The 112,568-nt window shown below is 66.0% G+C and carries 104 protein-coding genes and 2 pseudogenes; 36 read left to right on the top strand and 70 right to left on the bottom strand.

Annotated elements, in window-relative coordinates; translation table 11 throughout:
• Positions 1–11 precede the first annotated feature (11 nt).
• Genes fahA through HZS63_RS09785 form a run of 6 tightly spaced genes read right to left on the bottom strand, consistent with a single transcriptional unit; the run spans position 12 to position 5,896 of the window.
• Positions 12–1,331 carry a fumarylacetoacetase gene (gene fahA, locus HZS63_RS09810; protein ID WP_180683883.1) on the bottom strand — a complete coding sequence of 440 codons (1,320 nt, stop codon included), beginning with the start codon at positions 1,329–1,331 and terminating at the stop codon, positions 12–14.
• A 13-nt stretch (positions 1,332–1,344) separates the two neighbouring features.
• Complete coding sequence (locus HZS63_RS09805; RefSeq protein ID WP_180683859.1) at positions 1,345–2,151, bottom strand: cyclase family protein; 807 nt, start codon at positions 2,149–2,151, stop codon at positions 1,345–1,347.
• 18 nt (positions 2,152–2,169) lie between these two features.
• Positions 2,170–3,483, bottom strand: a complete 1,314-nt coding sequence (locus tag HZS63_RS09800; protein WP_180683858.1) for a TRAP transporter large permease — start codon at positions 3,481–3,483, stop codon at positions 2,170–2,172.
• The gene (locus HZS63_RS09795; RefSeq protein WP_180683857.1) at positions 3,480–4,079 is read right to left on the bottom strand and encodes a TRAP transporter small permease subunit; all 600 of its coding nucleotides are present in this window, start codon (positions 4,077–4,079) and stop codon (positions 3,480–3,482) included. The genes HZS63_RS09800 and HZS63_RS09795 overlap by 4 nt, the downstream gene beginning before the upstream one ends.
• Before the next feature lie 6 nt (positions 4,080–4,085).
• Positions 4,086–5,159, bottom strand: coding sequence for a C4-dicarboxylate TRAP transporter substrate-binding protein (locus tag HZS63_RS09790; protein ID WP_180683856.1), 1,074 nt, complete (start codon positions 5,157–5,159; stop codon positions 4,086–4,088).
• A gap of 44 nt (positions 5,160–5,203) precedes the next feature.
• Positions 5,204–5,896, bottom strand: coding sequence for a TetR/AcrR family transcriptional regulator (locus tag HZS63_RS09785; RefSeq protein WP_180683855.1), 693 nt, complete (start codon positions 5,894–5,896; stop codon positions 5,204–5,206).
• Positions 5,897–6,008: 112 nt separating this feature from the next.
• On the opposite strand from HZS63_RS09785, the gene HZS63_RS09780 reads away from it, so the two are divergent.
• Both HZS63_RS09780 and HZS63_RS09775 read left to right on the top strand, forming a co-directional pair.
• Positions 6,009–8,045 (top strand): acetoacetate--CoA ligase, encoded by a 2,037-nt coding sequence (locus tag HZS63_RS09780; protein ID WP_180683854.1) that lies wholly within the window; start codon positions 6,009–6,011, stop codon positions 8,043–8,045.
• A gap of 139 nt (positions 8,046–8,184) precedes the next feature.
• The gene (locus tag HZS63_RS09775; RefSeq protein ID WP_180683853.1) at positions 8,185–9,189 is read left to right on the top strand and encodes a tripartite tricarboxylate transporter substrate binding protein; all 1,005 of its coding nucleotides are present in this window, start codon (positions 8,185–8,187) and stop codon (positions 9,187–9,189) included.
• A 21-nt stretch (positions 9,190–9,210) separates the two neighbouring features.
• Here the strand turns inward: HZS63_RS09775 and HZS63_RS09770 are convergent, their stop codons facing one another.
• The 7 genes from HZS63_RS09770 to HZS63_RS09745 are packed head-to-tail and all read right to left on the bottom strand — an operon-like array spanning position 9,211 to position 15,618.
• A complete protein-coding gene (locus tag HZS63_RS09770) occupies positions 9,211–10,110 on the bottom strand; it encodes a DMT family transporter (protein WP_343039977.1) in 900 nt (299 codons plus the stop codon).
• Complete coding sequence (locus HZS63_RS14020; protein ID WP_246316277.1) at positions 10,107–10,592, bottom strand: flavin reductase family protein; 486 nt, start codon at positions 10,590–10,592, stop codon at positions 10,107–10,109. Before HZS63_RS14020 ends, HZS63_RS09770 begins: the two co-directional genes overlap by 4 nt.
• A 57-nt stretch (positions 10,593–10,649) precedes the next feature.
• Complete coding sequence (locus tag HZS63_RS09765; RefSeq protein WP_180683851.1) at positions 10,650–11,636, bottom strand: diguanylate cyclase; 987 nt, start codon at positions 11,634–11,636, stop codon at positions 10,650–10,652.
• A complete protein-coding gene (locus HZS63_RS09760; protein ID WP_180683850.1) occupies positions 11,633–12,250 on the bottom strand; it encodes a chemotaxis protein CheC in 618 nt (205 codons plus the stop codon). Before HZS63_RS09760 ends, HZS63_RS09765 begins: the two co-directional genes overlap by 4 nt.
• The gene (locus HZS63_RS09755; protein ID WP_246316275.1) at positions 12,247–12,615 is read right to left on the bottom strand and encodes a response regulator transcription factor; all 369 of its coding nucleotides are present in this window, start codon (positions 12,613–12,615) and stop codon (positions 12,247–12,249) included. The genes HZS63_RS09760 and HZS63_RS09755 overlap by 4 nt, the downstream gene beginning before the upstream one ends.
• Positions 12,567–14,216 (bottom strand): alanine/glycine:cation symporter family protein, encoded by a 1,650-nt coding sequence (locus HZS63_RS09750; RefSeq protein ID WP_219339156.1) that lies wholly within the window; start codon positions 14,214–14,216, stop codon positions 12,567–12,569. The genes HZS63_RS09755 and HZS63_RS09750 overlap by 49 nt, the downstream gene beginning before the upstream one ends.
• 58 nt (positions 14,217–14,274) lie before the next feature.
• On the bottom strand, positions 14,275–15,618 hold the full coding sequence (locus HZS63_RS09745) for a D-amino acid dehydrogenase (protein ID WP_180683848.1): 1,344 nt from the start codon (positions 15,616–15,618) through the stop codon (positions 14,275–14,277).
• Between the two features lie 116 nt (positions 15,619–15,734).
• Here HZS63_RS09745 and HZS63_RS09740 point away from each other — a divergent pair, with 116 nt between their 5' ends.
• A complete protein-coding gene (locus tag HZS63_RS09740) occupies positions 15,735–16,655 on the top strand; it encodes a LysR family transcriptional regulator ArgP (RefSeq protein ID WP_180683847.1) in 921 nt (306 codons plus the stop codon).
• A 43-nt stretch (positions 16,656–16,698) separates the two neighbouring features.
• Here HZS63_RS09740 and HZS63_RS09735 read toward each other — a convergent pair whose 3' ends face one another.
• Complete coding sequence (locus tag HZS63_RS09735) at positions 16,699–17,544, bottom strand: metallophosphoesterase (protein WP_180683846.1); 846 nt, start codon at positions 17,542–17,544, stop codon at positions 16,699–16,701.
• Positions 17,541–18,497 (bottom strand): LysR family transcriptional regulator, encoded by a 957-nt coding sequence (locus HZS63_RS09730; protein WP_180683845.1) that lies wholly within the window; start codon positions 18,495–18,497, stop codon positions 17,541–17,543. The genes HZS63_RS09735 and HZS63_RS09730 overlap by 4 nt, the downstream gene beginning before the upstream one ends.
• A 104-nt stretch (positions 18,498–18,601) precedes the next feature.
• On the opposite strand from HZS63_RS09730, the gene HZS63_RS09725 reads away from it, so the two are divergent.
• Positions 18,602–19,144, top strand: coding sequence for a hypothetical protein (locus tag HZS63_RS09725; RefSeq protein ID WP_180683844.1), 543 nt, complete (start codon positions 18,602–18,604; stop codon positions 19,142–19,144).
• Positions 19,145–19,233: 89 nt separating this feature from the next.
• Here the strand turns inward: HZS63_RS09725 and HZS63_RS09720 are convergent, their stop codons facing one another.
• The 7 genes from HZS63_RS09720 to hemB all read right to left on the bottom strand — a co-directional run bounded on the left by HZS63_RS09720 (position 19,234) and on the right by hemB (position 27,332).
• Entirely contained in the window at positions 19,234–21,087 is a 1,854-nt protein-coding gene (locus tag HZS63_RS09720; protein WP_180683843.1) for a phosphoenolpyruvate carboxykinase (GTP), read from the bottom strand.
• A 290-nt stretch (positions 21,088–21,377) separates the two neighbouring features.
• Complete coding sequence (locus tag HZS63_RS09715) at positions 21,378–21,521, bottom strand: hypothetical protein (RefSeq protein WP_180683842.1); 144 nt, start codon at positions 21,519–21,521, stop codon at positions 21,378–21,380.
• Positions 21,522–21,567: 46 nt separating this feature from the next.
• Positions 21,568–22,767, bottom strand: a complete 1,200-nt coding sequence (locus HZS63_RS09710; RefSeq protein WP_180683841.1) for a threonine ammonia-lyase — start codon at positions 22,765–22,767, stop codon at positions 21,568–21,570.
• Positions 22,764–24,650 carry a DNA helicase RecQ gene (gene recQ, locus HZS63_RS09705; RefSeq protein ID WP_180683882.1) on the bottom strand — a complete coding sequence of 629 codons (1,887 nt, stop codon included), beginning with the start codon at positions 24,648–24,650 and terminating at the stop codon, positions 22,764–22,766. Before recQ ends, HZS63_RS09710 begins: the two co-directional genes overlap by 4 nt.
• A 105-nt stretch (positions 24,651–24,755) precedes the next feature.
• A complete protein-coding gene (locus HZS63_RS09700) occupies positions 24,756–25,166 on the bottom strand; it encodes a rhodanese-like domain-containing protein (RefSeq protein WP_180683840.1) in 411 nt (136 codons plus the stop codon).
• Positions 25,163–26,305 carry a magnesium transporter CorA family protein gene (locus tag HZS63_RS09695; protein WP_180683839.1) on the bottom strand — a complete coding sequence of 381 codons (1,143 nt, stop codon included), beginning with the start codon at positions 26,303–26,305 and terminating at the stop codon, positions 25,163–25,165. Before HZS63_RS09695 ends, HZS63_RS09700 begins: the two co-directional genes overlap by 4 nt.
• Positions 26,306–26,324: 19 nt before the next feature.
• Entirely contained in the window at positions 26,325–27,332 is a 1,008-nt protein-coding gene (gene hemB / locus HZS63_RS09690; protein WP_180683838.1) for a porphobilinogen synthase, read from the bottom strand.
• A 72-nt stretch (positions 27,333–27,404) separates the two neighbouring features.
• Here hemB and HZS63_RS09685 point away from each other — a divergent pair, with 72 nt between their 5' ends.
• A complete protein-coding gene (locus HZS63_RS09685) occupies positions 27,405–28,529 on the top strand; it encodes a hypothetical protein (RefSeq protein WP_180683837.1) in 1,125 nt (374 codons plus the stop codon).
• A gap of 12 nt (positions 28,530–28,541) precedes the next feature.
• A complete protein-coding gene (locus HZS63_RS09680) occupies positions 28,542–29,453 on the top strand; it encodes an alpha/beta fold hydrolase (protein WP_180683836.1) in 912 nt (303 codons plus the stop codon).
• A 62-nt stretch (positions 29,454–29,515) separates the two neighbouring features.
• On the opposite strand, the gene HZS63_RS09675 is transcribed toward HZS63_RS09680, so the two are convergent.
• Complete coding sequence (locus tag HZS63_RS09675; protein ID WP_180683835.1) at positions 29,516–31,735, bottom strand: malate synthase G; 2,220 nt, start codon at positions 31,733–31,735, stop codon at positions 29,516–29,518.
• A 192-nt stretch (positions 31,736–31,927) separates the two neighbouring features.
• On the opposite strand from HZS63_RS09675, the gene HZS63_RS09670 reads away from it, so the two are divergent.
• Positions 31,928–32,860: a LysR family transcriptional regulator gene (locus HZS63_RS09670; protein WP_180683834.1), complete on the top strand. Its 933-nt coding sequence runs from the start codon at positions 31,928–31,930 to the stop codon at positions 32,858–32,860.
• 45 nt (positions 32,861–32,905) lie between these two features.
• On the opposite strand, the gene HZS63_RS09665 is transcribed toward HZS63_RS09670, so the two are convergent.
• Genes HZS63_RS09665 through HZS63_RS09655 form a run of 3 tightly spaced genes read right to left on the bottom strand, consistent with a single transcriptional unit; the run spans position 32,906 to position 35,978 of the window.
• Entirely contained in the window at positions 32,906–33,631 is a 726-nt protein-coding gene (locus tag HZS63_RS09665) for a nitrilase-related carbon-nitrogen hydrolase (protein WP_180683833.1), read from the bottom strand.
• Between the two features lie 5 nt (positions 33,632–33,636).
• Complete coding sequence (locus tag HZS63_RS09660) at positions 33,637–35,316, bottom strand: flavin monoamine oxidase family protein (RefSeq protein ID WP_180683832.1); 1,680 nt, start codon at positions 35,314–35,316, stop codon at positions 33,637–33,639.
• A 26-nt stretch (positions 35,317–35,342) separates the two neighbouring features.
• Complete coding sequence (locus HZS63_RS09655) at positions 35,343–35,978, bottom strand: LysE/ArgO family amino acid transporter (protein WP_180683831.1); 636 nt, start codon at positions 35,976–35,978, stop codon at positions 35,343–35,345.
• A gap of 107 nt (positions 35,979–36,085) precedes the next feature.
• Here HZS63_RS09655 and HZS63_RS09650 point away from each other — a divergent pair, with 107 nt between their 5' ends.
• Complete coding sequence (locus HZS63_RS09650) at positions 36,086–37,012, top strand: HTH-type transcriptional regulator ArgP (RefSeq protein ID WP_180683830.1); 927 nt, start codon at positions 36,086–36,088, stop codon at positions 37,010–37,012.
• Between the two features lie 63 nt (positions 37,013–37,075).
• Positions 37,076–38,179, top strand: coding sequence for a metal-dependent hydrolase (locus HZS63_RS09645; protein WP_180683829.1), 1,104 nt, complete (start codon positions 37,076–37,078; stop codon positions 38,177–38,179).
• Here the strand turns inward: HZS63_RS09645 and speB are convergent, their stop codons facing one another.
• On the bottom strand, positions 38,180–39,169 hold the full coding sequence (speB, locus tag HZS63_RS09640) for an agmatinase (protein WP_180683881.1): 990 nt from the start codon (positions 39,167–39,169) through the stop codon (positions 38,180–38,182).
• A gap of 124 nt (positions 39,170–39,293) precedes the next feature.
• On the opposite strand from speB, the gene argS reads away from it, so the two are divergent.
• The 7 genes from argS (at position 39,294) to HZS63_RS09605 (ending at position 46,708) form a co-directional block, all read left to right on the top strand.
• On the top strand, positions 39,294–40,967 hold the full coding sequence (gene argS, locus HZS63_RS09635; RefSeq protein WP_180683828.1) for an arginine--tRNA ligase: 1,674 nt from the start codon (positions 39,294–39,296) through the stop codon (positions 40,965–40,967).
• Positions 40,968–40,985: 18 nt separating this feature from the next.
• The gene (locus tag HZS63_RS09630) at positions 40,986–41,612 is read left to right on the top strand and encodes an SPOR domain-containing protein (RefSeq protein WP_180683827.1); all 627 of its coding nucleotides are present in this window, start codon (positions 40,986–40,988) and stop codon (positions 41,610–41,612) included.
• 100 nt (positions 41,613–41,712) lie between these two features.
• The gene (locus tag HZS63_RS09625; RefSeq protein ID WP_180683826.1) at positions 41,713–42,357 is read left to right on the top strand and encodes a thiol:disulfide interchange protein DsbA/DsbL; all 645 of its coding nucleotides are present in this window, start codon (positions 41,713–41,715) and stop codon (positions 42,355–42,357) included.
• A gap of 69 nt (positions 42,358–42,426) precedes the next feature.
• On the top strand, positions 42,427–43,071 hold the full coding sequence (lptA, locus tag HZS63_RS09620) for a lipopolysaccharide transport periplasmic protein LptA (protein ID WP_180683825.1): 645 nt from the start codon (positions 42,427–42,429) through the stop codon (positions 43,069–43,071).
• Complete coding sequence (gene lptB, locus HZS63_RS09615) at positions 43,068–43,826, top strand: LPS export ABC transporter ATP-binding protein (protein WP_180683824.1); 759 nt, start codon at positions 43,068–43,070, stop codon at positions 43,824–43,826. The genes lptA and lptB overlap by 4 nt, the downstream gene beginning before the upstream one ends.
• Positions 43,827–43,836: 10 nt before the next feature.
• Positions 43,837–45,408 carry an RNA polymerase factor sigma-54 gene (gene rpoN, locus HZS63_RS09610; protein WP_180683823.1) on the top strand — a complete coding sequence of 524 codons (1,572 nt, stop codon included), beginning with the start codon at positions 43,837–43,839 and terminating at the stop codon, positions 45,406–45,408.
• Positions 45,409–45,412: 4 nt separating this feature from the next.
• Positions 45,413–46,708 carry a THUMP domain-containing class I SAM-dependent RNA methyltransferase gene (locus HZS63_RS09605; RefSeq protein ID WP_180683822.1) on the top strand — a complete coding sequence of 432 codons (1,296 nt, stop codon included), beginning with the start codon at positions 45,413–45,415 and terminating at the stop codon, positions 46,706–46,708.
• A gap of 160 nt (positions 46,709–46,868) precedes the next feature.
• On the opposite strand, the gene HZS63_RS09600 is transcribed toward HZS63_RS09605, so the two are convergent.
• The 14 genes from HZS63_RS09600 to HZS63_RS09535 form a co-directional block, all read right to left on the bottom strand.
• On the bottom strand, positions 46,869–48,107 hold the full coding sequence (locus tag HZS63_RS09600) for a tetratricopeptide repeat protein (RefSeq protein WP_180683821.1): 1,239 nt from the start codon (positions 48,105–48,107) through the stop codon (positions 46,869–46,871).
• Between the two features lie 53 nt (positions 48,108–48,160).
• Positions 48,161–49,258: a 1,2-phenylacetyl-CoA epoxidase subunit PaaE gene (gene paaE / locus HZS63_RS09595; RefSeq protein ID WP_180683820.1), complete on the bottom strand. Its 1,098-nt coding sequence runs from the start codon at positions 49,256–49,258 to the stop codon at positions 48,161–48,163.
• A gap of 1 nt (position 49,259) precedes the next feature.
• Complete coding sequence (gene paaD, locus HZS63_RS09590) at positions 49,260–49,787, bottom strand: 1,2-phenylacetyl-CoA epoxidase subunit PaaD (RefSeq protein ID WP_180683819.1); 528 nt, start codon at positions 49,785–49,787, stop codon at positions 49,260–49,262.
• An 11-nt stretch (positions 49,788–49,798) separates the two neighbouring features.
• Positions 49,799–50,686, bottom strand: a complete 888-nt coding sequence (paaC, locus tag HZS63_RS09585) for a 1,2-phenylacetyl-CoA epoxidase subunit PaaC (RefSeq protein WP_246316273.1) — start codon at positions 50,684–50,686, stop codon at positions 49,799–49,801.
• Complete coding sequence (gene paaB / locus HZS63_RS09580; RefSeq protein WP_180683818.1) at positions 50,686–51,000, bottom strand: 1,2-phenylacetyl-CoA epoxidase subunit PaaB; 315 nt, start codon at positions 50,998–51,000, stop codon at positions 50,686–50,688. Before paaB ends, paaC begins: the two co-directional genes overlap by 1 nt.
• A complete protein-coding gene (gene paaA / locus HZS63_RS09575) occupies positions 50,997–52,007 on the bottom strand; it encodes a 1,2-phenylacetyl-CoA epoxidase subunit PaaA (protein ID WP_180683817.1) in 1,011 nt (336 codons plus the stop codon). The genes paaB and paaA overlap by 4 nt, the downstream gene beginning before the upstream one ends.
• A 23-nt stretch (positions 52,008–52,030) precedes the next feature.
• On the bottom strand, positions 52,031–53,356 hold the full coding sequence (gene paaK / locus HZS63_RS09570; RefSeq protein ID WP_180683816.1) for a phenylacetate--CoA ligase PaaK: 1,326 nt from the start codon (positions 53,354–53,356) through the stop codon (positions 52,031–52,033).
• A gap of 42 nt (positions 53,357–53,398) precedes the next feature.
• On the bottom strand, positions 53,399–53,869 hold the full coding sequence (paaI, locus tag HZS63_RS09565; protein ID WP_180683815.1) for a hydroxyphenylacetyl-CoA thioesterase PaaI: 471 nt from the start codon (positions 53,867–53,869) through the stop codon (positions 53,399–53,401).
• Positions 53,870–53,879: 10 nt separating this feature from the next.
• Entirely contained in the window at positions 53,880–55,547 is a 1,668-nt protein-coding gene (gene paaN / locus HZS63_RS09560) for a phenylacetic acid degradation protein PaaN (RefSeq protein ID WP_180683814.1), read from the bottom strand.
• 175 nt (positions 55,548–55,722) lie between these two features.
• The gene (paaX, locus tag HZS63_RS09555; protein WP_180683813.1) at positions 55,723–56,691 is read right to left on the bottom strand and encodes a phenylacetic acid degradation operon negative regulatory protein PaaX; all 969 of its coding nucleotides are present in this window, start codon (positions 56,689–56,691) and stop codon (positions 55,723–55,725) included.
• 71 nt (positions 56,692–56,762) lie between these two features.
• Complete coding sequence (flhC, locus tag HZS63_RS09550) at positions 56,763–57,302, bottom strand: flagellar transcriptional regulator FlhC (RefSeq protein WP_180683812.1); 540 nt, start codon at positions 57,300–57,302, stop codon at positions 56,763–56,765.
• Between the two features lie 43 nt (positions 57,303–57,345).
• Positions 57,346–57,684, bottom strand: a complete 339-nt coding sequence (flhD, locus tag HZS63_RS09545) for a flagellar transcriptional regulator FlhD (RefSeq protein ID WP_180683811.1) — start codon at positions 57,682–57,684, stop codon at positions 57,346–57,348.
• Positions 57,685–57,851: 167 nt separating this feature from the next.
• Positions 57,852–58,487 carry an FMN-binding negative transcriptional regulator gene (locus HZS63_RS09540; protein ID WP_180683810.1) on the bottom strand — a complete coding sequence of 212 codons (636 nt, stop codon included), beginning with the start codon at positions 58,485–58,487 and terminating at the stop codon, positions 57,852–57,854.
• A 19-nt stretch (positions 58,488–58,506) separates the two neighbouring features.
• A complete protein-coding gene (locus HZS63_RS09535; protein WP_180683809.1) occupies positions 58,507–59,070 on the bottom strand; it encodes a cob(I)yrinic acid a,c-diamide adenosyltransferase in 564 nt (187 codons plus the stop codon).
• 119 nt (positions 59,071–59,189) lie between these two features.
• On the opposite strand from HZS63_RS09535, the gene HZS63_RS09530 reads away from it, so the two are divergent.
• The 5 genes and pseudogenes from HZS63_RS09530 (at position 59,190) to HZS63_RS09515 (ending at position 65,578) form a co-directional block, all read left to right on the top strand.
• Positions 59,190–60,614, top strand: coding sequence for an FAD-binding oxidoreductase (locus HZS63_RS09530; protein ID WP_180683808.1), 1,425 nt, complete (start codon positions 59,190–59,192; stop codon positions 60,612–60,614).
• Positions 60,615–60,643: 29 nt separating this feature from the next.
• Positions 60,644–63,475 (top strand): annotated as a pseudogene (locus HZS63_RS14175) (putative bifunctional diguanylate cyclase/phosphodiesterase); the annotation flags it as partial.
• Positions 63,476–63,515: 40 nt separating this feature from the next.
• The gene (locus tag HZS63_RS14135; protein ID WP_281364036.1) at positions 63,516–64,040 is read left to right on the top strand and encodes an EAL domain-containing protein; all 525 of its coding nucleotides are present in this window, start codon (positions 63,516–63,518) and stop codon (positions 64,038–64,040) included.
• A gap of 111 nt (positions 64,041–64,151) precedes the next feature.
• Positions 64,152–64,412 (top strand): hypothetical protein, encoded by a 261-nt coding sequence (locus tag HZS63_RS09520; protein WP_180683806.1) that lies wholly within the window; start codon positions 64,152–64,154, stop codon positions 64,410–64,412.
• Positions 64,413–64,525: 113 nt separating this feature from the next.
• Complete coding sequence (locus HZS63_RS09515) at positions 64,526–65,578, top strand: dienelactone hydrolase family protein (protein WP_180683805.1); 1,053 nt, start codon at positions 64,526–64,528, stop codon at positions 65,576–65,578.
• Here HZS63_RS09515 and HZS63_RS09510 read toward each other — a convergent pair.
• The 7 genes from HZS63_RS09510 to mnmG all read right to left on the bottom strand — a co-directional run bounded on the left by HZS63_RS09510 (position 65,569) and on the right by mnmG (position 72,785).
• Entirely contained in the window at positions 65,569–66,312 is a 744-nt protein-coding gene (locus HZS63_RS09510) for a class I SAM-dependent methyltransferase (RefSeq protein ID WP_180683804.1), read from the bottom strand. The two genes, HZS63_RS09515 and HZS63_RS09510, sit on opposite strands and share 10 nt — an antisense overlap.
• 204 nt (positions 66,313–66,516) lie before the next feature.
• On the bottom strand, positions 66,517–67,497 hold the full coding sequence (locus HZS63_RS09505; protein ID WP_180683803.1) for a ParB/RepB/Spo0J family partition protein: 981 nt from the start codon (positions 67,495–67,497) through the stop codon (positions 66,517–66,519).
• 2 nt (positions 67,498–67,499) lie between these two features.
• Entirely contained in the window at positions 67,500–68,072 is a 573-nt protein-coding gene (locus HZS63_RS09500) for an RBBP9/YdeN family alpha/beta hydrolase (protein WP_180683802.1), read from the bottom strand.
• On the bottom strand, positions 68,069–68,842 hold the full coding sequence (locus HZS63_RS09495; protein ID WP_180683801.1) for a ParA family protein: 774 nt from the start codon (positions 68,840–68,842) through the stop codon (positions 68,069–68,071). Before HZS63_RS09495 ends, HZS63_RS09500 begins: the two co-directional genes overlap by 4 nt.
• 12 nt (positions 68,843–68,854) lie before the next feature.
• Positions 68,855–69,469, bottom strand: a complete 615-nt coding sequence (locus HZS63_RS09490) for a LysE family transporter (protein WP_180683800.1) — start codon at positions 69,467–69,469, stop codon at positions 68,855–68,857.
• A gap of 671 nt (positions 69,470–70,140) precedes the next feature.
• A complete protein-coding gene (rsmG, locus tag HZS63_RS09485; protein ID WP_180683799.1) occupies positions 70,141–70,806 on the bottom strand; it encodes a 16S rRNA (guanine(527)-N(7))-methyltransferase RsmG in 666 nt (221 codons plus the stop codon).
• Positions 70,803–72,785: a tRNA uridine-5-carboxymethylaminomethyl(34) synthesis enzyme MnmG gene (gene mnmG / locus HZS63_RS09480; protein ID WP_180683798.1), complete on the bottom strand. Its 1,983-nt coding sequence runs from the start codon at positions 72,783–72,785 to the stop codon at positions 70,803–70,805. The genes rsmG and mnmG overlap by 4 nt, the downstream gene beginning before the upstream one ends.
• A 161-nt stretch (positions 72,786–72,946) precedes the next feature.
• On the opposite strand from mnmG, the gene HZS63_RS09475 reads away from it, so the two are divergent.
• On the top strand, positions 72,947–73,543 hold the full coding sequence (locus tag HZS63_RS09475) for an NADPH-dependent FMN reductase (protein WP_180683797.1): 597 nt from the start codon (positions 72,947–72,949) through the stop codon (positions 73,541–73,543).
• Between the two features lie 89 nt (positions 73,544–73,632).
• On the opposite strand, the gene HZS63_RS09470 is transcribed toward HZS63_RS09475, so the two are convergent.
• Together HZS63_RS09470 and HZS63_RS09465 are read right to left on the bottom strand one after the other, a co-directional pair.
• Complete coding sequence (locus HZS63_RS09470) at positions 73,633–73,977, bottom strand: hypothetical protein (RefSeq protein WP_180683796.1); 345 nt, start codon at positions 73,975–73,977, stop codon at positions 73,633–73,635.
• Positions 73,978–73,989: 12 nt separating this feature from the next.
• Complete coding sequence (locus HZS63_RS09465; protein WP_180683795.1) at positions 73,990–74,877, bottom strand: lysophospholipid acyltransferase family protein; 888 nt, start codon at positions 74,875–74,877, stop codon at positions 73,990–73,992.
• 44 nt (positions 74,878–74,921) lie between these two features.
• Here HZS63_RS09465 and HZS63_RS09460 point away from each other — a divergent pair, with 44 nt between their 5' ends.
• Complete coding sequence (locus HZS63_RS09460) at positions 74,922–76,061, top strand: alkene reductase (RefSeq protein ID WP_180683794.1); 1,140 nt, start codon at positions 74,922–74,924, stop codon at positions 76,059–76,061.
• 16 nt (positions 76,062–76,077) lie between these two features.
• Here the strand turns inward: HZS63_RS09460 and HZS63_RS09455 are convergent, their stop codons facing one another.
• The 8 genes from HZS63_RS09455 to HZS63_RS09420 form a co-directional block, all read right to left on the bottom strand.
• The gene (locus tag HZS63_RS09455; protein ID WP_246316272.1) at positions 76,078–77,559 is read right to left on the bottom strand and encodes an aldehyde dehydrogenase; all 1,482 of its coding nucleotides are present in this window, start codon (positions 77,557–77,559) and stop codon (positions 76,078–76,080) included.
• Positions 77,560–77,651: 92 nt separating this feature from the next.
• The gene (locus HZS63_RS09450; RefSeq protein ID WP_180683793.1) at positions 77,652–78,506 is read right to left on the bottom strand and encodes an ABC transporter permease; all 855 of its coding nucleotides are present in this window, start codon (positions 78,504–78,506) and stop codon (positions 77,652–77,654) included.
• The gene (locus HZS63_RS09445) at positions 78,503–79,420 is read right to left on the bottom strand and encodes an ABC transporter permease (RefSeq protein ID WP_180683792.1); all 918 of its coding nucleotides are present in this window, start codon (positions 79,418–79,420) and stop codon (positions 78,503–78,505) included. Before HZS63_RS09445 ends, HZS63_RS09450 begins: the two co-directional genes overlap by 4 nt.
• Before the next feature lie 16 nt (positions 79,421–79,436).
• Positions 79,437–80,552, bottom strand: coding sequence for an ABC transporter ATP-binding protein (locus HZS63_RS09440; protein ID WP_180683791.1), 1,116 nt, complete (start codon positions 80,550–80,552; stop codon positions 79,437–79,439).
• Between the two features lie 102 nt (positions 80,553–80,654).
• Positions 80,655–81,785 carry an extracellular solute-binding protein gene (locus HZS63_RS09435; protein ID WP_180683790.1) on the bottom strand — a complete coding sequence of 377 codons (1,131 nt, stop codon included), beginning with the start codon at positions 81,783–81,785 and terminating at the stop codon, positions 80,655–80,657.
• An 88-nt stretch (positions 81,786–81,873) separates the two neighbouring features.
• On the bottom strand, positions 81,874–83,292 hold the full coding sequence (locus tag HZS63_RS09430) for an aspartate aminotransferase family protein (protein WP_180683789.1): 1,419 nt from the start codon (positions 83,290–83,292) through the stop codon (positions 81,874–81,876).
• Between the two features lie 36 nt (positions 83,293–83,328).
• Entirely contained in the window at positions 83,329–84,696 is a 1,368-nt protein-coding gene (locus HZS63_RS09425; protein ID WP_180683788.1) for a glutamine synthetase family protein, read from the bottom strand.
• 57 nt (positions 84,697–84,753) lie between these two features.
• Positions 84,754–85,572, bottom strand: a complete 819-nt coding sequence (locus HZS63_RS09420; protein WP_180683787.1) for a gamma-glutamyl-gamma-aminobutyrate hydrolase family protein — start codon at positions 85,570–85,572, stop codon at positions 84,754–84,756.
• 114 nt (positions 85,573–85,686) lie between these two features.
• Here HZS63_RS09420 and pdxR point away from each other — a divergent pair, with 114 nt between their 5' ends.
• Positions 85,687–87,168 carry a MocR-like pyridoxine biosynthesis transcription factor PdxR gene (pdxR, locus tag HZS63_RS09415; protein ID WP_180683786.1) on the top strand — a complete coding sequence of 494 codons (1,482 nt, stop codon included), beginning with the start codon at positions 85,687–85,689 and terminating at the stop codon, positions 87,166–87,168.
• A gap of 8 nt (positions 87,169–87,176) precedes the next feature.
• Here the strand turns inward: pdxR and HZS63_RS09410 are convergent, their stop codons facing one another.
• Positions 87,177–88,496 (bottom strand): NAD(P)/FAD-dependent oxidoreductase, encoded by a 1,320-nt coding sequence (locus HZS63_RS09410; RefSeq protein WP_180683785.1) that lies wholly within the window; start codon positions 88,494–88,496, stop codon positions 87,177–87,179.
• Between the two features lie 72 nt (positions 88,497–88,568).
• Positions 88,569–89,828: a YbfB/YjiJ family MFS transporter gene (locus HZS63_RS09405; protein WP_246316271.1), complete on the bottom strand. Its 1,260-nt coding sequence runs from the start codon at positions 89,826–89,828 to the stop codon at positions 88,569–88,571.
• A gap of 57 nt (positions 89,829–89,885) precedes the next feature.
• Here HZS63_RS09405 and HZS63_RS09400 point away from each other — a divergent pair, with 57 nt between their 5' ends.
• Positions 89,886–91,238, top strand: coding sequence for a transaminase (locus tag HZS63_RS09400; RefSeq protein WP_246316270.1), 1,353 nt, complete (start codon positions 89,886–89,888; stop codon positions 91,236–91,238).
• A gap of 12 nt (positions 91,239–91,250) precedes the next feature.
• Here the strand turns inward: HZS63_RS09400 and HZS63_RS09395 are convergent, their stop codons facing one another.
• Positions 91,251–91,835: a hemerythrin domain-containing protein gene (locus HZS63_RS09395; RefSeq protein ID WP_180683783.1), complete on the bottom strand. Its 585-nt coding sequence runs from the start codon at positions 91,833–91,835 to the stop codon at positions 91,251–91,253.
• Positions 91,836–91,883: 48 nt separating this feature from the next.
• Positions 91,884–94,220: a heavy metal translocating P-type ATPase gene (locus tag HZS63_RS09390; RefSeq protein WP_180683782.1), complete on the bottom strand. Its 2,337-nt coding sequence runs from the start codon at positions 94,218–94,220 to the stop codon at positions 91,884–91,886.
• A gap of 111 nt (positions 94,221–94,331) precedes the next feature.
• On the opposite strand from HZS63_RS09390, the gene HZS63_RS09385 reads away from it, so the two are divergent.
• The 6 genes from HZS63_RS09385 to HZS63_RS09360 all read left to right on the top strand — a co-directional run bounded on the left by HZS63_RS09385 (position 94,332) and on the right by HZS63_RS09360 (position 100,742).
• Positions 94,332–94,526 carry a heavy-metal-associated domain-containing protein gene (locus HZS63_RS09385; protein ID WP_180683781.1) on the top strand — a complete coding sequence of 65 codons (195 nt, stop codon included), beginning with the start codon at positions 94,332–94,334 and terminating at the stop codon, positions 94,524–94,526.
• Between the two features lie 145 nt (positions 94,527–94,671).
• Positions 94,672–95,136 (top strand): Spy/CpxP family protein refolding chaperone, encoded by a 465-nt coding sequence (locus HZS63_RS09380; RefSeq protein ID WP_180683780.1) that lies wholly within the window; start codon positions 94,672–94,674, stop codon positions 95,134–95,136.
• A 336-nt stretch (positions 95,137–95,472) separates the two neighbouring features.
• Positions 95,473–96,207 (top strand): septum site-determining protein MinC, encoded by a 735-nt coding sequence (minC, locus tag HZS63_RS09375; protein ID WP_180683779.1) that lies wholly within the window; start codon positions 95,473–95,475, stop codon positions 96,205–96,207.
• Positions 96,208–96,243: 36 nt separating this feature from the next.
• Positions 96,244–97,056 carry a septum site-determining protein MinD gene (minD, locus tag HZS63_RS09370; RefSeq protein WP_180683778.1) on the top strand — a complete coding sequence of 271 codons (813 nt, stop codon included), beginning with the start codon at positions 96,244–96,246 and terminating at the stop codon, positions 97,054–97,056.
• A gap of 5 nt (positions 97,057–97,061) precedes the next feature.
• Positions 97,062–97,322, top strand: a complete 261-nt coding sequence (minE, locus tag HZS63_RS09365; protein ID WP_180683777.1) for a cell division topological specificity factor MinE — start codon at positions 97,062–97,064, stop codon at positions 97,320–97,322.
• A gap of 60 nt (positions 97,323–97,382) precedes the next feature.
• Positions 97,383–100,742: a bifunctional diguanylate cyclase/phosphodiesterase gene (locus HZS63_RS09360; RefSeq protein ID WP_180683776.1), complete on the top strand. Its 3,360-nt coding sequence runs from the start codon at positions 97,383–97,385 to the stop codon at positions 100,740–100,742.
• Positions 100,743–100,840: 98 nt separating this feature from the next.
• On the opposite strand, the gene HZS63_RS09355 is transcribed toward HZS63_RS09360, so the two are convergent.
• From HZS63_RS09355 to purE, 4 genes are read right to left on the bottom strand one after another with little or no spacing between them, the layout of a single operon-like run.
• Positions 100,841–101,752, bottom strand: coding sequence for a mechanosensitive ion channel family protein (locus tag HZS63_RS09355; protein ID WP_180683775.1), 912 nt, complete (start codon positions 101,750–101,752; stop codon positions 100,841–100,843).
• 55 nt (positions 101,753–101,807) lie between these two features.
• Positions 101,808–102,827, bottom strand: a complete 1,020-nt coding sequence (locus HZS63_RS09350) for an L-threonylcarbamoyladenylate synthase (protein ID WP_180683774.1) — start codon at positions 102,825–102,827, stop codon at positions 101,808–101,810.
• Positions 102,824–104,038 carry a 5-(carboxyamino)imidazole ribonucleotide synthase gene (locus tag HZS63_RS09345; protein ID WP_180683773.1) on the bottom strand — a complete coding sequence of 405 codons (1,215 nt, stop codon included), beginning with the start codon at positions 104,036–104,038 and terminating at the stop codon, positions 102,824–102,826. Before HZS63_RS09345 ends, HZS63_RS09350 begins: the two co-directional genes overlap by 4 nt.
• Positions 104,035–104,538 (bottom strand): 5-(carboxyamino)imidazole ribonucleotide mutase, encoded by a 504-nt coding sequence (gene purE / locus HZS63_RS09340; protein ID WP_180683772.1) that lies wholly within the window; start codon positions 104,536–104,538, stop codon positions 104,035–104,037. The genes HZS63_RS09345 and purE overlap by 4 nt, the downstream gene beginning before the upstream one ends.
• Positions 104,539–104,651: 113 nt before the next feature.
• On the opposite strand from purE, the gene trxA reads away from it, so the two are divergent.
• Positions 104,652–105,599, top strand: coding sequence for a thioredoxin (gene trxA, locus HZS63_RS09335; RefSeq protein WP_180683771.1), 948 nt, complete (start codon positions 104,652–104,654; stop codon positions 105,597–105,599).
• 17 nt (positions 105,600–105,616) lie between these two features.
• Here trxA and HZS63_RS09330 read toward each other — a convergent pair whose 3' ends face one another.
• From HZS63_RS09330 to HZS63_RS09320, 3 genes are read right to left on the bottom strand one after another with little or no spacing between them, the layout of a single operon-like run.
• Positions 105,617–107,014: an aminopeptidase P N-terminal domain-containing protein gene (locus HZS63_RS09330; RefSeq protein WP_180683770.1), complete on the bottom strand. Its 1,398-nt coding sequence runs from the start codon at positions 107,012–107,014 to the stop codon at positions 105,617–105,619.
• 29 nt (positions 107,015–107,043) lie between these two features.
• Entirely contained in the window at positions 107,044–107,838 is a 795-nt protein-coding gene (locus tag HZS63_RS09325) for a nucleotidyltransferase family protein (protein ID WP_343039976.1), read from the bottom strand.
• Positions 107,835–108,809 (bottom strand): integron integrase, encoded by a 975-nt coding sequence (locus HZS63_RS09320; RefSeq protein WP_180683769.1) that lies wholly within the window; start codon positions 108,807–108,809, stop codon positions 107,835–107,837. Before HZS63_RS09320 ends, HZS63_RS09325 begins: the two co-directional genes overlap by 4 nt.
• Before the next feature lie 138 nt (positions 108,810–108,947).
• Here HZS63_RS09320 and HZS63_RS09315 point away from each other — a divergent pair, with 138 nt between their 5' ends.
• From HZS63_RS09315 to HZS63_RS09300, 4 genes are all read left to right on the top strand, one after another.
• Positions 108,948–109,280, top strand: a complete 333-nt coding sequence (locus HZS63_RS09315; RefSeq protein WP_180683768.1) for an SMR family transporter — start codon at positions 108,948–108,950, stop codon at positions 109,278–109,280.
• 92 nt (positions 109,281–109,372) lie between these two features.
• A complete protein-coding gene (locus HZS63_RS09310; RefSeq protein ID WP_180683767.1) occupies positions 109,373–109,711 on the top strand; it encodes a tRNA-binding protein in 339 nt (112 codons plus the stop codon).
• Between the two features lie 145 nt (positions 109,712–109,856).
• Positions 109,857–110,291, top strand: coding sequence for a hypothetical protein (locus HZS63_RS09305; RefSeq protein ID WP_180683766.1), 435 nt, complete (start codon positions 109,857–109,859; stop codon positions 110,289–110,291).
• A gap of 166 nt (positions 110,292–110,457) precedes the next feature.
• Entirely contained in the window at positions 110,458–111,090 is a 633-nt protein-coding gene (locus tag HZS63_RS09300; RefSeq protein WP_180683765.1) for a hypothetical protein, read from the top strand.
• 33 nt (positions 111,091–111,123) lie between these two features.
• On the opposite strand, the pseudogene HZS63_RS09295 reads toward HZS63_RS09300, so the two are convergent.
• Positions 111,124–112,389 (bottom strand): annotated as a pseudogene (locus tag HZS63_RS09295) (IS256 family transposase).
• Positions 112,390–112,568 lie beyond the last annotated feature (179 nt).

Raw genomic sequence — 112,568 nt, 5'->3', positions numbered from 1 at the left:
GGCAGGAGACTTCAGGCCATAGCGGGGAGCACCGTGCCACGGCATTCGCCAAAGCCGATGCGCGCCGCCCCGGGCCGCTCGCACCAGCCGCGCAGGATGACGCTGTCGCCGTCCTCCAGGAAGGTACGTGTCTCGCCGGTGCTGGAGAGCTCGATGGCACGGGTGCCGCCCAGGCTGAGTTCGACGATGGCCCCCGCTTCGGGCGCCGTCGGGCCCGAAATGGTGCCGGTGCCGAGCAGATCACCGGGTTGCAGGTTGCAGCCGCCCACGGTGTGCTGCGCGAGCATCTGGGCGATGGTCCAGTACTGGTGGCGAAAGCTCGTCGCCGATAGGCGGTGCGGTGCCAGACCGCGCGCGCGGTGGGCGGCCGATTCAAGCCAGACCTCCAGCGCGATGTCGAGCCCGCCGTCGGCGCGCTCGGCCGGATCGTCGAGGTAGCCGAGCGGCTGCGGGTCGCCGGCCGGGCGCTCGAACGGCACGCGGTAGGGGGCGAGCGCATCCAGCGTCACCACCCAGGGCGATACGCTGGTGCAGAAGTTCTTGCCCAGAAACGGGCCGAGCGGCGCCATCTCCCAGAACTGGTGGTCGCGTGCCGACCAGTCGTTGAGCAGACACATGCCAAAGATGTGGTCGCGCGCCTGCGAGATCGGAACGGGCTCGCCCAGCGCGTTGCCAGGCCCGATGTAGAAACCGAGCTCCAGCTCGTAATCGAGCTGCCGGCACGGGCCGTAGAACGGAGCGGAAGCCCCGGGTGCCATTGCCTGCCCCATCGGCCGGCGAAACGGCGTGCCGCTGACGACCACGCTGGAGGCGCGGCCATGGTAGGCGATGGGCATCCACTGGAAGTTGGGTGTGAGCGGGTCGTCGGGCCGGATCACGCGCCCGACGTTGCGTGCGTGGTGGATGGATGTGTAGAAATCGGTGTAGTTGCCGATGCGCGCGGGCAGCGCGTACTCGACGCTGTTCATGGGAACGAGAGCGCCGCGAGCGGCACGCACCGACGTTTCGCTGGCACCTGAGCCGAGCAGGGCGAACAGGGCGTAGCGCAGTGCGCGCCAGGCGGGCGGGCCGAGCGCCATAAGGTCATTGAGGGTATCGCCGGCCGCCGCACCCAATGCCTCGGCGGCGAGGCCATCGAACGGGCGATCGGCCGCCAGCGCCGCCAGGTCAAGCACTTGGTCGCCAATGGCGACGCCGCCGCGAAAGCCCTCGGCGGTGCCGCGGCGACGAAACACCGCGAACGGCAGGTTTTGCACGGGAAAGTCGGTTCCCGGGGAGTTGGCGGTGTCGAGCCAGCTGCGCGCGGCAGGCTCGTGCGTGTGGTCCAGCATGGGGCGTGTTCCTTCAGGCCGAGGCCATGAGCGTTTCGTCAAAGATCGCCACGGCCCGCGTCCAGCCCGCCGAGGCGCCGCGGATCTTGTGCGGGAAGCAGCTGATGTAGAAGCCCGTGGGGGGCAGGGCCTCCAGGTTGTGGAGCTTTTCGAGATGGCAGTAACCGATGTCGCGCCCGGCCTTGTGGCCTTCCCATATCAGGCTGGCGTCGTGGCTTTCCCCGTACTTGCGCGCGGTGTAGACGAAAGGGGCATCCCAGCTCCAGGCGTCGGTGCCGGTGAGCCGAACGCCGCGCTCCAGCAGGTACATCGTGGCTTCGTAACCCATACCGCAACCCGCGGTCACATAGTCGGGCTGGCCGTAGCGTGAACCTGCGCGCGTGTTGACGACGACGATTTCCAGTGGCGACAGCGCGTGCCCGATGCGCCGCAGTTCGGCCTCGACGTCGGCGGCCGTGACCACGTAGCCGTCGTCGAAGTGGCGGAAGTCAAGCTTGACGCCGGGCTGGAAGCACCATTCCAGGGGCACCTCGTCGATCGAGATCGCGCGCTCCTTCTTGCCCAGCGCCTGGTTCATGGTGCTGTGGTAGTGGTAGGGTGCGTCGAGGTGGGTGCCGTTATGGGTGTTGAGCTGTACCAGCTCCACCGCCCAGCCCTCGCCGTCGGGCAAATCCTCTTTCTTCAGGCCGGGGAAGAAGGGCGCGATCTGCTCGAAGCTCTGCTCGTGGTTGATGTACTGGATCTTCGGCGCGAAGGCCGGCGGGTCCGACAGCACGTCGTTTTCGAGGTAGATGGACAAATCGATGAAGCGGCGGGTCATGGGGAACTCCGTTGGGGTTCAGAGCAGCATGAGGCTGAGCTGCGGAAACACCATGAGCAGGAGCAGTACCCCCACCATGATGAGCGTGAAGGGCGCGGTGCCCCGGAAGATGTCGCCCAGCGAGACGCGCGGGTCGTTGAGCGCGCTTTTGACTACATAGGCCGACAGGCCGAACGGTGGCGTGAGCAAGCCGATCTCGACCGCGACGATGGTGACGATGCCGAACCAGATCAGGTTCATGCCGAGCTGCTCGGCAATCGGCAACATCAGCGGCAGTACGATCAGCAGGATGGACGACGAGTCCACCACCGTGCCCAGCGCGATCACGATGGCCACGTACACCAGCAGGAAAGCGAGCGGACCCAAGCCGGCCTGCGCGATGGTTTCCATCAGGAACTGCGGCATGCCCGACATCGCCAGCATGCGTGTGTAGATACTCGCGCAGATGATGAGGAAGCTCACGGCAACGGTGACGTGCCCGGTTTCGGTGAGCACCTCCCACAGGCTGCGCAGCGAGAGCTTGCGCCGCACCAGCGCAATGAGAATAGCCATGGCAGCGCCGACGCCACCGGCCTCGGTGGCGGTGAAGAAGCCAGCGTAGAGGCCGCCGAGCACCGAGCCGATCATCAGCAGGCTGGGCAGCAGCTTGAGCGCCATCGTGCCCCAACCCATGTCGGGCCCGTCCTCGGCGGGGCCGCGGTCGGGGGTGCAGACCCATTCAGGGCGCCATGCCGCCATCAGCACGATGCCCAGCGTGAAGGCGCCGGCCAGCAGCAGCCCGGGCACGATGCCGGCCGTGAACAGGTCGCCCACCGATTGGTTCGACAGGAAGCCGTACAGGATCATGAGCAGGCTCGGCGGGATCAACATGCCCAGCACCGACGAACCCGCAACCACCCCGACGGCGAAACGCGGCTGGTAGCCGAAGCGCAGCATCTGCGGGACGGCCACGCGCGTGAACACGGCGGCCGAGGCAATGGAAATGCCGGTGATGGCCGCGAACACCGCGTTCGAGGCCACGGTAGCGATGCCCAGCCCGCCACGCAGGCGCCGGAACAGCTGGTTGGCGACCTCGAACGCGTCCTTGCCGATGTCGGCCTTGGCCACGAGGAAGCCCGTCAGCACGAACAGCGGCACCACGCCGAAGATGTGGCTCGCGATCGCGTCGCTCGACGCCTGCGCCAGCAGGTTGGCCGCGATGCCCACATCACCACGGATGATCCAGATGCCGACGAAGGACACCAGTCCCAGCACCACCGCCACATGCAGCCCGGCCCAAATCAGGCCCAGCATGCACACCAGCGACAGCAGGGCGACGGCGGTGGGCGTCATGCGTCACCCCCGCCAGCGCGCCGCCCAGCCAGCCACCGGGCCCGTTGCAGGTCGTCAAAGGCCAGCAGCACGAAGGTCAGGGCCGTCACGCTCAGGCCGACAAGCATGATCAGGCGCACCGGCCAAACCGGCGCCATGAAGTCGCCGAGTGCACCCACGTACTCGCGGATGCGCACCGATTCCACCAGTGGTCCCCAGGCGGCCCACAGGATGACCAGCATCAGCGCGCCGCCCGTCAGGTGGAATAGCGCCTGCAGGCGGGCCGCTGCTACCGGGTGCTCGCGCTTGAGCCAGTCGAGCATCACATCGGCGCGCGTGAAACGGCCCGCGCGTAGGGTGTCGGCGAGCTGCAGGAACACGATGCCGACGATGGACAGCGAGACCAGCTCCGTCACCCCGCGCACCGGTGCGTTGAACCCTGTGCGACCGATGATGTCGGCATTGATGAGCAGCATGAGCGCAATGATCCAGAGCGTGCCAAGCGCGTTGAGACCCTGCACCAGCCAATGCAGGCCCCAGGGCAGCGGGCGGTTGTAGGCGTCCGCTGCCCCCACGTGCGCGGCCGAGGGCGGCGTGGTACGGCTGTGGTCGGTCATGGGCGTTCAGCGGACCGACCAGTCGCGTGGCAGGTTGGCGCCGCTCTTCTTCAGGCCGTCCATGTAGGCCTTGAGCACCTCGTGGCCCGGGGCTCCCTTGGACTGCAGGTCGTCGGCCCAGGCCTGCGCAACGTTGGGGATGGTGTCGGCCCAGCGCTTGCGCTCGGACGGCGACAGTTCGGTGATCTTCGCTCCGGCGGCCTCCATCTGTTTGAGCAGCGCGTCGGCGGCCGCGCTTTGGGCGGCGGCGAAGCGCTTCGCGTACTCGACGCCGACGTCGCGGAACACCTGCTGCACCTCGGGCGGCAGGGCGTCGAAGCGGCGCTTGTTGATGACCACGCCGCCAGCGTACATGGCGCCGAAGCTCACCTTGGTGATGTACGGTGCCACCTCGTGCAGCTTGGCACCCCAGGCACCGGTGGCGAAGGTGATGGCGCCATTGGATACGCCGGACTTGATGTCCTCATAATAGGTGGTCAGCGATCCCGCCACCGCCACCGCCCCCGTGTTGCGGATCCAGTTTGCCGATGGGCCGGGCGCGCTGATCTTCTTACCGCGCAGGTCGTCGATCGAGTTGACGGGAAAGTTGGTCCAGAGGTGGTAGTTGTCGAGCGCCGCACCGCCCAGATAGACCAGGCCGTTGCGCACCCAGGCGTCGTTCATGGCGGGAATACGCGCCTGCATCTCGGCCACGGTGTCACTTACCACGGCCAGGTTGTCGCTGCCAAAAGGCGTTACATAGCTTACGTTCTGCATCGGGAAGCGGGGGGCTTCGAATAGCGTGCTCACGAAGCCCATGTCGGCGATGCCATCGGCGATGCCACGCGACTCGCTGCCGAGCTTGATCAGGGTGCCGCCCCAGGCCTTGGTCCACTCGATCTTGTGGCGGTTGCTGGCGGCGGCGAGGCGTCGGTCCACCTCGGGGATGAAGAACTCGTCGAGCAGCTTGACCCACAGGAACACTGGTGGGTGCCCCGCAGCGGCCGTGAGCTTGATGACCTGCTGCGCGTGGGCGGTGGACAGCCCCGCGACGCCAAGCGCGGCGGCGAACACGATGGATTGGAACAGGCGTCTCTTCATGGTTGTCTCCTGGGGTGCTGGGGTACGCTCTGGCGGCGCGGGGACTAACGGGAAGGCAGGACCGCCGCAATGCCGGCGGTGATGAAAGCGAGCAGCCGGTCGGCGGCGGTGGGATCGTCCAGGCGGCAGCGGCCGCCGGACAGTCGCTCGACCCGGTAGTCGCTGATGTGGTGCAGCAGCGCGCCGAGCGCGAACTGGTAGGCCCAGGCTGCGCTGGCACGGTCGTGGCCGGGCCGCACGGCCATCAGCGCGTCGATGAAGCGCTGCGCCAGCGGGTCGAAGTAGTCGGCCAGCACGCGCGTCGTCTCGGGCGTCTGAAAGGCCAGTTCGCGCGCCACGAGCTGGGCGTAGTACTCGCCTTCGGCGCTGGAGCGCTGCGCGAGCACCGGTCGCACGAAGGCCTCGATCACCCGCGCCAGCGTCGGCCGGGCAGGGTCGTCGAGCGCCTGTTGCAGCAGTTCCAGACGCCGTTGCGCCGTGGGCTGCCAGTGTTCGAAGATGGCGTGGAAAAGCTCGTGTTTCTGGCCGAAGTAGTAGCCCACCAGGGCCAGCGGCACGCCCGCTTCCTGCGCGATCTGCCGGATCGAGACCGCGTGGTAGCCGTGGCGTGCGAACAGGCGCTCGGCGGCCAGCAGGATGGCTTGGCGGCGGTCCGGCCGCTCGCGCCCAGCCGCCGCGCGCTGGGCGCGCGACCGGCGTGGCGGGGTGCCGGACAGGGCTGTCTGGGCTGGTTCCATGTGCAAATACTGTACGACTGTCCAAACCGCTTGAACATGCGTGCAAACCCTGATCGGCCACTGACGCGCGGGCGATAGCTGCCGCAGTGCCTATGCGCTACGCTCGAGGACCATGAACGCCAACGACCGCCCCCCGTACATCCCACAGATCCGCCTGTATCAGGACTGGCTGCGCGACCAGCGCGGACTGACGTTCGACAGCTACGACGCGCTGTGGCGCTGGTCCACCACCGACCTGTCTGCCTTCTGGCAAAGCATCTGGGACTACTTCCAGATGCAGTCCCCCACACCGCACACGGCGGTGCTCGAGGGGGGCCCGATGCCCAACGTCCACTGGTTTCCCGGGGCCCAGGTGAACTATGCGCAACAGGTGCTGCGCCATGCGGCCCCGGCCCATGCGGCTGGCCAGCCCGCCATCATCAGCGAGGACGAACGCGGCCGCGTGCGCGTGCTGACTTGGCCACAGCTGCGGCGGCAGATCGCCTCGCTGGCCCTGGCGATGAAGGACATGGGCGTGCAGCGCGGTGACCGCATCGCCGCTTACTTGCCCAACGTCCCGGAAACGGTGGTGGCGTTCCTGGCCTGCGCCAGCATCGGCGCCATCTGGAGCGTGTGCGCCCCGGACATGGGCACGGCGGCCGTGCTCGACCGCTTCCGCCAGATCGAACCCAAGCTGCTGATCGCCGCCGATGGCGTGCACTACGGGGGCAAGCCGCTGGACCGCTCCGCCACCGTGAACGAGCTGCGCGCAGGCCTGCCCAGCGTGCAGCACCTCATCACCCTGCGCACGCCTTATGCCGCCGAACGTGTGGCTGGCGCCACCGACTTCGAGGCCCTGACCGAGCGCGACAACGCGGCCACGGCCGCCTTCGAACCCGAATGGCTGCCCTTCGAGCACCCGCTGTGGGTGGTGTATTCGAGTGGCACCACCGGCCTGCCCAAGCCCATCGTGCACGGTCACGGCGGCATCCTCATGACCATGCTGGCGGCCAAGATCCTGCACAACGACATCGGTCCCAGCTACGCGCCCAACAGCTTCGGCGAACGCTTTCACTGGTACAGCTCCACCGGCTGGGTGATGTGGAACGCGCAGGTGGCCGGGCTGGCCGGCGGCACCACCATCGTTCTGTACGACGGCAGCCCCGGCGGCAGCAAGGAACACCCGGACTGGCACGTGCTCTGGCGTTTCGCGGCCCGGCACCGGGTCACCTTCTTCGGCGCCGGTGCCGCCTACTACGCCAACTGCATGAAGGCCGGCGTGGACTTGCCCAACCTGCAAGCCGCAGGCTTCGATCTCACGCGCATCCGCGCCCTGGGCAGCACCGGTTCGCCGCTGGCCGAAGACGTGCAGCGCTGGGGCTCGGCCCAGTTCGCCGCCCTGGGCACCCCGAATATCTGGTGGTGCAACATCTCCGGCGGCACCGACTTCTGCGGCGCCTTCATCGGTGGCCACCGTGAACTGCCCCAGGTACCGGGCCAGATGCAGTGCCGCCAGCTCGGTTGCGCGGTCGAGGCTTGGGGTGAGGACGGCCAGCCGTTGATCGGCGAAGTGGGCGAACTGGTCTGCACGCAGCCCATCCCCTCCATGCCCCTGTACTTCTGGAACGACCCGGGCCAGCAGCGCTACCTCTCCAGCTACTTCGACATGTACCCCGGCGTCTGGCGCCATGGCGACTGGCTCAAGATCGGTGCCGACGGCGGCTGCGTGATCTACGGCCGGTCGGATGCCACCATCAACCGCCACGGTCTGCGCATGGGCACGAGCGAGATCTACGCGGCCGTGGAGGCCCTGCCCGAGGTGCTCGACAGCCTGGTGGTGGACCTGGAGTACCTGGGCCGTGAAAGCTACATGCCCCTGTTCGTGGTGCTGCGCCCGGGCGTGACGCTGGACGACGCCTTGCGCGAGCGCATTGCCGGGGCCATCCGCAGCGCGCTGTCGCCACGCTTCGTACCTGACGACATCGTGGCGGCGCCCGAAATTCCGCGCACCCTGAGCGGCAAAAAGCAGGAACTGCCAATCAAGAAACTCCTGCTCGGCCAACCGGTCGAGAAGGTGGTGAACCGCGACGCCATGGTCAACCCCGGCTGCCTGGACTGGTATGTGGCCTTTGCCCAGCGCCACCTGGCTCAGGCGGCGGTGCGCGTCTGAGCACCGCCCCCGCATTCCAAGCGTCACCAAGGCGACCACTGTGGAGGAAGGATGCGGGGTTTCCCTCATCGCCGCGCGGGAGGCTCCTTTACCATTTTTGATGCCGCCAGTCATCGGCCCACAACTCTAGGAGACCACCATGACGCACTCCCCCTCCCGCCTCAACCGCCGCCAGGCCCTGCAACTCAGTGCCGCTGCCGGCGCCACGCTGGCCGCCCCCATCTGGCTCTCCAGCACAGCGCAGGCCCAGGCCAAATTCCCGTCACGCCCCATCACACTCATTGCCCCGTGGCCAGCTGGTGGTAGCAGCGACGCGGTGATGCGCGCCTTCGCTGAAAGCGCTGCGCGCGTGCTGGGCGTGCCGGTGATGGTGGAAAACCGCCCTGGCGTGGGCGGCACCCTGGGCGCCAGCGCCATGAAAAACGCCTCCCCCGACGGCTACAACATCACGCAGCTGCCACTGGGCATTTACCGGCTGCCACACATGCAGCCCATGCCTTTCGACCCGGTGAAAGACCTGACCCACATCGTCTGCCTGACCGGCTACACCTTCGGCATCGTCTGCACCGCCGACGCGCCATTCAAGACGATCCAGGAGTTCGTGGCCTACGCCAAGGCCAATCCTGGCCAATTGGAATACGGCCACACCGGCACCGGCACCACGCCGCACCTGGCCGTTGAGGAGTTCGCGGCAAAGGCCGGTATCCAGCTCAACCATATCCCCTTCAAAGGCTCGGCCGAAATCATGAACGCCATCCTGGGCGGGCACATCCGTGTCATGAGCGGCACCACCGAATTTGCGCCCCATGTCCAAAGCGGTAGGCTGCGCCTGCTGGCCACCCTGGGCAGCCAGCGCAACAAGGCCTTCCCCAACGTGCCCACGCTCAAGGAAAGCGGCTGGGACACGATCGTCGAATCACCTTTCGGCATCGGCGGGCCAGCTGGCATGGCGCCGGCGGTCGTTCAGGTGCTACATGACGCCTTCAAACAGACACTGGACGATCCCAAGGTGCTCGAGACCCTGGACAAGTTCTACATGCCTACCATCTACATGAACACCGCCGACTACACCGCCTACGCCGAGCGAACCTTCGCGGCCGAAAAGGCCACCATTGAGCGCCTGGGCCTGGCGCGCAGGAGTTGACGCGCCCTGCCGCTCGGCTGGTCAGCGCTTGCGGCTCACCAACACGATGCCGGCGGCCACGCCCACCAAGGCGAGCAGCAGGGCCAGCGTCAGCGGCTCGCCCAGCAACCCAACCCCGAACAGCAGGGCGAACACCGGGGTGAGGAAGACGAACGACGACATCTGCGTGGCCGGGTAGTGGCGCAGCAGCCACATCCAGGTCAGGTAGCTGGCGAAAGCCCCGATCACGGTTTGCAGAGCGATCGATCCCCAGGCCAGGCCGGAATAGTCCCAACGCCAGGTTTCGCCCAGCGCCAGCGACAGCAGCGGCGCCACCAAGGCCGTGACGGCCACCTGGTAGAACAGGGTTTTCTCGGCGCTGGCCTGGGCCAGCATCGTGGTGCGAATCACGAGCGTGGTCAGCCCCCACAGGATGCCGGCGGCCAGCGCCATGGCGTCGCCCATGAGCTGGGTGCGGGTGGAGTGGGTAAAGCCCTCGCTGAAGGCCACTGCGACCGAGGCAAAGGCCACCAGCAAACCCAGCCATTGCAGCGGACGCAGCTTTTCGCTGGGCACGAACTGCGGCAGCAGCAGCGCCACCACGAACGGCGAGGTGTAGAGAAACACGGTCAAGCGCGAGGCCGTGGTGTACTGCAACCCGATATAGATGAAGGCAAACTCGCCGGCAAACAACAATCCAGCCAGCAGGCCACCCTTGAGGGTGCCGTCGCGCTGGAACAGGGGCACCCCGCGCCACTGACACCAAATCCACAGCAACACCATGGCCCCCGTGAAGCGCAGCGTGGCCTGCCACAGCGGGGGCACTTCGGCCACGGTGGTTTTGATGAGGATTTGCTGGAATCCCCAGAACGCGCAGCACACCAGCAACAGCGTGATGGCGAGGCGGTCGAGATGGTCCTTGCGTATCGGCGCGGCGCTCACAGCGGGTGCTCCGTGTAGAACCGTCCCCCGTGGTAAAGCAGGGGCCGCACGTCTGCGCGGTGCTGGCAGCGTTCGACCTGGCCCACGAAGATCACGTGGTCTCCCTCCTCGTAAAAGCTGCGGTTGAAGCATTCGAACGTGGCAATGGCCCCGTCGAGCAGCGGGGCCCCACAAGCCCCTTCGGAATAGGCCACCCCCTGCCAGCGGTCCACCCCCCGAGCGGCGAAGCGCTGGGCCAGTTCGCGCTGCTGGGCGCTGAGCACGTTGATCGCGTAGTGCGAGCCTTGGCGGAATACAGGCAACGCGCTGGACTGGTTGGACAGGCTCCAGAGCACGAGCGGCGGCGACATCGACACCGAGTTGAAGGAGTTCGCCGTCAGCCCCACCAGCGCTCCGCTGTCGGACCGGGCGGTGACGATGGTCACGCCGGTGGCAAAGCGACCAAGAGCGGCCCGGAAACTGTCGGCGGTGGGGGGAAGCATGGGCGAATTGTGCCTTGTTCGCACAGGCGAAGCGTCACGCAGGAGGCAATGCCCTGGTCAACTGGCCGTGGCGGTGCTGAGTTCGAGCACCGCCACGCGGTCACGCCCCTGGCGTTTGGCCTGGTAGAGCGCCCGGTCGGCCAGCAGGATCAGGGCATTGGCCCCCAAACCAGAGGTGGGGCATTCACACGCCACCCCCGCGCTCACCGTCACCTTGCCGAAGGGGCTGCCCTCATGCGGCAAGTCACGCGCGCGCACCTCGTCCACCACGCGATGGGCCAGCCGGAGGGTGCCGGCCAGGTCGGTGTCGGGCAGCAGCATCGCGATTTCTTCGCCCCCGTAGCGGCACACCACGTCACGCGGGCGCTGCGCCTGCGCCTCGACGATGCTGGCCACCAGGCGCAGGCACTCGTCGCCACGCTGATGACCATAGGTATCGTTGTAGGCTTTGAAGTGATCCACATCGAACAGCACCAGCCCGAGGCTTTGCTGCGATCGCTGGGCGTTGCGCCACTCGCGGTCGAACATGGCATCGAAATGGCGCCGGTTGCCAATGTCGGTCAGGGCGTCCACATGCGCCATGGCGTGCATGCGCTCGGCTTGCAGCTTGAGCAGACGCTCGCGCATGACGGAAGGCGTCACATCCCAGACCTGGATCATCAGGTAGCGTCCACCGGCCTCGCGCGCCTGGGCCGTGCCCATCGGAATGATTTGGATGCTCTGTTTGAGCAGGCGTTGCGGCGAGGTGTCGCCGGCCAGCGCGTAGAGCGGAAACGCCGAGGCATGCAGCGTTTCCGACAGCAGGGCAGGGAAGCCGACGGTACGCGCGCCGAGCAGGCGCCGTTCGAAATGGCTGCCCTTGAGCGACGGGAATACCTCGAAGAACGGGCGGTCGAGCACGTCCTCGGCCTGCAAGCGCGCCCGGCGCAGCAGCCAGGGATTGGCAAAAACCACGGCCAGCGACTCGTCAAGCACCAGCAGTCCGGCCTGGACGCTGCCCAGCGCCCATGCCATCCACGGTGGCGTACCCTGAGCCAGGCTCACGCATCACCCCCCTCGAGCTGCCGGATGAACGCCGCCACCCGCTCTTCGAGCAGACCGGTGGAGCGCATGTCGAGCAGGAAAGCCAGGTAGCCGCGAATGCTGCGGGTCGCGATCTCGAAGCGCACCTGCAGGCTCAGCAGAGGCTCGTCCACGTCCTGCTCGGCGAGGAGCACGTCGGAGACCACGCCGAGTTCGACTTCGGGTAGGGAGCCGTCGAGCGTGAGCTCCAGGCTGTCGGCCAGGCTGGCCACCACCGAATTGAGCAGGATGTTGCCGATTTCGGCCAAGGCCTCCTGCTCCATCTCGCCCAGGTCCTCCAGCGGCACCTGACCGCCCACCATGATCTGCACCAGCTGCAGGCTTTGCTCGGCCGGAAACATGAGGATGGCGTCGGTGACCAGATCCCCATGGAAGCCCTGACGCACGGCGCTCACGCGCTTGTCATCGCCCCGCGTGAGCTGTCGGATCACCTCCGCCTTGGGCAGCAACTGCACCTCCGGGATACTCAGCAGCACGGGCTCGCCGGCCAGTTGGCTCAGGGCGTCGGCGGCATGGCCGACCCCCATGTTGAACAGCTCCGTGAGGGCGTCCAGTTCGAGTGGCGCGAGCTTCATGCGGCGGCCAGGAAGTGGTCCACCGCCTGCTGGATGGCGGCCTCGGTCACGGGCTTGGGGATGAATTTCACGCCCATGGTCTGCGCCTTGTCGCGGCTGTTTTCCTGGATGTTGGCCGTCAGCACCACGATGCGCGCTTGCGGCCACAGGGCAAGCAGGCGTTCGGCGGCCTCGAACCCGTTCATGCCGGGCATGTTCACGTCCATGGTGACGAAATCGGGGCGGATGTCCAGCGCCCGAGCGACAGCGTCGTCGCCCGACGCGGCTTCCAGCACCTCCCAGTCGGGCTGCAGCGACGCCACCTTGCCCTTGATGATCATGCGCGAGACGCGGCTGTCGTCAACAATGAGCAGTCGTTTGGCCAAAGAAACCCCCTGATGTTCGCATGGTGGTGGATGGCTCGCCGGCCTGGCCGGCCGACCCCGCATGAAACGGTTATTCTCGCCGATTTCAGGACCAGCCCCAATGGTTGCCCGACCGTTTCGGTCAGCGGAAGCGAACGATGCGGCCGCTGCGGATGCCGTCCCAGTACTGCTCCAGCTCCCGCTTGACCACGGGCATGAGGAAGTACAGGCCGATGATGTTGGCGATCGCCATGGCGAAGATCATCGCGTCGGAGAAGTCGATGACGGGGCCCAGGGCCATGGTCGAGCCGATCACCACGAAAGCCAGGAACATGAGCTTGTAAGACAGGTCCGCCAGCCTTGCTGTCGCCGAACAGATACGTCCACGCCTGCAAGCCGTAGTAGGACCAGGTGATCATGGTGGAAAAGGCAAACAGCACCACGCACACGGCCAGCACATAGGGGAACCAGGAGATGGTACTGGCGAAGGCGGCGGAGGTCAGCGCCACGCCACGGGCCTCACCGGCCAGCTCGGTCACGCCGGAAGCGGTCACGTGGCCGGTGATGATGATGACCAACGCCGTCATGGTGCAGATCACGACCGTGTCGATGAACGGCTCCAGCAGCGCCGCAAAACCCTGCGAGACGGGCTGGTCGGTGCGAACCGCCGAGTGGGCAATGGCGGCCGAGCCGATACCGGCCTCGTTCGAGAAGGTGGCTCGGCGGAAGCCCTGGATCAGGGCCCCGACCACGCCACCGGCCACGCCCTCGGCGCTGAACGCCCCAGCGATGATTTGGCCGAAGGCCCACAGGATGTGGTCAGCGTGGACCACCAGCACCACCAGGCCGGCACCGAGGTAGAGCAGCGCCATGGCGGGCACCAGTTTGGCCGTGACGGCCGCGATCGACTTGATGCCACCAATGATGACCAGCCCCACCAGCACAGCCAGGATCAGCCCGAACAGCCAGCCTTGGCCAGCCAGCGGACTGCTGGCGCCCCCGGTGACGTTGACCACCTGCTGGAAACTCTGGTTGGCCTGGAACATGTTGCCCCCGCCGATGGAGCCGCCGATGCAGCAGATCGCGAAGAACACGGCGAGAAACTTGCCCAGCCGCGCCCGGCCCTGCTCGGCCAGCCCCTTGGAGAGGTAGCGCATGGGCCCGCCGGCCACCACGCCGTCGGCCTTGCGGATGTCGCGGTACTTGACGCCCAGCGTCACTTCGGTGAACTTGGAGGCCATGCCGAGCAGGCCGGCCAGGATCATCCAGAAGGTGGCGCCGGCGCCTCCGATAGCCACCGCCACCGCCACGCCCGCGATGTTGCCCAGCCCCACGGGGCCCGAAACGGCCGCCGTCAACGCCTGGAACGGACTCACCTCGCCGGGGTGTTTGGGGTCGGCGTAGCGGCCGCGCACGATGTCGATGGCGTGCCTGAAGCCGCGGAACTGGATGAAGCGAAAGTAGAAGGTGAACACGATCGCGGCCACGATCAGCCAGCCGACGATCAGGGGAAACGCGGTGCCGGCCACCGGCACGGAATAGAAAATCAGGCCCGCGACGAAGTCGGACACGGGTTGTACGGCCGAGCTGATGCGCTCGTCCAGGGTCATGGACGGATTCAAAGGGGTCTCCTCGAACGATGTTGTTGTGATCCGCTTGTGGCGGACGACAGGCGCGTCTTCACGCCATGGCGCGTGGCGCTGGCGAGCCGACGAACCGCTGGTACTCCGCCTCGGACTCACCGGCAAAACGCATCGCGATGGCGGGGCGTTCGCCGCTGATGAGCTCGGCCAGGGCACGGCCCGATCCGGCTCCGTGCGTCCAGCCCAGCGTTCCGTGTCCGGCGTTGATCCACAGCCCTGCAATGCGGGTGCGACCGATGAGGGGGATGTTCGTCGGCGTGGCGGGGCGCAGCCCACACCAGAATTGGGGGTCGCCACCCTGCTCGGGCAGGCGTGCGTCCACGGCGCCTGGGAACACCTCCTCGATGCGGCGCACCAGCATCTGGCAGCGCGCCTGGGCCAACGGGGTGTCGAGCGCGAGATCGAACCCTGCGAGTTCGATCGTGCCCGCCACCCGCAACCGGTCACCGAGACGAGAGATGGCTATTTTACGGCCATCGTCGATCAGGCTGACCTGCGGCGTGCGAGCCGGGTCGCGCAGCGGCAACGTGGCGCTGTACCCTTTGCCGGGGTAGATCGGCACACGAATGCCCACGGTACCCAGCAGCGGGGTCGTGTAAGAGCCGCAGGCCACGACGACGGCGTCGGCCTCGAGCACCTTGGTGATGCCAGTCTGCGCATGCTTGATGACCACTCGCCGAATCGCGCCACCTTCGACCGCGAGCTGTTCGATGCGGTGGCTGTACAGCGTCTGCACCCCCTGGTTGTGGCACAACGCCGCCAGCTTCTCGGTGAACACACGGGCATCGCCGTGTTCGTCGGTCTGGGTGTAGGTGCCGCCGACGATGCGGTGGGCGAAGGACTGCAGCGCCGGCTCGATGCGCAGCAGCTCGTCGCGGTCCACCACGCGGCGCTGCACCCCGTGCCGCGCCATCAATTCGGCAGCCTTGCCGGCACCCTCGTAAGCCTGCTGGTCCACGTAGTAGTGGGCAATGCCGCGCTGCGAGCGGTGGTATTCGATGCCGGTTTCGGCCACCATGGCCTTGAGGGTTTCGTGGCTGTAGCGCCCCAGGGCGACGATCTGGGCCAGGTTGCGCTCGAATGCCCGGTCGTTGCACTGGCTCAGGAAGCGCAGCAGCCAGGCCCACTGGGCAGCGTCGAACTGCGGCCGCCAGAGCAACGGCGCCTCGCGGTCAAACATCCATTTCAGCGCCTTCCAGGGCGCCTCCCGGTTCGCCCACGGCTCGCAAAAGCTCACCGAAATCTGGCCCGCATTGGCGTAGCTGGTCTCCCGGGCGGCCTGAGGCTGGCGGTCCACGAGCGTGACCTCGTGCCCGCGCCGCATCAGGTGCCAAGCGGTGCTCGTGCCGATGATGCCGGCCCCCAGAACGATGACGCGCATACCATATCCCTCTGCTCGATCCCCGAGAAAACCGCAGTATGCGCAATCCGTCAAGACCTGTGAAGTCGAATTAAACTAAAGCCATTTCAATAAGTAAAACTGATCAGGAGACGCGCATGAGCACCTTCGATCCGGATGCGCTCGAATGCCTGGCGGCCATCGTGGAGGAAGGCGGTTTCGAGCGCGCCGCCCAGCGGCTGTCGATCACACAGTCGGCGGTGTCGCAGCGGCTGCGGGCGCTGGAAGCCCAGGTCGGCGCGGTGCTGGTGGTGCGCAGCCGCCCGCTCAAAGCCACGGCCGCGGGGCAACTGTTGCTCAAGCACGCCAAGATGATGCGGCTGTTGCGCGCCGATCTGGAGCGCGACCTGCGCGAGCTCGCCCCCAACGCCACCCGCGGCCAGCGCGACGAGGATCGGATCGCCATCGCCGTCAACGCCGACAGCATCGCCACCTGGGTCCTGCCGGCGATCACCCCGCTGATCCGCGATGGCGTGGCCATCGAGATCATTCACGACGATCAGGATTTCACCCACGAATGGCTGCGCAAAGGTCAGGTCATGGGTTGTGTGACCTCTCTGGGTCAGGCCCTGCGCGGCTGCCGCCTGGAGCCGCTCGGGGCCATGCCCTACGTGGCCGTGGCGTCCCCGGGTTTCGCGGCTGCGGCGCTGCAAGGCCAGCTCACGCCCTACAACTTCCACCGCGTGCCTTTTCTGGCTTTCAACCGCAAGGACGATTTGCAGCGTGACTTCGTCTGTCAGGCCTTCGAGCTGGCGCGGGCTTCGCTCAAGCAGGTGTACGTTCCCTCCTCGGAAGGGCAGGTCCGGGCCGCACTCGCCGACTGGGGCATTGCCGTGGTCCCCCGGCTGCTGGTCGATCCGCTACTGGACCGTGGGCAACTGGTCAACCTGGCCCCCAGCCACGATTACCGGGTGCCGCTGTATTGGCATTGCTGGAACCTGACGTCGGACCTGCTCGACGGCCTGAGCCTGGCCTTGCGTCAAGCCGCCCAAGCGACGCTCGACCCCCTGTCGCTGTGAATGGCACGCGCGCCGATGCGCGGCGCGGCCCTGCGCGCGGCGCTCACACCTCGACGAGGCAGGCGGGCTGGAAGGACTGCTGCTCTTCCTTGTCGGCATAGCCGAGCGGATTCGCCACCACCCGGCAGCCGTGGAGCCGGTAATCCTGTGCGCAGTGCAGGTGCCCATGGAGCCAGACATCGGCCATTGTCAGCCAGTCGTCCAGAGCGTTGCAGAAACCGGCCGTGCCGGGATTCACGCCGTAGCGGGGGTCCTGGCTGCGCAGGCTTGGGGCAAAATGGGTGACCACCACCGTCGGACCGTCGTGCGGCTGCTCCAGGGCCGCGCGCAACCACTGCTGGGCGGCCAGCGCCTCGTCACGCATGGCCTGGGCATCGAACAGTCGGCCATAGCGCTGGGTTTGCATTTTGGTCAGGTAATGGTTGGCCGCGCGAAAGGCGCGCTCGCGCAGCTTGAGGGTACGCGCCCAGGGGTCGGCCGGCAGCCCGCGGCCGGCATGGGCCAGCTGGGCCAGGGCGTCGTAGTCGCTCCAGAGCGTGGCACCCACGAAACGCACGCCGTCGATCACGTGCACGGCCCGCTCCAGCCAGACGATGCCCAGCCGCTCGCAGGCCTCGCGCAGACCGCGATGGGCAGCGTCGAAATCCAGCCCATCGTATTCGTGGTTGCCGGGGCAATACAGCACCGGTACCGGCCAGCCAGCGTGCTGCGGCAAAGGCGAGAAGCGGCGCAAGCCCCAGTCGGGCTCGTCCATCACGGTTCCGTCACGCCGAACCTGGTAGGAGCCGATGTCGCCGGCCAGCACCAGCACGTCGGCCCCTGGCGCGGGCTGCGCGACGAAGTCCGGGTTGGCCTCCAGATGCAGATCGCTGAGCAGCTGGATCCTCATGCCTCGGCCTCCAAAGCCACGGCGCGGCAGACGGCATCGCGCAGCCAGCGCTGCGCCCCCGATGACTGGGCTTGCCGGTGCCACAGCATGTCCACGTGCACCGGCGGCATGTCCAGTGGCAGCGGACGATGCACCAGCGCATGCTCCTGGCCGGTCATGCCGACGAAGTGCCTGGGCAGCACGGTGAGCAGGTCTGAGGTCGCGACGACCTGCCCGGCGGTGAAGAACTGGTTCACCGTCAGCACCACGCGACGCCGGCGCGACTTTGCCGCGAGTGCCTCGTCCACGAAGCCCCAGGGACGCCCGGAAAAACTCACCAGCAGGTGGCGTGCGGCGCAGTAATCATCCAGGGTCAATGGGCCTTCGGCCAAGGGGTGCCCTTGGCGCATCACCAACACGTATTCGGTGTCGTACAGACGGCGGGCCTGGTAACGGGGCACGTGTTCCTGCAGGTGGGATGCCCCCAGTTCCGCGAGCACGCCAGGGAAGTAACCGATCGCCAGGTCCACCCCTGCGCTCTCGAGCAGTTCGCGCGGATCGCGGGTGGTCAGGGGCAGCACGCGCAGGGTCACCTGGGGCGCCTCACGGTCGAGCAGGTGCACCAGCCCCGGCATGATCTTGGACGCGGTGGCATCGGCCATGGCGAGCACGAAGTGGCTGGTCGCCGTGCTCGGATCAAAAGCACCGGGCGCCAAGGCTGCGCGCAACTGCTGCAAGGCCTCGCGCACGGTGGGCCACAACGTCATGGCCAGCGGTGTCGGCTCCACGCCATAGCCGCTGCGGCGCACCAGGTCGTCCCCGGTGAGTTCACGCAGGCGTCGCAAGGCATTGCTCACCGCCGGCTGGGTCATCGACAGGTTGTGGGCTGCGCGCGTGAGGTTGCGCTCGGCCATCACCTCGTCGAACACCCGCAGCAGATTCAGGTCGAGGGTCCGAAAGTTCAGATCTTTCATTCTTCTCGTGAATATAAGGCATCATAAAAATAAATTTGCATGACATGCGGGTTTACCCTAGTATTCGATCTCATCGATGCTGCATTGCAGCAAAGGAGCCAGCCATGACCGCACTCGCATCTTCTTCCCATCACACCGCTGCCGGCGGTGCTTCGAATGCCGGCCGCTCTGCCACCACTCGCCGTACCGACCGGCCACTGGCAGCACTGCTGCTCGCCGCCGCCGTAGCCGCCTTGGCCGTGGCCGCCGATCGCCTCATGGCCTCGTGGGCCGACGAACACCTGCTGGCTACGTGGGTGGCTTTGTGGGCCGTGGTGTTTGCCGGCAGTCTGCTGCTGGCCGGTACTGCGCGCCGCACCGCCCAGCGCGTGGTGGCCGGACTCGACCGGTGGGCCCGTGCCCGAGCCCAAGCGCGTGCCGAAGCCCGCTACCTGTTGCTGGCACGCCACGATCCGCGGGTGATGGCCGACCTGCAAGCGGCCCGCGACCGTGCCGACACGGCCGCCCACAGCGAAGCCCTGGCCCCGATCGGTCTGCCCGAACAGGTGGCCATGCCAGCCACCGCCACGGCCCACGAATGGCACTGGAACGATGGCGTCGTCGTCGAACTGGGTGGCCAGCGCCGGGTGGTGCCGTTCTACATCTGATCCGTTTGCATCCCGCCTTATGGCGGGGCGGTACAAACGCCAAGGGCAGCCCAACGGGCTGCCCTTCGTGTCGTCTAGCGACTGCTGCTTCAGCCTCGAGTCAACCGGGCTTCCATCTGGGCCTTGGTATCGACCAGCTCCTGAGGCAGGTGATAGGCCAGTTTTTCGAACAGCTCGGCGTGCATGGCCAGTTCGGCTTTCCAGTGCTCGGGGTTCATGTCGGTCACCGACTCGAACTGTTCACGGCTGAAATCCAGTCCTTCCCAGGTGATCTCTTCATAGGTGGGGCTGATGCCGAACGCGTGGTCTTCTCCCTGCACCTTGCCCTCGATGCGGTCGATCATCCACTTGAGGACGCGCATGTTGTCGCCATAGCCTGGCCAGACGAACTGGCCGTCGGCGCCCTTGCGGAACCAGTTGACACAGAAGATCTTGGGCAGGGTGTGACCGGACTCCTCCAGCTTGTGCTCCATGTCGAGCCAATGCTGGAAGTAGTCGCTCATGTTGTAGCCGCAGAAGGGCAACATGGCGAACGGATCGCGGCGCACCACGCCCTGGGCACCGAAGGCGGCGGCCGTGGTTTCGGACCCCATGGTGGCAGCCATGTAAACGCCTTCCATCCAGGTCCGGGCCTCGGTGACCAGTGGCACGGTGTTGGAGCGCCGCCCCCCGAAAATGAAGGCGTCGATCGGCACCCCGGCCGGATCGTCCCAAGCCGCGTCCAGGGCCGGATTGTTGGTGGCCGACACGGTGAAGCGGGCATTGGGGTGGGCGGCTTTGCGGCCAGCCTTGCCGTCTTCAGGGGTCCAATCCTTGCCCTGCCAGTCGATGGCATGGGCCGGAGCCTCGCCCATGCCTTCCCACCACACGTCACCATCGTCGGTCAGCGCGACGTTGGTGAAGATCACGTCGCGGTTCAGGCTGGCCATGCAGTTCGGGTTGGTCAGCGTGTTGGTGCCGGGCGCCACGCCGAAGTAGCCGGCCTCGGGGTTGATGGCGTAGAGCTTGCCGTCGGCGTGGGGCTTGATCCAGGCGATGTCGTCGCCGATGGTGGTGACCTTCCAACCACCGAGGGCGGCGGGCGGGATCAACATGGCGAAGTTGGTCTTGCCACAGGCGCTGGGGAAGGCAGCGGCCACGTGGTATTTCTTGCCTTCGGGGCTGGTCACACCCAGGATGAGCATGTGTTCGGCCAGCCAGCCCTGGTCACGGCCCATGGTGGAAGCAATGCGCAGGGCCAGACACTTTTTGCCCAGCAGTGCGTTGCCGCCGTAGCCGGAACCATAGGACCAGATTTCGCGGGTTTCGGGGTAGTGGACGATGTATTTGGTGGTGGGGTTGCAGGGCCACGCCACGTCTTTCTGCCCTTCGGCCAGCGGAGCGCCCACGGTGTGCACGCAGGGCACGAACTCACCGTCCACGCCCAGCACGTCGTACACGGCACGGCCCATGCGGGTCATGTGCTTCATGTTCACCACCACGTAGGGGCTGTCGGACAGCTCCACCCCGATGTGGGCGATGTGCGAACCCAGCGGCCCCATGCTGAACGGGATCACGTACATGGTGCGGCCCTTCATGCAGCCGTCGAACAGCGGGTGCAACGTGGCACGCATCTCGGCCGGGGCCATCCAGTTGTTGGTGGGGCCGGCGTCTTCGGGTTTTTCCGAGCAGATGAAGGTGCGGTCTTCCACGCGCGCCACGTCGGAGGGGTCGGACCAGGCCAGATAGGAATTCGGCCGCTTGGCAGGGTTGAGCCTTTTGAGGGTGCCGGCCTGGACCATGAGCTCACACAGGCGGTTGTACTCCTCGTCGCTGCCGTCGCACCATTCGATGCGGTTGGGCTTGCACAGCGCGGCCATGTCGGCCACCCAGGCAATCAGCCTGGCGTTCTTGACGTAATCGGGCACATTCAATTCGAGGCCCTGCATCACCGGTGCGTTCATGAGATCGACTCCAGAAGGTAAGAAAGCGGATGTGGAAAGACCACGCCGCTTCCGGGAGTCAGACGATCTCAGGGTATGGCATCAGGCTTTCCATATCCCTTTCTTGACCGAGGGACTGCTGTCTAACCCGCACCACGGGCAAGAAACATGAATTTTATGAAACACGCATGAAATCGGCAGCGTCAATCGATGCAAAACTTGCATGGATCTATGCCGCGAAGTCACACGCCCTTCAACAACAAAGCCGGCATGTGCCGGCTTTGTCACGAGGGGTACCGAAGAAAGAAGGATCAAGCCATGCTGACGGCGATGAAGGCCAACAGGAAGATCAGCAAAGCGCCGGCCAAGGGCAGCACCCAGGGGATGACGTCCACGATGGCCTCGGCCGGATCGACTTCGGCGGGGTTCTGCTCGTGCTGAGGGGCTTGGCTCATGGGGGCTCCTGAATGCGGTGTGATACGGTGTGATGCTTGATTTTAATCAAATGACCGCCGACTCGAAACCGGCGTCGCGCAAAGCCTGCAAGACCTGCTGCACATGCTCGGGCCCGCGCGTCTGCAACACCAGTTCGATTTCCACGTTCTGCGCCGCCAGCAGGCTGAACGCGCGCTGGTGCCGCACCTCGTTGATGTTGGCACCGGCATCGGCCACGCTGGTGGCGATGCGCGCGAGGTTGCCCGGCACGTCGCGGGCGTTCACGCGGAGGCGCGCCAGCCGGCCGGCGCGCACCAGGCCACGTTCGATGATGGAGGCGAGCAACAGGGGATCGATGTTGCCGCCGCACAAGATGAGGCCGACCCGCTTGCCGCGGAAACGCTGGGGATGCCGCAACAGCGCGGCCAGGCCGGCGGCACCCGCACCTTCGACCAGCGTCTTCTCGATTTCGAGCAGCATCACGATGGCCTGCTCGATGTCGCCTTCGTCCACCAGCAACCAGTCGGCCACATGCTCCCTCACGATGGCCTTGGGCAGCTCGCCGGGCGTGCCGACGGCGATGCCCTCGGCGATCGTGGTCTGCCCTTGCGGCCAGTGGCTGCCGGTCATGGCATTGACCATGGCGGGAAAGCGCTGCACCTGCACGCCGACGATCTCGATGTCCGGCCGGATGGCGTGCGCGGCCAGGGCGACGCCACCGATGAGCCCCCCACCGCCCGTTGCCACGACCAGGGTATCCAGGTCTGGCTGGGCACGCAGCATCTCCAGGCCGACCGTGCCTTGGCCGGCCACGATCGCCGGATCGTCGTAAGGGTGCACAAAGGTCAGGCCCTCACGCTCGGCCAGCTCGCGGGCGTAGGCCCGGGCCTCGTCGAGCGAGTCGCCATGCAGCACCACTTCGGCCCCGAAGCCCCGGGTGCGCTCGATCTTCACCCCGGGTGTGAAACGCGGCATCACGATGACGGCGCGCAGCCCGAGGCGCTGGGCGTGGTAAGCCACCCCTTGCGCATGGTTGCCGGCCGACATGGCCACCACGCCCCGGGCACGCGCGTCGGCATCGAGCTGGCTGAGCTTGTTGCAGGCCCCCCGCTCCTTGAACGAGGCCGTGTACTGCAGGTTCTCGAACTTGAGAAAGACCTGGGCACCGGTGAGCGCCGACAGCGTTCGGGATTCCAGGCAGGGGGTCTCGAGCACCTGCCCCTGGATGCGCCGGGCGGCCGCCTCGATATCGTCGTATGTGATCATGACACCGGATTGTGCGGGTTTGGGGGCAGGCCGTGAAGCCGACCCACGGACCGCACGGGGTTGACGACGCGCAACACCGCTTCACCGTAGGCCTCCAGCTTCTTCTGCCCCAGACCGGGCAGGCCCTGGAGATCCGCCAGCCGCTGGGGCTGGCGTTCGGCGATGGCGCGCAAAGTGGCATCGTGAAAAATGACGTAGGCCGGCAGGTTGTGTTCGCGCGCCACTTCGGCCCGCCAGGCCTTGAGGGCGGCCAGCGTTTCGCGCGCGGCCAGGGTGAGGGTGGCTTCGGCGGCCACCAGCCGCTGGCGTGCGCCGGATCGGCTGCGCGGCGCGCTTGCCGTGGGCACCCGCAGCCGGACCGCGGCTTCTCCCCGCAGCACCTCGCGCGCGCCTTCGGCCAGACGCAGGGTGTTGAAGTGCTCGCCATCCACCCACACGGCGCCGCGCGCGATGAGCTGGCGCAACAGGCTGCGCCATTCGCTTTCGCCCCATTGGGCGCCGATGCCAAAGGTGCTGAGCCGGTCGTGCCCGTGCTGCTGCACCTTCGCCGTCGCCTTGCCGCGCAGGATGTCGATCACATGCCCCGCGCCGAAAGCGGTGCCGCTGGCCTGCTGCACGCGGTAGATGCACGAGAGCAGCTTGCGCGCGGCCTCGGTGGCATCGAGCGTCTGCGGCGGCTGGAGGCAGTTGTCGCAATTTCCACAGGGCTGTGACGATTCGCCGAAATAGCCCAGCAAGCGCACGCGCCGGCAGTCGGTGGCCTCGGCCAGGGCGAGCAGGGCGTCGAGCTTGCCGCGCAGCACCTGCTTGAACGCGTCGGCGGCCGGGCTTTCGTCGATCATGCGGCGCTGGTTGACCACGTCCTGCAGGCCATAGGCCATCCAGGCGTTGGCGGGTTCGCCGTCGCGGCCGGCGCGGCCCGTCTCCTGGTAGTAGCCCTCGATGTTCTTGGGCATGTCCAGATGCGCCACGAAGCGCACGTCGGGCTTGTCGATGCCCATGCCAAAGGCGATGGTGGCCACCATGATGAGGCCCTCCTCGCGCAGGAAGCGGTCCTGGTGGCGCTGGCGCGTGGCCGCATCCAGCCCGGCGTGGTAGGGCAAGGCATTGAGCCCGGCGGCCGCCAGTTGCGCCGCCACGTCTTCCACCTTGCGCCGGGACTGGCAATAGACCACGCCCGCGTCGTGACCGTTGGGGCCCATGTGTTCGTCGCGGATGAAGCGCAACAACTGCTGCAGGCTGTCTTTCTTTTCGACGATCTGGTAGCGGATGTTGGGGCGGTCGAAGCTGCTGACGAAATGCTCGGCCTCTTCCAGCCGCAGGTGATGCACAATGTCGGCCCGGGTGAGGGCGTCGGCCGTGGCGGTCAGCGCCATGCGCGGCACCTCGGGGAAGCGCTCGTGCAGCGCGGCCAGGCCCCGGTATTCGGGCCGGAAGTCGTGACCCCACTGGCTCACGCAGTGCGCCTCGTCGATGGCAAAGAGGCTGAGCAGCCCGCGCTCGTACAGCGATTGCAGCAGCGCCATGAAACGCGGCGTGGTCAAGCGCTCGGGAGCGGCGTAGAGCAGCGTGAGGTCGCCGCGCAACAAGCGCCGCTCCACGTCGGCGGCCTCATCGCTGCTGAGGCTGGAGTTGAGAAAGGCGGCGCTCACCCCTGCCTCCAGCAGAGCGCCCACCTGGTCGTGCATGAGGGCGATCAGTGGCGAGACGACGATCGCGACCCCTCGCCCCGCACGATGCCGCACGATGGCCGGAATCTGGTAGCACAGCGACTTGCCGCCCCCGGTGGGCATGAGCACCAACGCGTCGCCACCGGCGCCGACGTGTTCGACGATGGCCTGTTGCGGACCACGGAAGCGTTCATAGCCGAAAACGTCGCGCAGAACGGCCAAGCAGGCATCCCCCACCCCCGCGTCCGCAGGGGCAGGCGCCGCGTCGTTCCCATGGGTGGGTGAGATGTCAAGCCACAAGCCGGTCGCTCTCTCGGCTCACATCTGCTCCCAGGGCAGACCATCGTGGCGCCAGCCATTGATGGTGGAGCGGTGGAAGTGTTCGTCGAGCTCGCCCTCGAAGCCATGGACCACGTGGGCCACGTCGGTGAACCCGGCGTCTTCCAGCGCCTTGCCAGCGTCGAGCGTGCGCTTGCCACTGCGGCAGATCAGCAGGATGGGGCGGTCCTTGCGGCCCGCTGCCTCCTCTACCTGCCGGGCAAAGCGTTCGGGGTCGGGGGTGAGGTCGGGGTAGTCGTACCAGGCCACATGCACCACGCCAGGGGGGCGGCCCACGTACAGCGACTCGATTTCCATGCGCACATCCACGAACAGCGGCGCTTGCTCGGGCGGGTCGCTGGCATGCGCCTGCAGCCAGGCCCAGGCTTCACGAGGTTGGAGGTGCTTCATGGGCTGTATTGTCGCTCCAGATAACGCTTGCGCCAGAAATAGAGGCCGAGTGCCGCCGCCGTCAGGCCCATGCCGAACAGCGCCAGCCAGAAACCGGAGCGGACATGCAGCAAGGGGATGAACTCGAAATTCATGCCGAAGATGCCAGCGATCAGGTTCAGCGGCAGGAAGATCGCCGTCAGCGCCGTGAGCGTGCGCATGATGTCGTTGGTGCGGTGGCTCTGGGCGGAGAAGTGGATTTGCACCGCGGTCTCGGCGCTTTGCTCCAGCCGACGCACATGGTGGACCACGCGTTCGATGTGCTCCAGCACGTCGCGGCTGCGCACGTGCAGCAGTTCGCGTTCGCGCCGCGCGGCCGGTGTGTCGGGTGCCGGCCAGTCGGCAAGTGCCGCGATCCAGTCGAGCAGGGCGACGCGCTGGTCCTCACTGATTTCGTCCAGCTCGTGCAAGGCCAGCCGGGCATCGAGCAGGCTGCGCCAGTTGTTGAAGCGGCTGCGCGGGTCGAGCAGCTCGGTCTGCCAGTGGTCCAGCTGGCGGGCGAATTCGCGTCGAAGGTCGAGGTAGGCGTCCACCATCTGCCCGGCCAGGCGCAACATGAGGTCGGCCGGACTGCTGGGCATGACGCGCACCGGCGCACTGCGCCCGGGCTCGTGCGTCTCCTGCTGCGGCTGGCTCACGGCGGCCAGCAGGCGGACGGCATAGGCGTCGAGAATGCCGCACGCCGGCGGGTGTACGCTGAGCAGCAGACGATCGAAACGCACCAGGCCCACCGGGCGGGTGTCGATCCGGCGCAAGACCGGCATGCCGCCGCGCGGAACCGGTCGCTGTGCGGTGCTGGCCCGCCCGTTTTGCCGCGACGCCTCGGCCGATGACGCCTGGGCCAGTCGGCGAAACACGAGCATGTCGTACCGCTCGGTACTCTCGAAGGTGGACGGCAGTGACGGGTTCAGCAAATCGGACACATGCAGGTCCACCAGGGTGGTCCCGCACAGGCGCTGCAGCATCGCCTGGACGTCGCGCAGCTGCGCCTCGAATGCCGGCTGCTCCATGGCCACCCAGACGAAACCTTCGTCGGGCAGCGCCTCGAGCCAGCCCGTGTGCTCGCGGACCTGATGCCCCTGAAGAAAAAAGGTGCGCATGGGACGGGGCGAAGCGGCCTCAGCCCTGGCGCAGCAGGCGCGCGGCCTCGCGGGCGAAGTAGGTGAGGATGCCGTCGGCCCCGGCGCGTTTGAAAGCCAGCAGCGACTCCATCATCACGGCGTCGTGGTCGAGCCAGCCGTTGGCTGCGGCGGCCTTGAGCATGGCGTACTCGCCGCTGACCTGGTAGGCAAACGTCGGTACCTTGAACGCGTCCTTGACGCGGCGCACCACGTCCAGGTAGGGCATGCCGGGCTTGACCATCACCATGTCGGCGCCCTCGGCGATGTCGAGCGCCACTTCGCGCAGCGCCTCGTCGGTGTTGCCGGGGTCCATCTGATAGACCTTTTTGTCGGCCTTGCCCAGGTTGGCGGCGCTGCCCACCGCGTCACGGAAGGGGCCATAGAAGGCGCTGGCGTATTTGGCGCTGTAGGCCATGATGCGGGTGTGCACGTGGCCGTTCGCTTCCAGCGCTTGGCGGATGGCACCGATGCGCCCGTCCATCATGTCGCTGGGGGCGACGATATCCACACCCGCGGCGGCCTGGCACAGGGCCTGTTTGACCAACACCTCGACCGTGGGGTCGTTGAGGATGTAGTGGTGCTCGTCGAGCAGGCCGTCCTGCCCGTGGCTGGTGTAGGGGTCCAGCGCCACGTCGGTCATCACGCCCAGGTCGGGCACCTGGGCCTTGAGCTCGGCCACCACGCGGGGAATGAGGCCGTCGGGGTTGTAGGCTTCGCGGCCATCGGGCGTCTTGAGGGACTGGTCGATGACGGGGAACAGCGCCATCACCGGAATGCCCAGCTCCACACACTCCTGGGCCACCGGCAGCAGCAGATCCAGACTCAGGCGTTCGACACCGGGCATGGAAGCCACGGCTTCACGACGGTTGCGGCCATCCAGCACGAACACCGGGTAGATCAGGTCGTGCACCGTGAGGCGGTGCTCACGCACCAGGTTGCGGGTGAACACGTCGCGGCGCAAGCGGCGCGGACGCGACAGCGGGTAGGGGGCGGCGTTCAGGGTCATTCCGCTATTGTGGCAAAGATGGCACAAGCCGGCTCTTCCGCCGCCCCGCCGATTGCGTTACGCTCCCCGCTGATGAATGACGCCACCCCCCAGAATCTGCCGGCCGGCCCCGCCGAGGACGCGGCTTGGCGCATGGCCGAACATTGGCCGGAACTGGTGGCGGCCATCACCGATCAGGCCATCGAATCGGTGGATGCCTTGTTGCGCGGCCTGGAGCTGCTGGTGCAACGGGGCAAGCTCACCCCGGCCGAGTGTCAGGTCCTCACCATGCCCGCACAACGCCTGAAACACTGTGGCATGCATGCCCAGCAAATCATCCGCTTCCAGAGCGGGCGGGTGCGCCAGTCGCATGAGAAGATCGACCTCGCCTTCGTGGTCGAATCCGTGCTCCAGGAACGCCGCGATGAGCTCGCCCTGCAAGGCATCACCGTGCGGCGCAAGTTCCGCCTGGCCGAATTGCTGATCGACCCCACCCTGGGCTACAGCCTGGCGCAAGCCATGCTGGACTGGAGCGTGCGGCTCGGCGGACACATCGACCTGCAACTGGAACGGACCGCCGATCCGCCCCGCGCCCGCCTGCGGATGAAAATCCGCACCGACGCTGCTCCCTCCCAGGCGGACGTGTTCATGGACAACATCCAGTGGTTGCTGTTGCGCCAGATCGCCGCGACCGACGGCGGCATCGAACTGCAACGCGCGGTGGCACCCGATGGGGTCGAGCTGACCGCGTGGTTCAAGCGGGTGCTCACCCCCGAGCCGTCGGCCGACCCGGGCCACGACCGGGCCGATGGTGCGCCCTCGACCGTGTTCAAGACCGTCAGCGGCGCGTACGTGCTGGTGTGTTCCGCCTCACCCGACACACGGCTGCGGGCGCTGGGCATCGTCAAGCAACTGGGTGTGTCCGCCGACGGGGTGGCCAGCGCGGCGCAGACGCTGGCCGCGATGCGCGACCGCTCAGTGCAGCTGTTGATCCTGGACGAGGACAACCCGCCTGCCGACATCGCGCAGCTGCGCCATGACCTGGCCGCGCTGCACCCGGACCTGGCGGTGCTCCGGCTGGTGGTGCCGCGTGCCCGCGCCAGGGATCCGAAGGACGGCGACACCGCCGTGATGGCGGAAAAGATGAAGGTGCCGGTGGATGCGCTGGAACAGTCGCTGGGCTCGGCCGTCATGTTCACGCTGTCGAATGTGATCTGAGACACTACGCTCATGACCTCCTCATCGCCACCGTGGTTCGACCACTTCGAGGCCCACACCCTGCCCTTGGCAGACAGTCATGTGCACTACCGCATCGGGGGGCCCGTTCATGCCCCGGCCCTGGTGCTGCTGCACGGCTTTCCACAAACCCACGTGATGTGGCACCGGGTGGCCCGTGCGCTGGCAGGGCACTACCGTCTCGTCCTGCCGGACCTGCGCGGCTATGGCGATTCCGCCGCCCGGGTGCCCGACGCCCCCGACCATGCTGCGCACAGCAAACGGGCCATGGCCGCCGACGTGGTGGCCTTGCTGGACCACCTCGGCATCGAGCGGGCGTTCCTGTGCGGCCATGACCGGGGTGGACGGGTGGCCCATCGGCTGGCACTGGACCATCCGCAGCGGGTGCGCAAGCTTTGTGTCATCGACATCGCGCCCACGCTGGACATGTACGCACGCACCGACATGGCCTTCGCCCGCGCCTACTACCACTGGTTTCACCTGATCCAGCCCGCGCCCTTGCCCGAAACCATGATCGGCGGCTGCGCCATCGACTACCTGCACGCCAAGCTCGGAGGCTGGGGCGGTCAGGGCCTCGACCATCTGGAGCCCGAGGCGCTGGCCGAATACGAGCGGTGCTTCTGCCGGCCACACGCCATCCACAGTGCCTGTGAGGACTATCGGGCCAGCGCCGGTATCGACCTGGAACACGACACCGCCAGCCGCGCACGTGGTGAACGCATCGCCTGCGACATGCTGGTGCTGTGCGGCGAGCGCGGCGTGGTGCAGCGGCTGTTCCGCCCGCTGGAACTCTGGCAGGCCCAATGCAAGGGCAAGGTGTCAGGCAACACCCTGCCCGCAGGCCATTTCATCCCCGAAGAACTGCCTGCCGAAACCGCCGAGGCGCTGCGCAGGTTCTTTGCCTGACCACAGGCTCGGCATCCCGACCTTGCAGGCGTCGATTCCACAGCCTGCAAGGACGATCGAGTTCAGGCCTGCCCAGCCTTCACCTTGAGGCGCCAGGCGTGCAGCAGCGGCTCGGTGTAGCCGCTGGGCTGCTCCTTGCCTTTGAACACCAGGTCCAGCGCGGCCTGGAAAGCCGCCCCGTTGGGGTTGGCCACCAGGCTCTTGTAGGCCGGATCGCCCGCGTTCTGCGCATCCACCTTGGCGGCCATGCGGGCAAAGGTGTCGCGCACCTGCTGCTCGGTGACGACGCCGTGGTGCAGCCAGTTGGCCACGTGCTGGCTGCTGATGCGCAGCGTGGCGCGGTCTTCCATCAGGCCCACGTCGTTGATGTCGGGCACCTTGGAGCAGCCCACACCTTGGTCCACCCAGCGGACCACGTAGCCCAGAATGCCCTGGATGTTGTTGTCCAGCTCCTGCTGTTTCTCTGCATCGCTCCAGTTCGGTGTGGCGGTCACAGGCACCGTCAACAACCCGGTGAGCAGGTTGTCGCGCTCGGCGTCGGCGTCGATCTTCTCCAGCTCTTGCTGGATGTCAGACACCTTGACCTGGTGGTAGTGCAGCGCGTGCAGCGTGGCCGCCGTGGGGCTGGGCACCCAGGCGGTGTTGGCGCCGGCCTTGGGGTGGCCGATCTTCTGCTCCAGCATGGCGGCCATGAGGTCGGGCATGGCCCACATGCCCTTGCCGATCTGCGCTCGGCCGCGCAGCCCGCACCGCAGGCCCACCAGCACGTTGTTGCGCTCATAAGCCTGAATCCAGGCGCTGGTCTTCATGTCGCCTTTGCGCACCATGGGGCCGGCCAGCATGGCGGTGTGTATTTCGTCGCCGGTGCGGTCCAGGAAGCCGGTGTTGATGAAGGCCACGCGGCTGGCGGCCGCAGCAATGCAGGCCTTGAGGTTCACGCTGGTGCGGCGCTCCTCGTCCATGATCCCGAGCTTCACGGTGTTCTCAGGCAGGCCCAGCAACTGCTCCACGCGACCGAACAATTCGACGGCAAAGGCCACCTCCTTGGGCCCATGCATCTTGGGCTTGACGATGTAGACGCTGCCGGTACGGCTGTTGCGGATCGGCTCACCATTGGGCAGTTTGCCGTGGCCCTTGAGGTCGTGCAGCGCGATGGTGGTGGTGATCACCGCGTCCATGATGCCCTCGGGAATTTCCTTCACCGAGCCGTCGGCGGCGGTGTACAGGATGGCCGGGTTGGTCATCAGGTGGCCCACGTTGCGCACGAACATCAGGCTGCGGCCATGCAGGCGCAGCACGCTGCCATCGGGAGCGGTATAGACGCGGTCGGGGTTGAGGCCGCGGGTCATCGTGCGGCCGCCTTTTTCGAACGATTCGGTCAATGTGCCCTTGAGCATGCCCAGCCAGTTGCGGTAGCCCAGGATCTTGTCCTCGGCATCGACCGCAGCCACGGAGTCCTCCAGGTCGAGGATGGTGGACAACGCCGCTTCCAGCACCACGTCGGCCACACCGGCAGGGTCGGTCTGGCCGATCGGGGTGGTCTTGTCGATGACGATGTCGATGTGGTTGCCGTGGTGCACCAGCAGCACCGACTTGGGCGCCGCCGCATCGCCTCGGTAACCCACCCATTGGGCCGGATCTTTCAAGCCGGTGCTGCCGCCGTTCTTCAGGTTCACTTGCAGGGTTCCGCCCACGATGGCATAGGCCGTGGCGTCGGCGTGCGAACCGCTGGCCAGTGGCGCGGCCTGGTCGAGGAAGTGCCGTGCGAAGGCAATGACCTTGGCGCCGCGCTTTTCGTTGTAGCCCGGCCCTTTTTCACAGCCATCGGCCTCGGGAATCGCGTCGGTGCCATACAGCGCATCGTACAGACTGCCCCAGCGCGCGTTGGCGGCATTGAGCGCGTAGCGGGCGTTCAGAATGGGCACCACCAGCTGCGGGCCGGCTTGCACGGCCAGCTCGGCATCCACGTTGGCGGTACTGGCCTTGACGTCGCTGGGCGCAGGCACCAGGTAGCCGATGGTTTCCAGGAACTGGCGGTAGGCGGCCATGTCGGTGATCGGGCCGGGGTTGGCGCTGTGCCACTTGTCCAGCTCGGCCTGCAGACGGTCGCGCTCGGCCAGCAGGGCGATGTTCTTGGGGGCCAGATCGGCCACGATGGCGTCGAAACCGGCCCAGAACGCGGCCTGGTCTACCCCGGTGCCGGGCAACACCTGCTGGTTGACGAATTCGTACAGGGCGGTGGCCACCTGCAGGCGGCCGACAGGAGTGCGGGATGCGGACATGAAGAACTCCAGAATCAGAAACGGGCGGTCGCAGCGGGCCATGGAGCTGCGCACCATGGTTTCACTGTAAGCGAGTTTCGGCCGCATTTTTGAGGCGTTCGACGCCAATCACTTTTGACTTTTATATGCATAATAGTCAGAGCTGGGAGATCAATATGCGCCTTGAGGCGTTCAATCGTGCCATGCCTCTGAATGGATAAACTCAAAGCCATCGAGACCTTCGTCAACGTGGCCGCGCGCGGCACTTTGACCGCCGCTGCGCGCAGCGAAGGCGTGGCGCCGGCCATCGTCGGGCGACGCCTGGACGCGCTGGAGGCTTACCTGGGTGTCAAGCTGCTGGTCCGCACCACGCGGCGCCTGACCCTTACCCACGAGGGTGCGGCCTTTCTGGAAGACTGCCAGCGGCTGCTCACCGACTTGGCCAACGCCGAGGCGAGCGTGAGCGCAGGCGGCATGAAGGCGACCGGACACCTGCGCCTGACCGCACCGGCGGGCTTCGGCCGGCGTCACGTCGCCCCCTTGGTGCCTTTGTTCCGGGAGCGCCACCCGGACGTGACGATTTCGCTCAACCTCAGTGATCGCGTCATCGATCTGGCGGCCGAAGGCTACGACTGCGCGGTCCGCGTCGGCGACTTGCCGGACTCGTCGTTGGTCAGCGTTCGCCTAGCGGACAACCGGCGCCTGTGCGTGGCCACGCCACGATACCTGAAGCAACACGGCCTGCCGCGGCACCCCAACGATCTGGTGCATTTCGACTGCCTGACCCTGTCGTCGGACGCGTCCCAAACCCGTGGCTGGGCCTTCCAGTTGCCACCGGGTGCCGATGGCAAAGGCGGGGCGCTGATCCACCTGCGCCCCGGCGGCCCGCTCGACTGCTCAGACGGTCAGGTGCTGCACGAATGGTGTCTGGCCGGTTACGGCATTGCTTGGCGCAGCATCTGGGAGGTGGAGTCCGACATCGCTGCCGGGCGGCTGCAGAGCGTACTCGACGATTTCGCCGCGCCCCCCAACGGCATTTACGCCGTGTTCCCCCAGCGCAAACACCTGCCACTGCGCGTGCGGCTGTGGATCGACTTCCTCAAGGCACATTACAGCCAGCGGGATTTTTGGTCGCGAGCGGCATGACGGTCTTTTCGCGGCCGATGTTCAGACACCGAACGGCAGGCCCCTTCAAACGAGCCAATCCGCCACCAGCAACACCGCCTCCCGACCGGCACGCGCCCGCACCTCGCCATGGGGGCCCACCACGGTGCTGAGTCCCCCGTAGCGGGTGGTGCCTTCTGCCCCGCAGGCGTTGGCATAGGCCACCCCCACGCGGCACGCCGCAGCGAGCCGGGGAATGGTGAGCAGCGGCGCGTCGTCGTAGGGCAGCATGTTGGCGGTGGGCACCAGGACCGCCTCGGCACCTTGCCGGGCCAGTTCCCGCACGGCTGCTGGCTGTTCGGCGTCGAAGCAAATGAGCATCCCCAGCCGGCGGCCACCCCAGTCAAAAGGCGCGGCCACCGCGTCCCCGGGGGAGAAGCGCTCGGCGTCCGCCAGCCCGAACAGGTGGACCTTGCGGTGCACGGCCAGGCGCTCCCCCTCCGGCCCGATGGCCTGGGCGGCGTTGTAGGGTTTGCCACCTTGGGGGTGGGTTTCGGGCCAGCCGTAGACGATACCGATGCCCTGCTGCCGCGCGATGCGGGCCACCGCCTGCGCCAGCGCCCCATCGGCGGGTTCGGCGAGTGCATGCAGGCGCGCCGGGTCGATCAGGTAGCCGGTCAGCGCCATTTCGGGGGTGATCAGCCAATCCGCATCCTGGGCGGCGGCATCCGAAGCGGCTTCGGCCAGGGCTTTCAGGGCATGGGCCGTGTCGCCAGCGGGCGGGTGGGGACTCTGCCAAAGGGCAACGCGCATGCGGTTCACTCCGGCAGGGTGATCGGCCCGATTTGCGGGTACAGGTCACCCGGCCCCGGGTTGCCCGGCGCGCTGTGGCCGCCGAGGTGGTGCACGATGCCCCAGACCGCGTTGAGCGCCGTCTGCACCGCCCCTTCCACCCAGGCGGGGGTGAAGGAAATGTCGTCCCCGGCGAGAAAGATGCCGCGCTCGCGCTCGGGCAGGTCGTGCTGCATGAAATGGCCGTACATGCGGTGGTTATAGCGGTAATGGCCGGGCAAGGCGCCTTTGAAGGCGCCGAGGAAGTGCGGGTCCGCTTCCCAGGAGATGGTGATCGGGTCGCCGATGATGTGGCTGGCGATGTCCACGTCGGGGTAGATCTTGCGCAGGGCGTCGAGCGCGAGCTGCACCCGCTTGGGGGTGTCGTAGGGCAGCATCTTGAGCGCGTCGCTCATCCAGGCGTAGGACAGGCAGATGACGCCCGGCTTGTCTGGGCCGTTGTCGAACAGGTAGGTGCCGCGTGTGAGGCGGTCGGTCAGGGTCATGCCCATGACGGGCCAGCCGTTGTCGCGCAGGTCGTTCCAGAAGGGTCGGTCCACCATGACGAAGGTCTTGGACGACTGCATGTAGCGGGTGCGGTCCAGCGCCATCCAGAGCTTTTGCGAGAACAGCGATTCCTCGCAGGCGATCTGGGTGGTCAACAGCCAGCTCTGGCAGGTGACGAGCACGGCGTCGTAGCGCCGGGCGGTGCCCCAGGCGTCGGTGACCTCCAGCTGGCCGTTGGCCGCACGCTGGATGGCCTTGACCGCCGGGCGCGGCGCACCCTGGTGCAAACGGGCCAGCGTGGTGCCCTGCGGCCAGTGGTGCAGGGCGGTGGGCGCGTGCCGCCACAGGCCCATGGGCACCTGCTGCACCCCGCCCACGATGTAGTGCTGGTTCTCGTCGCAGCCCGTGAGCACCACGCGCAGGATTTCGAGCATGGAGTTGGGGAAATCCGAGTCCCAGCCACCGGTGCCGAAGCCGACCTGGCCGAACACCTCGCGGTGGTGGAAGCTCAGCCGCTGGAAGGCGCTCGACTGGGCCACGAAGTCGTAGAAGGTGCGGTCGTCCCAACGCGGCACCAGTTGGTTCCAGAGCGCCTTGACGCGCGCCACGTCGCGCTGGCGTATGGCGGTCTGCAGTTCGGTGAAACCGGCACCCTCCTCCAGGGCGCTGGCCCAGGCATCGGCCACTTCGCGAAACAGCGCGGGCAGGTCGGCCAGCGTGCGTGCCCAGTGGGTCTCGCCCTCCAGGTCCACCACGGTGCATCGGGCGGCGGGCGTGAGCGGGTTGGGAAACGGCCGGCTCTGCAAGCCCAGCGTGTGCACATAGTGGTAGAAGCCGGTGGACGACAGCGGGAAACGCATGCCGCCCAGCTCCGCGATCACGCCCTGCCCCCCTTCAAAGGGTTGCGAACGCAGCCGCCCGCCCATGCGCGAAGCCTCGTACACCACGGGCTTGAGGCCGAGCTTCATCAGCTCGTAGGCGGCCGTGAGCCCCGCCATGCCGGCGCCGACGATGGCGACTTCGGTGCCGTGGCGGCTGGCGGGCAATTGCCCCAGGCCAGCGGGATGGGTCAACCAATCGTCGTAGGCAAAGGGGAAGTCCGGGCCAAAAACGGTGACCGGGGCCCGTTCGGATCGGGTGGGGTGTGTTTGCAAACTCATGGCAATTGCCTTCAATCAATAGGAAGTCAGCGGAACAGGCTGGCGAAGAGCACAGCGGCCACGCCCCACATCATCAAGGCCACCAAGGCATCGAGCACGCGCCAGACCCGCAAGGAATTCAGGCGACGACCCAGCCAGAAGGCGGTGACACCGAGACCGATAAACCACACCACCGAGCCCACTGCGGCGCCCAACCCAAACACCGTGCTGCCCTGGCCATAGGCCAGCGAGGCGGTGCCGATCAGCACGGCCGTGTCCAGCCAGGCATGCGGGTTCAGCCAGGAAAACGCCAGCGCCGACAAGATGGCCTGGCGCGCCGTGACCGGCTCGGCCAGCGGCGCTGCACCGGCCACGGGCAACTCCCCGGCCACCGGCGAGCGAAAGCGCTGGAACGCCTTCCAGCCGTACACCGACAGGAACAGCACCCCGGCGCCCACGAGCGCACCGTGCAACTTGTCGGACAGCCCGCCGAGCCGGGCCAGCCCCAGTACACCCAAGGCGATGAGCACGATGTCGGCCAAGGCGCACACGGCGATGGTCAACCAGAGGTGCTGGCGACGCAGGCCCACGCGCAGCACATGGGCGTTCTGCGGGCCGATCGCCATGATCAGCGAGATGCTCAACACCATGCCAGCGGTGAAGGCGGGGGTGGTCAGGGTCATGGATCACTCCGGCTGTGGTTGGTGGATTGTGGACGGTAGTGTGCAGAAGAAGCGCCAGCAATTAAACTTATTCAATAGTTTTTTTGAGTGGTCAAGATTTATTTAATATGCTGGATGCAAGGCAACTCGAGGCCCTCGCCGCCGTGGTGGAACAAGGCGGCTTCAGCGGCGCCGCCAAGGCTTTGTCGCTCACGGTGGCGGCGGTGTCGCTGCGCATCAAATCGCTGGAAGAAGCCCTGGGCCAGCGGCTGCTCGTGCGGGGCAAGCGGGTACGGGCCACCCCGGCCGGCCAGGCGCTGCTCACGCACGTGCGGCAGGTGCAGCTCATGGAGGCCGATCTGCTCGCCCAGCTGGCCGACCCCGGCAGCGCAGGCACGTCGCGCGTACGCTGGCAAAGTCTGTCGGTCGCCATCAACGCCGACTCGGTGGCGAGCTGGTTTTTGCCGGGCGTCGCGCCCGTTGTGCAGCGGCATCACTTGCTGATCGACATCCTCATCGATGACCAGGACCACACCCACGACGCCCTCAAGAGCGGTGAGGTCACGGGTTGCGTCAGCACGCTCGCCCAGCCCATGCGCGGCTGTGTGGCCGAGCCTTTGGGCATCATGCGTTACCGCTGCGTGGCCACGCCCGCCCTGGCCGAGCTGTGTCGCACGCCCGCAGGCCGGGTCACGCCACACCGGCTACTGAGCCGACCCGCCATCATTTTCAACCGCAAGGATGCCTTGCAAGACGTTTTTTTGCACCGGTATTTCCAGCTGCGCGAGGCCCGCTATCCACGCCACTTCACGCCGGCGATCGACGCGTTCGAGACCGCGATCGAACTGGGCATGGGCTGGGGCATGGTGCCGGAGCTGCATCTGCAGCAGCGCAAGGGGCGCCCACCGCTCGTGGAGGTGCTGCCGGACGCTCCCGTGGACGTGGCCTTGTACTGGCACCACTGGGAACGGGAACCGGCCACCGCCCAGCGGCTCACCCAGGCGGTGAAGGCCGCCGCGGCGGCGGCGCTGCTGCCCCCTGGCCCCAACGCCTGAAGCCCTGTGGGGGCATCGAAGCCCGCATACCATCGGGGCTGATCAAGCACAGAAGCACACACCATGGATTCGCTCACGCAAATCGCCCTGGGCGCCTCGGTCAGCATGGCCGTGATGGGGCGACGCACGGCCGTCTGGAAGGCCGCGCTGTGGGGCGGCATCGTGGGCACACTGCCCGACCTGGACGCGCTGCTGGACCACGGCGATGCCGTGCTCAACATGGTGCTGCACCGTGCCGAAACCCACGCGCTGTTCTATCACCTGCTCGCCGCCTTCCCGCTGGCGTGGCTGGTGGCGCGCCTGCACGGTGAAATGGCCCAGTGGCGCCGTTGGTGGCTCGCCATGTTCCTGGTCCTCACCACCCATGCGTTGCTGGATGCGTTCACCGTTTACGGCACGCAGTTGCTGCTGCCCTTCACCGATACGGCCTATGGCGTCGGCAGCGTGTTCATCATCGACCCGGCCTATACCCTGCCACTGCTGATCGGGGTGGTGCTGGCGCTCACCTGGCGAGCGGGGGGCCTGCGCGCAAACACACTGGCCCTGACCGTCAGCACCCTGTACCTGGGCTGGAGCGTGGCCGCTCAGGGGTGGGTCACCCAGCACGCACGGGCGTCGTTGGCCCAGCACGGCCTGCCGGCGGAGCAGGTACTGGTCACCCCCGCTCCGTTCACCACCCTGCTGTGGCGCGTGGTCGCGGTGGACGAGGAACGCTACCACGAAGGCTATTACGCCCTGCTCGACCGTGGCCGCCCGATCGCCTTCCACAGCCACCCCCGGGGAGCCGAAGCCTTGCGGGCCCATGCCGACCACCCCCATGTGCAACGCGTCGCGCGCTTCAGCGGCGGCTTTTACCGGCTGCGCGTGGTCGATGGCAACCTGTGGCTGGCGGACCTGCGCATGGGCCAGGAGCCGCATTACTACTTTGAGTTCAACCTCGGCCCCCCGCTCGCCGCTGGCGAACCCCCGGCACCGGCTGTGCGCATCGGGCACCGGACGGATCTGGACATCGGCTTGTCCTGGCTGTGGGCCCGGTTGCAAGGCCAGGACTTGCCCCCGCTCAGCGAGGCCCTGGCCCAACGGCCCACGCCCAGGCCAGCGCCCAGCGGAGGCGGCCATCCGATCGAGGCAACGCTGCCCCAGCCCTCGGTGCCCCGGCTGCCCTGATCAAGCCGTCGCCCGCTTTTGGGCGGCCAGCACGCACAGCAGATCGGCGGCCACGTGCGCCGCGGCCAGGGCGGTGATTTCGCTCTGATCGTAGGGCGGCGACACCTCCACCACGTCCATGCCCACGAGGTTCACCGGTGTGAGGCCGCGCACGATCTCCAGCGCCTGCGCGCTGGTCAACCCGCCGGGCACCGGCGTGCCGGTGCCCGGGGCATGCGCCGGGTCCAGGCAATCGATGTCGAAGGTGAGGTAGGCGGGGCGGTCGCCCACGATCTCGAGCACCCGTTGCAGCACGGCCGCGGCACCCAGCCGGTGCACGCTGGGCGCATCGATCACCTGCATGCCCATGAAATCGTCGTTCCAAGTGCGGATGCCGATCTGCACCGACCGCGCCGGGTCGATCAACCCCTCCTTGACGGCCTTGTAGAACATGGTGCCGTGGTTGAGGGAGTCGGGGCTGTCGTCGGGCCAGGTGTCGCAGTGCGCGTCGAAGTGGATGAGCGACAGGGGGCCCCCGTGCTTTTCCACGTGCGCCTGCAGCAGCGGATAGCTGATGTAGTGGTCGCCGCCCAGCGTGAGCATGCGCGCCCCCGAGGCGAGGATGTGCCGCGCGTGCTGGCGGATCGTTTCAGGAATGGTCAGCGGGTGATGGGCATCGAACCAGCAGTCGCCGGCGTCCACCACGGCCAGGGTGTCGAAGGGGTCGAACCCCCAGGGAAAGGGCTTGAGTTCCGCGAGCTGCACGCTGGCCGCGCGCACCGCCGCCGGGCCCAGCCGCGCACCGGGCCGGAAGGTGGTGGCCAGGTCGAGCGGGATGCCCGAGATCACCACGTCGGCACCGGCAAGTTCGCGCGTGTAGTTGCGCCGCATGAAGCTGAGCACGCCCGCATAGGTGTTTTCGGGCCAGCTGCCATAAGGAGTGCAACGGCGGATGGCGCTGTCGCCGGCCTGCGGCGCAGGAACGACGGAAGGGGGGGTGGTTGCGGTCATCGGTACGACGCGACTTGAGAGCAGTCCCATGATGATCTCATATCTTCAGGACCATCACGGCTTCATGACCATCTCGCGGATTGATCTCGCGGATTGACCGCACGACCCCCTAAAATCGTTGCCCATGCTCTCCGTCAAACACGAACTGCTCGCCGCCTTGTCTGCCGAGCTGGAACACCTGTCCCCCGGCGCAGGGGCGAAAGCCGCGTTCGAAACCCCCAAACAGGCCGCGCACGGCGACCTTGCCTGCACCGCCGCCATGCAACTGGCCAAGCCCCTGAAGGCCAACCCGCGGCAGCTGGCGCAACAGCTGATCGACGCCCTGCAGGCCCACGCGGCCTACCAGCGCTGGGTTCAAGCGCTGGAAATCGCCGGCCCCGGCTTCATCAACATCCGCCTCAAGCCCGCCGCCAAACAGGAAGTGGTGCGCGAGGTGTTGGCCGCCGGCCCTGCCTACGGGCAACAGCCCCCCAACGGGCAGCGCGTGCTGGTGGAATTCGTCTCCGCCAACCCGACCGGCCCGTTGCATGTGGGCCACGGCCGCCAGGCCGCACTGGGTGACGCCATCTGCAACCTGTTCGCCACCCAGGGCTGGGCCGTGCACCGAGAGTTCTATTACAACGACGCAGGCGTGCAGATCGACATCCTGGCCAGATCCACCCAGTTGCGTGCGCAGGGCTTCAAACCCGGTGATGCCGAATGGCCCGAGACCGCTTACAACGGCGACTACATCCAGGACATCGCCAACGATTTCCTTGCCCAAAAGACGGTCAAAGCCGATGACCGCGAGTTCACCGCCAGCGGGGACGTCAACGACCTCGATGGCATCCGACAATTCGCCGTGGCCTACCTGCGGCGCGAGCAGGATCTGGATCTGCAAGCCTTTCAGGTCAGATTCGACCAGTACTACCTGGAGTCCAGCCTGTACAGCAGCGGCCGCGTCGAGCAGACGGTGCAAAGGCTGATCGCCGCCGGCAAGACCTACGAGCGCGACGGCGCGCTGTGGCTGCGCACCACCGAATACGGTGACGACAAGGACCGCGTGATGCGCAAGTCCGACGGCACGTACACCTACTTCGTGCCCGACGTGGCCTACCACATCACCAAGTGGGAGCGCGGCTTCACCAAGGTCATCAACATCCAGGGCACCGACCACCACGGCACCATTGCCCGTGTGCGCGCCGGACTGCAGGCCGCCGGCGTCGGCATCCCGCCCGGCTATCCGGACTACGTGCTGCACACCATGGTGCGGGTGGTGCGCGGCGGACAAGAGGTCAAGATCAGCAAGCGCGCCGGCAGCTATGTGACGCTGCGCGACCTGATCGAGTGGACCAGCAAAGATGCGGTGCGCTTTTTCCTGCTCAGCCGCAAGCCCGACACCGAATACACCTTCGATGTGGACCTGGCGATCCAGCAAAACAACGACAACCCGGTGTACTACGTGCAGTACGCCCACGCACGCATCTGCTCGGTGTTGGCCGCCTGGGGAGGAGATCCGGCCAGCCTGAAAGACGCAGACCTGAGCGTCCTGCAAGGCCCCCAGGCCCAGGCTTTGATGTTGCAACTCGCCAAATACCCCGAGATGCTCACCGCCGCCGCGCAGGACTTTGCCCCGCACGATGTGACCTTCTACCTGCGCGAACTGGCCGCCGCTTACCACAGCTACTACGATGCGGAACGTATTTTGGTGGACGACGAGACGGTCAAGCGCGCCCGCCTGGCGCTGGTGGCCGCCACCGCGCAGGTGTTGCACAATGGCTTGGCCGTGCTCGGGGTGAGCGCGCCACAAAAAATGTAGGGAAGGCAGACCCGCCTCATGAAAACACGCAAAACCCCCCCTCAACGGGGCGGCACGATCCTCGGTTTCATCGCCGGTTTGCTGGTAGGCCTGGCGGTGGCCTTGGTCGTGGCCGTGTACGTGACCAAGGTTCCGGTCCCCTTGGTGGATCGCGGCGTACAGCGGCCACCCAGCGCCGACGCCGTCGAAGCCGAACGCAACCGGCAATGGAATCCCAACGCTGCACTCTCCAGCCGACCCTCGGCGCCTGCTGCCGCACCGGCGCCTGCCCCCACACCCACGCCGGCACTGCCCGGCACCCCCTTGCCCCCGGCCAGTGACCAAGACCCCATCGGCCAGTTGATCGAACAGCGGACGGCGGGCAGCCCCGGTGGGGTGGCCAGCGTGGAAGCGCCGCCGCTGGTGGACCCCTTCATCTATTACGTGCAGGTCGGAGCCTTCCGCAACGGCGACGAGGCCGAGGCCCAGCGCGCCCGGCTCGCCATGCTGGGCTTCGAAGCGGGCGTGAGCGAACGGGAGCAGGCCGGCAGGCCGGTATTCCGTGTACGGCTGGGGCCTTTCCAGCGCAAGATCGACGCCGAAGTGATGGAGCAGCGTGTGCAGGGCCAGGGCTTCGAAACCGCCTTGGTGCGGGTACAGCGCTGAGGCGGCTGCGATCGGCAGCGACGGTGAGGAACTTTTCCCGCTCCCGTGCCGCCCAACCACATCGATGACGCGCTGCCCAGTCAGACAGGAGAATCCGCTCATGCAAAGAAGACGTTTTTCCCAAGCCGCTCTCGGCCTCACCGCCCTGACCGCCGCGGGCTCGGTCGTGCCCATGTTCGCCCAGGCACAGGTCACCGGCTTTCGCGAGGGCAGCGATTACCGCCGCCTGAGTCGGCCCGCGCCGGTGGACGCCCCGCCCGGCAAGATCGAGGTGGTCGAGTTCTTTGCCTACAGCTGCGTCCATTGCTACAACTTCGTGCCCGTGTTCAAGGGGTGGCTCAAGACGCTGGGGCCAGACGTGGCCGTGCGGCGCAACCCGGTCGGTTTCAACGCCGCCTTCGAACCGCTGCAACGCCTCTACTACACGCTGGAGGCGATGGACAAACTCGACACCCACCATGAGCTCGTGTTCAAGGCCATCCACGAAGACCGCCAGCGCCTGAACAACGCCGACGCCATCGCCCAGTGGGCCCAGCGCAACGGTCTGGACAAGGCCCAGTTCACACAGGTCTACAGCTCATTTGCCGTCACCGGCAAGGTGCGGCGCGCCACCCAGATGCAGGACGCCTACGAGGTGGAGGGCACCCCCGCACTGGGTATCGCGGGACGCTACTACATCCCCGGCCAGGCCGCCCGGACGGTGCTGGTGGCCAATGCGCTGATCGCCGAAGCCCGCAAAGGCTGACGCCGTTGCCCCGTCGGCACGGGGGTTGGCTACAATGAAAGCCAATCAAATGCAATTTCCGTGCCGACCATGACCTCTGCCCTTCATCGTTCGTCGCGGCCCGCTCGCGCAGTGGCCCATGCCCTCTGGCTATCGCTGGCCCTGGTGGCTGCCCCGGTCTGGGCCGAGCGTGCCGATCGGCTGCAGCCCATGAACATCGAAGCCGACGCGCTGCGCTACGACGATGTCCAGCAGACCAGCGTGTTCACTGGCAACGTCGTGATCACCAAGGGAACCATCGTGATCCGGGGGCAGCGCGTGGACGTGCGGCAGGATCCTGAGGGCCATCAATTCGGCGTGGTCTTGGGCAGCGCCGACAACCGCGCTTTCTTCCGGCAAAAACGCGAAGGACTGGACGAGTACATCGAGGGCGAAGCGTTGCGCATCGAATACGACAGCCGTACCGAAACCGTGCGCTTGATCGGTCACGCGGTGTTGCGCCGCTATCGCGGCACGACGCTCAACGACCAGACGCTGGGCGCCACCATCGTCTACGACGGTGCTCGCGAGACGTTCTCCGTCGATGGCGCAGGCCCTCGCGGCGCCACGCCGGACAACCCCAGTGGTCGCGTGCGCGCCATGCTGACGCCACCGCCACCGGCCGACGCAGCCCCCCCCACCCCATCGCCCGCCGTGCCGCTGCAACCGAGCACCCGGGTGGAGCCGCGCCAGTGACGGCCTCCACCCGCTCCAGCCAGCTCGTGGCACGCGGCTTGCAAAAAGCCTACGGTCGGCGCCCGGTGGTCAAAGACGTGTCGCTGACCGTGCGCAGCGGCGAGGTGGTCGGCCTGCTGGGGCCCAACGGCGCGGGCAAGACCACCTCGTTCTACATGATCGTCGGGCTGATCCGTGCCGACGCCGGCGAGATCTGGCTCGACGACCACCCCATCCACCGCTTGCCCATCCACCGCCGCGCGCTGATGGGTCTGGGTTATCTGCCGCAGGAAGCCTCGATCTTTCGCAAGCTCACGGTGGAGGAAAACGTGCGTGCGGTGCTGGAGCTGCAGCTCGATGCGCAAGGCCACCCCCTCAGCCGTGCCGAGATCGAGAGGCGCCTGACCACGCTGCTGCAAGACCTGCATGTGGAACACCTGCGCCATTCGCCCGCCCCGGCGCTGTCGGGCGGCGAACGCCGGCGCGTCGAGATCGCACGCGCGCTGGCCACCTCACCCCGCTTCATTCTGCTCGACGAACCCTTCGCCGGCATCGACCCGATCGCGGTGATCGAGATCCAGCGCATCATCGGCTTTTTGAAAGATCGCGGCATCGGCGTGCTCATCACCGACCACAACGTGCGCGAAACGCTGGGCATCTGCGACCACGCCTGCATCATCAGCGACGGCCGGGTGCTGGCCCAAGGCACGCCCACCGAGATCGTCGAGAACCCGGACGTGCGCCGGGTCTATCTCGGCGAACACTTCCGCATGTGAGACCCGGCGCATGAAGCAAGGGCTGTCGCTGCGCGTCTCCCAGCACCTGGCGCTGACGCCCCAGTTGCAGCAGTCGATCCGCCTGCTGCAACTGAGCACGCTGGAAATGGCGCAGGAGGTCGAGCAAATGCTCGACGAAAACCCTTTCCTCGAACGCGCCCCAGAGGAGGCCGAACGCGAGGCTTTCGGGCTGGAGCAGGCCGATGCCCCGGTGAGTCTGGGCGATCGGCTGGTCGAATGGTCCGAAGCCGACAACACCGCCGCGGCGATGGAGCCGACCACCGACATCGAGACCGTCGGAGATTTCAGCGCCCTGGAGTCCGGCTGGGAAGGTGATGGCAGCGTCGAGATGCGCCCGGACGATGGCGAGTGGGGGGGCGAGGCCCCGCCCCGCAGCGGCGCGCGCGACGAGGACGACAGCGCCACGGCGGCCGATCTGGCCAGCGAGCCCTTGACCCTGCAAGCCCATCTGCACGAACAAGCCCTGGCGCTGCGCCTCAATGACGACGAGCGCAGTGCCCTGTTTTTCCTGATCGAATCCCTCGACGAGGACGGCTACCTGCCCGAACCCCTGGAAGCCATTGCCCAGGCCCTGCTGACGCAGGAGTTGCAGATCCGTCGCTTGCACCTCGACGCCGAGGCACAGGCCGCGCGCCAAGAGCACTGGCTACAGACCCTGCGCACCGCATTGCACTGGTTGCAGCACATGGAGCCGACGGGCGTGGGGGCGCGCCATCTCGCCGAATGCCTGAAGCTGCAAATCCTGGAATGGCGCAACAGCCCCGAAGCCCAGGCGGCACTGGCCATGTGCGACCAACCGCTGGAACTGCTGGCGCGTCGCGACGCCCGGCGTCTGGCGCAGCTGTGCCACTGCCCCGAAGACACCGCCCGCGCCGCCCTGGCACGGATCGCGCGCCTCGAACCCAAGCCTGGCCGCCGCTTCGCCGACGTGTCGCGGCAGGCCGTGGTGCCGGACGTGATCGTCACGCCCCAGGGCCGGGGCTTCAAGGTCCAGCTCAACCCCGACGTGATGCCCCGCCTGCGGGTGCAAGACATCTATGCCAACGCGCTGCGCGGCAGCCGCGGCGATGCATCCAGTGCCGGCTTGCAGCAACGCCTGCAGGAAGCGCGCTGGTTCATCAAGAACATCCAGCAACGCTTCGACACCATCCTGCGCGTGGCCAGCGCCATCGTCGAGCGGCAGCGCAGCTTTTTCCTGCATGGCGAGCTGGCCATGCGCCCGCTGGTGTTGCGTGAGATTGCCGACGAGCTCGGCCTGCACGAATCCACCATCAGCCGCGTGACCACCGCCAAATACATGGCCACGCCCTTCGGGACTTACGAACTCAAATACTTCTTCGGCTCCGCTCTCGGCACCGAAACCGGCGGCAACGCCTCCAGCACCGCCGTGCGCGCCCTCATCAAACAGCTCGTGGCCAGCGAAGACCCCAGGAAGCCGCTGAGCGACCATCAGATTTCCGACCTGCTCAAGGAGCAGGGCATCGAGTGTGCGCGCCGCACCGTCGCCAAATACCGCGAGGCGCTGAAGATCGCGCCCGCCAATCTGCGCAAGTCGCTCTGAACCCATGACGCCCCTCTCCCTGTTCCTGCCCTGCGCCGCCGGGGTCGAAAGCTATCTGGCCCAGGAGGTCGAACGCCTCACCGGCGTGCCCCAGGCCGCCATGCAGACCTCCCGCGGGGGCGTGGCCCTGGAGGCCAGCTGGCGTGACGCCCTGGCACTGAACCTGCACAGCCGCCTGGCGCAACGGGTGCTGGTGCGGCTGGCCCGCCAGCCCTATCGGGACGAGCACGACATCTACCGCGCCGCACACGAGATCGCCTGGGAAATCTGGTTCACGCCGCGTCAGACCATCAAGGTCGAAATCACGGCCCAGCACAGCCCGCTGAAAAGCCTCAACTTCGCCGCGCTGCGCGTCAAGGACGCCGTGTGCGACCGCCTGCGCGAACGCCGGGGGGAGCGCCCCAGCGTGGACACCGCGCGCCCCGATGTCCGGCTGTTCGCCCACCTCACCACCGACACCGTGCACCTGTACATCGACACCTCGGGCGAGCCCCTGTTCAAGCGGGGCTGGCGCGAGGACAAGGGCGATGCCCCCCTCAAGGAGACCCTGGCCGCCGCCATGATCGCCGCCACGGGCTGGACCGGCTGGGCAGACGACGGCCGCCCGGTCCCCCTGTACGACCCGTGTTGTGGCAGCGGCACGATCCCCATCGAAGCGGCCCAGATGGCGCTGAACATCGCGCCCGGCCTGCAACGCCGCTTCGCCTTCGACAAGCTGCTGCCCTACCAGGCCCATGTCTGGCAGGCCCTGCGCGAGCAGGCGGTGCAGGCACAACGCCCGTGGCCCGCGGGCCAGCCTTTCGTCTTCGGCAGTGACGTGGCGTTCCGCATGGTCGATTTCGCGCGCCGCAACGCCGAGCGGGCCGGCGTGGCCCACGCCATCGAGTTTCGGGGCGGTGACGCCTTGCAGCGCCTGCCGCCCAGCCCGACACCCGGCGTGCTGCTGCTCAACCCGCCCTACGGCGAGCGCATCGCCGCGGCGGGCGTGGCGGGCCAGTCGGCGCACCAGCGCCGCGCCTCGGGCTCGTCCACGTCGGCCGGCGGGCGCGAGGCGGCCCGGCACGCCGACGGCAGCGAAAACAACGCCTTCTTCGACCAGTTGGCCAGCCACTGGAAAAAGCACTACAGCGGCTGGACCGGCTGGCTGCTCACCCCCGATCTGCAACTCCCGAGCAAGATGCGGTTCAAGGCCTCGCGCCGGGTCCCGCTGTGGAACGGCCCGATCGAATGCCGGCTGTTCCGGTTCGACATCATCGCCGGGCGCGCCTCTGGCCCCCACACACCTGCCGATGCCGCATGATCCCGCATCCAGAACGCGAGCACATTTATCACAAAAATATTTTCGACCATCTTGTTGCCATCGGCGCCTGGCTTGTCATATACTTCAGGCGGGCCGTTTAGCGACGGCCCCCCGCTTTTCCTCCCTGAGCGGGTGCCTTTGTGTGTGACAGCAAAAAGGCTTACAACCCGGCTCCTCTAGAGCCGGGTTTTTTTTGTCCGCTGTGCTGCAGATAGTGGTAGTCGGCGAGCAGGGGCCTTTGCTGGTCATGGCGAATCGGTTCGGTGAAACACGCCTCGCCGCGGAACCCATGACGCTGCGCCAGGGCGGCGATGTAATCGGGGGCATGGGTGTAGCGCAGGCTGGGCTGGAGTTCGGCGCCGCTGCCCGGTGTGCCACGCTCGACGGTGAATGCCAGCCACCCCCCGGGCGTCATGCACGCGGCCAACCGCTCGAACACCGATTCGAGCTCCCCCACATAAATGAAGACGTCGGCCGCCAGCACCAGGTCGAAGCGTTGCGGGGTGTCGGCCAGCACCTCGTGCAAGTCGCCTACGATCAACTCGTCGTAGAGGCCACGCTGCCGTGCCTTGGCCACCATCTCGGCAGAGAGGTCCACGCCGGTGAGGTGCGCCGCGCGCTGCCGCACCAGCGGAGCACACAGGCCGGTGCCGCAACCCACATCCAGCACACGCAGCAGCCGGGACGGCACCGCTTCCGGCAGTCTTTGCACCAGCACCCGGTGACCCTGATAGCCGAGGGTGCCCACCAGATGGGCGTCGAAATCGTCGGCGTACTGGTCGAACAGGGTCTGCACATAAGCCCGCGGCGGCCGGGGAACCTGGCCCTCGCGCGTAACGGCGGCGAGCAAATAGCCCGTGAGCGTGGGGTCGGCCCCATGCGTCAGCCCTTGCCGGTAGCAGTCGGCTGCCAGCGCATGCGCCCCCGATTCGCGGTGCAGCTCGCCCAGCTCGACCCAGGCATCGGCCAAAACAGGGGTGATTGCCAGCAGTTCCCGATAGGCTGCGACGGCCTCGGCCACCCGGCCCAGGCGGGCCAGGGCACGGGCACGGCGCAGGCGCAAGTCGTCGTGGGCCAGCCCCAAGGACAGGGCACGCTCCAGCGCCGCAAGGGCTTCGGCCCAGTGCCCGAGCGCGCTGCAGGCCACGCCCAGAGCGGCCCAGCCATCGGCGGCCTGCGGGTTCGCGGCGAGCGCCTCGCGCAAGGGGGCCAGCGCCTCGGTGTAGCGTTGCAGATGGACCCGGGTGAGCCCCAGGTTCAGCAACACCGAAGGGCGGCCGGGGGCAAGCCGCAGGGCCTGGGCAAAAGCCGCCTCGGCACCCGGCGCATCGCCTTGTTCGAAGCGGGCCACCCCGGCCAGAAAAGCCTGCCGGGCTTGCTCGATGGTGTCGGGTTGCATAACTTCCGAGTGTAGCGGGCACCGCCCCCCACCCCGGCCCTACCCGAAATCGCTCAGCGCTCGTCGAAACTCACCACCAGCCGGTCGGTCAGCGCCTTGGCCTGGCAGGTGAGCACGAAGCCCTGCGCCATCTCGTCGGCTTCGAGGGTGAAGTTCTTGTCCATGGCCACCTTGCCCTCCAGCACTTTGCCGCGACAGGTGCAGCACACGCCGGCCTTGCAGGAATAGGGCAGGTCCAGCCCGGCGTCGAGCGCCGCGTCGAGCACGTGTTCGTCGCGGCCCAGCCCCATCTCGTGCTGCTTGCCGTCCAGCACCACGGTCAACTTGATGCCTTTGGCCGCATCCACCTTGTGGGGCTTGGCATCGATGTCGGCCTGCACCTTGGCGGCCATGGCGGCGCCGGTGGTGAAACGCTCGGTATAGATGCGGTTGGCCGGCACGCCTGCCTCGAGAAGGCCCTGCTCGGTGGCTTCGATCATGGCCTCGGGACCACAGATGAAGACCTCGTCCATGCTCTTGGCCGGCAGCAGCGCGGCCACGATATCGAGCACTTTCTGCTTGTCGATACGGCCCTGCAGCAGGTCCACTTCCTGCGCCTGGCGCGAGAGGATGTGGATCATGGTGAAGCGGTCCGGGTAGCGGTCCTTGAGGTCCTGCAACGCCTCGTTGAACATCACGCTGCTCATGCGGCGGTTGCCATAGACCAGGGTGAACTTGGATTCGGGCTGTTCCTCCAGCGTGCTGGCCGCGATCGACAGGATGGGCGTGATGCCCGAGCCGGCGGCAAAGCCCACGCGGTGAATGGCGCGTGCCTTCTTGACGGTGAAACGGCCATCTGGTGGCAGAACGCTGAGGGTGTCACCGACCCGGATGGCCGTGACCGCCCAGTTGGAGAATACCCCCCCTTCGACGGGGCGGATGCCGATCTCCAGCTCGCCGCTGCACAGGTAGCGGCTGCGCGGGCTGCTGATCGAATAATTGCGGCGCAGCTCCTGGCCGTTGACCTGGGCGCGCAGCGTCAGGAATTGGCCGGGCTCGAAGGCAAAGGCGTCACGGTGGGCGGGGGGGACCTCGAAGGTGATGGCCACCGCGCCCGCGGCTTCGGGGTTGACCCGCTTGACGGTGAGTTCGTGGAAACGGGGAGCGGTCATGTCAGTACGGTTTGAAGTAGTCGAAGGGTTCCTGGCAGTCCAGGCATTTGTAGAGCGCCTTGCAGGCGGTGGAGCCGAAATGCGAGGTTTCGACCGTGTGCCGGGAACCGCAATGGGGGCATGGCACCTCTGGCGCGGGCTGGGCCGCAGGGCGCACGAAGCGCAGCACGTGGGCGGATGCCTGGTGGCTCGCGGCGTCGCTGGCACAGCGGCCCTGTGGGGGCGCGATACCGTAGGCTCGCAGCTTCTCCCGGGCGGCGTCGGACATCCAGTCGGTGGTCCAGGCAGGAGAGAGCTGGGTCACCACGCGCGCGCCCACACCCAGGCGCTGCAACGTGGCCCGCACGTCGTCCTCGATCTGCCCCATGGCCGGACACCCGCTGTAGGTGGGCGTGATCACCACCTCGACACCCTCGGGGGTTTCACGCACGTCTCGCAGGATGCCCATCTCCCGCAGGGTGATGACGGGGATTTCTGGATCGCTGAGGCGGTCCAGCTCGGCCCACACGCGCTCGACGATCTGGCTCATGGCTCAGGTGCTCACCACTGGGCGCCCGGGTGGGCACGGGCCAGGCACTGCATCTCGGCCAACAGATAGCTGAGGTGTTCGGAATGCAGGCCGTTCTTGCCCTGGGGCACATAGCCGGTGGCCGGGGAGCGCTTGAGCGTGGCTTCGGCCAGGGCGTCGTCCACGATCGCGTCCCACTGTGGACGCAGGCCCTTCACATCCACCCCCAGGCCGGCTTCGGCAGCGGCGGCCTCCACCGGGCTGTCGGCCCAGAACTCCTGGGTATAGGGCATGAGGTGGTCGAGCGCGGCCTGAGCCCGGGCATGCGATTCGTCGGTGCCGTCGCCCATGCGCACCAGCCAGTCGCGCGAATGGCGCAGGTGGTAGCGCGTTTCCTTGAGCGACTTGGCGGCGATGGCGGCCAGGTCGGCGTCGCTGGAACGCTGCAGCGCCTCCCACACCAGCACCATCAGCGCGCTGTAGAGGAAGTTGCGCACGATGGTGGTGGCGTAGTCCAGATCGGTCTTGGCGTAACCCACGAGGGGGCCGTGGTGGGGTAGCTCCAACAAGGTGTAGTTGCGGAAAGCCGTGTCGTCGCGGAAATAGGCCAGGGTGTCCTCGGTCACGTCACCGCCCAGACGGCTGGCCACCTGTTGGTAGAGCAGGCGGGCCTGTCCGATCAGGTCCAGGCTGATGTTGGCCATGGCCAGGTCTTCCTCGATCACGGGGCCGTGACCGCACCATTCGGCGTTGCGCTGGCCGAGCACCACGGCGTTGTCGGCCAGGTGCAGCAGGTAGGAAATGGCCCCCACGCTTGCGCTCGTTGGCGCTGCGCTGTCCCCCGAGGGGGCGCTCGCCTGCTTGGGGCGGCCCGGCGCTGGCTCGGTCTCGGTCATCTGTACAGTGGTGGTCGCGTTCATCACATGTGCCCCACTTCTTCAGGGATGTCGTAGAAGGTCGGGTGGCGGTAGATCTTGTCGGCCGCCGGCTCGAAGAACTCGCCCTTGTCGTCCGGTGCGCTGGCGGTGATGGCCTTGGACGGCACCACCCAGATGCTCACGCCTTCCTGGCGCCGGGTGTAGACGTCGCGCGCCATCTGCAGGGCGTGCTGGGCGTCGCTGGCGTGCAGGCTGCCGCAGTGCTTGTGCTCCAGGCCTTGCTTGCTGCGAACAAACACTTCCCACAGGGGCCAGTCTTTCAGGGCGGGTGTGGTGGCGGGGGTGGCGGTGTTCATGCGGCCTCCTTCAGGGCACGTTGTTGCTGTTTGCGGGCATGGGCCAGGGCGGCGTCACGCACCCACTGGCCGTCGTTGTGGGCTTTCACCCGGGTGGCCAGGCGCTGCTTGTTCATCGGGCCGTGGCCGTTGACGGTGGCCCAGAACTCGTCCCAGTCGATCTGGCCGTAGTCGTAATGGCCGCGCTCTGCGTTCCACTTCAGCTCCGGGTCGGGCAGGGTCACGCCCAGCACCTCGGCCTGCGGCACGGTGGCGTCGATGAACTTCTGGCGCAGCTCGTCGTTGCTGATGCGCTTGATGCCCCAGCGCATGCCCTGGGCGGTGTGCGGGCTGTCGCTGTCGGGCGGGCCGAACATGGCCAGGCACTTCCACCACCAGCGGTTGACGGCATCCTGCACCATGTCGCGCTGGGCCTGGGTGCCCTTCATCATGACCAACAGGGCTTCGTAACCCTGGCGCTGGTGAAAGCTCTCTTCCTTGCAGATGCGGATCATGGCACGGGCGTAGGGGCCATAGCTGCAGCGGCACAGCGGGATCTGGTTCATGATGGCGGCGCCATCGACCAGCCAGCCGATCACGCCCACGTCGGCCCAGTTGAGCGTGGGGTAGTTGAAGATGGAGCTGTACTTGGCCCTGCCGCTGTGCAGGGCGTCGAGCATCTCGGCGCGGCTGATGCCCAAGGTCTCTGCCGCGCTGTAGAGGTATTGGCCGTGGCCGCCCTCGTCTTGTACCTTGGCGATCAGGATGGCCTTGCGCTTGAGGCTGGGGGCGCGGGAAATCCAGTTGCCTTCGGGCAACATGCCCACGATCTCGCTGTGCGCGTGCTGGCTGATCTGGCGGATCAAGGTCTTGCGGTAGGCCTCGGGCATCCAGTCCTGCGGCTCGATGCGGCCGTCGGCGTCGATGCGCGCCTCGAACCGGGCCAGCATCTCCGGTGGTTCGCTGGCCACCATCGGCTGGACCTGCTTGCCGCTGTCATCCGGCACGCTGAAGGATTGCGTATACATGGCGACTCTCCTGGGGGTTGAACTCAGACTTGCTTGGGGCGGTTGTCCACCACGCGCCGGGCCTTGCCGGTCTGGGTGCGCGGAATGCTGTCGGCGTCCATCACCGTGACGCGGGTGGAGATGCCGATGATGGTCTTGATGCGGTGCTGCAGCTCCTGGGCGATCTGCTGGCGTTCGGCCGCGTCGATGCGGCCCATGAGGTCGCGCCGCAGTTCGCACTGCACCGCCACGTTGTCGAGGTGGCCGTCGCGGCTCAGGTGGATCTGGTAGATGCCGGCCAGCCGCTGGTCACGCAGGATTTGTTCCTCGATCTGCGTCGGGAACACGTTGACGCCGCGGATGATAAGCATGTCGTCGCTGCGGCCGGTGATCTTGCCGAAACGGCGGAACGAGCGCGAGGTGGGGGGCAGCAGACGCGTGAGGTCGCGCGTGCGGTAGCGGATGACGGGCATCGCCTCCTTGGTGAGCGAGGTGAACACCAGTTCGCCATCGGCGCCGTCGGGCAGCACCTCGCCGGTTTCGGGGTCGATGATCTCGGGGTAGAAATGGTCTTCCCAGATCACCGGGCCGTCTTTGGATTCGATGCATTCGTTGGCCACGCCCGGGCCCATGACTTCGGACAGGCCGTAGATGTCCACCGCGTCGAGGCCGAGCTTGCGCTCGATCTCGGCGCGCATGCCCTCACCCCAGGGCTCGGCCCCGAAAATGCCGACCTTCAGCGAGATCTGCTCAGGGGGGATGCCCTGACGCTCGAACTCCTCGGCAATCACCAGCGCGTACGACGGCGTGACCATGATGATGTCGGGCTTGAAGTCCATGATGAGCTGGACCTGCTTTTCGGTCTGGCCGCCCGACATGGGAACAACGGTGCAACCGGCCCGTTCGGCGCCGTAGTGGGCCCCGAGGCCGCCGGTGAACAGGCCATAGCCGTAGGCCACATGCACGATGTCACCCGGACGGCCGCCAGAGGCGCGGATGGAGCGCGCCACCAAATCGGCCCAGCGGTCGATGTCGCCCTGGGTGTAGCCCACCACGGTCGGCTTGCCGGTGGTTCCGGACGAGGCGTGGATGCGCACCACCTGCTCGCGCGGCACGGCGAACATCCCGAAGGGGTAGTTGTCGCGCAGGTCGGCCTTGGTGGTGAAGGGGAATTTGGCCAGATCGGCCAGCGTTTTCAGGTCATCCGGGTGGACGCCGGCCGCATCGAACTTCTGCTTGTAGAGCGGCACGTGGTCGTAGGCGTGCTTCAGCGTCCACTTCAGGCGCTGCAGCTGCAGCGCCGAGATTTCGTCGCGGCTGGCGGTTTCGATGGGCTCCAGGTCACCGGGGCCGGGGCGTTTGACGGGCATGCGTATCTCCTTGCGGGGAATGGTTGAATGCGGTGTTGCGGCTCAGGCGGGGCGTTCGGATGCGGCGGCCAGTCCCGCGATCACCTCGCCCTGGATACGGTAGCTCTTGCCACGGAACAGCGCAACGGTCTTGCCGCCGCGCACCCGCACGGTGATGTCGTACACGCCGGTGCGCCCGCTGGCCGAGCGCTCCACGGCTTCGGCCTCCAGCACGTCGCCCTCGCGGGCGGGGGCCAGGAAGTCGATGTGACAGGCCGACGCCACGGTGTTCTGGTTGGTGCTGTTGCAGGCGTAGGCGAAGGCGCTGTCGGCCAGGGTGAACATGAAGCCGCCGTGGCAGATGGCGTGGCCGTTGACCATGTCGGCACGCACCGGCATGCTCAGGGTGGCGGTGCCGGGGCCGATGGCCTCGATGCGCATGCCCAGGGCTTGAGAGGCGTGGTCACGCGACCACATGGCCTGCGCCACGGCTTCGGCCAGGGCCTGCGGATCGGTGGGAACGGGGATGCTCATCGGGCCACCTTCAGACGTGGTAGCGCCGCTGCACGACGCGGAAACGGTTGGCCACGAAGGCCGAATCGCAGTACGAGGCATTGGCCGCCGGGTTGCCACCGGTGCCGTGGTAGTCGGAGAACGCGGCCGACTGGTTCACGAATACGCCGCCGGTCAGGTTGATGGACAGCGCCACCTGGCCGCGCCAGCTGGCTTCGGTCATGGCGTCGATCACGTCGGACTTCGTGGAGTAGAGGCCGACGGTGAGCGCGCCGTGCGTGCGCACGATGCGCTCCGACAGGGCAATGGCCGCCTGCGCATCCGCCGCCCTGACGAGGAAGCTGATGGGACCGAAACGTTCTTCCATATAGGCCGCTTCGTCGGCGGCGTCCACCGCCAGCAGCACCGGGGTGCGCACGTCGGCGCCCGGGAATTCAGGGTTGGCCAGCTTCTGCGAGGCCAACACCACGCGCCCCAGGGCACCGCTGTTGGCCAGGTCCACACGCTCGGCGGTGGCGCTGCTCTGGATGGCACCCAGCACGGCGCACGCCACTTCCGGCTTGCTCAGGAACTTTTGCACGGCGGCGGCCAGATCGGCACACACCTCGTCGAACGACTTGTGGCCTTCGTCGGTGTCGATGCCGCCGGCCGGCACGATGAGGGCTTGGGTGGTGGTGCACATCTGCCCCGAGTACAGCGACAACGTGAACGCCAGGTTGCCCAGCATGGCCTTGTAGGCGTTCGTGGATTCGACGACGATGTTGTTCACACCCGCCAGCTCGGCGTACACCTGCGCCTGCTTGCAGTGCTCGAGCAGCCACTGGCCGAACGCGTTGCTGCCGGTGAAGTCCACCGATTTGACACCCGGGTGCGTGGCCAGCGCCTGGGTGACGCTGCGCTGTTCGGCCACGCACAGCGTGACCAGGTCGGGGTCGATGCCGTTTTCGGCCAGCACCGCGCGGATGGTGCGCACCGTGATGGCCGCCGGCAAGATGGCGTTGCTGTGCGGCTTGACGATGACCGCGTTGCCCGTGGCCAGCGCCGCGAACAGGCCGGGGTAGGTGTTCCAGGTCGGGAAGGTGCCGCAGCCGATCACCAGACCGACGCCACGGCCCACGATCTCGTAGTGCTTCTTCATGACCAGCGCGGGGTTCTTGCCCTGGGGCTTCTCCCACGTGGAGTGGGCCGGCACGAAGCTCTGTTCGCGCCAGGCGTAGGCCACGGCTTCCAAGCCCCGGTCGAGCGCGTGGGCGGCGCCGGCCTGGAAGGCCATCATCCAGCCCTGACCGGTGGTCATCATGACCGCATGCCCCATCTCGAAGCTCTGGCAGTACAGCCGGTCCAGGATGTCCAGGCAGATGCCGGTGCGGCCGGCGGCGCCCACGGCCTGCCAGCCCTTCATCGCGGCCTGCCCGGCGGCGACCAGTGCATCGGGGTCGCAGACGGGGTAGCGCACGTCCAGCGCCACGCCATAGGGTGACGCCTCGCGCCCGCCCCAACCGCTCTGGCCCGGCTGGTTCAGTTCAAAGTTTTTGCCGAGGTGGGCCTCGAACGCCGCCTTGCCGTCGGCTGCGGCGGTTTCGCCATAGACCTTGGGGCTGGGCATTTCGCTGTAGGGCGACCAGTAGCCGCGGGTGGCAATGGCCTGGAGGGCGCCTTCGAGCGTGGCGCGATGCTTCTCAAACAGTGGATGGGTCATGGTGCGCAAACAAATGCATCGCGGAGGGAAGCGGCTGGAGGACACCAAACCGACCGCCCAATGCGATACAAATTATTGGATTTTTCAAGTCCAATAGTATCAAACGAAAGCGCGCCAGCGTAAATATGGGGTTTTCCCCATATCGATGGATGGCACAGGATGCGCCAGGGAAGGGTCAGACCGGGACGGCGTCCGGGCTCAACAACTGAAAACGCTCCTGCAACAGCGGGGTGGCGGTGGGTACCTCCCCATTTGCCAGGCGCAGGGCGCCGTCCAGAAAACGCTCCGAGGGGTCCAGCAGGCACTGGTACAGGTCGCGGCACAGGGCCCGCGCCTGGTGGCCCGGCCAGTCGGCGGGAAGCAGAACCTCGGGAAGTTCCGGGTCCCGCAGCAGCAGGCGACGGTAGTCGTGGATCAGCAACAACCGCAACTGCCATGCCATGGCGGTGTCGCGGGGCCGCCGCCCGGGCGCCGCCCACTCGTCGAGCAGGGGGCGGTAACACTGCACGAAGCCCTGGTAGCCGGCGGCCAGGTCGTCCAGGTTCCAGGCCCGGCGCACCATGTCGCTGTCCAAGGCCGAAACACCCAGGTGCGGGTTGGCCGCCAGCAAGGGCATGAGTGCGGGCAGCCAGGCCCCCATGCCGTCGGTGGTCAGGGCGTCGAACACCTGCCGCAGGTCGGCGCTGGGGTGAATGAAACAGCCGGCCCGAAGGTCGCCAAACCCCTGCCAGAACAGCGCCCGGCGCAAGCGCTCACGCGCCCGCGCGTCAAGCTCGCCCACCACCAGCACCAGTCGCCAGCGTCGGTCCCAGACCGGGGCTTGAGCGGCATAGATCTGGCGGGCCGCTTCCTCAAAACGGCGGCGGCCGGCTGCGGTGAGGAAATAATCGCTGCGCCGGCCGACGGCTTCGGTCGCCAGCCACTCGTCCTTCACCAGCCGGAACACGGAGGTCCGCACCAGCCGCTCGTTGAGGCCCAGCGGCTCCAGCAACCCGATCAGGCTGCCCAGCCAGATGCGCCCGCCCCGCGGCAGCACCGCATCACCGAACACGGAAATGATGAGCGAGCCCGCCTGCATCCGCCCGAGTTGGCGGAAGGCGTCCAAGCGTTGACGGGTCGCGGACCCCAAAGCAGACCATGGCATGGCCCGCCATGTTAGCGGACCAGAGGCGATTCAGCCGATGGTGTGCCTGTTACCGGGGCGTGGACGCGCACTCAATCCAGCCGCAAGCCGCCGTCGGCCTTGCCTTTACCGGCGCGGGCGGGGGGCTTGCACAGGCCGCACACATAGTGGCGGGGATTCTCGTATTGGTCGGTCACGAAGTGACCACCACAACAGGTGCACTTGGTGCGCACCAGCATGCCGGCGTCCATGAACTTGCTCAGGCGCCAGGCGCGGGTGAAACTCAGCAACGGCTCGATGCCACAAGCGCTCATCTGCTCTTCATAGAGCTTGTAGGCCTTCATCACCACGTCGATCGAATCCAGCGCCACGGTCTTGTTCAGGTATTCGGCGATGTTGGCGTACAGCGAGGCATGGATGTTGGGCTGCCAGCTCAGGAACCAGTCGGTGGAAAACGGCAATTGCCCTTTGCTCGGCGACTTGCCCACCACTTCCTTGTACAGCCGCAGCAGCTTTTCGTACGACAGGCTGGTTTCGCTTTCCAGCACCTGCAAGCGGGCGCCCATGCGGATCAGCGCGACTGCGCGCTCGATGTCCTTGCTTTCGTTGACGATGCTCTTGACGGCGGCCATGGTGAGCTCCTGCGGGTCGGGTAACAGGGGGGGGCGAGATTGATTAGGCGGCGGCTTCGGCCAGGCGGCCGGCCATGAGGATGTTGGCGTGCAGGCGCTGGGTGGTGTCGTTGCCCACGCGGTTCGGGGCGTGGCTGCTGGTCAGCAAGCCCCAGACCATGTCGTCGTCGGCCCGGAAGCGGCACAGCAGCGTGTTGGTGGACGACAGCTTGAACACCTGGGCCGGCGAAAGCGTGGCGATCAGCTCGGCCGACTCTTCGCTGATGCCCAGGCGGTACACGGCCTCGGCCTTGTCGGCGCGGATCAGTTGCTGGGCCAGCATAAGGTAGGTCAGGTTGGCCTCGCGGATCTGGTCCATCAGGGCATCGGCGGCTGGGTTCATTTCACACTCCTGTTTCGGTTCCGACGCCGCCGTGCCCGGAAGGGTTAGCACGGCCGGAAAAGCGTCGATTCGTTGAAAAGGATTGTGAAAGTCGACCTACAAACCTTGAATCGGAAAACGGCTGTTCGGCGCGTCAGGCGCCAGGCACCGGTCTGTCAGGCAAATTCCTACACCACTGGGGGGAGGCCTGATCGCATGGCGGTGGAGAGTCCCGTCTGACCACGGGCCTGCAACGCCTCCACCGCGCCCTGCCGGTCGCGCAGCTCCTTGTTCTGGCTCAGCTTGGCCTTGCCCTCCAGCCGGGTGATCTCGATCTCGATGCCCACGATGGCCCGGAGCATCGCGTCCAGGTAGTCGGACGGAGCGTCGCCCATCTTCCACGGTGACGGTTCGGCGGCTTCGTGGGTCCGGGTCAGGCGCGCCACCACACCGCGCACGAACGTTTCGTCGTCGCGCACCGTGAGCCGCCCGTGGGCATGCACCACCTCGTAGTTCCAGGTCGGCACCTGGCGGTGGGTGTCGTGCTTGCTCGGGTACCAGCTCGGTGAAATGTAGCCCTCCACCCCGCGAAACACGACCAGCACGTCGGCGCCCTCTCTGCACTGCCGCCACACCGGGTTGGCGCGGGCCACGTGGCCGGTGAGTGTGCCGCACCCGCCCCGCTGCGGGTCAAAGACAAAGGGGATGTGGTTGGCGTCCAGGCCTTCAGGGCCGTGCGTCACCAGCATGCCCAACGGGTACGCCTCAAGGATGCGCCTCAGGTCGGACAGATCGGTGAGGGTGAAGTGGGCGGGGTTGTACATGGGCTGGCCTCCAGCAGGGTCAGGCTTCGCCGCGTTGCATGCGCTCGCTTTTCCAGTACACGTCATCCCCGCCGTGCATCCGGTTGAGCACGCGGGCCAGCACGAACATCAGGTCGCTCAGGCGGTTGAGGTACTGGCGCGGCGCGTCGTTGAGGGCCTCTTCCTGGCCCAGGGCCACGACTTGGCGCTCGGCCCGCCGAGCCACGGTGCGGCAGACATGGGCCTGCGCCGCCGCGCGGGTGCCGGCGGGCAGGATGAATTCCTGCAGGCGCGGCAGCTGCTCGTTGTACCGTTGCAGCGCCTCGTCGAGGGCGATCACCGCGTCGGGCTTGAGCAGCTCGAAGCCGGGCACGCTGAGTTCGCCGCCCAGGTTGAAGAGCTGGTGCTGGATCTCCACCAGCAGTGCGCGCACGTCGGGCGGCATGTCCTCGCACAGCAGCAGGCCGATGTGGGAGTTGAGCTCGTCCACGTCGCCCATGGCGTGCACGCGCAGGCTGTTCTTGCTCACGCGCTGGTTGTTGCCCAGGCCGGTGGTGCCCGCATCGCCGGTGCGGGTGGCGATCTGTGTCAAACGGTTACCCATGTCTGCTCCACGAAGGGTTGTAAGGTGATAATCCTTAGATTATCCTGACCCGACCACACGGCGGCCACACGCTCGCACGCCGCGTCCCGACCGGAGACATACATGAGCCGGAGACACGCATGAACGCCCCCCTGCCCACCGATCTATTGCCCGACGTCCGCCTGCGCGAGGTTCCGACGGCCTTCCTCGATGCGCTCAAAGCCCGCTTCGGCGCGCAGTGCTCGACGGCACAGGCGGTGCGTGAACAACACGGGCGCGACGAATCCGCCTTCACCACCGTGCCTCCGCCCGCTGCCGTGGTGTTCGCCGAGTCCACGCAGGACGTGGCCGATGCCGTGCGGCTCTGCGCCGAACACCGGGTGCCCGTGATCCCGTTCGGCGTGGGCTCGTCGCTGGAAGGGCACTTGCTCGCGGTGCAGGGCGGCATCAGCCTGGACGTGAGCCGCATGAACCGCGTGCTCAGCGTCCATGCCGAAGACCTGACCGCAACGGTGCAACCGGGCGTGACCCGCAAGCAGCTCAACGACGCGGTGAAGGATCGGGGCCTGTTCTTCCCGATCGACCCCGGCGCCGATGCCTCCATCGGCGGCATGGCCGCCACCCGCGCCAGCGGCACCAACGCCGTGCGCTACGGCACCATGCGCGAGAACGTGCTGGCGCTGGAGGTGGTCACGGCGCAAGGCGAGGTCATCCGCACCGGCAGCCGGGCCAAGAAGTCCAGCGCCGGTTACGACCTCACCCGCCTGATGGTGGGCAGCGAAGGCACGCTGGGCATCATGACGGAAATCACCGTCAAGCTCTATCCGCTGCCGGAAGCCATTTCCGCCGCCATCTGCTCTTTCCCGAGCATCGAGGCGGCCGTGCGCACCACCATCGCCATCATCCAGATGGGCATTCCCATCGCGCGCTGCGAACTGCTCGATGGCGGCACCGTGAAAATGGTCAACGCCTATGCCAAGCTCGGCCTGCGCGAGGAACCCATGCTGCTGATGGAGTTCCATGGCTCCCCGACCGGCGTGCAGGAGCAGGCCGAACTCGTGCAGGAGATCGCCAGCGAGCACGGCGGTCAGGCCTTCGAATGGGCCACCACCCCCGAGGAGCGCACCCGCCTGTGGACGGCCCGGCACAACGCCTACTTCGCCGCCATCCAGAGCAAGCCGGGCTGCCGCGCCATTTCCACCGACACCTGTGTGCCCATCAGCCGCCTGGCCGACTGTTTGCTCGACTCCGTGGCCGAGGCCGACGCCTCCGGCCTGCCTTACTTCCTCGTCGGCCATGTGGGTGATGGCAACTTCCATTTCGGCTACCTGATCGACCCCGACAACGCACAGGAGCGCGCAACCGCCGAAGCGTTGAACGACCGCCTCGTGCACCGCGCCCTGGCGCTGGAAGGCACCTGCACCGGCGAGCACGGCGTGGGCCTGCACAAGATGGGCTTCCTGCGCGACGAGGCCGGCGAGGGCGCAATCGACATGATGCGCACCCTCAAGCAGGCACTGGACCCGCACCACATCCTCAACCCCGGCAAGATCTTCACCACCTGACGGATCGCCCCGTCTCTCGCTCTGCCCCCATGCGCCCACCCAGCCGCAGGTTCCCGCCGTTCGTGAGCAACCGGGGACGGCACGCCTTGACGGTGGTGCTGCTCTACGCCTGCTTCTCGGCGCTGTGGATCCTGCTGTCTGACCGGGCGGTGGACTGGCTGCTGGCCGACGACCTGCAACACCGCCTGATGGCGCACACGCTCAAGGGCTGGCTGTTCGTGGCCGTCACCTCGATACTGCTGTACTTCGCGCTGCTGCAGCCCTTGTCGTCGCAGCCTGACGGCGAGGTCCTTGCTGGCGTCAGCACCGGCACGCCCCGGCAGCGCCTGGTGCCCTGGCTGGCCATCCTGGCGCTCGGCGGCACCATCGTGGCCCTCAGCTGGATCAACATCACCGAGCGCTACGAGGAAAGACGCACAGTCGCCGGCCACCAGTTGCACGCCATCGGCGCCGCCAAGGCCGAACAGATCGCCGCCTGGCACCAGGAGCGCTGGAACAACGCCCTGGCCGTGCAGATCAGCGTGGAGCTGGCGCAGCAGTGGCTGATGTGGGCACGAGAAGGCTTGCCACAAACCCGGCAAGCCCTGCAGGCGCGGCTGCGCCGAATCGCCCTGGCCGGCCAGTTCAACCGGGTCGAGCTGATCGACGCCGAAGGCCGGGGCATCAACGATCCTCAACACCCCGAACTCTCCAGCGACCCGGCCCTGCTCGACGCGGTGCGCGCCACCCTGGCCGCCGGAACCGTACAGCGCTTCGGCCCGCATCTGGATCACCAGGGCCGGCCCCGCCTCTATTTCCTGGCACCGGTGGCCCTGGGCCACGAGCGCCCCGTGGTCGCCGTGCTGGATTACGACCCGCCCGCCACCTTCCACCCGGCGCTCGCCACCTGGCCCCTGCCCCAGGAAACGGGCGAGGCGGTGCTGTTCCGGCAGGAAGGCGACCGGATCGAGTACCTGAGCGATCTCAAGCGCCTGCCCAACGCCGCCCTGCGGTTCACACTGTCGGTGAACGAGTCGCAACTCCCCACCGCCCGCGTGATGCGGGGCGATGCCGCCCCCGGAACGCTGGTGGAGGGCCTGGACTATGCCGGCGTCCCGGTCTACGCCGTGGTCCTGCCGGTCGGCGACACCGGCTGGTGGCTGCTGGTCAAACAGGACCGCAGCGAACTCATGTTCGACGCCGTGCAAGGCGGCCTCAACATCGCCCTAAGCGGCATACTGGCCCTGTTCGCCCTCGGTGTCGCGGTGTACCTGTATGTGCAGCGCCAGCAGTTGCGCCAGTCCGCCCGTTTCATCGGGGATCTGCAGGCCATCCGGCAGCAGCTATCCGCCAGCGAGTCGCGCTACCGGCAGCTGGCGGAAAACGGCAGCGACGTGGTCTGGCTGCTGGACCTCGCCACCCACCGCTTCGTCTACGTCAGCCCTTCGGTCCAGCAACAGCTTGGCTACTCCCCCGAGGAAATGCACAGCAAGGACCTGGCCGACATCCTGACGCCGGAGTCCCTGGCCCAGGTCCAGTCCACCCTGCCGCCACGCTTGAAAGCCTTTTTGCGGGGCGATATCAACGCCCGCTCACAGATCGACCAGCTCGAACAAATCCACCGCGACGGCCACCGCATCCCGATCGAGGTCGTCACCACCTTCGTCACCGACGCCACCGGCCGCCCGATCCAACTCCAAGGCGTGACCCGCGACATCACCGCCCGCCGGCAGGCCGAAGCGACGATTCTGCAACTCTCGCAAGCCACCGAGCAGAGCCCTGCCGGCGTCATCCTGACCGATGTGCAGGGGCGCATCGAATACGTGAACGCCGCCTTCGAACACATGAGCGGCTACGCGCGGGAAGAGGTGATCGGGCACAACCCTCGCCTGCTGCAGTCCGGCAAAACGCCGCCCGAGGTGTACGCGGCCATGTGGCGGTCGCTGCGGGCCGGTGAAACCTGGCATGGGGAAATCGTCAACCGCCACAAAAACGGGCGGGAATACACCCAGGCCGTCACCATCGCGCCGGTACGCGACCCTTCGGGCACGGTCACGCATTACCTCGCGGCGCAGCTCGACATCACCGCCCAGCGCCACGCGGAGGACATGGCGCATCAGCTCTCCTGGTTCGACCTGCTCACCGGCCTGCCCAACCGGCGCCACCTGCTGCGCGAACTGGCCGAGACCCTGTCCGCCGACCGCCGCGGCCACCGCCTCAGCGCCTTGCTGCTGCTCAACATCGACCGCTTCAAGACGCTGAACGACGCCCTGGGCCACGCCGCCGGCGACCGCCTGCTGCAGCGGCTGGCCGAACGGCTGGCCTCGCTCATGCGTCCCGGCCTGCTGCTGGCCCACCTGGGCGCCGACGAGTTCGCCTTGCTCATACGCGCCAACGACGGCGACGAGGACAAGCTCTCCCAAGAAGCGCTGCACCTGGCCGAGACGGTGCACAAAAGCATGCAGCAACCGTTCGTCCTGCCCGACCAGCGCCAGATCAACATGACCCTGAGCATCGGCGTGACGGTGCTGCCCCACCACTACAGCGACACCCCGAGCGAGGTGCTGCGCCGCGCCGACACCGCCTTGCAGCGGGCCAAGCAGGGCGGTGGCCGCCAGACGGCCTTCTTCGACGCTGCCATGGGCCAGGCGGTGGGCCAGCGCTTTGCAATCGAGCAGGACCTGCGGCGCGGCATCGCCGCCGGCGAGCTGCGGCTGTACCTGCAACCCCAGGCCGAAGCGAGCGGCCGCATCGTCAGTGCCGAGGCTCTGGTGCGCTGGAAACACCCCGACAACGGCCTGGTGCCTCCGGGTGTGTTCATTCCGGTGGCAGAGGAAAGCGGCCTCATCGACCAGATCGGTCTGTGGGTGCTGCGCGAGGTCTGCCAGCACCTGGGGGGCTCTGCGCCGGGAAGGGCTGCGCTTGCCCATCGCCGTCAACATCAGCCCGCGCCAATTTCACCAGCCCCGCTTCGCCGACGAACTGCTGGCGCTGCTGGAATCCACCGGCGCAGCGCCAGAGGACCTGATCCTGGAAATCACCGAGAGCGTGGTGGTGGAGGACATCGATGACGTGATCGAGCGCATGAAGGCGCTGAACCGGCACGGCGTGCGGTTTTCGATCGACGATTTCGGCACCGGCTACTCATCGCTGTCGTACCTGAAAACGCTGCCGATCCACGAGCTCAAGATCGATCGCAGCTTCGTGCAGGATGCCCCGCACGACGCCAGCGACGCGGCGCTGGTGGAGGCCATCCTGTCGGTGGCACGGCACCTGCACCTGCGGGTGGTGGCCGAAGGCGTGGAAACGCCCGAACAGGCAGCGGTGTTCCAACACCATCCCCAGGTGCTGCTGCAGGGCTATCTGTATGGTCGGCCCGAACCGGCCGATGCGATGATCACGCGCTGGCGCTCCAACCCAGGTGGAGGCGCTGAGCCGAATCCATAATGCCCCTTCCCTGATCATGGCCTTTGCTTGCAGACGGCATTTGTCTGTAGCGTAATGCGAAACGAGTTTGAGCCTTTTCAACCCGCCGAAAGGTCTTCCATGCGTACTCCAATGAGTGTTCTTGCCGCCGCGTTGATGGTGGCTGTCGGTGCCCATGCTCAGAGCGCCAGCGATGTCGATGCCACGGTGGAGGCCGTCAAGGCTGCAAACCCAGACATGCGGTCTCTGTGTCAAAAGGGGCCTGACGGCATGCGGGCAGCTGTTGGACAAGCCATTGCCAGCCTGGCATCGCAAGGGAAGCTTCAGAGCAACCCTCAGGATGTCGGCAACGCTGCCGGCCAGCGCCTCGGCCGTGAATGCCGCGGAGGCTGACAGCCATTGGCCTCCAGTTCATGGCCGGCTCATGCCGGCTTTTTTTTGGCCCGATGAAGGTGGTACCGATGTTGAAACGTTTGACCTTGTGCCTGGGGGCGGCGGTGCTGCCCATGCTGGCCGCCCCTGCACTCGCCAGCACCGATGCGGAAGTGCAGCTGGTGTACGACACCATCCGTGCGAAGTACCCGGATTTGAGCGCTTACTGCCAACTGTCAGAGGATGAGCGACGTAAGACCGTCATCGATACCATCACCCCGATGGTTGCGACTCGCAAACTGCAACAACCTTTTGCCAGCGTACCGGCGGCTGGCGCGCTTCTGCGCCAGGATTGCGGAATCGCCGAGGTGTTCGAGCCGGCCAAACTGCGTTGGCTGGCCACGGCCGACCCTCTGAAATTCAGCCCGGAGCGGGGACGCTTTGGCATGTTCACCAGCGTCCAGGCCATGGCCAACAAGGTCTTTGCTCCGGCCGGGGATGGGCCCTTCCCGGCAGTGGTCATCAGCGGAACCAAAGGCCTGTCGGAGCACCTGCGGGTACATGCGCGCTCGCTGCTTGACGCGGGCTTTGCCGTCCTGGTGGTCGACACCTTTGGCCCCCGCGGCTACCGCGCTGGTGTGCGCGAGCCGCTGCCCAGCGAGTTCGCGAAGGATGCCTACGACGCGCTGGCGCACCTGCAGTCGCTGCCATTCATCGACAAGGAGCGCATTTTCCAGACCGGCTATTCGTACGGGGGTTTGGCAGCTGCGCTGCTGGCCAGCCCCGAAGGCGCGCAGGAATTCAAGGCACAGGGACGCTTTCGTGCAACGGTGTCGAACTACGCGTCCTGCAGCATCGCGGGGCCATACACCAGTGCGAGCGGCGGCGCTACAACCCTGCCCATGCTGACAGCGGACAGCGACCGCCCGATCCTGATGCTGATGGCGGAACTCGACATCGAAACCCCGCCTGCCACCTGCTTTCCGCTGCTGGAGGAAATGCGCGCCGCCGGCAAGGACGTTCACTGGCACATCTACCCGCGCACCACGCACGCATGGGACAAGGCCGAAAACAACGGCTACGTCTATCGCACCGTGAGCGGGGAAACCATGACCTATCGCTACGACGCCGCCATCACCAAGGACGCGACGGAGCGCATGATCGCATTCTTCAACCGTTATCGCTGATCACGGGCTCCGGCGGCGGGTGCATACACCCAGACAAGCTTGCCTGCGCGACTTTCCAGTTGGACCACCGGTTCCAGCCCGGGCGCTTCGAACTCCAGGCTGACCAGCCAGGCTCCGGGCCGCAGTTCCCGACGGGCCTTTTCAGCTGCGCGTGGCATGGTTTCGGGTCGCTGGAACAGGTAGACCATGTCGTACGCGGACCAGTCGGAGCGCCACATGTCGCCTCGGAACACCCGTGCCCCTGGGCAGCGCCAACGTGCCAGTTGCACCAGCGGCCAGCTGCGCTCAACCCCTTCGAGGCGGGCGTCCGGGTAAGCCCGCTCCAGCGCCCGCAGACCGTCGCCCATGCCCGCGCCCGCGTCGAGGATGCGCGCCATCGGAGGCAGCGGCACCTGCTCGCGCAAACCCTCCAGTGCATCGGGAGGCGTCGGAAACAGCGGCGCGTCACGCCAAGCGACGGGTGGGTACAGCAGCAGAAACACCCCTGCCGGCAGCAGCCATACCCAGGCCGGCATATCGGCCGCCCCGTGCAGCAGCACCCAGGAAAGTGGAAACCCCAATCCGATCCATACACGCCGCCATCGGCTGTCGCCCCAGAGGCTGGCCAGCATGCCCAGACTCGCTGCGACCGCAAAGGACACGGCCTGGCTCAGCCCGAAAGCCAGCAGACCCGCATACCAGCCCCAAGCACCCAGCCAGACGAACACCGCTGGCAACGGCCAAGCCCAGCGCATCGGTCAGGCCCGCGTGCAATGACCGTTCATTGCACGTCCGACACGGTGGCTGCCCTTGGCGAAGCAAATTCTGGCCTCGCACCCCTTGGGCACACGCTGGGCTGGTGGGATCACGGTTTTCATCTGCTTGATGTCGGTGGCAACGGTTGAAGCGCCGTGCTCGAACATTCCCTGCATCGCCGCCATCCCTTATTCACCAGGGGGTCAGCCCATGCCACGCAGACGCTCGATCAAGCCGTTGAGCTCGTCGAGCGAGCCGAACTGGATGGCCAGCTCGCCCTGCTCCTCCACCCGCCCATGGCGCTTGACACGCTTTTTCACCCGCACCTCCACCGCCGCGGTGAGCAGATCCGACAACTCCTCTTCCACCCGACGGATGTCGCGCGACTTTTCCTTCTTGGGCTTGAGCGGGGTGAGCGCGAACTCGGCCCCGAGCTTCTTGACCAGGCTTTCGGCTTGCCGGACCGACAGCGACTTGGCGCTGATCTGATGCGCCGCCGTGATCTGGGTCGCCTTGTCCAGCGACAGCAAGGCACGCGCGTGGCCCATGTCGATGTCACCGGCCATGAGCATGGTCTGTACCGGCTCGGCCAGATTCAACAAGCGCAGCAGGTTGCTGGCGGCACTGCGGGAACGGCCGACGGCCTGGGCGGCCTGCTCGTGAGTGAGTCCAAACTCACGCACCAGGCGCTGCAAACCCTGGGCTTCTTCGAGCGGGTTCAGGTCTTCGCGCTGGATGTTCTCGATCAGCGCCATGGCGGCGGCGGCCTCGTTGGGCACGTCGCGCACCAGCACCGGCACGCTCTCCAACCCAGCCAGCCGGGCCGCGCGGAAGCGCCGCTCACCGGCGATGATTTCGTACACCGGGCGTGCGCCCCGCGTCACGTTGGGCAACCCTTGGGCGGCACACCATTCGGCGAGTCGGCGCTCGCCCTCACCGTCTTCGAGCCTTCGCACCAGAATGGGCTGCATGATGCCCTGGCTGCGAATGCTTTGCGCCAGTTCGTACAGGGCCCCCTCGTCCATGCGGGTGCGCGGCTGGTAAGCGCCGGGTACCAGATCGGTCAGTGCCAGGGTCGAGGGCACGTCGCGCTGCGCCGGGTCCAGGCTGGTGGCATCGTCGAGCTTGGGGCCCAGCAAAGCCTCCAGGCCACGGCCGAGGCCTTTGGGTTTCTTGGTTACCATGGTCATTCCTCCTCTGCGTTCGTGTGGGCGGGGGTTGCCTGGAGCCAAGGGGCGATCCGTTCCCGCCCTTCGGGCCAGTCGCCGAGCCCGGAATCGGCATTGATGTGGCCCCGCGGCCCCAGATCCACCCAGACACTGCCCCAGTCGCGGGCCATGCCCTGGGCACGCGCCAAGGTGCAGCAGGGATCGTTGCGGCTGCCCACCAGCACCGAAGGAAATGGCAAGCGCTGACGCACGATGGGCCGCCACCCCGGCAGCGGGGGCACCGGACCCCCATCGACCTCTATATCTCCCGGGGCAACCAGCAAGGCACCGCGCACCGGCGCGGTATGACGCGACACACTGGCCCAGGCCGCCACCAGCAAGCAGCCCAAGCTGTGCGCCACCAGCACCACGGGGCGGGTTTGCGCCTGCACCACCTCGTCCAGCCGGGCCATCCAGTCGCCACGGCGGGGCCACTCCCAGTCGTGCTGTTGCACGCGCACATCCCCATGCAGCGCCTCCCAGCGGCTCTGCCAGTGGGCAGGTCCGCTGTTGCGCCAGCCGGGCAGCAGCACCACCACGGGGGTCGTCATGCCATCTGCCCAATACGTGCCACCATCTCGCGCGCGAAGTCCACAAAAGCCTTGCTACCACGCGCCGACGGATCGAACACCACGCCCGGCAGGCCGTAGCTCGGCGCCTCGGCCAGGCGCACGTTGCGCGGAATCACCGTATCGAACACCTTGTCGCCAAAGTGGCCCTTGAGCTGGTCGCTGACCTGCTGTTGCAGGGTGATGCGGGGGTCGAACATCACGCGCAACAGCCCGATGATTTTGAGGTCGCGGTTCAGGTTGGCATGGACCTGCTTGATGGTGTTGACCAGATCCGACAGCCCCTCCAGCGCAAAGTATTCGCACTGCATGGGCACGATCACGCCGTGCGCGGCGCACAGCCCGTTGAGCGTGAGCATGCTCAAAGAGGGCGGGCAGTCGATCAGCACGAAGTCGTAGTCGGCATCCACGAGCGCCAGCGCCTGCTTCAGGCGCCTCTCGCGTTGCTCCAGCTCCACCAATTCCACCTCGGCACCGGCGAGCTCGCGGTTGGCCCCGAGCACATGGAAGCCGCACGCCTCGGCCGGCACCGCCGCTTCGGCCACCTGGGCCGAACCGAGCAGCACGTCGTACACCGTGAGCGCCAGTTCCCGTTTGTTCACACCCGAGCCCATGGTGGCGTTGCCCTGTGGGTCCAGGTCCACCATCAGCACCCGCTGGCCCACCTTGGCCAGCCCGGCCGCGAGGTTGACCGTGGTGGTGGTCTTGCCGACACCGCCTTTCTGGTTGGCGACACAGAAAATGTTTGCCATGGGGCTTGCTCGTTATCGGGAAAGGGCCAGCTTGATGCCAAAGCCGATCAGGAACAGCCCGGCCAGCTTGTTGAACACCTGCCCGATGCGGGGACTGGCATCCATCCGGCGGGCGAGTTGGCGCGTCAACAACACCACGATCAGGCCATACAGAAAGGTCAGCACGGCAATCGTGAAAGCCATGAACGCGAAGGTAATCAGGCCCAGATGCCGCTGCGGATCGACAAACAGCGGGAAGAAGGCCATGTAGAACACGATGGCTTTGGGGTTGAGCAGCGTGATGGTCAACGCTTGGCGGAAATAGTGGCGCGGCTGGATGTGGAGCACCGGCGCATCACCGGGCCGGGCCTTGAGCATGAGCAAGCCCAACCAGGCCAGATAGGCCGCGCCCAGCCACTGCACCGCATGAAAAGCGGCAGGATAGGCCACCAGCAACGCCGCCACCCCCGCCACGGCCAGCCACATGAGCACCTGGTCACCGGCGATCACGCCGAGGGTGGCCGCGAGACCCGCCGGCACGCCGCCTTTGCTGGTGGAGGTGATCAGGGCCAGATTGCCCGGCCCGGGAATGGCGAGGAACACGATGACGGCAACCACAAAGGCGCCATAGTCGGCGACACCGAACATGGTGGGGGTTCTTTCTCTCGTGGGAAACGCCACCCTGCCTTGGCCGGCAGGGCGACAGCGCAGACTCCGAGTTTACGTGCTTTCGCTGGGGTGTTGGTTGCTTGGTTGCGGCTGGCGTGGGCGGTTAAGGCGAGTGCGCCCAGGGGCTGGCACTTCTGCGAGGTGGCCGGTGCTGCGCACCCCCCTGCGATGCTCGATGCCGTGACCACGCGGCGGAACTCGCTTCGTTCGCTTGGCGCTCACTGCGCTCAAACAGCCGCCGCGAGTCAGAGGTGGATGCACGCTGGGCGTGCGGCCACGGCCTCTGCGCTTCTCGGCACCCCGCAAGGCGCGCCAGCCCCTGGGCGCACTCGCCTTGGCAGAGCTACTGTTTGAACACCAACGGCTGCACTCCAACATTCTTGGTGTTTGCGGCAGGCCTGGCCCTGCGGGGGCGATTTCTGTGGCGGCTGTGGCCGCCTGCCTGGGGCTGGGCGCGCGTGAGCGCGCTTCGTGAACTGACTTGCGGCGGCTGTTTGAGCGGAGCGCTGCAAGCGTGCAGCGAGTTCCGTCGCACCGGCCCCAGGCAGGTGGACGCAGCGGAGTCGGCGCCAAGGGCGGCGACCGTCACAGTATGAGCCCCCGCAGGGCCAGGTCTGCCGCAGCGAGCGAGGCACCAACGCGAGGAGCGGTCAAGCTGCCCCAGCCAAACGCCGCATCCACACCAAGCACCGCTCCGCATCCAGCCCCGGCACGGCCAACGGTTCCACGTGAAACACCTCCACGCCAGCGGGCAGCGCGGCCATTTCGTCGTGCGGCACCTTGCCCTTCATGGCCATCCACACACCCTGCTCGGCCAGCGCCCCTTCAGACCATCGCGTGAAGTCGGCCAGCGACGCAAAGGCCCGCGAGGCCACCACGTCATAAGGTTGCGTCAAGGTTTCTACCCGGGCATGCAGGCCAAGCAAATTGGGCAAACGCAAGGCGGCGGCCACCTGCTGGATGAACAACGCCTTTTTGGCCACCGTGTCCACGCAACTCACCTCCAATTCAGGGCAGGCGATCGCCAACACCACGCCCGGCAAACCCGCTCCCGAGCCCACGTCCAGCAAGCGCGTCCGGTCATGGCCCGTCCGATCCCGCAAATACCGCCGCAAAGGCAGAACCACGGCCAGGCTATCCAGCACATGGTGCGTCAACATCTCCTGCGGATCTCGAACAGCGGTTAGGTTGTACACGCGGTTCCACTTGACCATCCAGTCCTGGTAAGCCAGCAGCGTCGCCATCTGCTCAGGCGTCAGATCCAGACCAAGCTCGCCCAGGCCTGCGCGCAGGCCGACCTCTTGCGGATGGCTCATGACGCCACCGCCTCGTTCGCATCGGCCGGGCCAGAGAAGCCCTTGAATTTGCCGCGTTTCAGATGAATGAGCAGCAGAGAGATGGCAGCCGGGGTGATACCGGAAATGCGAGATGCTTGGCCCAGCGTCTCGGGTCGGTGTTTATTCAGCTTTTGCCGCACCTCGATACTCAACGCCGCCACCTGCATGTAATCCAGGTCTGCCGGGAGCTTGAGGTTTTCGTAATGGGCAGCACGCTCCACCTCATCGCGCTGGCGATCGATATAGCCCGCGTACTTGGCGGCAATTTCCACCTGCTCCAGCACCGGCTCATAGAGGCCCCCGAGCGTTTCACGTGAAACGCTCGCAGCATCCGCCTGGAAGCGGCCACCCTCCAGCGTCATCAAATCGGCATAGGTCACACCGGGCCGACGAAGCAGATCGAACAGGCTGTATTCCCGCTCGATGGCTTTGCCCAGCACGCGCTCTGCCTCGGCGGCAGAGAGGATGCGTGGGTTCACCCAGGTGGCCTTCAAACGCTCTGTTTCACGTGAAACCGCGTCGCGTTTGCGGTTGAAGGCGTCCCAACGCGCATCGTCGATCAAGCCCATGCGGCGAGCGGTTTCGGTCAGGCGCATGTCGGCATTGTCCTCTCGCAACTGCAAGCGGAACTCGGCCCGGCTGGTGAACATGCGGTAAGGCTCGGTCACGCCCTTGGTGATCAGGTCATCCACCAGCACACCCAGGTAGGCTTCGTCGCGCTGCGGGCACCAGGGCTCTTCGCCCCGCACCCGCAGTGCCGCGTTGATGCCCGCGAACAAGCCCTGCGCCGCCGCTTCTTCATAACCGGTGGTGCCGTTGATCTGCCCGGCAAAGAACAGGCCGCGGATGGCCTTGGTCTCGAAGCTGCTTTTGAGTTCGCGCGGGTCGAAGTAGTCGTATTCGATGGCGTAGCCCGGACGCAGGATGTGCGCATTCTCCAGCCCGGGAATGCTGCGCACCAGCGCGTATTGGATGTCGAAAGGCAGGCTGGTGGAAATGCCGTTGGGATAGAACTCATGGGTCGTCAAGCCCTCGGGCTCCAGGAAGATCTGGTGGCTCTCCTTGTCAGCGAAGCGATTGATCTTGTCTTCCACGCTGGGGCAATAGCGCGGGCCCACCCCTTCGATTTTGCCCGTGAACATGGGGCTGCGGTCAAAGCCCGAACGGATGATCTCGTGCGTGCGTGCATTGGTGTGGGTGATCCAGCAGGGCAGCTGGCGCGGGTGCATGCTGGCGCGACCCATGAAGCTGAACACCGGCACCGGGCGGTCGGCCGTGTCGGAGCCGGGCATGCCGTCACCCGGCTGCTCGATGCACCGGGAAAAGTCGATGGTGCGGCCATCCAGGCGCGGTGGGGTGCCCGTTTTCAGGCGACCCTGCGGCAGCTTCAATTCCTTCAATCGGGCCGACAGACGGACCGCTGGCGGGTCTCCAGCGCGGCCTCCGGCATGGCTCTCCAAACCGACATGGATTTTGCCATCCAAGAACGTGCCCGCCGTGAGGACCACAGCACGCCCACGAAAGCGGATGCCTATTTGCGTGACCGCCCCGACCACGCGATCACCCTCCACCATCAAATCGTCCACGGCCTGCTGAAACAGCGTCAAATGGGGCTGGTTTTCCAGCCTGCGCCGGATGGCCGCCTTGTAGAGCATGCGATCGGCCTGGGCGCGGGTGGCCCGAACCGCCGGACCCTTGGAGCCGTTGAGAATCCGGAATTGGATGCCCGCCTCGTCCGTGGCCAGAGCCATGGCCCCGCCCAACGCATCCACCTCCTTGACCAGGTGGCCTTTGCCGATGCCGCCGATCGACGGGTTGCAACTCATCTGTCCCAGCGTCTCGATGTTGTGGGTCAGCAGCAAAGTCTCGCAACCCATGCGCGCCGCCGCAAGCGCCGCCTCGGTGCCGGCATGCCCGCCACCGATGACGATCACGTCAAATTCCTGGGGATACCACATTTCCACCATCCGAACGGCCGCAACAGGGCCCCAAAACAAGAAAACCAGCGTCACGGACGCCGGTAACCGCTTGATTTTAATTGGTTTGGCCGAACACCCCCACAACGACTCACGCAACCCTCGCCGTAAAAGGGTTTGGGTGCTGAGCGACAATCACGGCCATGAAACATCCCATCCTCATCTTTGCGGGCAGCACCCGCACCGCATCCTGGAACCGCCTGCTGGCCCGCCGCGCCGCCGAGGCCGCCGAACGCCTTGGCGCGGCTGTCACGTTGCTGGAGTTGGGCGATTTCGACATCCCGCTGTACAACGCCGATCTCGAAGCCCGTGGCACGCCGCCCGATGTGATCCGCCTCAAAGAGGTCTTCCATGCCCATCCGGCCTGGATCATCTGCTCGCCGGAATACAACGGCAGCTACACCGGGCTGCTGAAAAACACCATCGATTGGGTATCGAGCCCGGTGCAGAGCCTCCCCGAATGGTCGGATGGCCTCAAGCCTTTCGCCGGCAAGGTCGTGGGGTTGCTGTCGACATCCCCCGGAGCGCTGGGCGGTCTGCGCAGCCTGAGCCACCTCACACCCTTGCTGATGAACCTGCAATGCTGGGTCAACCCGCGCCAGTTTGCTCTCCCGAAGGCCGCCGAAGCATTCGACGCCCAGGGGCAACTGATCTCCCCCACCGATCGGGACGCCGTGGACGCCGTGGTGCGGGACACCCTGTGGGCGAGCCAGGCTTTCGGCCAGGCGTTGCGGCCATGAACGGCTGATGCCGCCATGCGCGGGTCAAACCGCCAGCACGCCCTGCGCCATCGGACCCGCCTGGAAGCAGGCACCGCCGCCGCAGCCCTCTAACCCTGGGCGGGGAAGGCCTGTTCGAACAGCCGGGCAAAGGCTGCATCCCCCGTCAGCGTGAGGGCGAGGCTGTGCCACCCGTCGCCTTCCTCGGTGACGATCCGCTCATGATCCCAGGCCCCGCCTTCGTCCAGCGGCCCTTCCGGCCCGAGTAAGGTGGTCCGTGCCCACAGAATGACCGCATCGGCCTCCGCTTGCACCTCGGCCAGCCGCTGCGGGCGCACGCTGGCCACCGCGTCGAATGACACCATCCCCAGACCGTCTTCGCTGCGTTCAAAAAACAGATAGCGCAGCGACCGGGGGGCACCAGCCGTCGATGCCGGAGGCTCAGCAGGTTTCACGTGAAACCACCATCAATCGTCATGGTAGACAGGCGGCGCCCCGGCCGGCCGGGTCTTGAAGCGCCGATGCAACCAGTGATACTGCCCTGGCATGGTCAGGATCAGGTGCTCCAATTCGGCGTTCATGCGCCGGGCATCCTGTGCGTCGTCGCCCATGGGGAAGTCCGACCAGACGCCGCCCGCATGGATGCGATAGCCGCCTGGCACCATGCGACAGACCAACGTGGCCACCGGGACGTCTGCGGCACTGGCCAGGCGCGGCAAGGAGGTGACCGTGGCCGCCTGAACGCCGAAAAACGGCACGAAAATCGAGTTGCGGTCGCCGTGGTCCATGTCCGGCAGCAGGCACAGCGATGCCCCGTCGCGCAAGCCCTTCAGCAGCGGGCGCAAACCTTCCCGCCGGGACACCAGGCGGGGGGAACCAAAACGCTGGCGCCCTGCTTTCACCCAGCGGTCCATCGTGGGGTTGCCTTGCGGCGCATAGAAAGTCCACCAACGGCGCGGCACACACAGCGTCAGCCGCGCCCAGCCGGCATCCAGTCCATAGAAATGGGGCACGAAAAACAGCATCGCCCCTTCTCGGTCCAAGACGCCATGCGGGTCGTCAATGCTGACGCGCTGGCGCACCCGCTCCGAGGGGCCATGCCAAATCCACACCCGATCCAGAAACGACTGGGAAAAATACTTGAAGGTCTGCCACGTCCAGTGCCAGCGCCGCCAGGAGGACACCTGGGGAAAACACAGTGCCAGATTGCGCTGCACCACGCGCCGACGCCGGGGGGCCAAGGCCATCAGCCCTGTGCCCATGACCCAGCCCGCCATGCGAAACACCGGCACGGGCAAATGCGCCAGCGCACGCAGCCACCAGGCTGCTGGTTGGGGTGAAACTCGGGGAGACATGTCGCCAAGGATTATGCAGCACCACTTGCCCTATGATCCACAACATGAGCAACTCTGCAATTTTCACACCCCTGCGCGTAGGTGCCTGGACCTTGCCACACCGCGTGGTCATGGCCCCGTTGACGCGAAACCGCGCCTTTGGCCAGGTCCCGACGGCCGCGATGGCCACCTATTACGCCCAGCGTGCCCACCCCCAGCATGGGGCCAGCCTCATCATCAGCGAGGCCACCCCGATCTGCCCTGAGGGGCACGGCTATGCCGACACGCCCGGCCTGCACACGCCGCAGCAGATCGCCGCCTGGAAAACCGTGACCGATGCGGTGCATCGCGTCGGCGGGCGCATCGTGGCACAGTTGTGGCACGTAGGGCGCATTTCCCACACCAGCCTGCAGCCTCATGGTCAGGCGCCAGTGGCGCCATCGGCCGTGCGTGCCCAGGCGAAAACCTATGTGTTCGTGGAACAGGAAAATGGCCAGCGCGCGGGGGCCTTCATCGACACATCCGAACCCCGTGCCCTGCGCCTGGACGAGATCCCCGGCATCGTCAACGCCTACCGGCAGGCCGCACGCCACGCACTGGACGCCGGCTTCGACGGGGTGGAGGTGCATGGGGCCAATGGTTATCTGCTCGACCAGTTCCTGCGCAGCGGCTCGAACCGGCGCACCGACGCCTACGGCGGCCCGATCGAGAACCGTGCCCGCTTGCTGCTCGACGTGATGGGCGCCGTGGTGGACGAGATCGGCGGCGACCGGGTGGGCCTGCGCCTGTCGCCGGTCACCCCCGCCAACGACGCCTTCGACGACCAGCCCCAACCCTTGTTCGAGTACGTGGTACGCCACCTCGCCCCGCTGAACCTGGCCTACCTGCACATCATCGAAGGCCAGACCGGGGGTGCCCGCGATTACCAGCAAGGCCCAACCCCCTTCGACTACACCGCACTGCGTCAGGCTTACCGTGATGCCGGCGGGCAAGGCGCGTGGATGGTCAACAACGGTTACACCCTGGCGCTGGCCCAGCAGGCGCTGGCCGAGGGCGCCGACCTGGTGGCCTTTGGCCGGGCCTTCATCGCCAACCCGGACCTGACCCGGCGGCTGCGCGAAGGCGCCCCGCTCAACACGCCGGATCGCGCCACTTTCTATGGGGGTGACGAACGGGGCTACACCGACTATCCCACGCTGGACTGAGCCGCCGACCCGCCGCTCACAGCGGCGAGTCGATGCGAATCCAGGTGGTCTTGATTTCGGTGTACTTGTCGAGCGCGTGCAGCGACTTGTCGCGGCCCACACCGCTCTGTTTGAAGCCACCGAACGGCACGGTGATGTCGTCCTCGTCGTACTGGTTCACATGCACCGTGCCGGCGCGCAGGGCGCGCGCCACGCCGTGGGCCTTGTTGAGGTCGCGCGTCCAGACCGCCGCCTGCAGGCCGTAGATGTTGGCGTTGGCCTGGCGCACCACGTCGGCCACGTCGGTGAAGCTCAGCACCGAGAGCACCGGGCCGAAGATCTCCTCGCGGGCAATCGTCATGTCGTTCTTCACGCCGTCGAAAATAGTGGGTTGCACATAGAAGCCGCCCTTCACCGGCTCGGCCGCCTCACCGCCGACCAGCAGTTTGGCGCCTTCGCTGCGGCCGCTGTCGATGTAGCGCAGCACGGTGTCCATCTGCACCTTGTCCACGATGGCACCCATCACCGTGGACTTGTCCAGCGGGTTGGCCGGCTGGTAGCGCGGCACCAGCGCCAGTGCCTTGTCGAGGAAGGCGTCCTTGATGGACGCCTCCACGAACAGGCGCGAGGGCGCGTTGCAGCTTTCACCCTGGTTGAAGAAGATGCTGCCCACCGCGGCCTCCACGGCACGGTCCAGATCCGGGCAATCGGCAAAGACGATGTTGGGCGACTTGCCGCCCAGCTCGGTCCAGGCGCGCTTGAGGTTGCTCTGCCCCGCCATCACGTGGATCTGCTTGCCCACACGCGTGCTGCCGGTGAAGGCGATGCAGTCCACGTCCATGTGCAGCGCCAGCGGGCTGCCGGCCTCGGGGCCGAAACCAGGCACCACGTTGAACACACCGGGCGGAATGCCCGCCTCCAGCGCCAGGTCGGCCAGCCGCAGTGCCGTGAGCGGACTCTTTTCCGACGGCTTGAGCACCACCGAGTTGCCCGCGGCCAGCGCTGGAGCGATTTTCCACGCGGCCATGATCATGGGGTAGTTCCAGGGCACGATCACCCCCACCACGCCCACCGGCTCGCGGGTGATGAGCGCCAGCGCCGTCTCGGGGGTGGGGGCGATCTCGTCATAGACCTTGTCCACCGCCTCACCGTACCAGCGGATGCAATTGGCCGTGCTGTTCACGTCCACGCCCTTGGCGTACTTCACCGGTTTGCCCATGTCCAGGGTTTCGGTCAGGGCCAGTTCGTCGCCATGCGCCAGAACGAGTTCGGCAAACTTGATGAGGATGCGCTTGCGCTGTGCCGGGGCCTTGCCGGCCCAGCGTCGGTCCTCGAATGCGGCCCGGGCCGCCTGCACAGCGGCGTCGATGTCGGCTTGAGCGCCGCGCGCCACCTGGGTCAGGACGCGGCCATCCACCGGCGAGATGCAATCAAACACCTCGCCGCTGCGGGCGGCCACCCGCTGACCATCGATGAAGGCACGGCCATCGAACTGGAGGTTGGGCATGGATAGGGTCATGTGCAGGTCTCCTGAAAATGGACCCCATCTTACCGCCGCTCAGACCGTAAACGGGCAGCCATTGCAGACCAACTCCGCGGTGCCAGCGGGGATCAGCCGAGCGCTTTCAACTCCTGTCGCTCGGCCGCCGCGATCTCGCGCGCCCGCTTGCGTGTGGAGCGTGCCACCCACACGGCGTAGCTCACCACGATCACCGTCACCGTGAGGATGAGCAGCGTGGCCGCCGCGTAGATGGTGGGGTTGATGCCGCGCCGCGCATAGCCGTAGATCACCTGGGGCAGGGTGTTGACACCCGGGCCGGAGAGGAATTCGGCGATCACCACGTCGTCGAACGACAGCGTGAACGAGAGCAGGAACGCCGCCAGAATGGCCTGCGAGATGTTGGGCAGCGTGACGAGAAAGAACACCTGGTGCGGCCGCGCGCCCAGGTCCATGGCGGCTTCTTCCAGGCTGCGGTTCATGTCCTGCAATCGGCTCTGGATCACCACCACGGCAAACGCCATGCCCAACAAGGTGTGGCCGATGATGATCGTCATGAGGCCGCGCTGCGGCCAGCCGAACAGGTTCTGCGAGCCCACGAAGAGCAGCAACAGCGACAGGCCGATGATCACCTCGGGCATGACCAGTGGCGCGCTGACCATCCCGGAAAACAGGGTGCGCCCGAAAAACTTGCGGTAGCGCACCAACACGAACGCCGCGAACGTGGCGAGCGTGGCCGACAGCACGCCCACCGTGGTGGCCACCTTGAGCGAGGTCCAGAACCCTTCGATGATGCGGTTGTCGTTGAACAGCGCCTCATACCAGCGCAGCGAAAAGCCGGTGAACCGGGCATCCTGCCGCGTGCTGTTGAACGAGAACACGATCATGAACACCAGCGGCAGGTAGAGAAAGGCGTAGACAATCGTCAGCCAGAACTTGCCCAAGTGCCTTTCGAGAAAGCGCATCATGCCCGCTCTCCTTGCTGCTGCTTGCCGCTGTAGTGGTAGTAAATGGCCAGGGGCACCACGATGAGCAGGATCATGACCACCGCCAGCGCCGTGGCACGCGGCCAGTTGTTGCCCAGGAACATCTCATCCCACACCACACGGCCGATCATCTGGTTTTGCGGTCCGCCCAGCAGGGAGGGAATGACGAATTCGCCCACACAGGGAATGAACACCAGCATGCAGCCGGCGATGATGCCCGCCTTGGACAGCGGCACCGTGATCAACCAGAATGCCTTGAATGGCGTGGTCCCCAGGTCGTACGCGGCCTCCAGCAAACGGGTGTCCATCTTCACCAGATTGGCATACAGCGGCAGGACCATGAACGGCAGGTACACATAGGTCATGCCGACGATCATGGAAACATCGGTATAGACCATGCGGATGGGCTCGCTGGTGAGCCCGATCGCCATGAAGAACTGGTTGATGATGCCGCGGTCGCTCAGCAGGCCGCGCCAGGCATAGACGCGCAGGAGGAAAGCCGTCCAGAAGGGCAGCATCACCATCAGCAGCAGCACCGGCCGGATGCCCTCGGGCGCACGGGCGATGAAATAGGCGAAGGGGTAGCCGATGAGCAGGCACAGCAAGGCGGTGATGGCCGCGTAATACACCGAACGGCCATAGGCCTCGATGTAAATGGTTCGGAACAGCGGCGCACCTTCGTGGGTACGGAAAATCGAGAGGTAATTTTCGTAGCGCAGATGCAGCACGCCCGTGTCAGGGTCCCACAGCGGCAGGAAGGGGTGGATGCTGGTGCCCTGATCGACGAAGCTGATGTAGAGCACGATCAGGAACGGCAACAGGAAGAACGTGAGCAGCCACGCGTAGGGCACCGCGATCACGAAGCGGCGGCCGGGCAGGGTGAATTTCAGAGCCATGGGTGCCCCTGTCGGTTCAGTCGCGCAACGCCACACTGGCGCGGGGCCGCCACCAGAAATACACCTCGTCCTCCCAGGTGATGTCCGAAAGGTCGTGGCGCGAAGTGTTGGCCTCGGTGACCTTGACCTTGCGCCCGTCCGGCGTCTGGACGATGTAGGTGTTGTAGGAGCCAAAGTAGGCGATTTCCTTGACCCGCCCACGGAACAGGTTGCAAGGCACGTCGGTCGGCGCGACCTTGCTGATGGCGATCTTCTCGGGCCGCACGGCCACCACGATCGGCATGTCCAGCGTTCCGCTGACCCCGTGCCCGACATGAATCTCACCAATGGACGTGCTGACGGCGCAGCGGTCGGCCTCGTCCACCGACAGCCGTCCCTCGAACAGGTTGACGTTGCCGATGAAGTCGGCCACGAAACGGTTGCAAGGGTACTCGTACACCTGCTCCGGCGTGCCCACTTGCAGCACCCGTCCCTTGCTCATGACCGCGATGCGGTTGGCCATGGTCATGGCCTCTTCCTGGTCGTGCGTCACCATCACGCAGGTCACGCCCACCTGTTCGATGATGTTGACGAGCTCGAACTGCGTCTGTTCACGCAGCTTCTTGTCGAGCGCGCCCAGGGGCTCGTCGAGCAGGAGCAGCTTGGGCCGCTTGGCCAGGCTGCGCGCCAGGGCCACGCGCTGCTGCTGCCCGCCCGAGAGCTGGTGCGGTTTGCGCTTCGCATAAGGCCCGAGCTGCACCAGATTGAGCATTTCGTTGGTGCGTTTCTGGATTTCGGGCTGGGGCAACCCCTCGCGCTTGAGACCAAAGGCCACGTTTTCCCAGATGCTCAAGTGCGGAAACAGCGCATAGCTCTGGAACATCATGTTGACCGGGCGCACATACGGAGGCATGTTCGCCACGTCCTGCCCACCGAGCAGGATGCGTCCGGACGTGGGCGTTTCGAAACCGGCCAGCATCCGCAGCAGGGTGGACTTGCCGCAACCGGAACTCCCCAGCAGGGCGAAGATCTCGCCCTTGCCGATGGACAGCGACACCTCGTCCACGGCGACCGTGTCATCGAACCGTTTCACCAGTTTGTCGGTGACCAAATACCCTTCGCCCGAAGCGGGGTTTTTTGCAGCCAGAGTCATGAGCGCTCCCTCAACCTTTCATCACCAAGAGCACACCCAGAAAAAAAGGGCTGATAGCTAGCACCAGCCCCCTGCGGAATCCATGATTCCAGACAACCGCGTTCAGCGGCCGCGCTTGAACGCGTTGTAAACCTCGTTGAGCACCCCGCTGATTTCATTGGCGTAACCGCCCGACGGAATCAGACGGGCCATGTTCTCTTCGCTGAGGAAGATGGTCTCGTTGTTCTTGATCTCGTCGTTGATCAGCGGCAGCGCGGCCTTGTTGCCGGTGGGATAGTTCATCTCGTTGGCCATGGCGGCGGCGTTTTCAGGCCGCAGGAAGAAGTTGATGAACAGGTGGGCGTTCTCGACGTTGCGGGCATCGGCCGGAATGGCCATCACGTCCACGAAAAACACCCCGCCGGTGCTCGGCAGCAAGGGCACGATCTCATCCCTGCCGCCTTGCTCCTTGACGCGGTCGGCGGCGATGTTGATGTCACCGGACCAACCCACGAAAGCACAACCGAGGCCGCCGGCGATGTCGTCGATCATGTTGCTGGAAAACAGCCGGATGTCCGGGCGCACCTGGGCCAGCATCTCGCCAGCGGCGCGGATGTCATCCGGGTTGTTGCTGTACGGATCTTTGCCGATGTAGTGCAGGGCGGCCGGCATGATCTCGGTCGGCGAATCCAGGAACAGGATGCCGCAACTGCGCAGCTTGCGCGTGTACTCGGGGTTGAACACCAGCTCCCAGGAATTGGCCGGCAGATCGGACGTGCCCAGCGCCGCTTCCACCTTCTGGCGGTTGATGCCCACGGTGGTGAAACCCCAGGCCCAGGGCACGTAGTGGCGGTTGCCCTCGTCGATCGAGGCCAGCTTCTTCATGAAGGTGGGGTCGAGGTTGGCGAGGTTGGGAATCTTGCTCTTGTCCAGCGGCTGGAACAAGCCGGCTTCGAGCTGCTTCTTAGAAAAGCCAACGGTGGGCACCACGATGTCATAACCCGAGTTGCCGGCGATCAGCTTGGCGTGCAGGGTTTCGTTGTTTTCGAAGGTGTCGTAATTGACCTTGATGCCGAACTCCTGCTCGAAGGCGGCGATCATGCCCTCGGGGATGTAATCGTCCCAGTTGTAGATGTTGAGCACCTTGGTGCCGGTGTCGGCAGGCGCAGCAGCGGTGCTTGCGGGCTCTTCTTTCTTGCCACAGGCCACCAGAAATACGGCGGACAGGGCCACGGCCAGGAGGGATTTTTTCATGCGCTTAGCTCCATGTGTGGGTTCAACGATCCAGCGAAACGGCGGACCTGCCGATTTCAAGCAATATCCGCACCCAGTGCCATTCTAGTCACCGAGCGGGGAATTTTCCCTGAAATTGCAGCTCCTGCAGCGTCAAGTCGAGTGCATGGCGTATCAGAGTCGCCATTTCGTCGATCTGTTCCCGGGTCATGGTCAGCGGCGGCGCGATGATCATGCGATCGCCCACGGCGCGCATGATCAGCCCGTTGCCAAAACAGTGCGCCCGACACATCATGCCCACCGCCCAGTCCTCGGGGAACGGTTGGCGGGCGGCCTTGTCCCGCACCAGCACGAGGCCGCCGACGAAACCACAGGTCTCGGCGTCACCGACCAACGGGTGGTCTTTGAGGGATTCGAAGGTTTGGGCCAGATAGGGGCCGATGTCGTCACGCACCCGGCCGGGCAGATTTTCCCGCTCCATGAGGTCGATGTTGGCCAGCGCCACCGCACAGGCCACGGGGTGGCCGCTGTAGGTGTAGCCGTGGTTGAATTCGCCGCCTTTGTCGATCAAGACCTGGGCCACCCGGTCGCCGACGAGCACGCCGCCCAGCGGCACGTAGCCGCTGGTCACGGCTTTGGCGAACGTGATCAGATCGGGCTTGTAGCCGAATTTCTCGTAGGCGAACCAGTGACCCAGGCGACCGAAGGCACAAATCACCTCGTCCGAAATGAGCAGAATGCCGTACTTGTCCACGATGCGCTGGATTTCAGGCCAGTAGGTCTCGGGCGGGATGATGACGCCGCCTGCGCCCTGCACCGGCTCGGCGATGAAAGCGGCCACCTTGTCCGGACCGATCTCCAGGACCTTCTCTTCCAGCCAGCGCGCAGCCCGCAGGCCGAAGGCCTCTTTGCTCTCGCCGGGCTCGGCCAGTTCATAGAAGTAGGGCTGCTGGATGTGGGTGATGTTGGGAATGGGCAAATCACCCTGCGCATGCATGCCGCTCATGCCGCCCAGCGAGGCCCCTGCCATGGTGGAGCCGTGGTAGGCGTTGTGCCGGCTGATGATGACCTTGCGTTGCGGCTGGCCCATCAGGTCCCAATAGCGGCGCACCATGCGCACATTGGTGTCGTTGCTCTCGGAGCCGCTGGAGCTGAAAAACACGTACTGGAAACGGCGTCCATCCACCGCCGGGGCCAGTTCCGCCAAGCGGGCGGCCAGCCGCACCGCTGGCTCATTGGTGGTCTGGAAAAAGCTGTTGTAGAAGGGCAGCTTCATCATTTGCGCATGGGCGGCATCGGCCAATTCCTGACGGCCGTAGCCGGCGTTGACGCACCACAGGCCGCTCATGGCGTCGAGGATCTTCTGGCCCTCGCTGTCCCAGACATAGATGTCTTTGGCGTGGGTGATGACACGCGCGCCCTTGGCGGCCAGGTCCTTGTGGTCGGTGAAAGGGTGCAGAAAATGGGCACTGTCGAGCGACTGCAGCTCGGCGGTGCTCAGGCTCTTGGTGTCAATGGGGGCATTCATGCGCTTCTCCTTGTTCAGGGCGGGATGCACGGGCGATCAGACGTGGAGCAACAGGTGCTCACGTTCCCACGGCGAGATCACTTTCATGAACTCGGCGAATTCCAACTCTTTGATTTCGGTATAGACGGTGATGAACTCGCGGCCGAGCACTTCGTGCAGGTCGGTGTCGCGGCGCAGCCAGTCCAGCGCCTCGCCCAGGCTGCGCGGCAGGGCATAGGGCGACAGATAGGCGTCGCCTTTCATCTCGGGTTTGGGCTTGATTTTGTTCTTCATGCCCAGGTAGCCGCAGGCCAGGGTCATGGCCATGGCCAGGTAGGGGTTGGCGTCGGCCCCGATCACGCGGTTTTCCACGCGGCGCGCCTCGGGCGACGAAATGGGCGAGCGGATGCCGACCGTGCGGTTGTCATACCCCCATTCGATGTTGATGGGCGCGGCGGTGTAGCGTGAGAGGCGGCGGTAGCTGTTCACATACGGCGCCACCAGCGCCATGGCCGAGGGCACGTGCTTCTGCAGGCCGCCGATGTAATGGAAGAAGGCCTCGGAAGGCGAGCCGTCGGGGTTGCTGAAAATGTTGCGGCCGTCAGCCTTGCTCACCACGCTCTGGTGCATGTGCATGGCACTGCCTGGCTCGCCGGCGATCGGCTTGGCCATGAAGGTGGCGTACATGTCGTGGCGCAGCGCGGCTTCGCGCACGGTGCGCTTGAAGAAAAAGACCTCGTCGGCCAACCCGAGCGGGTGGTCGTGGAAGAAGTTGATCTCCATCTGCCCGGCACCGATTTCGTGGATCAGTGTGTCCACATTCAGGCCCATGACGTGGCAATACTCGTAGATCTCCTCGAACAGCGGGTCGAACTCGTTGACGGCGTCGATGCTGTACGCCTGGCGCGAGGTTTCGGCCCGGCCACTGCGGCCGATCGGTGGGCGCAGGGGGACGTTGGAATCGGTGTTGCGCGCGGTGAGATAGAACTCCAGCTCGGGCGCGATCACCGGGTCCCAGCCTTCGGCGGCGTACAGGTCGCAGATGCGGCGCAGCACGCTGCGTGGGGCGTATGGCACGAGCTTGCCCTTTGAATCGAAACAGTCGTGGATCACCTGCGCCGTCGGGTCGGCTGCCCAGGGCACGATGCGCACCGTCGTGGGGTCGGGGCGGAGCTGCATGTCGCGGTCGGTGGGCTCGATCACGTCGTAATACGGCCCGCTGGGCGGCTGCTCGCCCGTCACGCTCATGGCCACGATGGCATGGGGCAGTCGCATACCCCGGTCTTCCGTGAACTTCTCGCGCGGCAGGATCTTGCCGCGGGCCACGCCGGTGAGGTCGGGCACGAGGCACTCGACCTCGGTGACGCGGCGTTCGTTGAGCCAGTGTTCGAGTTCGTTGAAATTGTGGGGGGTGGTGTGTTGCATGGCGGTAACCGGAACAAGTCAGAGTCGCATCATCGCAGGCGGCCGGCGGCCTGGTACTCAGGGCTTCTCCGGTGTCGCCGCAAACGCGCGGCCTTCTTGCAACCGGGCTTGGCGGCGGCGGCGCACCGCATCGCCAAAGGCCCGGAAGATGGCCGAATAAAACGGGTTTTCCCAGCAACGCCATTCGGGGTGCCACTGGAAAGCATACGCGAAGGCGCGCGCGCCTGCCACCTCGAACGCCTCGATCAAGCCATCAGGTGCCACCGCCAGGGGGCGCAACCCGTCGGCCAGACGCTTGATGCCCTGCCCGTGCAGGGAGTTGACCATGACTTCGGTGCCGCCTGCCCACTCGGCCAGGGCTGAGCCTGGCTCCAGCCGCACCGGATGACTGGGCGCATATTGCTGCTCGATCGGCACCCCGTCGGGCTCACGATGGTCCATCAGGCCAGCCACGGTATGCACCGCTTGGTGCAGGCTGCCCCCCAGGGCCACGTTGATCTCCTGGAACCCGCGGCAGATGCCGAGCAGCGGCACGCCTTGCTCGACACAGGCCCGCACCAGGGCGAGGGTCAGGGAGTCTCGCTCGGGGTCCAGCGGCAGGCTGGGATCGTGGACTTCCTCATGGAAATGGGAGGGGTGGACGTTGGAGGGCGAGCCGGTGAGCATCACGCCATCGACGAGGTCCAGCAGTTGCGGCACCTGCACCGCATCGGCCAGCGGAAACATCACCGGCTGGGCATGGGCGCCGACCTTGACCGCGCGGGCATATTTGTCGCCCAACAGCAGGTAGGGCATGGCGTGACCATGATCGCCGAGCAGCCGATGGTCGGCCGGCAACCAGACCATCGGGGGGTGTGAAAAAACATCGGTGTACATGATTCGATGCATTGTGGGCTCGAAATTGGATGACAATGGGTGCCATTAGGCGCCTTGTGATGGTGCCATTGAGCGCTTCGTTCGGCAAGTCTCGCCCACTCCGAAATGCCCACCATGCTGTCCGAATACCTGCTGGCTGAAATCCACCGCCCCGGCTCGACGGCCGACCTGCCGTTGCACCGGCGTCTGTACGAGGCGCTGCGCCGCGCCATTCTGGAGGGCAAGCTGTCGGCGGGAGACCGGCTGCCTTCCAGCCGCGATCTGGCGCAGGATTTGGGCCTGTCACGCAACACGGTGGTGGCCGCGATGGGGCAACTCACGGTCGAGGGCTATTTGGTCAGCCACGTGGGCAGCGGCACCTTCGTGCACGAGCAGGTGCCGCTGGCACAGGGCGGCCGGATGATGGCCTCGAAAAACCCGGCTCCCCCGACGCGGCTGTCGCAACGAGGCGAGGCGCTGGCGCACCGCTACAGCGCCGCGGACCTCGAAATCCAGCCCTTCACCCCCGGGCCGGCCGATTTCAGCGCGTTTGCGGTCGCGCTGTGGCAGCGGCTGCAAAACAAACACTGGCGCCAAGCCGGGCCGAGCATGCTGGACTACAACGACTCGGGCGGCTACGGCCCGCTGCGCCGCGCCGTGGCCGATTACCTGCGCATCTTGCGCAGCGTGCCGCTGGATGCGGACCAGGTGCTCATCACCAGTGGCACCCAGCAATCGATGGAGCTGTGCGCACACCTGCTGGCCGATCATGGCGAGACGGTCTGGATCGAGGACCCGGCGTACTGGGGCGCGGTCAAGGCTTTCACCGCCGCCGGGCTGCACCTGCACCCGGTGGGGGTGGATGGCGACGGCATGGCCCCCAGCCCGCAGGACGAACGTGTGCCGCCGCGAATGATCTACATCACGCCGTCGCACCAATACCCCACGGGCGCGGTGATGTCATTGGCCCGTCGCCAGCAACTGCTGGCCATGGCGGCGCACCACCAGGCGTGGATCCTGGAGGACGATTACGACAGCGAGTTTCGCTTCACCGGCCCGCCCATTTCGTCGCTGTGTGGGCTGGACACGGCGGCGCGGGTGCTGTATCTGGGCACTTTTTCCAAGGTGCTCTACCCAGGGCTGAAGCTGGGCTATCTGGTGGTGCCCAAGGGGCTGATCGGCGCGTTCCGGCGCGCCCATTACGACCTCAACCGGCCCGGCCAGATGCCGCTGCAGTCGGCACTGGCCGAGTTCATCGAGATGGGGCATTTCGCCTCGTCGCTGCGGCGCGCGCGCCAGACCTACGCCGAGCGGCGCCAGGTGCTGCTGGACCACCTGGCGCCGCTGTTGCGCGACGGTCAGGCCCGCATCGGCGGCGCGGCGCAAGGCCTGCATCTGTGCCTGCACCTGCCGCGCCACCTCGACGACCGGGCTCTTGCCCAGACCCTGGCACGCGACGGGCTGACCGTGCGCCCGCTGTCGGCCTACTGCCTGCAACGCAACGACCTGCGCGGTCTCGTCATCGGCTATGGCTACGCCTCGCTGTCCGCCATCCGCCGGCATGGCGCGGTGCTTTGCCAACGCATCGCCGAAGCCCTGGAGCAGCGGCCAGTCTGACGGCGCGGTCAGGCCAGCGCGTCGCGCAGCCGGTACCACAGCATGCCCAGCGCCAGCAACGGAGTACGCAGCCACGGCCCACCGGGAAAGGGGCGGTGCCGCAGGCGAGCGAACACGTCAAAGCGGCTGGCCTGACCGGCAATCGCCTCCGCCACCACCCGCCCGGCCAGCCCGGTAAGCGCCACCCCGTGACCGCTGAAGCCCTGCAGGTAATACACCTGTGGCGACAGGCGCCCGAAATCCGGAGCGCGGTTCATGCTGATGTCCACGAAGCCGCCCCACACGTATTCGACCGGCACCTCGGCCAAGTCGGGAAAGATGTCCACCATGCGGCGCCGCATCACCGTCTGCAGCCGGGGCGGTGTCATGGTGGTGTAGCTCACCCGCCCGCCGAACAGCATGCGCCGGTCGGCGCTGAAACGGAAATAGTCGAGCACGAAGTTGTTGTCGCAGACCGCGGCGCGGCCGGGAATGAGGCGCTGGCACAGGGCTTCATCCACCGGTGCGGTGCCGATGATATAGGTGCCCACGGGCATGATGCGATCGCGGATCGGCGCGGCGAGCCGGGGGGCATACTCCGGCAACATGCAGTTGCCCGCCAGCACCGCGTAACGGGCCTGCACCGAGCCTTGCGGGGTGGTCAGCAAAACCCCCTCGGCGTTGTCGGTCAAGCCCTGGGCCACCGTGCCTTCATACACCCGCACGCCGAGCGAGCGCGCCGCGCGCATCAAACCCAGGGCGTACTTGAGCGGATGCAAATGACCGGAGGTGTTCTCGTAGCCCACGGCGTGGTAGCGCTCGCTGCCGATGTAGCGCTGCACGTCGGCACCCGTGGCGATCTCGCAGGCCAGGCCGTAATCCCGTTCCTGAGCCGCGAGGTCTTCCAGCAGCCGTCGCGCCTTGCGCGGGGAGTCTGCCGCATAGAGGTAGCCTCGAACCCAATCGCACTCGATGCCGAAACGCTCGATGCGCTGGCCGATAAGCTCGATGCCTTCCAGCGACATGGCCCAGGCGCGTTGTGCATCTTCCCGGCCCAGCTGTTGCTCGAACGGCTCCTGTCCGCAGGCATATCCCACGATGGCCTGCCCCCCATTGCGGCCGCTGGCACCGAAACCCACACGCTCGGCCTCCAGCAGCACCACCTGCAAGCCCCGGTCGGCGAGTTCGATGGCCGCGCTGAGGCCGGCAAATCCACCACCCACCACCACCACATCGGCCCGCACCGAACCCTGCAACGGCGGCTGAGGTGCCTCGCGCACGGCACTGACTTCGTAATAGCTGCGCTGGTTGAGCAGGGTATCGGAACGCAACAAAGACGGCTGGAACATGACGCGCTTTCCCCACGACGAATGGCCGTTAGCGTAACCCCGAACAGGGGGTTTCAGGGGTCCAATCGCCGGTCATCCGGCCTGACCACCGCTGCCTTGCAGCGGCCGCTGCCGCCAGGCCAGCGCACTGCCCAGCCACAGCGCCAGCGCGGAAAACAGCAACCCGCGCTCCAGGCCTCCGGGCCCGTCCGCGATCCAGCCCACCACGGTCGGTCCGACGATCTGGCCCACCGCGAACACGATGGTGAAAGCACTGATGCCGGTGGCCCATTGGGTGACCGGCAGGTTGTGCCGCACCAGCGCCGTGGTGGACGCCACCACCGACAGGAACACCGCCCCGAACAGCAGCCCGGAAGCCAGCAGTGCCCCCCATGCCGAGGTAAGCGCCGGCATCACCGTGGCCACGCCCAGCAGCCCGTTGAGACGTGCCAACGCCTGCCCTCCTCGGAAACGGTCCAGCCAGCCAGCCCACAGGCGTGACGAACCCACCACCGCCACGCCCAACAGGGTGTAGAACACCGTGATGGCGCCGTCTGCATGCCCTTGCTCGCGCAACAGCGCGATCACGAACGTCATGTAGCCGATGTAGCCCACTCCGAACAGCGCATAGCCTCCAAGCGCCCAACCCAGTTGCCTCAACGCCGGGTGGCTCGCCGGTGCAGCCGACGAAGCGGTCGCCGCGGAGCCTCCATCGACTTCCAGCCCCAGACGCCGCAATGCCTGCACCAGCCCGGCCAACACCGCAGTGGACATGGCGCAGACCAGCGCCAGCAACCACCACGCCCAAGTCCAGCCATGCGCCAGCGGCGCCGCCCAGGCCAAGGTGGGCGGCACGCCGAGCGCCGACACCACAATGCCCCAACCCGTCCCGCCGTAGTAGAGACCAAGAATCCAGCCACTGCGCTGCGGCCAGAAACCGCCCAGCCGAGCCGCCAGCAGACCGCCCGCCACGAACACCCAGGCACTCGCCACACCAGCCAGCAAACGCTGGGCAAGCAAAGGGGTGGCGGCGGTGAAAAACCCGCTGCCGGCCATGAACACGCTGGCCAGCGCCGCTCCTGCGACCAGCACCGGCCCCGCCCCCCAGCGCCGCATGAGCCACGGCACCGACAGCGCACCGAGCAGATACCCGACCGCATTGAAGGTGTTCATCGCACCGGCCAGCGCATAACTCCAGCCCAGGTCGTCGCGCATCGGCGGCAGCAGCAGCCCGTAGGCGAAACGTGTCACCCCCAGCGAGACCGCCGCCCCGAGCGACAGCAGCACGGCCAGCATCACCCCCTGCCACAGCGGCATGGCATGCAAAGCGGATCTGGTGTCGGGAACGGACATGGCTCTGCATCCTACCGCCGCTGTGGCGTAAGCTCATGCGACATGAGCGACACCCCCATGAACCGCGCCTCAACCCTGGACACGCTGCTGGCGCAGGAACGCACCCGATTCGTCCACACCCACCCTCGATCGATGGCCCTGGCTCAGGCCGCCGAAGCGCACTTCCTGTTCGGCGTGCCCCTGCACTGGATGCGCGACTGGCCCAGCCCCGCCACCCTGTTCGTGCAACAGGCGCAAGGCACGGCCCTGACCTGTGCCGACGGTTTGACCTACCGCGACTTCTGCCTCGGCGACACCGGTGCCATGTTCGGGCATAGCCCGGCCCCCGTGGCCCAGGCCATCGCCCAGCAGGCGGCTCAGGGCCTGACCTGCATGCTTCCCAGCACCCTGGCGCCACGGGTGGGGCGGTTGTTGCAGGAACGCTTCGGCCTGCCGCTGTGGCAAATGACCCTGACCGCCAGCGACGCCAACCGCTTCGTGCTGCGCTGGGCCCGGGCCATCACCCGGCGACCCCAACTGCTCGTTTTTGACGGCTGCTACCACGGCGCGGTGGACGACACCCTGGTCGACCTGGACCCGGCCAGCGGCCGCACGCTGCCCCGGCCCTCGGTATTGGGACAGGTGCACAACCACGACGCCTTCACCCGCGTGGTTCCATTCAACGACTTGAGCGCCCTGGAAGCGGCCCTGGCCCCTGGCGACGTGGCGCTGCTGCTCGCCGAACCCGCGCTCACCAACTTCGGCCTGGTGCCGCCACAGCCCGGTTTCTGGGAAGCCGCGCAGGCCCTGTGCCGGCGCCATGGCACCCTGCTGGTGCTCGACGAAACCCACACCCTCTCCAGCGGGGTCGGCGGCTATACCCGGGCCCATGGGCTGCGACCCGACCTGTGGGTGGCGGGCAAGGCCGTGGCCGGTGGCCTGCCCTGCGCGGTGTACGGCTTCACCGAAGAAGTCGGCCAGCGCATGCGCGAGGCCAAGACCGCTGCCCCCGAAGGCCACAGCGGCATCGGCACCACGCTGAGCGCCAACGCCCTGACCCTGGCGGCCCTGCATGCCGCGCTGGAACACCTGCACACGCCGGCCACCTATGTGCACATGCTGGACACCGCCCAGACCTTGGAGGCGGGATTGATGCAACGCATCCATGCCGCTGGCCGCCCCTGGACCGTCACCCGTCTGGGCGCCCGCATGGAACTGCAATTCATGCCGCAGACCCCGCGCCATGCGCAGGACGTGCGCGACTTCGGCCAGCCGGCGCTGGAAGCCTTCACCCACCTGTTCATGCTCAACCGCGGGGTGCTGCTCACGCCGTTCCACAGCATGATGCTGTGCTCGCCCGCCACCTCGGCACAGGACGTGCAAGCCCTGCTGGATGCCTTCGACGAACTGCTGGACGTGCTGCCTCGCTGACGGCAGGCCCGGTCAGGCCCCCAGACCCACGGGCGCGGGGGCCTCGCGCAGGATGCGCTGGAACAGGTGTTCGTACTCGGGCGTGGCTGGGTACTTGCCGGTCAGCGGATCCTGGTTCGCGGCAAAGGCCTCGTCCAGCTCGCACCAGTCGTCTTGTGAAAGGCAACGCTGCGCCACCGGCAGGATCTCGGTCTCCTCCAGCCGCATGTGCTCGAGGTAAAACGCCATGTAGTCGGAAAACGCATGCACGAATGCGGCCCGTCGTCCCTCCCCCAGCAGTTCCCAGGCCAATAGCAAGTGTTGCAGAGCCCGTACCGCGGGTTCGCCGCGCAGGTGCTCCTGTTCCAGCCGCTGCACCACGGCCATGGTTTGCGGCGCCAGCCGCACCACGCGCGGAAACAGCAAATCGGACTCCTTGGGGTGGTGCAAGCGCTCGGGAAATTCGTCGATGTAGAACAACATCGCCCGCAAGGTGTCGAAAAAGCCGCGCCGGTCCTCGCCTGGGCCCTGGCGGATCAACAGGTTGAGCGATTGCAACATGGCCGACAGGGCCATGTGCTCGTCGTGGATCACACGCAGGGTGTCGGGGGTGTTCATTCGGGTCTCCTGGCTGGGCCGCTACCAATGGGCAGCTTCGCCGCTTCCTCAGCCGGGTGCCTTGATCGGGGTCAAAACCTGTTCAGATTTCGCCACCGCAGAGGCCATCGGCCGCCAGCGCCGCAGCATCAGCGCGTTGCTGACCACGCTCACCGAGCTCAGCGCCATCGCGGCTGCGGCCACCACCGGGCTCAGGTAGCCGAGGGCAGCCAGCGGGATACCAGCGGTGTTGTAGATGAAAGCCCAAAACAGGTTCTGGCGGATCTTGCCCACGGTACGGCGCGAGATGTCCAGCGCCGCCGCCACCAGCAGCGGGTCGCCCCGCATCAGCGTGATGCCGGCCGCATGCATGGCCACGTCCGATCCGCCTTGCGCATGGCTCATGGCCATGCCCACGTCGGCACAGGCCAGGGCAGGGGCGTCGTTGACGCCATCGCCCACCATCGCCACCACACGACCACCGGCCTTGAGCCGCTGCACCTGCTGCGCCTTGTCCCCCGGCAGGACGTCGGCCAACACCTCCCCGGCTTCGGGCCGCAACCCGATCCGGCGCGCCATGGCCTCGGCGGCGGCACGGTTGTCGCCCGAGATCATGACCAGCTTCAGACCCCGGGCACGCAGATCGGCCAAGGCTGCGGCCGCATGGGGTTTGGGTTCGTCAGCGAACGCCAGCAAGGCCATGGGTACGGGACTGCACGAATGCCCGCTGGGGTGAGCCGCCAATTGAGCCGCCAACATCGACACCGTGGCTCCCTGTCGGTTCAGGCGGGCGATGGCATCATCCCAGCCTTCCAGCGACACGCCGAGGGCACGCATCCACGACAGGCTGCCCAGGTACAGGCGGGTGGTCTGTATCCGGCCCTGGGTGCCGTAACCGGGCACCGCCTGCACCTCTTCGGCTGCGGGCCATTCATCCGCACGGTCCGGCACCGCATCCATCACCGCCCGTGCCAGGGGGTGTTCGCTCGCCTGCTGTAGCGCGGCGGCTGTTTGCAACACCGCGGCCTCGTCCACGCCAGCAGCGGGCACCACCGCCACCAGACGGGGATGGCCCACCGTCAGCGTGCCCGTTTTGTCGAAGGCCACCGTGTCCACGCGGTGTGCCCGCTCCAGCGCCTCGGCGTCCTTGATCAGAATGCCGTGCCGTGCCGCCACCCCGGTGCCTGCCATGATGGCCGCCGGCGTGGCCAGGCCCAGCGCACAGGGACAAGCGATCACCAGCACCGCCACCGCATGCAACACCGCCTCTTCGAGCGGCACCTGTTGCCAACCCCACCACAAGCCGAAGGTGAGCAGCGCCACCAACAAGACCACCGGCACGAACACCGCCGCGACCCGGTCCACCAACCGCTGAACGGGAGCCTTGACGGCCTGGGCGTCCTCGACCATGGCAATGATGCGCTGTAACACGGTGCGCGTGCCCACGGCCGTCACCCGCACCTCGATGGCGCCATCGCCGTTGAGGCTGCCCCCGGTCACCAGGTCACCCACGCCACGTGTCACCGGCAAGGGTTCGCCAGTCAACATCGATTCGTCCACCTGGGTCAAGCCGCGGACCACCTGCCCGTCCGCAGGGATGCGTTCGCCCGGCTTGATCAGCACCACATCACCCGGCAACAGCTCGGCGACCGGCACGTCCTGGAGGGTTTCTCGGCGCACGCCGTCGGGCAGCAGATGGGCCCGGTCGGGTCGAAGGGCATGCAAGGCGCGGATGGCTTCGGTGGTCTGATGCTTGGCCCGTGCCTCCAGCCACTTGCCCAGCAACACCAGCGTGATCACCATGGCCGACGCCTCGTAATACAGATGCACCGGCTCACCCGGTTCGGCACGCCACCACAACCAGGTGCTCATGCCCCAGGCAGCCGTGGTGCCCATGGCCACCAGCAGCTCCATGTTGCCCGTCCGAGCCTTGAGCGCGTGCCAGCCGACGCGGTAGAAACGGGCCCCCAGCAAAAACTGCACCGGCGTGGCGAGCACGAACTGCCAGGCGGCCGGCAGCATCCAGTGTTCGCCGAACAGATCTCCCACCATGGGCCCGGCCAGTGGCAAGGTCAGCAACACGGCGCAGACCACTGGCCACAGATCCCTGGGCAAACCGGCGAACCGATCCACCTTTGCACTGCCGGCCTGTTCGACCAGACGGGGTTCATAGCCGGCATCGCGCACCGCGCGCTGAACCCGTGCGCGCCAGGCGGCCAGGTCCTCGCCCGGTTCCGGTTGGCCATACACGCGGGCGGATTCGGTGGCCAGATTCACCGTGGCGTCCTGCACCCCAGGTACCTTGCGCAACGCCCGTTCCACCCGGGACACACAGGAGGCGCAGGTCATACCGCCGATGCCCAGGTCCCAGGCAGGCGAATCGGTCGAGGAGGTTGGCGTGTTCATGGCCACAGTATGAACCCTGACATCAGGTCAGGGTCAAGCCCTCGTTCAGGCTTGACATCGAGGCCGTGGGAAGATTCATACTGAACAGACCGTATCGAACAAGGAGTTTCCATGGAACACGTATTCACCGTGCAAGGCATGACCTGTGGCCATTGCGAAAAAGCCGTCACGCAGGCGTTGCGGGGCGTGGACCCGCAGGCCGAGGTGCGCATCGATCGCCAAGCCCAGCGGGTCCAGGTGCGCAGCGACCTGCCCCGCGACACCCTGGCACACGCCATCGCCGAAGAAGGGTATCAGGTCGCATGAACGCGGCGCGTGCCTCCAGCCCCGACTGACGAGCTCCAACACCGCCCGTTCACTCTTTACACAAGCGTCACACATGGCACACACAGCGTACAAGACGCGATCACACACTGGAGGCCTTCCCTCTCACAAGCGAAAGGACGCATCCATGAAAACCCGACTCCGACACCTGGCGCTGGCCTGCGCCGCCGTGACCGCCCTGACCACCGCCGGTTTGGCCTCAGCCAGCCCCGCCATGAAAGCCTCGGAATGCCATGCCCAAGAAGGCCGACACGATCACAGCGCACGAGCCGAGCGCATGCAGCAACGCATGGCACAACACCACGCGCAGCTCAAGGAAGCCTTGCAGCTCACCCCAGCCCAGGAAAACGCTTGGCAGGCCTACACCGCAGCCATGACGCCCACGCGTCCTGACCACCCCCCTGCCAGCGACAACCTGACCACGCCCGAGCGCATGGAACGCCAGCTGCAATACATGCAGGCGCGCCATGAACAGATGAATCAACGGCTGCAGGCCATGCGCCAACTCTACGACACCCTCAGCCCCGAACAGCGGCAAATCTTCGACCGCCATCACCAACCCCGCGGACGCCACCAGCCGACGAACGGTTGAGCCGCACAACCCTGTGGACAGTTTCGGAACAACCCGAAACTTATCCACAGGTTGGTGCCATCGGGCACACTTATCCCTCTTCGGCACGTTCCGAGTCCCGCCTTCATCCACATCCTGCGGATAGATGCAAGTCATTGACCAGATGGCCGATTCCGTCTTGTCCCCAGACGGAACCGCTGCCTACTACTACGACTATCCTTTTTCATTCATGAACAGAAAGATTAGTGGACAACACACACCGGCATCGCGGCGACTCCGATCGGAGACCCGTCCGGAACGGGTCCGAAAAACCCAGTCTGGGCTGGTAAGATTCGGCTTTCCCCGAGACCTTTGCTCATGCCGTCTGCATCCGCAGCCCCCACCATTGCCAGTTTCGACATCAAGAGCGCCCAATGGCCTGTGGTTGCCCTGGCATTGCGCACCGCCGATCTGCGCCGGCTGCAACACGACTGGGCGCAGCGGTTTGGCGCCCAGAGTGATTTCTTCGATCACGATCCCCTTCTGATCGATTTCACCGCCTTGCCCGAGGACACGGACCTCGAGGTTGCAGCGCTTCTGCAACTGCTGCGCGACCACCGTCTGTGCCCCATGGCTTACAAAGGCGGCTCCTCTGCATTGCGCGAGGCGGCCAGTCAGGCAGGGTTGGCCTGTGCTGACGATGCCTTGGCGACCGAACGCCAGCCCGAGCCAGTTGTTGCCGCGACGCCTTCGGCATCCGTTTCGCCCCCAGGGGCATTGGTCGTGGATCGGCCCTTGCGTTCCGGGCAGCAGGTCTATGCGCGGGGACGGGATCTCATCGTCACCGCCATGGTGAACCCGGGAGCCGAGGTGGTGGCCGACGGCCACATCCACGTGTATGCACCGCTGCGGGGCAAGGCCATCGCCGGGGCACGCGGGGACGCCACGGCCCGCATCTTCGCGCGTGAACTGGAGGCCGAACTGGTGTCCATTGCCGGGGTGTACCGCACCAGCGAAGTGCCTCTGCCCGACAACGTGCGTGGCAAGGCGGCACAGATCCGGCTCGACAGCAACGAACAGGGTGATCGCTTGCTCATCGAACCCCTGGCCTGATGACGGGCCTTTTTCCAGGAAAGAAGAAAGCCATCCATGACCAAAATCGTTGTAGTCACATCCGGCAAGGGCGGGGTGGGCAAGACCACCACCAGCGCCAGCTTTGCCGCCGGCCTGGCGCTCAAGGGTTTCAAGACCGTGGTCATCGACTTCGACGTGGGTCTGCGCAACCTCGACCTGATCATGGGCTGCGAGCGCCGCGTGGTGTACGACTTCATCAACGTCATTCACAACGAAGCCAACCTGAACCAAGCGCTGATCCGCGACAAGCAGTGCGACAACCTCTACGTGCTGGCCGCCAGCCAGACGCGCGACAAGGACGCCCTGACCCAGGAAGGCGTGGAGCGGGTGCTCAACGACCTGGCCGGCATGGGCTTCGACTACATCGTTTGCGATTCACCCGCTGGCATCGAAACCGGCGCCCTGATGGCCATGCACTTTGCCGACGAGGCGCTGGTGGTGACCAACCCCGAAGTCTCCAGCGTGCGCGATTCCGACCGCATCTTGGGCATGTTGGGCAGCAAGACGAAGCGGGCCATCGAAGGCAAGGAACCCATCAAGGAACACCTGCTCATCACCCGTTACAACCCGAACCGGGTGCAGGACGGGCAGATGCTGTCGCTGGAAGACATCCAGGACATCCTGCGCATCAAGCTCATCGGAGTCATCCCCGAGAGCGAAAGCGTGCTGCAGGCCTCCAACCAGGGTGTGCCGGCGGTGCACCTGCAAGGCACCGATGTGTCGGAAGCCTACAAGGACGTGATCGAACGCTTCCTCGGCAACGAGCGCCCGCTGCGCTTCATCGATGCCCAGAAACCCGGCCTGCTCAAGCGGCTCTTCGGGAGGTGAGCGGCATGTCGTTTCTCTCCTTCCTGCTGGGCGAAAAAAAGAAAACGGCCAGCGTGGCCAAAGAGCGCCTGCAAATCATCCTGGCGCATGAGCGTTCGGGCCGCAACGCCGCCGAACCCGATTACCTGCCCGATCTGCAACGCGAGCTGGTGGCCGTGATCGGCAAGTACGTGCGCATCAACCCCGACGACATCAAGGTCCATCTGGAACGCCAGGACAACCTGGAAGTGCTGGAAGTCAAGATCGAACTGCCGGAAACCCGTTGACGGGCATCTTTTGGTCCCATCCCAATCGAAATCACCTGGGTTTAAGTCATACTGACAGGGATGATCCATCCCAGCCATCAGACTGAATGGCGCCAGGCCAGTTACTGGCTGGCGGGCCTGCTTGCCGGTCTGGGTTTGTTTCGCTTGTTGCCGGCACCGGATGAGGCGCGTGGATTGGCCGGTTATCTGCCTTTGCACACGGCCATGGAAGTGGTGGCGATCGCCGTGGCCATCCTGGTGTTTGGAATCTCCTGGGCCACCCAGCAGTATCGGCGCGATGGGAAGGTCATGCTCATCGGGGTGGCTTTTCTCGGTGTGGCCATCCTGGATCTTTCGCATGCGCTTTCGTATAAGGGCATGCCCGACTTCATCACCCCCAGTGGTGTTGAAAAGGCCATCAATTTCTGGCTCGCAGCCCGCTTGCTGGCAGCACTGGCGCTGCTCTGCATCGCGCTGTGGCCACCGCGCTGGGCCGACTGGCTGAACCAGCGTTCACGCCACGCTGCGCTGGTCTGGGTGCTGGTGCTCGTCGCAGTGGCGCATTATGTGTTTCTCTTCCATCCGGATCTGGTGCCGCGAACCTTTGTGGACGGTGAGGGGCTCACGCGTTTCAAGGTGCGCTTCGAATACCTGCTGATCGGCCTCTACACCGTGGCCGGCCTGGGTTTCTTGTGGCAGACACGTCAACCCCGCTCACTCGGGGTGTCGCGACTGGCTCTGGCTTCCTTCACGATGGCGATGAGCGAGTTTTACTTCACGCTCTATGCCAACGTGACCGACATCTACAACGTGCTCGGGCACGTTTATAAAGTGATTGCCTACGGGTTTCTGTACCGGGCGCTGTTCGTGGAAACGGTTCAGCGTCCGTATCAGGATTTGCGTCAGGCCGAGGTCCGCCAGCGCGCCACCCTGGAGACCTTGCCCGATCTGCTGTTCGAGGTGAGCCGGCAAGGGGTCTATCTGTCTGCCTATGCCAAGGAAACCGACAAACTGTCCGCGCCGGCCGACCGACTGATTGGCCATACGGTATCGGAAATGCTGCCCCCAGCGGCTGCCCAGACCTACTTTCAGGTCATAGAACAGGCGGAACGCCAAGGCAGCACCCGGGGTCAACGCATCACCATCGAACTGCCGCAGGGGGTTCGACATTTCGAACTGTCGGCGGCGCGCAAACCCGCTCCGGAAGGCGGTGAGGCGACATATCTCGTGCTTTCGCGCGACATCACCAGCACGGTCGAACACGAGCAGCGCATGTCGTTTGAAGCCCGCCTCAATGCGGCCTTGCTGGATTTGCAGCAGAACCAGCCCTTCCGTCAGGAAGAAGAACTCCTGCAACGCGCGGTCCAGCACGCAGAACGGCTTACCGACAGCCCGATGGCCTTCATCCGGTTCATCCATGAGGACCAGAAAACGGTCGGGGGATGGGTGTGGTCGCCCGGGGCATGGGTCAACCTGTCCATCGACGCGAGAGCAGCCTGGGAACAATGGGGGCTGTGGAAACGGGTGGTCAGCGAACGCCATGCCCTGGTGTTCAATGACGCTGCCGGCATTCGCCAAGTGACAGGGTCTGAGCCGGGTCATGCGGAACCGCTTCGTCTGGTTTGTCTGCCCGTGCTGGACGGGTCATCGGTGCGGCTGCTGATGGGCGTGGCCAACAAGTCTCGGCCTTACGACCAACACGATATCGAGGCCTTGCAGACCTTGGCCGAGGCCACCTGGAAACAGGTCAAGGATCGGCGCCAGGAGGCCACCATACACCGGTTGTCAGAGGCCCTGGATCAGAGCCCGTACCCTGTGATCATCACCGATGCCAAGGCCGACATCATTTACGTCAACCGGGCTTTCACCACGGTCAGTGGTTATTCCGAAGCCGAGGTGCTGGGAAAGAATCCCCGTTTTCTGCAGTCAGGCCAGACGCCGAAATCCACTTACCGGAACATGTGGGATCGGCTGACGCGGGGCCTGCCTTGGCAGGGCGAGTTCATCAACCGCCACAAGGCAGGACATATCTATATCGAGCATGCCTCGCTCTACCCTGTCACCGATGCAGCGGGTCAGTTGACCCACTACGTAGCCCACAAGGAAGACATCACCCAGCGGCGTGAGGCCGAAGCCCGCTTGCGGGCCCTCTCTGATTTCGATGCGCTCACGGGCTTGCTGAACAAGAAGTCCTTCGATGAACATCTGGCACAAGCCATCCATCAGGCCCGAATACAGCAGGAGCGACTGACCCTGGTCTGGATTGACCTCGACAACTTCAAGTCGGTGAACGACACCCTGGGCCACGTGGCGGGAGACGAACTGCTGGTGGAGATGGCCAACCGTCTGCGAGAGGGATTTGGACCTCCATTTGAAGTGGCCCGTCATTCGGGTGACGCCTTCGTGGCCATTCTGCCTCGGGTGGATCAGGCCACCGCCGCCATCATGGTCAAGGACGCGCTGACGGCGTTACAGGAACCGCTCACGATCCAGGACAACTTCGTGTCGGTGGGGGCCTCTGCGGGGATTGCGGTGTTTCCCGACGATGCCCAGACCGCTGGTGCACTGGCCTCTGCCGCCGAGGTGGCCATGTACCGGGTCAAGGAGGAAGGTCGAAACGGGCTGCGCTTCTATTCGCCCGACATGCAGGCCACCACCCAGCGGTCACTGGAACTCGCGGCCGGGCTCAAGACCGCTGTCGAGCGAGGCGAGCTGTTTCTGGTGTACCAACCCCAGCGCTGCCTGCACACGGGCGAACTGCTCGGTGCCGAGGCCCTGTTGCGGTGGAAACACCCGAAGTGGGGCGTCGTGTCTCCCGGCGAGTTCATACCCATTGCCGAGCAGACCGGCCTGATCGTGCCGATCGGTGCCTGGACCGTGGGACAGGTGGCCCGCCAGTTGCGGCTCTGGGACGAAGCCGGTCTGCCGCCGTTGACGGTGTCGGTGAACGTGTCGGCGGTGCAGTTCGTCAGGCCGCATCTGGTGGAGGAGTTGCTGGAGCTGGTGAGGCAGGCCGGTATGGCACCTCAGCGCATGGAACTCGAATTGACCGAGGCCGTGGCCCTGAAAGCACCGGAGCAGGCTGCCGTCACGATGCAACGCCTGCACCAGGCGGGTTTCAAGGTGGCGCTGGACGATTTTGGGACCGGGTATTCGTCCATGAGTTACCTCAAGCGTTATGCCATCGACAAGCTCAAGATCGACCAGTCCTTCGTGAGGGATCTGGCCGACAATCGCAGCGACCAGGCCATCGTGCGCGCGATCGTGCAGCTGGCGCATACCCTGGGCATACGCACCATCGCCGAAGGGGTCGAAACCCCCGAACAGGCGGAGCAGCTGATGCGCTGCGGTTGTGATGATGTGCAGGGCTATTGGTTCAGCCGGCCTTTGGAAGCACAGGCATTCGAAGAGTTCGTGAGGAACAATACGGCTGCGGTCTGACGACTTGGCAGTTTCGCAGCCGGCGTACACGCTGGCACCTGCCGGGTGTTGCATGAACTCGCGGCCGCAACCCCAGCCCAGCCTCGAGCGGAGCGGATTCAGGCCTGTTGTTCGATCCGGAATGCTGGAGCCTTGCCCTTCTTGGGCTCACCTGCATAAACGGTCAGGTGCGGGAAGGGGATTTCGATGCCCTCGGCGTCGAACGCTTTCTTGAGGCGGCGCAGGAACTCGCGTCGCACGCCGAACTGCTCCTGCGCCTGGCAGCGGATGCGGGCACGGATCATCACGGCAGACTGGGCCCAGTCGTTCACGCCGGCCATTTCCAGGTCTTGCAGGATGCGCGGGCCGAACTCCGGGTCTTCGCGCAGTTCGGCAGCCACGCGCTGCATCACGGCCATGACCTCGTCCACGTCCTCGCGGTAGGCCACGCCCACCTCGATCACCGCGTTGCCAAAGCCGCGCGACATGTTCACCACCGTGCTGATCTGGCCGTTGGGGATGAAGTACACATTGCCGGCGTAGTCACGCAGCTGCACGTAGCGCAGCGTCACTTCCTCCACCGTGCCGGTCTGCCCGGCCAGGGTCACCACGTCGCCCTGCCGGACCTGGTTTTCCAGCAGCAGGAAGAAGCCTGAAAAATAGTCGCGCACCAGGCTCTGGGCGCCGAAACCCACGGCCAGGCCCACCACACCGGCGGCCCCGAGGATGGGGGCGAGCGAGATGCCCACTTCGGACAGCACCAGCATGGTGCCGACGAGCGTGACCACCACGCTGACCAGGTAGCGGATGACACGGCCCAGGGTTTCGGCGCGTTTGATGGCCTCACGGTCGTCAAAGCCCTTGGTCAGGTGGTGACGCAAACCACCCACCGCCTTGTGCAGCACGCGTTTGATGAGCCAGGCAGCCAAGATGATGACGCCGATGCGCAGGCTGGTCATGGCCAGCTGGCCGAAGCTGCCGCCCCATTGCTGCAGGGCATCGTTGAAGGGTTGGATCCAGTCGGTATTCATGCGTGGAGGTGTAACACAGATCGATCACCCGACCGATCAACTGCGGTGTACGGGTTCAGGCCGCTGCCCGTTGCAGCCGGTCGCGCACGCCGTCCCAGGCGGGGTCGTCGGGCGGGGTTTCGACCCAGATCAGCCGCGTGGCGGGGGTGTCCAGCGCGCGCAGCACGGCGAACAGCTCGTGCGCACAGGCGCCGGGTTGCTCGGGCATGCGCTCCAGCCGCACGTGGTGGCTGCGGCTGCCCATGGGGGTGCGGCTGTACACCGCGATGTGCCGGGCGTCGGCACCCAGCACGTCCAACGCAGCCTGGATCTCGGCAGCCGTCATCAGGCGCACCCGGGCCCGCGGCGCGTAGTGCGAGGCCAGGGTACCGGAGGCACGGGGGGCGTTGGCATCGCGCGCGCCCAGCGGTTGGCCCGCCACCCGTTCCAGCTCGCTCAGCGGCAGCATGCCCGGGCGCAGCAGCACCGGGCGCTCGCGCGTGCAGTCCACGATGGTGGACTCGATGCCCACCGCGCAGGCACCGCCGTCGAGGATGAACAGGTCTTGCGGGCTCAGTAGCCCTTGGAATTCGTCCACCACATGGGCCGCCGTGGTGGGGCTGACGCGGCCAAAGCGGTTGGCGCTCGGGGCGGCCAGGCCGTGGATGCCGGCCTCGGCGCAGGCGGTAAGCAGCGCCTGCGCCACCGGGTGGGCCGGGCAGCGCAGGCCGATCGAATCCTGCCCCCCCGCAGAGGCCTGACCGATGCCCGGCTGCCTGGGCAGGATGACCGTGAGCGGCCCTGGCCAGAAGGCCTGCATCAGCCGTTGGGCAAAGGCCGGTATGTGGCGCGCGTAATGCATCACGGCCAGCGGGGCGGTGCCGGCTTGGGCCGATGGCGCCACATGCACAATGAGAGGGTGGTCGCTGGGGCGGCCCTTGGCCGCAAAAATGCGTGCCACGGCCTCGGGCGCGTCGGCGTCGGCCGCCAGGCCATAGACGGTTTCGGTGGGCATGGCCACCAGGGCGCCGCGCCGCAAGGTGGCCACGGCTTGGGCCAGGGCCTGTGGGTCGGCCGGGTGCGGTATCAGGGTCATGCCCACGGAGCGATGCCCAGCAGGGCAGCCGCCTGCCGTGCCGTGGCACGGACCTGCTCCACGGTGGCGGCGGTGATGTTGAGGTGGCCCATCTTGCGCCCGGCGCGCGCGTCGAGCTTGCCGTACAGGTGCAGGTGGGTGCCGGGCAGCGCCAGCACCGCAGCCCAGTCGGGGGTGCGTGCTTTTCCCTCTGCATCGAACCACAGGTCCCCCAGCAGGTTGAGCATGATGGCCGGGCTGTGTTGGCGCGGCTGCACCAGCGGCAGGCCAGCCATGGCACGCACCTGCAGTTCGAATTGCGACACGTCGCAGGCGTTGAGCGTGTAATGGCCGCTGTTGTGCGGGCGGGGCGCCATTTCGTTGACCACCAGCGCGCCTTCGGCGCTGCCGTCGTCCACAATGAAATACTCCACGCACAGCACGCCCACGTACTGCAACTGCTCGGCAATGGCGCGGGTGCTGGCCACGGCCTGTTGCGCGAGCGCAGCGGGCAGGTTGCCTTCGAACACCTCGGTCACGGCCAGAATGCCGTCACGGTGCAGGTTGCGCTGGGGCGGGAAATGCACGATCTGGCCGTCGGCGCCGCGCGCCACGATCACCGACAGCTCGTCCTTGAGCGGCAGCCGTTTTTCCAGCACGCAAGGCACACGGCCCATTTGCTCCCAGGCGGCGGCCAGCGCCGCGCGGTCCTGCACACGAATTTGGCCCTTGCCGTCGTAGCCCAGGCGTGCGGTTTTCAGGATGCCGGGCAGCAGATCGGCGGGCACGGCCTTGAGCAGCGCCTCGCTGTCGATGGCGGCATAGGGCGCGGGACCCACGCCGCCGGCCTGAGCGCAGGCCACGAAGTGGGCTTTTTCGGCGATGCGGTCCTGTGCCACGGCCACCGCCTGGGCAGCGGGGGCCACCGGCCGGTGCGCGCCCAGCGTCATCAGGGCCGGGGCGGGCACGTTCTCGAATTCGGTGGTGATGGCTTCGCAGCGCTGCATCAGCTGCGCCAGGCCTTGCTCGTCTTCGTAGGGCGTCTGGATGTGGTAGTGGCTCACCAGGCCGGCGGGGCTGGCCGGGTCGGCGTCGAGCACGGCCGTGAAGTAGCCCATTTCCTGGGCCGCCTGCACGAACATGCGGCCCAGCTGGCCGCCGCCCATCACGCCCAGCGTGGCCAGTTGGCCGCTGGCCATCACCTGCCCGGGCAGCACCGGCTTGCGGCTCATGCGCCCTCCTTCGGCGGCACCACCATGGCGCGGGCCGCTTCGGTTTGCGCGGAGCGGAAGGCCTGCAGCTTCTTCAACAGCTCGGGGTTTTCGTTGGCCAGCATGGCCACCACGAACAGCGCCGCGTTGGCCGCGCCTGCCGGACCAATGGCGAAAGTGGCCACCGGCACCCCCTTGGGCATTTGCACGATGCTGTGCAGCGAATCCACGCCCGACAGCGCCTGGGTCTGCACCGGCACGCCCAGCACCGGCACCACGGTCTTGGACGCGAGCATGCCCGGCAGGTGGGCCGCGCCACCGGCCCCGGCCACGATGGCCTTGAGCCCGCGTGGGCCGGCGGACTCGGCATAGGCGAACATGTCGTCGGGCATGCGGTGCGCCGAGACCACGCGCGCCTCGTGCGCCACCCCAAACTGTTGGAAAATTTGCACCGCATGCTGCATGGTGCCCCAGTCGCTGCTGGACCCCATGACCACGCCCACCTGGATGTTTGCGCTCATCACCGCTCCATGAAAGTTGCGATTTTACGGTTCGCCCCCCATTTGCAGCGACAATCGTCCCTACCCCGGCGGTTCTGTCGGGGGTCGCCCTCACCCATTGATTCCCTGACACCATGATCGACGTTACCCTCGCCAACTTTGAAACCGAAGTCATCGAGGCTTCCCACACCGTACCCGTGCTGGTCGATTTCTGGGCACCGTGGTGCGGTCCCTGCCGCTCCCTGGGCCCGGTGCTGGAAAAAGTAGAGGCGGCCTACGCCGGGCGTTTCAAGCTGGTCAAGATCAATTCCGACGAAGAGCAGCAGCTCGCGGCCGCGTTCGGCATCCGCAGCATTCCCACTTGCGTGCTGCTGGTGGGCGGCCAACCGGTGGATGGCTTCATGGGTGCATTGCCCGAAGGGCAGGTCAGGGCCTTCCTCGACAAGCACCTCCCGCCCGCGGCCGCCCAAGCCGTGCCGGACGAAGCCGCCCTGACCGACGACACCTCCGATGGCGCCACCACCTTGCTCGACAAACTGGCCAACCGGCTGGCGAAAGACCCGTCCAACGACGACGTGCGCTTCGAATACGTGAAACACCTCATCGCTGAAGGCCGTTTCGAGGAAGCCGAGGTGGCCCTGGCTCCCGCCATGGCGCAAATTCCGCTGCAATTGCGTTTCGAAGGCTTGTCTCACTGGCTCAACGCGCTGCTGTTCACCGCCAACGACCCGCGCGGCCAATGGAGCCTGCAGCAGTTCGACGAAGCCATTGCCAAGAACAAGCGCGATTTCGACACCCGTTTGGCCAAAAGCCGGGTTCTCATTGCCACCGGCGACTGGCCGGCCGCATTGGACGAGCTGCTCGAAATCATCATGCGCGACAAGCACTGGGCCGACGAGGTTCCGCGCAAGACCTACATTGGCCTGCTGGAGCTGATGACGCCTGCGGCTCCGAAGCCAGAAACCGCAAGCCCGGCGGCGGCCAGTGGAATCCAGATCGCGGGCAGCACCGCCGTGCAAGAAGACCCCCAGCGCGAACTGGTCTCGCGCTACCGGCGCAAGCTCAGCATGGCATTGAACTGAGGGTTGACGGGCCGGCTTCAGCCGCCCATCACCGCCTCGATCTCGTCGGCCTTCACCGGCACGCCGCGGGTGATCAGTTCGCAGCCCGTCTCGGTCACCACCGCATCGTCTTCGATGCGGATGCCGATGTTCCAGAAATGCTCGGGTACGCCTTCGGCCGGGCTCACGTACAGGCCGGGTTCGATGGTCAGCACCATGCCGGGGCGCAGGATGCGGCTGGGCCGGTCCTTGATGATTTCACCGCTCAACGGGTCGCGGCGCTCGCTCAACTGACCCACCTCGCTGGGCTCTACATAGCTGCCCACGTCATGCACGTCCAGCCCCAGCCAGTGTCCGGTGCGGTGCATGTAGAAGCGGAAGTAATGCCGCTTTTCGATCACGTCGTCCAGGTGGCCGACGTCGTTCTTGTTCAGCAGCCCCAGGTCCAGCATGCCCTGGGCCAGCACCTTCACGCAAGCGTCGTGCGGGTCCACGAAGCGGTTGCCGGGTTGGGTGGCGGCCACGGCCGCGTCCTGGCTGGCCAGTACCAGGTCGTACAGGTCGCGTTGCGGGCCGGTGAACCGGCCGTTGGCGGGGAAGGTGCGGGTGATGTCGCTGGCGTAGCCGTCCAGTTCGCAGCCGGCGTCGATCAGCACCAAATCGCCGTCACGCACGGGGGCCGCGTCGGCGCGGTAGTGCAGCACGCAGGCGTTGGCACCGGCGGCCACGATGCTGCCGTAAGCCGGGTACTGCGAGCCGTGCTGGCGAAATTCGTGCAGCAGCTCGGCGTCCAGATGGTATTCGCGCAGATCCTGTCCGGCGCGCAGGGTGGCGGCGCTGCGGCGCATGGCGCGGATGTGGGCTTGGGCGCTGATCTGCGCGGCGCGTTTCATCACGCCGATTTCGTGCGCGTCTTTGATCAGGCGCATCTCGTCGAGCAGGCTGCACAGGTCGCGCAGCGCGTCGGGGCACAGCGCGCCGTAGCGCACCCGGGCACGCACTTTCTGTAGCCAGCCGTCCACGCGGGTTTCCAGCCCGGCATGCACCGCGAACGGGTACCACACGGTGGCGCGGTTTTCCAGCAACTTGGGCAGGCGGGCGTCCAGCTCGTCCACCGAATAGGCCTCATCCACGCCCAGCGCGCCCGGTGCAGCCTGGGGGCCCAGGCGAATGCCGTCCCAGATCTCGCGCTCCAGGTCCTTGGGCTGGCAGAACAGCGTGGCGTGGCCTTCAGCGGTGAGGATCAACCAGGCGCGCGGCTCGGTGAAGCCGGTGAGGTAGTAGAAATAGCTGTCGAAGCGGAACAGGTATTCGCTGTCGCGGTTGCGGGTGCGTTCCGGCGCGGTGGGGACGATGGCGATGCCCCCGGGCCCCAGCTGGGCGGCGAGGCGGGCACGGCGGGCTGCGTAAATGGCCTGGTGGGGGATGGCAGTCATGATCGGGATGATACGTAAAGCAAGGGATGTCAGTGCAGCGCCGCGCCGGTCGGCCCTGCGGCGTTGAGGGCGGCCAGCCGCTCGGGCGTGCCGACGTCCACCCAGCGGTCGGGGTAGACCGACGCACCCACCAGCCCCGCGTCGATGGCGGCACGCAGCATGGGCGCCAGCGGGGCGCAAACCCCTTGCGGGTTGCCCGGCGGTATGGCGCACCAAGGTTGTGCAAAGAACGCTTTCTTGTACAGGCCTATGGTGGAGTAAGTGTGCCGTGGCACATCGGCGCCGTTGTGGGCCATCAGGCGGCCCCCGGGGAGCACGGCGACGCCAAAGTCCCCCTTGGGGTTGTGCTCAGGGTTGGGCACCAGCCAGATGTGCGCCAACAAGGAACTGCGCGCAAACGCGGCCCGCACCGCGTCAGAGAACACGAATTCGGGCGCAAACACATCGCCCGCCAGCAGCCAGAACACCTCGTCCAGCAGGGGCAATGCACGCACCATGCCGCCAGCGGTTTCCAGCGCGCGGCCAAAGTCCTGCCCTTCCATGGAGTATTGCAGGGCCAGGGTGGGCGCCTGGCCGGAGCCGTCCCACGCGGTTGCATCGGGGGTGAAGGCGGGGCCAAAGCGTTCGGCAATCTGCTCGCCCAGCCACGCGGTGTTGATGCACACGCTGCGCACCCCGCCACGGGCCAGGGCTTCCAGGTGCCACTGCATGAGCGGCTTGCCCTGCACGGCCAGCAGGGGTTTGGGGGTGGTGTCGGTGAGCGGGCGCATGCGCTCGCCACGGCCTGCGGCCAGCAGCAGGGCTTGGGCGGGGGAGCTCTTCACAAGGCGTCCAATGGGCTGGCCACACCTTTGCCGCCCTGGTTGAGCACGTGGGTGTAGATCATGGTGGTGGCCACGTCGGCGTGGCCCAGCAGTTCTTGAATGGTTCGAATGTCGTAACCGCTTTGCAGCAAATGGGTGGCAAAGCTGTGGCGCAGCGTGTGCGGGGTGGCGGGCTTGGCAATGTTGGCCGCCTGCACCGCTTTCTTCATGGCACGTTGGAGGGCTTTTTCGTCTGTGTGGTGGCGCCGCAGGGCGCCGCTGCGCGGGTCCAGCGAATAGCTTTCTGCCACAAACACATACTGCCAGCCCCATGCATATGGGGCGTTGGGGTATTTGCACTCCAAGGCGTCAGGCAAATACACGCCCGCCATGCCTTGGGCAGTGTCGTCTTCAAATAGGCGGCGGCGCCAAACCAAATGCTCTTGCAGCGGTGCCGCCAGCTTTCGCGGCAGCATGGTCACGCGGTCTTTAGCGCCCTTGCCATCACGCACCACAATTTCCAGGCGTTCAAAATCCACATCCTTTACGCGCAGGCGCACCACCTCCATCAGGCGCATGCCAGTTCCGTAGAGCAGCCGCGCCATCAGCCCATGCAGACCCGTCATGCGCTCCAGTACGGCGGCCACCTCTGCCTGCGTCAAAACCACGGGCAAACGGACTGAACGCTTGGCGCGCACCACGTCCTGCATCCATGGCAAATCCAACCCCAGAACCTCGCGGTACAGAAACAGCAGCGCCGACAAGGCCTGATTTTGCGTGGAAGAGGACACATTGCCCTCCACGGCCAGATGTGTTAGAAATGACTCCACTTCAGGCGCCCCCATGTCCGCAGGGTGGCGCTTGCCGTGGAAAAGCACGAAACGCCGAACCCAGTGAACATATTGCCGCTCGGTGGACAGGCTGTAGTGCTTGAGCCGTATCTTTTCGCGCAACTGAACGAGCAGCTTTGGCGGCGGGGCGGTTGCCTGCATATATCAAAACAATGGTGCGATAAATGCATAAGCTAGAGGTAGAAAGGTGTATTATACACCAATCTTTTAAATGAGTATACGCCGTTTGCGGCGTATACTGGACGTTGGGCGTCGAACTTCAGAGCTTAGGAAATACGAATGCAGCAATGGATCTTTCTTTCAGTCGCTATCATCAGCGAGGTGGTTGGGACTTCTGCTCTAAAGGCATCGGACGGATTTTCTCGATTGTGGCCATCGCTGATCGTTGTCGCCGGATACGGAGCAGCCTTTTTCTTTCTATCGCTCACGCTCAGGACTATTCCTGTTGGTGTGGCTTATGCAATTTGGGCAGGTGCAGGTATTGCGCTGATAGCCTTGGTTGGATGGCTCATCTTCGGACAAACGCTGGATATTCCCGCAATCATCGGCTTACTGCTTATCGTGGCTGGAGTTGTTGTTATTAATGTATTCTCCAAGTCTGTTTCCCATTAACAAAACGCCCAACACGGCGCTCCAGCCGATGTCAGGCCGCGATGCGGCCTTCCCCGGCTGAGCTTGGTCGTTAGGCCCCTCGGGCACAAGCAATGCAACAGATCGAATGGAACGACTTCGCAAAGGTTGAACTCCGCGTTGGCCGAGTCATTGCTGCCGACCCATTTCCCGAAGCACGTAAGCCTGCCTACAGGTTGCAGATCGACTTCGGGCCAGAGATCGGAGTACGCAAGTCAAGCGCGCAAATCACAGCGCTGTACCAACCTGAGTCTCTGGTCGGCAAACTCGTCGTCGCTGTGGTGAACTTCCCCCCCAAACAAATCGGCCCCATCATGTCCGAGTGTCTGGTCACGGGCTTTCACAACATCAATGGCGAAGTCACCCTCTGCATCCCTGAACATGAAGTGCCGCTAGGTACGCGTTTACTATGAATCATCGGCTTAACGGCATCCGGCGCCTAACTGGTCGGTCAAGCGGACGCCAACACAGGCCATGCCTTCGGCATTCTCATGGCCTGTGTTGGTGCCCTACGCACCTTCGGTGCTCCGGCGCCGCTTACCTTGGGCGTTAGGTGCCATGGACATACCACCGGAGCCGAAAGAATTCCAAAAGCTATGCGGGCGAATCGGCTTAGCAATCATGCTAGGCCAGAAAGTTCAATATGCACTGGCAGGCTACTTGGCAACATACTCTCGCGTGCATGCTGGCGACTCGGTGGAAGCGGCCAATGCGCAGCTCAATTTGCACATTTCAAAGCCGATGGGTGTTGTCATATCAGCGATCGAGCGTACCGCGCCACTTCCAAAAGACCTATGGGAAAAGGTCAAATTTTTTCAAGCTGAGCGCAACTGGCTTGTACATGATTTCGATCAAGAAGCCACGCCTCATCTTGTGCGTAATGAGCAAATTCCGGAGTACATTGCGAGAATGGAGTCGATTGCAGGCCTAGCCAGCTACCTAATGCAAGCACTCAACGACTTAGGTGAGGCTCTTGTATCGGCTGGCACCTAACAATTCATTCAAGCCGACGCCGCTGCGCAACGCGGCTTAATTCAGGCGTTAGACCTTTCAATCCATGCCGAAACGTACCAACGCCTTTCAGCGCCTAGTCACCCTCCTGACGGCTACGCTCGCTGGGCGTGCGCAGGTGACGGAGTCCGCAATGCTCGCGGATCGCGTGAACGGTGAACTGCGCGAAGTGGACGTCTTGGTCGTAGCGATAGCTGGGGGCTACAGTGTACAGCTTGGAGTTGAGGTGATCTCTTGGGCACGACCGGCTGACACCCCGTGGGTCGAGAAGATGCGTGCGAAGCATGAGAATCTGCCAACCGACAAGTTAATCCTCGTATCAGAAAACGGCTTTTACGAGCCCGCACGACGAAAGGCCGACTTCTATGGGATAGAGGTTCTTACCCTAGAAGAAGCCACTGAAGCGGATTGGCCGCTTATCGCAGCACTGGAGACATCGGGCGTTTTTGAAGTGATGACTATCGACTTTAATGTCTCCGGCGTTCTGCAACTGGACAACGGAGATCGTGAGCAGATTCCGATACCTCGGTCAGCTACTTTCCCTGCCGTGAATGGGCCGATGACAATCGATCAGTTCGTCCGTTCAATTCTGGACAGACAAGACGTGCGAGACGTTCTGCGAAAGAATATTGCGTCCGATCAACAACACGACTTTTGGTTTAGCTATTCGCATCCGAACGGACTCTGGCGTTTTAAGGACGCGGGAAAGTCTGGCCAATTTTCCGAGTTGCGCGTGGGCTTGAGGGGCTATCTGAATTTTTGTGTTCAAGGCTCCGTGTAAGCCCGGTCCATTGAACTGGGCTCAGGCCGCATATTACGCGGCAGGTCGTGTGAAACGTTCCCCGTAGGCAATGGCGAACTGGTTCATTGCCTCCTTCCATTCTCTTGCCGCACGGCCCCAATCGGCGGTGATGTTGCGCAGTGCCAGCCACAGCAGCTTGGTCGCCGCCTCATCGCTGGGGAAGTGCCCTCGCGTCTTGATGATCTTGCGTAGCCGGCTGTGCAGGCTCTCAATGGCGTTGGTGGTGTAGATCACGCGGCGCACCGCCAGACTGAAGGCAAAGAACGGAATCACGCGGTCCCAGGCCCGGCGCCAGGTCGCTACAACGGTGGGGAACTTCTGCCCCCAGGGGCCTGCCTCCAGGGCATCGAGCTCGGCCGCTGCCGCTTCTGCACTGGGTGCCGTGTAGATCGGCTTCAAGGCCGCTGCCAGCGCCTTGCGATCCTTCCAGCTCGCATAGTCCAAGCTGTTGCGGATCAGATGCACGATGCAGGTCTGCAGCGTGGTGGCCGGGAACACCGCCGCCAGCGCCTCGGGAATGCCCTTGAGGCCGTCGGTGACGGCGATCAGGATGTCGGCCACGCCACGCGTCTTGAGGTCATTGAAGACCTTCATTCAGAACTTGGCCCCCTCGGTGTTCTCGATCCACAGGCCCAGGATGTCGCGCGTGCCGTCCGGCAGCACGCCCAGCGCCAGGTAGATGGCCTTGTTGCGCACCACCGCGTCCTCGCGTATCTTCACTCGCAGCGCGTCGAAGAACACCACCGGATACATCGGCTCCAGCGGCCGCCCCTGCCAGGCGGTGACCTCGGCCATCACGGCGTCAGTAACCGAGTTGATGAACTCGGGGCTGACCTCGGTGCCGTACTGCTCGGCCAGAAAGCCCTGGATCTCGCGCACGGTCATACCGCGCGCGTACATGGCCACGATCTTGTCGTCAAAGCCGGTGAAGCGCCGCTCGTGCTTGGGGATCAGGATGGGCTCGAAGGAGCCTGCACGGTCGCGTGGCACCTCGATGCGCAGCGGCCCGTCTTCGGTCAGCACCGTCTTGGCGGACTTGCCGTTGCGCTGGTTGGCGGCTTCTTGCGGGCGGGCACTGCCGGGTGCATAGCCCAGGTGGTGAGACAGCTCCGCGCCCAGCGCGCGTTCGATCAGCGCTTTCTTCAGCGCCATGGTCGTGGCGTTGATCTGCTCTGCCGTCATCGGCGTGACGCCGCCGGTCAATTGCTCAATGAGTTCTTGGGGAATTGACGGCAACTCCGTCGTGCCGGCAGCCGCCGGCTTCTTCTTGCTTGGCATAGATGCTCCTTGTCGTCAGGTTATGCCTCAAACACAAAATTCCTGACAGGCTCGGGCTTGAAGGTGGTCAACTCAGCATCCCCTGTACGCTTCGCATCAGGAAAGTTCCGCGCGGTACCCTTCGTCTCTGGCACTTCAACATCGAACAGACCCATGCACCCGAGTTCGACACTTACCCC

The organism is Tepidicella baoligensis (assembly GCF_013432195.1).
Taxonomy (GTDB): domain Bacteria; phylum Pseudomonadota; class Gammaproteobacteria; order Burkholderiales; family Burkholderiaceae_C; genus Tepidicella; species Tepidicella baoligensis.
The sequence above is the reverse complement of the archived record's forward strand: the minus strand, read 5'-3'. Positions and strand labels throughout refer to the sequence as shown.

What these genes read in the sequence shown, in the direction of transcription:
- HZS63_RS09775 (WP_180683853.1), top strand. Translation starts at nt 8,185, where the DNA reads ATGACGCACTCCCCCTCCCGCCTCAACCGCCGCCAGGCCCTGCAACTC.
- HZS63_RS09440 (WP_180683791.1), bottom strand. Translation starts at nt 80,552, where the DNA reads ATGACTCTGGCTGCAAAAAACCCCGCTTCGGGCGAAGGGTATTTGGTC.
- rpoN (WP_180683823.1), top strand. Translation starts at nt 43,837, where the DNA reads ATGAAGCAAGGGCTGTCGCTGCGCGTCTCCCAGCACCTGGCGCTGACG.
- HZS63_RS09450 (WP_180683793.1), bottom strand. Translation starts at nt 78,506, where the DNA reads ATGATGCGCTTTCTCGAAAGGCACTTGGGCAAGTTCTGGCTGACGATT.
- HZS63_RS09605 (WP_180683822.1), top strand. Translation starts at nt 45,413, where the DNA reads ATGACGCCCCTCTCCCTGTTCCTGCCCTGCGCCGCCGGGGTCGAAAGC.
- HZS63_RS09500 (WP_180683802.1), bottom strand. Translation starts at nt 68,072, where the DNA reads ATGACGACCCCCGTGGTGGTGCTGCTGCCCGGCTGGCGCAACAGCGGA.
- HZS63_RS09675 (WP_180683835.1), bottom strand. Translation starts at nt 31,735, where the DNA reads ATGTCCGCATCCCGCACTCCTGTCGGCCGCCTGCAGGTGGCCACCGCC.
- HZS63_RS09600 (WP_180683821.1), bottom strand. Translation starts at nt 48,107, where the DNA reads ATGCAACCCGACACCATCGAGCAAGCCCGGCAGGCTTTTCTGGCCGGG.
- HZS63_RS09305 (WP_180683766.1), top strand. Translation starts at nt 109,857, where the DNA reads ATGGACATACCACCGGAGCCGAAAGAATTCCAAAAGCTATGCGGGCGA.
- trxA (WP_180683771.1), top strand. Translation starts at nt 104,652, where the DNA reads ATGATCGACGTTACCCTCGCCAACTTTGAAACCGAAGTCATCGAGGCT.
- fahA (WP_180683883.1), bottom strand. Translation starts at nt 1,331, where the DNA reads ATGCTGGACCACACGCACGAGCCTGCCGCGCGCAGCTGGCTCGACACC.
- purE (WP_180683772.1), bottom strand. Translation starts at nt 104,538, where the DNA reads ATGAGCGCAAACATCCAGGTGGGCGTGGTCATGGGGTCCAGCAGCGAC.
- HZS63_RS09465 (WP_180683795.1), bottom strand. Translation starts at nt 74,877, where the DNA reads ATGTCTCCCCGAGTTTCACCCCAACCAGCAGCCTGGTGGCTGCGTGCG.
- HZS63_RS09740 (WP_180683847.1), top strand. Translation starts at nt 15,735, where the DNA reads ATGAGCACCTTCGATCCGGATGCGCTCGAATGCCTGGCGGCCATCGTG.
- HZS63_RS09505 (WP_180683803.1), bottom strand. Translation starts at nt 67,497, where the DNA reads ATGGTAACCAAGAAACCCAAAGGCCTCGGCCGTGGCCTGGAGGCTTTG.
- flhD (WP_180683811.1), bottom strand. Translation starts at nt 57,684, where the DNA reads ATGAACCCAGCCGCCGATGCCCTGATGGACCAGATCCGCGAGGCCAAC.
- HZS63_RS09430 (WP_180683789.1), bottom strand. Translation starts at nt 83,292, where the DNA reads ATGAATGCCCCCATTGACACCAAGAGCCTGAGCACCGCCGAGCTGCAG.
- HZS63_RS09630 (WP_180683827.1), top strand. Translation starts at nt 40,986, where the DNA reads ATGAAAACACGCAAAACCCCCCCTCAACGGGGCGGCACGATCCTCGGT.
- HZS63_RS09720 (WP_180683843.1), bottom strand. Translation starts at nt 21,087, where the DNA reads ATGAACGCACCGGTGATGCAGGGCCTCGAATTGAATGTGCCCGATTAC.
- paaA (WP_180683817.1), bottom strand. Translation starts at nt 52,007, where the DNA reads ATGTATACGCAATCCTTCAGCGTGCCGGATGACAGCGGCAAGCAGGTC.
- HZS63_RS09710 (WP_180683841.1), bottom strand. Translation starts at nt 22,767, where the DNA reads ATGATCACATACGACGATATCGAGGCGGCCGCCCGGCGCATCCAGGGG.
- HZS63_RS09760 (WP_180683850.1), bottom strand. Translation starts at nt 12,250, where the DNA reads ATGAAGCTCGCGCCACTCGAACTGGACGCCCTCACGGAGCTGTTCAAC.
- HZS63_RS09645 (WP_180683829.1), top strand. Translation starts at nt 37,076, where the DNA reads ATGGATTCGCTCACGCAAATCGCCCTGGGCGCCTCGGTCAGCATGGCC.
- HZS63_RS09400 (WP_246316270.1), top strand. Translation starts at nt 89,886, where the DNA reads ATGAACCGCGCCTCAACCCTGGACACGCTGCTGGCGCAGGAACGCACC.
- paaI (WP_180683815.1), bottom strand. Translation starts at nt 53,869, where the DNA reads ATGAGCATCCCCGTTCCCACCGATCCGCAGGCCCTGGCCGAAGCCGTG.
- HZS63_RS09395 (WP_180683783.1), bottom strand. Translation starts at nt 91,835, where the DNA reads ATGAACACCCCCGACACCCTGCGTGTGATCCACGACGAGCACATGGCC.
- HZS63_RS09445 (WP_180683792.1), bottom strand. Translation starts at nt 79,420, where the DNA reads ATGGCTCTGAAATTCACCCTGCCCGGCCGCCGCTTCGTGATCGCGGTG.
- HZS63_RS09685 (WP_180683837.1), top strand. Translation starts at nt 27,405, where the DNA reads ATGAATGACGCCACCCCCCAGAATCTGCCGGCCGGCCCCGCCGAGGAC.
- HZS63_RS09730 (WP_180683845.1), bottom strand. Translation starts at nt 18,497, where the DNA reads ATGAAAGATCTGAACTTTCGGACCCTCGACCTGAATCTGCTGCGGGTG.
- HZS63_RS09715 (WP_180683842.1), bottom strand. Translation starts at nt 21,521, where the DNA reads ATGAGCCAAGCCCCTCAGCACGAGCAGAACCCCGCCGAAGTCGATCCG.
- hemB (WP_180683838.1), bottom strand. Translation starts at nt 27,332, where the DNA reads ATGACCCTGAACGCCGCCCCCTACCCGCTGTCGCGTCCGCGCCGCTTG.
- HZS63_RS09695 (WP_180683839.1), bottom strand. Translation starts at nt 26,305, where the DNA reads ATGCGCACCTTTTTTCTTCAGGGGCATCAGGTCCGCGAGCACACGGGC.
- HZS63_RS09425 (WP_180683788.1), bottom strand. Translation starts at nt 84,696, where the DNA reads ATGCAACACACCACCCCCCACAATTTCAACGAACTCGAACACTGGCTC.
- HZS63_RS09315 (WP_180683768.1), top strand. Translation starts at nt 108,948, where the DNA reads ATGCAGCAATGGATCTTTCTTTCAGTCGCTATCATCAGCGAGGTGGTT.
- pdxR (WP_180683786.1), top strand. Translation starts at nt 85,687, where the DNA reads ATGCTGTCCGAATACCTGCTGGCTGAAATCCACCGCCCCGGCTCGACG.
- HZS63_RS09795 (WP_180683857.1), bottom strand. Translation starts at nt 4,079, where the DNA reads ATGACCGACCACAGCCGTACCACGCCGCCCTCGGCCGCGCACGTGGGG.
- minD (WP_180683778.1), top strand. Translation starts at nt 96,244, where the DNA reads ATGACCAAAATCGTTGTAGTCACATCCGGCAAGGGCGGGGTGGGCAAG.
- paaD (WP_180683819.1), bottom strand. Translation starts at nt 49,787, where the DNA reads ATGAGCCAGATCGTCGAGCGCGTGTGGGCCGAGCTGGACCGCCTCAGC.
- speB (WP_180683881.1), bottom strand. Translation starts at nt 39,169, where the DNA reads ATGACCGCAACCACCCCCCCTTCCGTCGTTCCTGCGCCGCAGGCCGGC.
- HZS63_RS09805 (WP_180683859.1), bottom strand. Translation starts at nt 2,151, where the DNA reads ATGACCCGCCGCTTCATCGATTTGTCCATCTACCTCGAAAACGACGTG.
- paaX (WP_180683813.1), bottom strand. Translation starts at nt 56,691, where the DNA reads ATGCCATGGTCTGCTTTGGGGTCCGCGACCCGTCAACGCTTGGACGCC.
- HZS63_RS09680 (WP_180683836.1), top strand. Translation starts at nt 28,542, where the DNA reads ATGACCTCCTCATCGCCACCGTGGTTCGACCACTTCGAGGCCCACACC.
- HZS63_RS09535 (WP_180683809.1), bottom strand. Translation starts at nt 59,070, where the DNA reads ATGGGTAACCGTTTGACACAGATCGCCACCCGCACCGGCGATGCGGGC.
- HZS63_RS09665 (WP_180683833.1), bottom strand. Translation starts at nt 33,631, where the DNA reads ATGCGCGTTGCCCTTTGGCAGAGTCCCCACCCGCCCGCTGGCGACACG.
- paaC (WP_246316273.1), bottom strand. Translation starts at nt 50,686, where the DNA reads ATGAACGCGACCACCACTGTACAGATGACCGAGACCGAGCCAGCGCCG.
- minE (WP_180683777.1), top strand. Translation starts at nt 97,062, where the DNA reads ATGTCGTTTCTCTCCTTCCTGCTGGGCGAAAAAAAGAAAACGGCCAGC.
- HZS63_RS09780 (WP_180683854.1), top strand. Translation starts at nt 6,009, where the DNA reads ATGAACGCCAACGACCGCCCCCCGTACATCCCACAGATCCGCCTGTAT.
- lptA (WP_180683825.1), top strand. Translation starts at nt 42,427, where the DNA reads ATGACCTCTGCCCTTCATCGTTCGTCGCGGCCCGCTCGCGCAGTGGCC.
- HZS63_RS09345 (WP_180683773.1), bottom strand. Translation starts at nt 104,038, where the DNA reads ATGAGCCGCAAGCCGGTGCTGCCCGGGCAGGTGATGGCCAGCGGCCAA.
- HZS63_RS09790 (WP_180683856.1), bottom strand. Translation starts at nt 5,159, where the DNA reads ATGAAGAGACGCCTGTTCCAATCCATCGTGTTCGCCGCCGCGCTTGGC.
- HZS63_RS09320 (WP_180683769.1), bottom strand. Translation starts at nt 108,809, where the DNA reads ATGCAGGCAACCGCCCCGCCGCCAAAGCTGCTCGTTCAGTTGCGCGAA.
- HZS63_RS09735 (WP_180683846.1), bottom strand. Translation starts at nt 17,544, where the DNA reads ATGAGGATCCAGCTGCTCAGCGATCTGCATCTGGAGGCCAACCCGGAC.
- HZS63_RS09700 (WP_180683840.1), bottom strand. Translation starts at nt 25,166, where the DNA reads ATGAAGCACCTCCAACCTCGTGAAGCCTGGGCCTGGCTGCAGGCGCAT.
- HZS63_RS09520 (WP_180683806.1), top strand. Translation starts at nt 64,152, where the DNA reads ATGAGTGTTCTTGCCGCCGCGTTGATGGTGGCTGTCGGTGCCCATGCT.
- HZS63_RS09330 (WP_180683770.1), bottom strand. Translation starts at nt 107,014, where the DNA reads ATGACTGCCATCCCCCACCAGGCCATTTACGCAGCCCGCCGTGCCCGC.
- HZS63_RS09655 (WP_180683831.1), bottom strand. Translation starts at nt 35,978, where the DNA reads ATGACCCTGACCACCCCCGCCTTCACCGCTGGCATGGTGTTGAGCATC.
- flhC (WP_180683812.1), bottom strand. Translation starts at nt 57,302, where the DNA reads ATGGCCGCCGTCAAGAGCATCGTCAACGAAAGCAAGGACATCGAGCGC.
- HZS63_RS09390 (WP_180683782.1), bottom strand. Translation starts at nt 94,220, where the DNA reads ATGAACACGCCAACCTCCTCGACCGATTCGCCTGCCTGGGACCTGGGC.
- rsmG (WP_180683799.1), bottom strand. Translation starts at nt 70,806, where the DNA reads ATGAGCCATCCGCAAGAGGTCGGCCTGCGCGCAGGCCTGGGCGAGCTT.
- argS (WP_180683828.1), top strand. Translation starts at nt 39,294, where the DNA reads ATGCTCTCCGTCAAACACGAACTGCTCGCCGCCTTGTCTGCCGAGCTG.
- paaN (WP_180683814.1), bottom strand. Translation starts at nt 55,547, where the DNA reads ATGACCCATCCACTGTTTGAGAAGCATCGCGCCACGCTCGAAGGCGCC.
- HZS63_RS09355 (WP_180683775.1), bottom strand. Translation starts at nt 101,752, where the DNA reads ATGAATACCGACTGGATCCAACCCTTCAACGATGCCCTGCAGCAATGG.
- paaE (WP_180683820.1), bottom strand. Translation starts at nt 49,258, where the DNA reads ATGACCGCTCCCCGTTTCCACGAACTCACCGTCAAGCGGGTCAACCCC.
- paaK (WP_180683816.1), bottom strand. Translation starts at nt 53,356, where the DNA reads ATGCCCGTCAAACGCCCCGGCCCCGGTGACCTGGAGCCCATCGAAACC.
- HZS63_RS09475 (WP_180683797.1), top strand. Translation starts at nt 72,947, where the DNA reads ATGAAACATCCCATCCTCATCTTTGCGGGCAGCACCCGCACCGCATCC.
- paaB (WP_180683818.1), bottom strand. Translation starts at nt 51,000, where the DNA reads ATGAACACCGCCACCCCCGCCACCACACCCGCCCTGAAAGACTGGCCC.
- HZS63_RS09405 (WP_246316271.1), bottom strand. Translation starts at nt 89,828, where the DNA reads ATGTCCGTTCCCGACACCAGATCCGCTTTGCATGCCATGCCGCTGTGG.
- HZS63_RS09510 (WP_180683804.1), bottom strand. Translation starts at nt 66,312, where the DNA reads ATGCGCTGGGCTTGGCCGTTGCCAGCGGTGTTCGTCTGGCTGGGTGCT.
- HZS63_RS09540 (WP_180683810.1), bottom strand. Translation starts at nt 58,487, where the DNA reads ATGTACAACCCCGCCCACTTCACCCTCACCGATCTGTCCGACCTGAGG.
- HZS63_RS09460 (WP_180683794.1), top strand. Translation starts at nt 74,922, where the DNA reads ATGAGCAACTCTGCAATTTTCACACCCCTGCGCGTAGGTGCCTGGACC.
- HZS63_RS09725 (WP_180683844.1), top strand. Translation starts at nt 18,602, where the DNA reads ATGACCGCACTCGCATCTTCTTCCCATCACACCGCTGCCGGCGGTGCT.
- HZS63_RS09310 (WP_180683767.1), top strand. Translation starts at nt 109,373, where the DNA reads ATGCAACAGATCGAATGGAACGACTTCGCAAAGGTTGAACTCCGCGTT.
- HZS63_RS09800 (WP_180683858.1), bottom strand. Translation starts at nt 3,483, where the DNA reads ATGACGCCCACCGCCGTCGCCCTGCTGTCGCTGGTGTGCATGCTGGGC.
- HZS63_RS09670 (WP_180683834.1), top strand. Translation starts at nt 31,928, where the DNA reads ATGGATAAACTCAAAGCCATCGAGACCTTCGTCAACGTGGCCGCGCGC.
- mnmG (WP_180683798.1), bottom strand. Translation starts at nt 72,785, where the DNA reads ATGTGGTATCCCCAGGAATTTGACGTGATCGTCATCGGTGGCGGGCAT.
- HZS63_RS09410 (WP_180683785.1), bottom strand. Translation starts at nt 88,496, where the DNA reads ATGTTCCAGCCGTCTTTGTTGCGTTCCGATACCCTGCTCAACCAGCGC.
- HZS63_RS09745 (WP_180683848.1), bottom strand. Translation starts at nt 15,618, where the DNA reads ATGCGCGTCATCGTTCTGGGGGCCGGCATCATCGGCACGAGCACCGCT.
- HZS63_RS09350 (WP_180683774.1), bottom strand. Translation starts at nt 102,827, where the DNA reads ATGACCCTGATACCGCACCCGGCCGACCCACAGGCCCTGGCCCAAGCC.
- HZS63_RS09530 (WP_180683808.1), top strand. Translation starts at nt 59,190, where the DNA reads ATGAACGCCCCCCTGCCCACCGATCTATTGCCCGACGTCCGCCTGCGC.
- HZS63_RS09360 (WP_180683776.1), top strand. Translation starts at nt 97,383, where the DNA reads ATGATCCATCCCAGCCATCAGACTGAATGGCGCCAGGCCAGTTACTGG.
- HZS63_RS14020 (WP_246316277.1), bottom strand. Translation starts at nt 10,592, where the DNA reads ATGCTTCCCCCCACCGCCGACAGTTTCCGGGCCGCTCTTGGTCGCTTT.
- HZS63_RS09455 (WP_246316272.1), bottom strand. Translation starts at nt 77,559, where the DNA reads ATGACCCTATCCATGCCCAACCTCCAGTTCGATGGCCGTGCCTTCATC.
- minC (WP_180683779.1), top strand. Translation starts at nt 95,473, where the DNA reads ATGCCGTCTGCATCCGCAGCCCCCACCATTGCCAGTTTCGACATCAAG.
- HZS63_RS09420 (WP_180683787.1), bottom strand. Translation starts at nt 85,572, where the DNA reads ATGTACACCGATGTTTTTTCACACCCCCCGATGGTCTGGTTGCCGGCC.
- HZS63_RS09660 (WP_180683832.1), bottom strand. Translation starts at nt 35,316, where the DNA reads ATGAGTTTGCAAACACACCCCACCCGATCCGAACGGGCCCCGGTCACC.
- HZS63_RS09385 (WP_180683781.1), top strand. Translation starts at nt 94,332, where the DNA reads ATGGAACACGTATTCACCGTGCAAGGCATGACCTGTGGCCATTGCGAA.
- HZS63_RS09435 (WP_180683790.1), bottom strand. Translation starts at nt 81,785, where the DNA reads ATGAAAAAATCCCTCCTGGCCGTGGCCCTGTCCGCCGTATTTCTGGTG.
- HZS63_RS09490 (WP_180683800.1), bottom strand. Translation starts at nt 69,469, where the DNA reads ATGTTCGGTGTCGCCGACTATGGCGCCTTTGTGGTTGCCGTCATCGTG.
- HZS63_RS09650 (WP_180683830.1), top strand. Translation starts at nt 36,086, where the DNA reads ATGCTGGATGCAAGGCAACTCGAGGCCCTCGCCGCCGTGGTGGAACAA.
- HZS63_RS09625 (WP_180683826.1), top strand. Translation starts at nt 41,713, where the DNA reads ATGCAAAGAAGACGTTTTTCCCAAGCCGCTCTCGGCCTCACCGCCCTG.
- HZS63_RS09380 (WP_180683780.1), top strand. Translation starts at nt 94,672, where the DNA reads ATGAAAACCCGACTCCGACACCTGGCGCTGGCCTGCGCCGCCGTGACC.
- HZS63_RS09785 (WP_180683855.1), bottom strand. Translation starts at nt 5,896, where the DNA reads ATGGAACCAGCCCAGACAGCCCTGTCCGGCACCCCGCCACGCCGGTCG.
- HZS63_RS09515 (WP_180683805.1), top strand. Translation starts at nt 64,526, where the DNA reads ATGCTGGCCGCCCCTGCACTCGCCAGCACCGATGCGGAAGTGCAGCTG.
- HZS63_RS09495 (WP_180683801.1), bottom strand. Translation starts at nt 68,842, where the DNA reads ATGGCAAACATTTTCTGTGTCGCCAACCAGAAAGGCGGTGTCGGCAAG.